Origin of the sequence: Vibrio sp. B1REV9, from assembly GCF_905175395.2 — a bacterium.
Lineage (GTDB): Bacteria > Pseudomonadota > Gammaproteobacteria > Enterobacterales > Vibrionaceae > Vibrio > Vibrio alfacsensis.
Genome location: NZ_CAJIMW020000221.1, coordinates 806,958 through 900,887, shown reverse-complemented (window position 1 = coordinate 900,887; position 93,930 = coordinate 806,958). Strand labels below are relative to the sequence as shown.

80 protein-coding genes, 3 tRNA genes, 1 other RNA gene and 4 pseudogenes (1 of these 88 cut by a window edge) are annotated in these 93,930 nt (G+C 44.3%); 60 read left to right on the top strand and 28 right to left on the bottom strand.

All coding sequences use genetic code 11. The annotated features are described in order from the left end of the window. Positions 1-132 precede the first annotated feature (132 nt). The 5 genes from KHN78_RS04570 (at position 133) to KHN78_RS04550 (ending at position 2,298) form a co-directional block, all read left to right on the top strand. Positions 133-209, top strand: a tRNA-Asp gene (locus KHN78_RS04570). 35 nt (positions 210-244) lie between these two features. Then, a tRNA-Trp gene (locus KHN78_RS04565) sits at positions 245-321 on the top strand. Between the two features lie 168 nt (positions 322-489). Next, a complete protein-coding gene (locus KHN78_RS04560; protein ID WP_128811582.1) occupies positions 490-822 on the top strand; it encodes a DUF1904 domain-containing protein in 333 nt (110 codons plus the stop codon). A gap of 12 nt (positions 823-834) precedes the next feature. Further along, entirely contained in the window at positions 835-1,674 is an 840-nt protein-coding gene (gene mepA, locus KHN78_RS04555; RefSeq protein ID WP_128811581.1) for a penicillin-insensitive murein endopeptidase, read from the top strand. 315 nt (positions 1,675-1,989) lie between these two features. Then, a complete protein-coding gene (locus tag KHN78_RS04550) occupies positions 1,990-2,298 on the top strand; it encodes a hypothetical protein (RefSeq protein ID WP_128811580.1) in 309 nt (102 codons plus the stop codon). Between the two features lie 40 nt (positions 2,299-2,338). Here KHN78_RS04550 and KHN78_RS04545 read toward each other — a convergent pair whose 3' ends face one another. From KHN78_RS04545 to rdgC, 3 genes are all read right to left on the bottom strand, one after another. Then, positions 2,339-2,593, bottom strand: coding sequence for a YfhL family 4Fe-4S dicluster ferredoxin (locus KHN78_RS04545; protein WP_211919946.1), 255 nt, complete (start codon positions 2,591-2,593; stop codon positions 2,339-2,341). A gap of 2 nt (positions 2,594-2,595) precedes the next feature. Further along, complete coding sequence (yegQ, locus tag KHN78_RS04540) at positions 2,596-4,011, bottom strand: tRNA 5-hydroxyuridine modification protein YegQ (RefSeq protein WP_211919945.1); 1,416 nt, start codon at positions 4,009-4,011, stop codon at positions 2,596-2,598. A 164-nt stretch (positions 4,012-4,175) separates the two neighbouring features. Beyond that, entirely contained in the window at positions 4,176-5,090 is a 915-nt protein-coding gene (gene rdgC, locus KHN78_RS04535; protein ID WP_211919944.1) for a recombination-associated protein RdgC, read from the bottom strand. Positions 5,091-5,313: 223 nt separating this feature from the next. Between rdgC and phoB the strand changes: the two genes are divergently transcribed. Genes phoB through KHN78_RS04520 form a run of 3 tightly spaced genes read left to right on the top strand, consistent with a single transcriptional unit; the run spans position 5,314 to position 8,310 of the window. Next, positions 5,314-6,003 (top strand): phosphate regulon transcriptional regulator PhoB, encoded by a 690-nt coding sequence (gene phoB, locus KHN78_RS04530; protein ID WP_128811575.1) that lies wholly within the window; start codon positions 5,314-5,316, stop codon positions 6,001-6,003. Between the two features lie 40 nt (positions 6,004-6,043). Next, positions 6,044-7,345 carry a phosphate regulon sensor histidine kinase PhoR gene (gene phoR / locus KHN78_RS04525; RefSeq protein WP_211919943.1) on the top strand — a complete coding sequence of 434 codons (1,302 nt, stop codon included), beginning with the start codon at positions 6,044-6,046 and terminating at the stop codon, positions 7,343-7,345. Next, positions 7,342-8,310 (top strand): PstS family phosphate ABC transporter substrate-binding protein, encoded by a 969-nt coding sequence (locus KHN78_RS04520; RefSeq protein ID WP_211919942.1) that lies wholly within the window; start codon positions 7,342-7,344, stop codon positions 8,308-8,310. The genes phoR and KHN78_RS04520 overlap by 4 nt, the downstream gene beginning before the upstream one ends. A 14-nt stretch (positions 8,311-8,324) precedes the next feature. On the opposite strand, the gene ppx is transcribed toward KHN78_RS04520, so the two are convergent. Both ppx and ppk1 read right to left on the bottom strand, forming a co-directional pair. Continuing rightward, on the bottom strand, positions 8,325-9,830 hold the full coding sequence (ppx, locus tag KHN78_RS04515; RefSeq protein WP_211919941.1) for an exopolyphosphatase: 1,506 nt from the start codon (positions 9,828-9,830) through the stop codon (positions 8,325-8,327). Then, complete coding sequence (gene ppk1 / locus KHN78_RS04510; protein ID WP_211919940.1) at positions 9,814-11,904, bottom strand: polyphosphate kinase 1; 2,091 nt, start codon at positions 11,902-11,904, stop codon at positions 9,814-9,816. The genes ppx and ppk1 overlap by 17 nt, the downstream gene beginning before the upstream one ends. A gap of 207 nt (positions 11,905-12,111) precedes the next feature. On the opposite strand from ppk1, the gene KHN78_RS04505 reads away from it, so the two are divergent. From KHN78_RS04505 to phoU, 5 genes and pseudogenes are all read left to right on the top strand, one after another. Further along, positions 12,112-14,316: an ABC transporter permease subunit gene (locus KHN78_RS04505; RefSeq protein ID WP_211919939.1), complete on the top strand. Its 2,205-nt coding sequence runs from the start codon at positions 12,112-12,114 to the stop codon at positions 14,314-14,316. Positions 14,317-14,343: 27 nt separating this feature from the next. Continuing rightward, positions 14,344-14,794, top strand: a pseudogene (locus tag KHN78_RS22060) (phosphate ABC transporter, permease protein PstA); the annotation flags it as partial. A gap of 287 nt (positions 14,795-15,081) precedes the next feature. After that, a pseudogene (gene pstA / locus KHN78_RS22055) lies at positions 15,082-16,017 on the top strand (phosphate ABC transporter permease PstA); the annotation flags it as partial. A gap of 2 nt (positions 16,018-16,019) precedes the next feature. Continuing rightward, positions 16,020-16,838 carry a phosphate ABC transporter ATP-binding protein PstB gene (pstB, locus tag KHN78_RS04495; protein WP_211919937.1) on the top strand — a complete coding sequence of 273 codons (819 nt, stop codon included), beginning with the start codon at positions 16,020-16,022 and terminating at the stop codon, positions 16,836-16,838. A gap of 25 nt (positions 16,839-16,863) precedes the next feature. Continuing rightward, positions 16,864-17,562: a phosphate signaling complex protein PhoU gene (gene phoU / locus KHN78_RS04490; RefSeq protein WP_211919936.1), complete on the top strand. Its 699-nt coding sequence runs from the start codon at positions 16,864-16,866 to the stop codon at positions 17,560-17,562. 29 nt (positions 17,563-17,591) lie between these two features. Here phoU and KHN78_RS04485 read toward each other — a convergent pair whose 3' ends face one another. The 6 genes from KHN78_RS04485 to KHN78_RS04460 form a co-directional block, all read right to left on the bottom strand. Beyond that, on the bottom strand, positions 17,592-18,071 hold the full coding sequence (locus KHN78_RS04485) for a hypothetical protein (protein WP_211919935.1): 480 nt from the start codon (positions 18,069-18,071) through the stop codon (positions 17,592-17,594). 53 nt (positions 18,072-18,124) lie between these two features. Then, a complete protein-coding gene (locus KHN78_RS04480) occupies positions 18,125-18,763 on the bottom strand; it encodes a YadA C-terminal domain-containing protein (protein WP_211919934.1) in 639 nt (212 codons plus the stop codon). Positions 18,764-18,902: 139 nt separating this feature from the next. Then, complete coding sequence (locus KHN78_RS04475; RefSeq protein WP_211919933.1) at positions 18,903-19,832, bottom strand: LysR family transcriptional regulator; 930 nt, start codon at positions 19,830-19,832, stop codon at positions 18,903-18,905. A 9-nt stretch (positions 19,833-19,841) separates the two neighbouring features. Beyond that, positions 19,842-20,618 carry a polyphosphate kinase 2 gene (gene ppk2 / locus KHN78_RS04470; protein WP_211919932.1) on the bottom strand — a complete coding sequence of 259 codons (777 nt, stop codon included), beginning with the start codon at positions 20,616-20,618 and terminating at the stop codon, positions 19,842-19,844. 68 nt (positions 20,619-20,686) lie between these two features. Continuing rightward, complete coding sequence (locus tag KHN78_RS04465; RefSeq protein WP_211919931.1) at positions 20,687-21,430, bottom strand: copper homeostasis protein CutC; 744 nt, start codon at positions 21,428-21,430, stop codon at positions 20,687-20,689. Between the two features lie 274 nt (positions 21,431-21,704). Beyond that, positions 21,705-22,313 carry a peroxiredoxin C gene (locus KHN78_RS04460; RefSeq protein WP_128811563.1) on the bottom strand — a complete coding sequence of 203 codons (609 nt, stop codon included), beginning with the start codon at positions 22,311-22,313 and terminating at the stop codon, positions 21,705-21,707. Between the two features lie 199 nt (positions 22,314-22,512). Between KHN78_RS04460 and KHN78_RS04455 the strand changes: the two genes are divergently transcribed. From KHN78_RS04455 to aceA, 3 genes are all read left to right on the top strand, one after another. Further along, positions 22,513-23,418 carry a hydrogen peroxide-inducible genes activator gene (locus KHN78_RS04455; protein WP_211919930.1) on the top strand — a complete coding sequence of 302 codons (906 nt, stop codon included), beginning with the start codon at positions 22,513-22,515 and terminating at the stop codon, positions 23,416-23,418. 606 nt (positions 23,419-24,024) lie between these two features. Next, positions 24,025-25,653 carry a malate synthase A gene (gene aceB / locus KHN78_RS04450; RefSeq protein ID WP_005424786.1) on the top strand — a complete coding sequence of 543 codons (1,629 nt, stop codon included), beginning with the start codon at positions 24,025-24,027 and terminating at the stop codon, positions 25,651-25,653. A gap of 148 nt (positions 25,654-25,801) precedes the next feature. Then, complete coding sequence (gene aceA / locus KHN78_RS04445; RefSeq protein WP_211919929.1) at positions 25,802-27,115, top strand: isocitrate lyase; 1,314 nt, start codon at positions 25,802-25,804, stop codon at positions 27,113-27,115. Positions 27,116-27,305: 190 nt separating this feature from the next. On the opposite strand, the gene KHN78_RS04440 is transcribed toward aceA, so the two are convergent. Then, entirely contained in the window at positions 27,306-27,755 is a 450-nt protein-coding gene (locus tag KHN78_RS04440; RefSeq protein WP_211919928.1) for a CBS domain-containing protein, read from the bottom strand. A 255-nt stretch (positions 27,756-28,010) separates the two neighbouring features. After that, positions 28,011-28,232: a hypothetical protein gene (locus KHN78_RS04435; RefSeq protein ID WP_211919927.1), complete on the bottom strand. Its 222-nt coding sequence runs from the start codon at positions 28,230-28,232 to the stop codon at positions 28,011-28,013. Between the two features lie 290 nt (positions 28,233-28,522). On the opposite strand from KHN78_RS04435, the gene queA reads away from it, so the two are divergent. The 5 genes from queA (at position 28,523) to secF (ending at position 34,286) form a co-directional block, all read left to right on the top strand. Next, a complete protein-coding gene (gene queA / locus KHN78_RS04430; protein ID WP_211919926.1) occupies positions 28,523-29,575 on the top strand; it encodes a tRNA preQ1(34) S-adenosylmethionine ribosyltransferase-isomerase QueA in 1,053 nt (350 codons plus the stop codon). Positions 29,576-29,817: 242 nt separating this feature from the next. Beyond that, entirely contained in the window at positions 29,818-30,951 is a 1,134-nt protein-coding gene (gene tgt / locus KHN78_RS04425; RefSeq protein WP_128811556.1) for a tRNA guanosine(34) transglycosylase Tgt, read from the top strand. Between the two features lie 165 nt (positions 30,952-31,116). Beyond that, complete coding sequence (yajC, locus tag KHN78_RS04420; RefSeq protein WP_128811555.1) at positions 31,117-31,446, top strand: preprotein translocase subunit YajC; 330 nt, start codon at positions 31,117-31,119, stop codon at positions 31,444-31,446. A gap of 21 nt (positions 31,447-31,467) precedes the next feature. Continuing rightward, positions 31,468-33,324, top strand: coding sequence for a protein translocase subunit SecD (gene secD / locus KHN78_RS04415; RefSeq protein ID WP_211919925.1), 1,857 nt, complete (start codon positions 31,468-31,470; stop codon positions 33,322-33,324). Between the two features lie 14 nt (positions 33,325-33,338). Further along, positions 33,339-34,286: a protein translocase subunit SecF gene (secF, locus tag KHN78_RS04410; RefSeq protein WP_211919924.1), complete on the top strand. Its 948-nt coding sequence runs from the start codon at positions 33,339-33,341 to the stop codon at positions 34,284-34,286. 224 nt (positions 34,287-34,510) lie between these two features. Here the strand turns inward: secF and suhB are convergent, their stop codons facing one another. Further along, positions 34,511-35,314: an inositol-1-monophosphatase gene (suhB, locus tag KHN78_RS04405; RefSeq protein WP_211919923.1), complete on the bottom strand. Its 804-nt coding sequence runs from the start codon at positions 35,312-35,314 to the stop codon at positions 34,511-34,513. Between the two features lie 231 nt (positions 35,315-35,545). On the opposite strand from suhB, the gene trmJ reads away from it, so the two are divergent. From trmJ to KHN78_RS04305, 20 genes are all read left to right on the top strand, one after another. Continuing rightward, positions 35,546-36,265: a tRNA (cytosine(32)/uridine(32)-2'-O)-methyltransferase TrmJ gene (gene trmJ, locus KHN78_RS04400; protein ID WP_211919922.1), complete on the top strand. Its 720-nt coding sequence runs from the start codon at positions 35,546-35,548 to the stop codon at positions 36,263-36,265. Between the two features lie 125 nt (positions 36,266-36,390). After that, on the top strand, positions 36,391-36,897 hold the full coding sequence (gene iscR, locus KHN78_RS04395) for a Fe-S cluster assembly transcriptional regulator IscR (protein ID WP_010446153.1): 507 nt from the start codon (positions 36,391-36,393) through the stop codon (positions 36,895-36,897). 28 nt (positions 36,898-36,925) lie between these two features. Further along, on the top strand, positions 36,926-38,140 hold the full coding sequence (locus KHN78_RS04390; protein ID WP_211919921.1) for an IscS subfamily cysteine desulfurase: 1,215 nt from the start codon (positions 36,926-36,928) through the stop codon (positions 38,138-38,140). Between the two features lie 38 nt (positions 38,141-38,178). Continuing rightward, positions 38,179-38,562, top strand: coding sequence for a Fe-S cluster assembly scaffold IscU (gene iscU / locus KHN78_RS04385; RefSeq protein ID WP_005424883.1), 384 nt, complete (start codon positions 38,179-38,181; stop codon positions 38,560-38,562). A 74-nt stretch (positions 38,563-38,636) separates the two neighbouring features. After that, positions 38,637-38,960, top strand: a complete 324-nt coding sequence (iscA, locus tag KHN78_RS04380; RefSeq protein WP_211919920.1) for an iron-sulfur cluster assembly protein IscA — start codon at positions 38,637-38,639, stop codon at positions 38,958-38,960. 55 nt (positions 38,961-39,015) lie between these two features. Continuing rightward, a complete protein-coding gene (hscB, locus tag KHN78_RS04375; RefSeq protein ID WP_211919919.1) occupies positions 39,016-39,531 on the top strand; it encodes a co-chaperone HscB in 516 nt (171 codons plus the stop codon). Between the two features lie 21 nt (positions 39,532-39,552). Further along, positions 39,553-41,406, top strand: a complete 1,854-nt coding sequence (gene hscA, locus KHN78_RS04370) for a Fe-S protein assembly chaperone HscA (protein WP_211919918.1) — start codon at positions 39,553-39,555, stop codon at positions 41,404-41,406. A 13-nt stretch (positions 41,407-41,419) separates the two neighbouring features. Further along, on the top strand, positions 41,420-41,758 hold the full coding sequence (gene fdx / locus KHN78_RS04365) for an ISC system 2Fe-2S type ferredoxin (RefSeq protein ID WP_029844243.1): 339 nt from the start codon (positions 41,420-41,422) through the stop codon (positions 41,756-41,758). 40 nt (positions 41,759-41,798) lie between these two features. Further along, the gene (iscX, locus tag KHN78_RS04360; protein WP_128811545.1) at positions 41,799-41,993 is read left to right on the top strand and encodes a Fe-S cluster assembly protein IscX; all 195 of its coding nucleotides are present in this window, start codon (positions 41,799-41,801) and stop codon (positions 41,991-41,993) included. 170 nt (positions 41,994-42,163) lie between these two features. After that, complete coding sequence (pepB, locus tag KHN78_RS04355; RefSeq protein ID WP_211919917.1) at positions 42,164-43,462, top strand: aminopeptidase PepB; 1,299 nt, start codon at positions 42,164-42,166, stop codon at positions 43,460-43,462. A gap of 102 nt (positions 43,463-43,564) precedes the next feature. Then, complete coding sequence (gene ndk, locus KHN78_RS04350; RefSeq protein ID WP_128811543.1) at positions 43,565-43,990, top strand: nucleoside-diphosphate kinase; 426 nt, start codon at positions 43,565-43,567, stop codon at positions 43,988-43,990. A gap of 215 nt (positions 43,991-44,205) precedes the next feature. Next, the gene (locus tag KHN78_RS04345; protein ID WP_128811542.1) at positions 44,206-45,333 is read left to right on the top strand and encodes a bifunctional tRNA (adenosine(37)-C2)-methyltransferase TrmG/ribosomal RNA large subunit methyltransferase RlmN; all 1,128 of its coding nucleotides are present in this window, start codon (positions 44,206-44,208) and stop codon (positions 45,331-45,333) included. Between the two features lie 405 nt (positions 45,334-45,738). Further along, on the top strand, positions 45,739-46,698 hold the full coding sequence (rodZ, locus tag KHN78_RS04340; RefSeq protein WP_211919916.1) for a cytoskeleton protein RodZ: 960 nt from the start codon (positions 45,739-45,741) through the stop codon (positions 46,696-46,698). A 6-nt stretch (positions 46,699-46,704) separates the two neighbouring features. Further along, entirely contained in the window at positions 46,705-47,823 is a 1,119-nt protein-coding gene (gene ispG / locus KHN78_RS04335) for a flavodoxin-dependent (E)-4-hydroxy-3-methylbut-2-enyl-diphosphate synthase (protein ID WP_128811540.1), read from the top strand. A 26-nt stretch (positions 47,824-47,849) separates the two neighbouring features. Then, positions 47,850-49,118, top strand: coding sequence for a histidine--tRNA ligase (hisS, locus tag KHN78_RS04330; RefSeq protein WP_128811539.1), 1,269 nt, complete (start codon positions 47,850-47,852; stop codon positions 49,116-49,118). A 126-nt stretch (positions 49,119-49,244) separates the two neighbouring features. Then, positions 49,245-49,859 carry a YfgM family protein gene (locus tag KHN78_RS04325; protein WP_128811538.1) on the top strand — a complete coding sequence of 205 codons (615 nt, stop codon included), beginning with the start codon at positions 49,245-49,247 and terminating at the stop codon, positions 49,857-49,859. Positions 49,860-49,871: 12 nt separating this feature from the next. Continuing rightward, positions 49,872-51,032, top strand: coding sequence for an outer membrane protein assembly factor BamB (bamB, locus tag KHN78_RS04320; protein WP_211919915.1), 1,161 nt, complete (start codon positions 49,872-49,874; stop codon positions 51,030-51,032). A gap of 169 nt (positions 51,033-51,201) precedes the next feature. After that, entirely contained in the window at positions 51,202-52,698 is a 1,497-nt protein-coding gene (gene der / locus KHN78_RS04315) for a ribosome biogenesis GTPase Der (RefSeq protein WP_128811536.1), read from the top strand. Positions 52,699-52,761: 63 nt separating this feature from the next. Continuing rightward, positions 52,762-53,691: an alanyl-tRNA editing protein gene (locus tag KHN78_RS04310; RefSeq protein WP_223917761.1), complete on the top strand. Its 930-nt coding sequence runs from the start codon at positions 52,762-52,764 to the stop codon at positions 53,689-53,691. A 328-nt stretch (positions 53,692-54,019) separates the two neighbouring features. Next, positions 54,020-54,253 carry a zinc ribbon domain-containing protein gene (locus tag KHN78_RS04305; RefSeq protein ID WP_211919914.1) on the top strand — a complete coding sequence of 78 codons (234 nt, stop codon included), beginning with the start codon at positions 54,020-54,022 and terminating at the stop codon, positions 54,251-54,253. A gap of 63 nt (positions 54,254-54,316) precedes the next feature. Here the strand turns inward: KHN78_RS04305 and xseA are convergent, their stop codons facing one another. Continuing rightward, positions 54,317-55,648, bottom strand: coding sequence for an exodeoxyribonuclease VII large subunit (xseA, locus tag KHN78_RS04300; RefSeq protein WP_211919913.1), 1,332 nt, complete (start codon positions 55,646-55,648; stop codon positions 54,317-54,319). 232 nt (positions 55,649-55,880) lie between these two features. On the opposite strand from xseA, the gene guaB reads away from it, so the two are divergent. The 3 genes from guaB to KHN78_RS04285 all read left to right on the top strand — a co-directional run bounded on the left by guaB (position 55,881) and on the right by KHN78_RS04285 (position 60,155). Next, positions 55,881-57,344: an IMP dehydrogenase gene (gene guaB, locus KHN78_RS04295; protein WP_128811532.1), complete on the top strand. Its 1,464-nt coding sequence runs from the start codon at positions 55,881-55,883 to the stop codon at positions 57,342-57,344. A gap of 150 nt (positions 57,345-57,494) precedes the next feature. After that, entirely contained in the window at positions 57,495-59,048 is a 1,554-nt protein-coding gene (guaA, locus tag KHN78_RS04290; RefSeq protein ID WP_211919912.1) for a glutamine-hydrolyzing GMP synthase, read from the top strand. A 513-nt stretch (positions 59,049-59,561) separates the two neighbouring features. Then, positions 59,562-60,155 carry an acetate uptake transporter gene (locus KHN78_RS04285; RefSeq protein WP_211919911.1) on the top strand — a complete coding sequence of 198 codons (594 nt, stop codon included), beginning with the start codon at positions 59,562-59,564 and terminating at the stop codon, positions 60,153-60,155. Positions 60,156-60,284: 129 nt separating this feature from the next. Here KHN78_RS04285 and KHN78_RS04280 read toward each other — a convergent pair whose 3' ends face one another. Both KHN78_RS04280 and KHN78_RS04275 read right to left on the bottom strand, forming a co-directional pair. Continuing rightward, positions 60,285-61,832 carry an alanine/glycine:cation symporter family protein gene (locus tag KHN78_RS04280; protein ID WP_128811529.1) on the bottom strand — a complete coding sequence of 516 codons (1,548 nt, stop codon included), beginning with the start codon at positions 61,830-61,832 and terminating at the stop codon, positions 60,285-60,287. Between the two features lie 429 nt (positions 61,833-62,261). Further along, positions 62,262-63,517, bottom strand: a pseudogene (locus KHN78_RS04275) (D-amino acid dehydrogenase). Between the two features lie 106 nt (positions 63,518-63,623). Between KHN78_RS04275 and KHN78_RS04270 the strand changes: the two are divergent. The 4 genes and pseudogenes from KHN78_RS04270 to KHN78_RS04255 all read left to right on the top strand — a co-directional run bounded on the left by KHN78_RS04270 (position 63,624) and on the right by KHN78_RS04255 (position 68,349). Further along, the gene (locus KHN78_RS04270) at positions 63,624-64,520 is read left to right on the top strand and encodes a LysR substrate-binding domain-containing protein (RefSeq protein ID WP_211919910.1); all 897 of its coding nucleotides are present in this window, start codon (positions 63,624-63,626) and stop codon (positions 64,518-64,520) included. 107 nt (positions 64,521-64,627) lie between these two features. Beyond that, on the top strand, positions 64,628-65,896 hold the full coding sequence (locus KHN78_RS04265) for an O-acetylhomoserine aminocarboxypropyltransferase/cysteine synthase family protein (protein WP_211919909.1): 1,269 nt from the start codon (positions 64,628-64,630) through the stop codon (positions 65,894-65,896). A gap of 229 nt (positions 65,897-66,125) precedes the next feature. Beyond that, positions 66,126-67,454, top strand: a complete 1,329-nt coding sequence (locus tag KHN78_RS04260) for an aspartate aminotransferase family protein (protein WP_211919908.1) — start codon at positions 66,126-66,128, stop codon at positions 67,452-67,454. Beyond that, positions 67,448-68,349 (top strand): annotated as a pseudogene (locus tag KHN78_RS04255) (3-keto-5-aminohexanoate cleavage protein). Before KHN78_RS04260 ends, KHN78_RS04255 begins: the two are co-directional and overlap by 7 nt. A 39-nt stretch (positions 68,350-68,388) precedes the next feature. On the opposite strand, the gene KHN78_RS04250 reads toward KHN78_RS04255, so the two are convergent. Both KHN78_RS04250 and KHN78_RS04245 read right to left on the bottom strand, forming a co-directional pair. Then, positions 68,389-69,756 carry a Na+/H+ antiporter NhaC family protein gene (locus tag KHN78_RS04250; protein ID WP_211919907.1) on the bottom strand — a complete coding sequence of 456 codons (1,368 nt, stop codon included), beginning with the start codon at positions 69,754-69,756 and terminating at the stop codon, positions 68,389-68,391. Between the two features lie 180 nt (positions 69,757-69,936). After that, positions 69,937-70,512, bottom strand: a complete 576-nt coding sequence (locus KHN78_RS04245; protein ID WP_211919980.1) for a DedA family protein — start codon at positions 70,510-70,512, stop codon at positions 69,937-69,939. A gap of 252 nt (positions 70,513-70,764) precedes the next feature. On the opposite strand from KHN78_RS04245, the gene KHN78_RS04240 reads away from it, so the two are divergent. Further along, a tRNA-Tyr gene (locus KHN78_RS04240) sits at positions 70,765-70,849 on the top strand. Between the two features lie 168 nt (positions 70,850-71,017). Beyond that, entirely contained in the window at positions 71,018-73,486 is a 2,469-nt protein-coding gene (locus tag KHN78_RS04235) for a DNA cytosine methyltransferase (RefSeq protein ID WP_211919906.1), read from the top strand. Positions 73,487-73,568: 82 nt separating this feature from the next. On the opposite strand, the gene KHN78_RS04230 is transcribed toward KHN78_RS04235, so the two are convergent. Both KHN78_RS04230 and KHN78_RS04225 read right to left on the bottom strand, forming a co-directional pair. After that, positions 73,569-74,153: a hypothetical protein gene (locus KHN78_RS04230; protein ID WP_211919905.1), complete on the bottom strand. Its 585-nt coding sequence runs from the start codon at positions 74,151-74,153 to the stop codon at positions 73,569-73,571. A gap of 133 nt (positions 74,154-74,286) precedes the next feature. Further along, entirely contained in the window at positions 74,287-75,474 is a 1,188-nt protein-coding gene (locus KHN78_RS04225) for a hypothetical protein (protein ID WP_223917760.1), read from the bottom strand. A gap of 429 nt (positions 75,475-75,903) precedes the next feature. Here KHN78_RS04225 and KHN78_RS04220 point away from each other — a divergent pair, with 429 nt between their 5' ends. From KHN78_RS04220 to KHN78_RS04210, 3 genes are all read left to right on the top strand, one after another. Next, positions 75,904-76,383 carry a DUF1456 family protein gene (locus KHN78_RS04220; protein ID WP_004727605.1) on the top strand — a complete coding sequence of 160 codons (480 nt, stop codon included), beginning with the start codon at positions 75,904-75,906 and terminating at the stop codon, positions 76,381-76,383. Positions 76,384-76,994: 611 nt separating this feature from the next. Beyond that, positions 76,995-79,184, top strand: a complete 2,190-nt coding sequence (locus KHN78_RS04215) for a helicase HerA domain-containing protein (RefSeq protein ID WP_211919904.1) — start codon at positions 76,995-76,997, stop codon at positions 79,182-79,184. Continuing rightward, complete coding sequence (locus tag KHN78_RS04210; RefSeq protein WP_211919903.1) at positions 79,184-80,584, top strand: hypothetical protein; 1,401 nt, start codon at positions 79,184-79,186, stop codon at positions 80,582-80,584. The genes KHN78_RS04215 and KHN78_RS04210 overlap by 1 nt, the downstream gene beginning before the upstream one ends. Positions 80,585-80,605: 21 nt before the next feature. Here the strand turns inward: KHN78_RS04210 and KHN78_RS04205 are convergent, their stop codons facing one another. The 3 genes from KHN78_RS04205 to smpB form a co-directional block, all read right to left on the bottom strand. Beyond that, complete coding sequence (locus tag KHN78_RS04205; RefSeq protein ID WP_211919902.1) at positions 80,606-81,466, bottom strand: DNA adenine methylase; 861 nt, start codon at positions 81,464-81,466, stop codon at positions 80,606-80,608. Between the two features lie 310 nt (positions 81,467-81,776). Then, positions 81,777-82,144, bottom strand: a transfer-messenger RNA (tmRNA) gene (ssrA, locus tag KHN78_RS04200). Positions 82,145-82,212: 68 nt separating this feature from the next. Continuing rightward, positions 82,213-82,698, bottom strand: coding sequence for an SsrA-binding protein SmpB (gene smpB / locus KHN78_RS04195; protein WP_005440253.1), 486 nt, complete (start codon positions 82,696-82,698; stop codon positions 82,213-82,215). Positions 82,699-82,816: 118 nt separating this feature from the next. Here smpB and KHN78_RS04190 point away from each other — a divergent pair, with 118 nt between their 5' ends. Together KHN78_RS04190 and KHN78_RS04185 are read left to right on the top strand one after the other, a co-directional pair. Beyond that, positions 82,817-83,260 carry an SRPBCC family protein gene (locus KHN78_RS04190; RefSeq protein WP_211919901.1) on the top strand — a complete coding sequence of 148 codons (444 nt, stop codon included), beginning with the start codon at positions 82,817-82,819 and terminating at the stop codon, positions 83,258-83,260. Beyond that, complete coding sequence (locus tag KHN78_RS04185; RefSeq protein ID WP_128811503.1) at positions 83,250-83,603, top strand: RnfH family protein; 354 nt, start codon at positions 83,250-83,252, stop codon at positions 83,601-83,603. The genes KHN78_RS04190 and KHN78_RS04185 overlap by 11 nt, the downstream gene beginning before the upstream one ends. 63 nt (positions 83,604-83,666) lie before the next feature. Here the strand turns inward: KHN78_RS04185 and bamE are convergent, their stop codons facing one another. The 3 genes from bamE to nadK all read right to left on the bottom strand — a co-directional run bounded on the left by bamE (position 83,667) and on the right by nadK (position 87,185). Continuing rightward, entirely contained in the window at positions 83,667-84,026 is a 360-nt protein-coding gene (gene bamE, locus KHN78_RS04180) for an outer membrane protein assembly factor BamE (protein WP_128811502.1), read from the bottom strand. A 277-nt stretch (positions 84,027-84,303) separates the two neighbouring features. Continuing rightward, positions 84,304-85,968 (bottom strand): DNA repair protein RecN, encoded by a 1,665-nt coding sequence (recN, locus tag KHN78_RS04175; RefSeq protein WP_211919900.1) that lies wholly within the window; start codon positions 85,966-85,968, stop codon positions 84,304-84,306. A 332-nt stretch (positions 85,969-86,300) separates the two neighbouring features. After that, the gene (nadK, locus tag KHN78_RS04170) at positions 86,301-87,185 is read right to left on the bottom strand and encodes an NAD(+) kinase (protein WP_128811500.1); all 885 of its coding nucleotides are present in this window, start codon (positions 87,183-87,185) and stop codon (positions 86,301-86,303) included. A 145-nt stretch (positions 87,186-87,330) separates the two neighbouring features. Here nadK and grpE point away from each other — a divergent pair, with 145 nt between their 5' ends. The 4 genes from grpE to dnaJ all read left to right on the top strand — a co-directional run bounded on the left by grpE (position 87,331) and on the right by dnaJ (position 93,130). Then, positions 87,331-87,927 (top strand): nucleotide exchange factor GrpE, encoded by a 597-nt coding sequence (gene grpE / locus KHN78_RS04165; protein WP_128811499.1) that lies wholly within the window; start codon positions 87,331-87,333, stop codon positions 87,925-87,927. A gap of 432 nt (positions 87,928-88,359) precedes the next feature. Continuing rightward, complete coding sequence (locus KHN78_RS04160) at positions 88,360-89,634, top strand: dicarboxylate/amino acid:cation symporter (protein ID WP_211919899.1); 1,275 nt, start codon at positions 88,360-88,362, stop codon at positions 89,632-89,634. 235 nt (positions 89,635-89,869) lie between these two features. Further along, positions 89,870-91,783 (top strand): molecular chaperone DnaK, encoded by a 1,914-nt coding sequence (dnaK, locus tag KHN78_RS04155; protein WP_211919898.1) that lies wholly within the window; start codon positions 89,870-89,872, stop codon positions 91,781-91,783. A 201-nt stretch (positions 91,784-91,984) separates the two neighbouring features. Then, on the top strand, positions 91,985-93,130 hold the full coding sequence (gene dnaJ, locus KHN78_RS04150; protein ID WP_128811496.1) for a molecular chaperone DnaJ: 1,146 nt from the start codon (positions 91,985-91,987) through the stop codon (positions 93,128-93,130). 117 nt (positions 93,131-93,247) lie between these two features. On the opposite strand, the gene KHN78_RS04145 is transcribed toward dnaJ, so the two are convergent. Further along, a complete protein-coding gene (locus KHN78_RS04145) occupies positions 93,248-93,685 on the bottom strand; it encodes a type IV pilin protein (RefSeq protein ID WP_128811495.1) in 438 nt (145 codons plus the stop codon). A 104-nt stretch (positions 93,686-93,789) separates the two neighbouring features. On the opposite strand from KHN78_RS04145, the gene KHN78_RS04140 reads away from it, so the two are divergent. Beyond that, positions 93,790-93,930: the 5' end (the start) of a GspH/FimT family pseudopilin gene (locus tag KHN78_RS04140; RefSeq protein ID WP_211919897.1), read on the top strand. Its footprint extends 375 nt past the window's final position; the window shows 141 of its 516 coding nt (coding positions 1-141); its start codon is at positions 93,790-93,792; the stop codon falls past the right edge of the window.

Here is a 93,930-nt window from a genome sequence, read left to right as displayed (position 1 = left end):
TTCCCCATGTGAGAGTAGGACATCGCCAGGCTTTAATTTTATTTTCACTTTTTATGAAAAAGTGAAGACAAAAAGAAAGGTAAACGCGTTGAACGGCGATTACCGGATAGAGAGAAATCTCTGTCACCGTGTGGAGCGGTAGTTCAGTTGGTTAGAATACCGGCCTGTCACGCCGGGGGTCGCGGGTTCGAGTCCCGTCCGCTCCGCCATTTATTTGAGAGTCGTCTCATTAAAAACGAACAACAGGGGTGTAGCTCCAATTGGCAGAGCAGCGGATTCCAAATCCGCGTGTTGGGAGTTCGAATCTCTCCACCCCTGCCATCTTCAAAGCCTCAGCAGAAATGCTGAGGCTTTTTTGCATTTCAATATTTGTATTTTTTAGGATATATCTAAAAATTCTTCAGATGGGCTCAATCATTACTTAAGATGATTAGAACTCCGCTTCCTGTTATGATCCGTAGCGAAAACCAATAATTAGGAAGTGATTTTATGCCACATTTACGATTTCGTGCGGTAGAGCCTCAAATGGTTCAAGCGCTATCAAAGCCTCTTACTGACGAATTAGAACCTCTAATGAAGTCTCCACGTGAAGACTTTACGTTTGAATACATTTACAGTACGTTTTTTAGCGAGGGTGAAGTGAGTGGTGCTTATCCGTTTGTTGAGGTGTTATGGTTTGACCGTGGCCAAGAAACTCAAGATAAAGTAGCAAAAATCATTACAAACCAAGTTCGATCTGTGGTTGGCGAAGATATTAATGTCGCGGTAATTTTCACTGCACTTTCTCCTAATGGCTACTATGATAATGGTGAGCATTACTAAGGAATAGGTGATATGAAGCTGGGACTCTTTTTTTGTTTAAGTACAATATTCTCAGTTTCGATAAATGCAACTTCGTGGGAGCAGGTTCCTGGTCCCACAAATAATATCTCCTCATCAATAGGTAGCTATGCAAATGGCTGCTTAGATGGGGCTCAGCCTCTCCCTCTAGATGGCGTTGGTTATCAAGTATTACGTAGTAAAACGAAACGATACTATGGGCATCCACATACCATCCTGTTTATCGAAAAATTGTCCCAAAAAGTGCAACAAGAGCTCGACACAACACTGCTTATTGGTGACTTGTCTCTTGCGCGTGGTGGGCGATTTTCCTCTGGGCACTCTAGCCATCAAACGGGATTAGATATTGATATTTGGTTACGTTTGGCCGACAAGCCTCTTTCTTATAATGAGCTTCAGCTTCCGACACCAATGAGCGTTGTTGACCTAAAAAATTATCAAATTTTGGAACATCGCTGGGAGGATAGGCACTTTGATATTATTCGTTATGCGGCACAAAGTACTGATGTCGCACGTATCTTTGTTCATCCTGTGATCAAAGAACAATTGTGTAAAGAAGCTCCAAATAATGATCGTTCTTGGCTACGTAAGGTCCGTCCGTGGTGGGGGCACCATTATCACTTCCATGTACGATTAGTGTGTCCTAAATCTAGTTTAAACTGTGTGAATCAAGCTCTGCCACCTCAAGGTGATGGCTGCGGGGCTGAGTTAGCGAGTTGGAAGCCCAAAGCAGTTTTAGAGCCTAGTATAAATAAGAGGAAGACAAATAAAGTAAAACAGAAAAAGAGAAAGGTCATTCCTGCACAATGTCAGCCTTTGATATCAATGCGATGATTTTGTTTAATGAAAGATGAAAGATAGCTCGTATATGTGTTTCTTTTATGAAACTGGAGAAACATCATACTTTTGGCTACATTGAATAGTACTAGCTTAAAAAGTCTACTTAGATTGGTGAGTTATTTTAGAAATCTCCTAATAACAATAATTTGTATTTGGCTGAAATTGCGATAACTCTGCTTTAGGAACTTTCATTACAATTTCCTTTTTTCAACTATATGTCTGATGATAAGGGATACGTGACAACATGGATAGATGTACGCAGACGGGCTTGTGAATTCGCCCATTGAAGACTTAATCAAGGACAAAACCATGACTATGATTTGTGCAAAAGAGTTTGCGGAGTGGTTAAGACACAGATTTAGCAGTGATACGAAAGGGGTTCTACTGACTCGAGAAGATGTCAATCATCTTACTGGCCGTCAGCGCCTTGATCCCGGCTTTGTTAATGATGTGCATTACGAACTAATGCAATACGGGATGGCTTTCGTTACAGATACAAGCCGTGAAAATTTTTATCTTGTTCCTGTTTCTCAGGCAGAGAATTGGCGGGAAAGGTTAGAGTATCACTTTGAAAAAGAGCTATTTTGCAATATCTATCCTATTGAAAAATCGGGTTAAAAAAAGGTTCAACTTTGATTCAAAGTTGAACCTTTTTAAACTATGCTAACCCTTGAATAATCACAAACTTCTCAAGCAATTGCTCTTCTGTTTCTACATGATTTGGATCAGTGATAATGCATTTTGTTATTGGACAGACTGACTGACAAGTTGGTTTTTCGTAGTGTCCTTTACATTCTGTACACAATGCAGGATCAATTTCGAAAATACTATTGCCCATGCTGATTGCACCATTTGGGCATTCAGGGTCGCACATGTCGCAGTTAATGCATTTATCTGTAATAAGTAACGCCATGATTACTTACCCGTTGGGTTACGTGTGTCCTGACCAGCGTTTAGGTTACGCATTAGTAGGCCGTACTCTAGATCCATATCATGAGGAACTGGAATAAATACAAAGTGGCCGTTACCTTTTGCGTCTTCAATTGATTCTGACTTTCGGTTTTCCATCGCTTCTAGTGTGAAGATCACGTTGCCTTTTGGTGTCATTAACTCAAGGCTGTCGCCCACAACAAATTTGTTTTTAACTTCAACTTCTGCTAAATCACCGCGACGTTTACCAGTGAACTCACCAACAAATTGCTGAGCATCAGATACTGAGTAACCGTAATCATAGTTTTGGTAGCTGTCATGTGTGTGACGACGTAGGAAGCCTTCTGTGTAGCCACGGTGAGCTAGGCTTTCTAGTGTACCCATTAGACTTTCATCGAAAGGCTTGCCAGCAACGGCATCGTCAATCGCTTTACGGTAAACCTGAGCAGTACGTGCACAGTAGTAGAATGATTTAGTTCGACCTTCGATTTTTAGTGAGTGGACACCCATCTTCGTCAAGCGCTCAACGTGTTGAATTGCACGTAGGTCTTTCGAGTTCATGATGTAAGTGCCGTGCTCATCTTCAAATGCCGCCATTTTTTCTTCAGGACGGTGCGCTTCAGAAAGCAGAACCACTTCATCGGTAGGTTTGCCACGACCGATAGTTGTTTCAGGGCGTTCATCAGCAACCGCTGCGGCTTGAACTTCAATCGCTTGTGCTTCTGCTGGGTTAAATTTCTCTACGATATCGCCAGTATCGTTTTCTTTGCCTTCTTCGACTTTGTATTCCCAACGGCATGCGTTAGTACAAGTACCTTGATTAGGGTCGCGTTTGTTGATGTAACCAGATAGAAGGCAGCGGCCAGAGTAAGCCATGCATAGAGCACCGTGAACGAAAACTTCTAGTTCAGTTTCAGGACAGTGCTCGCGAATTTCTTCGATTTCTTCTAGAGAAAGTTCACGAGAAACGATAACACGCTCAACACCATTTGCAGCCCAGAACTTCACTGTTGCCCAGTTAACGGCGTTTGCCTGTACAGATAGGTGGATTGGCATCTCTGGGAATGCTTCTCGAACCATCATGATTAGGCCAGGATCAGACATGATAAGTGCGTCTGGACCCATTTCTACCACGGGCTTTAGATCGCGGATGAATGTTTTAAGCTTAGAGTTGTGCGGTTGAATGTTGCATACCACGTAAAGCTTTTTGCCTAAAGCATGCGCTTCATTGATACCGATTTGTAGGTTCTCGTGGTTGAACTCGTTATTACGTACTCGTAGGCTGTAACGTGGTTGACCCGCGTAAACTGCATCAGCGCCATAGGCGAATGCGTAACGCATGTTTTTAAGGCTACCAGCAGGGGACAGTAGCTCTGGTACGAATGCTTTCTCTGTTGTCATTGCTCAATTCTCTTAGTATCTGATCACAAGTCAGGCCAATTCCACCTTATGGAAATGGGGCGCAAATTTTACGTCAAAATGTGATGAGTGACTAGGAGAATTATGAGTTGTATAAAAAACGCCCCCAATTTAGAGAGGGCGTTGTGTACAATGTTTGCTCTAAATTAAGCGTTAGGGTTCGGCAATCCGCCCAACGCATCGTATAGATTTGGCAGGAATGCACTGAATTCACCGCACATCAGCGAGAAGTCTGCGTCAAAACGAGCAGCCTGATCTTCACGCGGAATATCATCGTTTTGATCTTTGAGTTCGTCTGAGAATTTAAGACGTTTGATGCCAGAATCTTCAGCCATAATGAACTCGATACGGTCTTGCCAATTCAGAGCAAGTTTCGTTACCACTTTATCTGCTGCGATATGATTGCGAATTTCATCCGTTGTGAGCTCTTGCTTCTTACAACGAATCACGCCACCTTCTTCTAGAACAGATTTAAGTTCAGCTTCGTCCATCATTGTGATTCCTGCTGGCGTATCTCCGGTTTTCACCCACTCTGTCAGTGTGGTTTCAATCGCAACTTCAGGGATAGCAGGAACAACTGGTAGGCTGCCCATTGTCTTACGTAGCAGAGCTAATACGTCTTCTGCTTTTTTGTAGCTGCTTGCATCTACTAGGATGAAGCCTTCTTTTGGCATGATCAAAACGTAAGTGTGGCTGCTGCGGCTAAATGCGCGTGGAAGAAGATCCATTACGATGTCATCTTTTAGGTTATCCTTTTCTTTCTTCTTAAGAGGACGACCTTCTTGTGCTTCCATTGCGTCAACTTTGGCATTCAGCGACTCTTTAATCACAGATGCTGGCAGCATTTTCTCTTCTTTTTTAGCACAAATCAGAATGCGGTTTTCGGAAACGTGGGTCATCATGTCGCCATGTCTTCCCATTGCGCTAACCCAACCAAATTTTTGTTTATCTTGGCTGCCACAAGGGGTGAATCGAAACTCTGCTAGTTGAGTCTCCAGTTGCTCAGCGTTGAAATTAACCTCACGGTTAACACGGTATACCAACAAGTTTTTAAACCACATAAATCTTCTCTAGGCTTGATGAGGAGGTGCTAATAATAGGGAATTTTGGTGTCGATGTCCTAATAGAAATGCAAAATATCAGAATGAACCCCAAAAGAAAGTTATATGAAAATTTGTTTTCAAAGGTCACAAAAGTGTCATAATTGGTGGTAATAATGTTTATGCATAGAGGGGCGCTTTGTCCTTAAATTCATTAGCTAAACTAACATAAGGTTATTCAATTATGTCTAGAAGGATTCTAGTTGTTGAAGACGAAGCTCCGATTCGCGAAATGCTGTGCTTTGTGCTTGAACAGAAAGGTTATCAAGCAGTCGAAGCAGAAGATTATGATACTGCGGTAACCAAACTGGCTGAACCCTTCCCTGATTTAGTCTTGCTGGATTGGATGCTACCAGGTGGTAGTGGTATCAATTTTATCAAACACATGAAACGTGAAGAGTTAACTCGCAATATTCCAGTTGTGATGTTAACTGCTCGTGGTGAAGAAGAAGATAAAGTGCGTGGCTTAGAAGTGGGCGCAGATGATTACATCACGAAACCTTTTTCGCCAAAAGAATTGGTCGCACGCCTTAAAGCGGTCATTCGCCGTGTGACTCCGACAGCACTCGAAGATGTGATTGATGTACAAGGCTTGAAATTGGACCCGGTTTCTCACCGTGTTACAGCGAATGATGAGCCAGTGGATATGGGCCCAACAGAATTCAAAATGCTGCATTTCTTTATGACGCATCAAGAACGCGTTTACAGCCGTGAGCAGCTATTAAATAACGTATGGGGTACTAACGTTTACGTTGAAGATAGAACGGTCGATGTCCATATTCGTCGCTTACGCAAAGCGCTTGAAGCCGCTGACCACGATAAATTGATTCAAACAGTGCGCGGTGCGGGTTACCGTTTTTCAACGAAAGCATAAGGTCATAAGCAGCTTATCAATACCATTTCCGGAGTAATGAGTGGTTGAAAGATTAACGTGGAAAAAGCTGGCTTGGGAGCTGGCTTTTTTTTACACCCCTTGGGTGATTATAGGTTGGATATTTGGTTATATGCCGTGGTTGCTTTTAGCTGCCACGGCTTTACAGCTTGTGTGGCACTTGCATAATCAAGTTCGTTTATCTGCTTGGTTATGGGATGAGAAGCGTCTGACGCCACCATCGGGTAGCGGCAATTGGGAATCTCTGTTTAACGGTTTATATCGTTTGCAGCAGCGTCAGCGTCGCAAACGCAAAGAGCTAACAAACTTAATCCGTCGTTTCCGCAATGGTGCAGAATCACTACCCGATGCAGTGGTGGTATTTCGTGCTGAAGGCAACATCGTATGGTGTAACAAACTGGCGCAACACCTTTTGGGTTTTCATTGGCCGGAAGACTCTGGACAACCTATTTCCAATCTTATTCGTACTCCAGACTTCATTAAGTACATCAGTAAACAAGATTTCTCTGAACCACTAGAGATGCGCTCGCCGCTCAACGTAGAGCGAATGTTAGAACTGCGTATCGTACCTTACACAGAGGGTGAGCACTTGATGGTCGTACGTGATGTCAGTCAGCTTAAGCAATTGGAAGGGATGCGCAGAAACTTCTTTGCTAACGTTTCTCATGAGCTACGTACACCAATGACGGTTTTGCAAGGCTATCTCGAGATGACGGAAGATCCTGATATGCTCGTTGGCCCTATGTGGACGAAAGCACATGGTGTTATGACTGAACAGCTTAATCGCATGAACAGTTTGGTTAATCAACTTTTGACGTTATCGAAGATCGAAGCGGCACCAATGCATGAATTGGAAGATGAAGTTAACGTACCAAGTATGTTGGAAATACTCGAGAAAGAAGCGAACAGCTTAAGCGGTGATGATCGGCATCGATTGACATTTGATGTTGATTCTACCTTACATGTTCTAGGTGATGACGATCAATTACGCAGTGCGATCTCTAACTTGGTATACAACGCAGTGAAGTACACGCCGCCAGGTGCTCATATTAATGTGCGTTGGTACCAAAGGGCTCAAGGCGCTTGCCTTGAAGTTGAAGACAGCGGAGATGGGATTGAACCGCAGCACTTACATCGATTGACGGAACGTTTTTATCGCGTTGATAAAGCGCGCTCTCGTGATACCGGAGGCAGTGGCCTCGGTCTTGCTATTGTAAAACATGCGCTTAGCCACCATGACTCTCATTTAGATATCCATAGTGAAGTTGGTGTTGGTAGTAAGTTTTCGTTCGTTCTACCAAGCCGTTTGGTGGTAAAAAAATGACTGCTGTCAGTATGCGATTTAAATCTGTAATGTTGGCTACTTTGCTATGCTCGAGTGCAGCGTTAGCACAGGATACGAAGCCATTACCGAACTACCAAAAAACAACGGGAATCGCGGGTAATTTGCTGTCTGTTGGATCAGATACATTAGCTGGAATGACGACGCTTTGGGTAGAAGAGTTCAAATCCATCTACCCAAATATTAATGCTCAGGTTCAAGCATCTGGCTCATCGACGGCTCCTCCTGCATTGACAGAGCAAACTGCTCAATTTGGTCCTATGAGTCGTTCCATGCGTTTGCGTGAAATTGAAGCATTTGAACGAGTTCACGGCTACAAACCAACGGCTTTGAGAGTCGCCATTGATGCAATCGGTATTTTTGTGCATCAAGATAACCCGATACGGGGGCTGAATTTTAATCAGCTTGATGCGATGTTCTCAGCAACGCTGCGCTGTGGCGAAAGTGAGTTCATCACAAATTGGCGTCAATTGGGTATTAAAACAGAGTGGGCAAAACGCAACTTGCAGCTCTTTGGGCGCAATTCTGTTTCTGGTACTTATGGTTATTTTAAAAGTAATGCACTGTGTGGTGGTGATTTTAAAACACGAGTAAATGAACAACCCGGTTCTGCCTCAGTTGTTCAATCTGTGGCATCGACGATCAGTGGAGTTGGTTACTCAGGTGTGGGTTATCGCGTTGCTGGGGTTCGTTTAGTGCCAATCGCAAAATCAGGCGAGCATTATATTAGCCCTACGCGAAAAAATATCGTGACAGGTAAGTACCCACTATCACGCTATCTTTATGTATATATTAATAAACACCCAGATTACCCATTGAGTCCTATTGAATCTGAGTTTATCCGTTTTATATTCTCAGCACAGGGGCAAGCTTTGGTTGCAAAGGATGGTTACGTGCCTATTACTGCCGATTTAGCGGCATACGAGTTGAAGAAAGTCGGCCTATAAGCCGACTTTTTTGATTAAAATGTTAATTGCCACCCGACGTTATTCCAACGAACCTGCTCCTCTTCTAGATCTGCCTCTAGTAATTTATTTTGCTCCAGCCAATTATCATCAGAGCAGGTAAGATGCCACTCATCGTCTTTTATACACAGAGTTAACTCTGGTAGCGGGTCTTCACTCCGTTGCCCATTGACGACAATGGCAAGGCGTAAAACTTTAATCAAATTGATGATGTCAGTTTGTTTGTATAGGTTGAATTCTGGCAATTCATTGAGCTTTAGAGATTTTCGTTGAAAACGAGCCAGTGTGGCCAGGACCAGTTGCTGCTCTCTATTGAAGCCAGGTAAATTGGAATGCAAAAGAATATAGAACGAGTGTCGATGGAAGCCGCGCAAACTAATACTTAAACCAACTTCATGCAAAAGTGCGGCCCATTCTAGCAAATCGAACAGTTCACTTTTTTTCTTAATGCCAAGCTCTGAACGGATGTTACATAGCATTTCGCGTGCATGGCCTTTCACTCGTGCTGCGTGTTCAATATCAACAAGGTGTTTTTTAGCGAGATTTTCCGTTGTGCGCATGCGGATATCAGAACGAGCAAAACGTTCTTCCATCTCATAGAGCAGACCCTCTCTCAATGCGCCATCAGAAAAGAACATTTGATTGATTTTTAATGATTGGAATATGGCAGACAAAATCGCAACACCGGCAGCAAACACAGGTTTACGATCATCGGTAAGACCTGCTAAATCAATGTCATCTATCGAGTCAAATTCGCAAAGATGTTCGATTAGCTTCGTTAATCGCTTATTCGTAATTAAGCCATCTTCATAGCCAAGGCCAATTAGGACTTCTCGAATGGCTTTGATTGTGCCGGATGAACCTAAGGCAATATCCCAGCCTTTTTTCTTGTATTTATTGGCAATGGACTCGAGCTTTTGTCCTGCCGCTAGCATTGCTTTGTTGAAATTCTTACGCGATAGTTTGCCATTGCTGAAAAACTGTTCGTTGAAACTGACGCATCCCATTTGCTTACTGTTGAGCACTTCAGGTTCAAACTCGTGGCCAATGATCATCTCAGTACTACCACCGCCAATATCCACCACTAACTTCGAGTTGGACTCTACTTGAGTATGGGCAACACCAAGATAGATAAGGCGAGCTTCTTCTTCTCCAGCAATGACTTCGATGGGAAAAGGCAGAGCATCTTTTGCTCGCTGGATGAATACGTGCGCATTGTTAGCTCGGCGCAGTGTATGAGTTGCAGCCACTCTAACATTCTCGGCTTCGAACCCTTGTAAACGCTCTGCAAACATCGCTAGGCATTCTAACCCTCGTTCCATAGCCGCATGGCTAAGATTCAACTCATCATCAAGGCCGGCAGCCAAACGGACGCGCTGTTTGTGGCGGCTGACGAGTTGTAAATCACTCCCGACCACTTTAGCGACGACCATATGAAAGCTGTTTGAGCCTAAATCAATGGCTGCAATATGACGTACATCTTGTTCAAGTCTCTGAGGCATCGTGTTTTTGTTTTCTTACTTGTTTTTCTATATTTTTAAGATAGTCGTAGATAGCGATTTGTGAGCGAACTTTTTTACGGTTACCGCGAGGAACGTAAGTGTTACTCATCTCTTTATCTATCAACCGAGCTTTTACCGTATCAGTAAAATGGATGTTGATGATATCGATAATTCTTTGTTTCAAGCGAGGATCTCGAACTGGAGCGGTGACTTCAATACGATGGTCGATATTGCGAGTCATCCAATCTGCCGATGAGATATAAACTTGAGGATCGCCATCATTATGAGTGATTACGACGCGAGGGTGCTCTAAAAAGCGATCAACAATACTGATGATACGAATGTTCTCACTCACCCCCTCAATACCAGGCACTAAAGAGCACATGCCTCGTATAATCATGTTGATTTTTACGCCGGCATTACTTGCACCATAAAGTTTATTGACGATGCCTTTGTCGACTAAGTTATTCACTTTAATTGTGAGTGAGGCCTTTTTTCCTGCTCTCGCGTTGGCTATCTCAGCATCAATCAATCGGTAGAGTTGCTTCCTAGAATTTCTTGGAGAGACAATGAGGTGTTCGAACCGAACTGGTCTGTAAGGGTTTTCAATGTAGCCAAATACATTACGAACTTCGTTGGTTATGTCTTGATCGGCGGTAAGAAGCGCGAAGTCGGTATAGATACGAGCGGTTTTCTCGTGGAAGTTACCTGTTCCAATGTGCGCATATCGAATGATGTCACTCTCTTCACGACGACTAATAAGCAACAGTTTAGAGTGTATTTTAAGACCAGGAGTCCCAAATACGACGTGTACACCTGCATCGGTGAGAACTTTGGACCATTCGATATTGGCCTCTTCATCGAAGCGGGCTTGGAGCTCGACTACGACGGTAACGTTTTTTCCGTTGTGAACAGCATCGATCAACGAGTGCATCAAACGTGAATCTTTTGCTACCCGATAGATGTTGATCTTTATACTCAGCACTTTGGGATCAAAAGAGGCTTGGCGTACGAGTTCTGATATATGATCAAACGTGTGATACGGGTAATACAGTAGAATATCCTTGGCTCGAATTGCATCAAAGCTATTGGGGTAACCCTCAAAGTCAGCGCATTTCATCGGAGGGAGTGGCTTGTTTTCTAAGTAATCCCGGCCAACATTAGGAAAGCCAATAAAATCTTTAAAGTTATGATAGCGACTACCAGGAATTAAGCTGTCGTAATGAGATATTTTGAGCTTGTTGCACAAAAAGTCGAGCATCTCTTGTGGCATATCACGTTCATAGACAAACCGAACTGGCATTGCAGTGAGACGTTGACTTACGCCTTCTGACATTTGTTCAAGTAAGCTGTGTTCTATTTCTTGACGGAGATCGTAATCGGCGTCTCGAGTCATTTTCATCGCATAGCCGTTGAGTTCATCGTAATCGAAAAAACCTTTGAACAACTCATCTAAGCAATATCGAATAATATTATCGAGCAAGATGATCGTTTTTCGGCGCTTGCCTTTCTGCTCTGGCACCATGACAAAGCGAGGTAAGTGATCAGTAGGGATTTCTATTAGAGCGTATTGGGATTGTTCGCCTTTTTTAAGATCTACGACGATATAAGCATATTCATCTTTGAGAAATTGCAATACATCTATGTCATCTTTCATTAGTAAAGGCGTAATGTGAGGCATGACATCATTACGGAAATATTTTGTTATCCAACGCTTTTGAGCATCATCGAGTTGGGTTTCATTAACTAGAAAGATCCGACGTCGTGCCATTTCACGAATTAAATCGCCGTAGAGTTCATCGAACTGATCATTAAGTTTCAGTGCTTTAGTCTGCATCTTACTTAATAGGTGTTTGGAGTTATCAGTGACCCCGCGCTCTTGGTTGATCAAAATTCGACGCTTTACGTCGGCAAATCTTACTTTGTAGAACTCATCTAGATTATTAGAAAAGATGCCTAGAAATCGAATGCGCTCAATTAAGGGAACCGTTTTGTCTGCGGCCTCTTGCAGAACTCGTTCATTAAAAGATAGCCAACTAAGTTCTTTTTCTATATAGAGTTTCTCAGAGCTCATAATTCTACCTAATCTAAAAGTGAAGCATTCCATGCTCACGATGGAAATAAGATAAATGTGAACACTATGAGATTTTCGTTACAGATTTATTTCATTCTACACATTGCATAAGAGTTGTATTCTTTTCAGTTGTTTAATGTGATCTGTAATATAATTGTCATCTTAACGACATATTCTAGTACTAAGTCAAAAAGGGTAGAGAGATCAATGGCACAGGCCGAGTTTTCATTGCAGGAAAAAGATAAGAAACGATTGTTCAAAGATCGTTTAGTCCGATTTGCAGTGACCTCAGGAGGTGTCGGTGTTCTCGCTGCTCTCGTGCTGATCTTTGTTTACCTTGCCATGGTGATCATTCCTCTGTTTTCTGATGCAGAGATCGAAACTAACTATGCCTCTCGCGTGACTCATTCTGGTAAGCCCCTCGCAATTTCTGTTGATGATTACTCTCAAATTGCTTTTGAATTGACATCTGATGGTCAGCTACGCTTTTTATCTTTGGACGACCCTAATAAGCCAGTGCTGTATGAACAGCAAGTGGCAAAAAATCCTGTTGCTTTTTCTCAGTCAGCCCCAGGACTTGGTTGGTATGGCTTGGTGGGTGCTAATGGACAAGCCCACATCTTCAAGCCGGAATTTAACGCAACCTTACGAGAAAATACTCGCCCTCCAGAGATTATAGATCTGCAATCAAGTATGAACATGCAGCTGAGCGACACGCACGATCCTGTTACCTTATTTGCCTTTAGTGCGAATACGGACGCTTTAACGTTAGTATGGCAAACTCAGAGTGGTTTGCTTAAAGCGCGTTGGCAAGAGACGCCGGGATTGGGGATGTCTCCAACTGTTGTTGAGTTTGCTTTTTCATCGGCGTTTGATAAACCTGAACAGATGTTGCTTACGCCTGATGGGCAAACTCTGTATTTACGTACGGGCTCAGAGCTCATTGTTTTGGTTAAGCAGTTGGATAAGTTTGCTGTTCGAGAAGTGGTTGATTTAACAGAGGGGGACCAAAAGCACTCTGTGAGAACTATGGATCTTTTAGCTGGTGCGTATTCGCTTTTGGTGACTCATAATGACGGAAAAGTGTCTCAGTGGTTTGATACGTTGCAAGGTGATCAGCGAAAGTTAACCCATATTCGCGATTTCAAATTAGCGTCGGAGGTGAAGTATTTGCTTCCTGACTCTCATCGCAAAGGTTTTTATAGTTTTTACACCAATGGCACATTACAAAGTCATTACACGACAAGTGAAAAGTTAGTCCTGTTTGAACGCGCGTTTCATCAGGCTCCCGCTATTGCGGCAATGTCGAATAACGAACGCTATTTGATTACGTGGCAAAATAACGAGTTAAGTGTTACCGCGGTTGATAATCCTTATCCAGAAATCTCATTGTCTTCCTTGTGGCAAAAAGTGTGGTACGAGGGCTATCCTGAACCGGAGTTCGTGTGGCAATCGACGTCGGCAAGTGATAACTTCGAAGCAAAATTTAGTCTTGTTCCCATCGCATTTGGCACCATTAAAGCGGCGATGTTTGCGATGCTGTTTTCAGTGCCACTTGCCGTATTGGGGGCAATATACACCGCGTATTTTATGTCGCCGCGGATGCGCAGAGTCGTTAAACCATCCATTGAGCTGATGGAAGCGCTGCCTACCGTTATCATAGGTTTTCTTGCTGGGCTCTGGTTTGCCCCGATTGTTGAAGATCACCTAATTACGGTGGTGGTGTTATTGTTCGTATTGCCTTTAAGTACAATGGTTATTGGTGCGTTGTGGGCCCTACTTCCTCAGAGGCTGCGCAATCAGTTTCCTAATGGTTGGCATGCGTTGGTATTAATGCCTGTTCTATTGCTACTTATCGTTCTGGGAATATGGGTTTCTCCGACGCTTGAACAGCACTTTTTTGGCGGTGATATCCGACTCTTTCTTACCGATCATGGTATTGGTTTTGATCAGCGTAACGCGCTTGTGGTTGGCCTTGCGATGGGGTTTGCCGTCATACCGACGATTTTTACTATTGCAGAAGATGCGATTTTCTCCGTGCCTAAGCATTTGTCAGATGGCTCCCTTGCGCTGGGAGCGACACCTTGGCAGACCTTGATTTATGTGGTTTTGTTAACGGCGAGCCCTGGTATTTTCTCCGCCATAATGATGGGATTGGGGCGCGCGGTGGGAGAGACCATGATTGTACTAATGGCGACGGGCAACACACCATTAATGGATTGGAATATATTAGAGGGTTTGCGAAGTTTGTCGGCAACGATAGCGGTAGAGCTACCAGAATCTGAAGTGGGAAGCTCACATTATCGATTATTGTTCCTCTCTGCATTGATTTTGTTTGTCTTCACTTTCGCGGTGAATGCGTTGGCTGAGTGGGTACGTCAACGACTTAGGGATAAATATCGTGCGTTGTAATGATTTAAAGAGAGAGCGGGTGGGCAAGTGTTAAATTGGATTCGTTCTGGCGCACCTTGGATTTGGCTGACGGGTGGGGCGGTAAGTATCAGCTTACTCTCAGTTTTAGGTTTGCTGTTGCTAATTGGTTGGAAAGGTCTGACTTATTTTTGGCCTGCACCTTTGTATCAATGGAATGTTGCAGCGCTCACCCCAGTGCAAGGCGAAGTGCTGGATAAAAACTCAATACTCGTTGGTCAAATCTATGAGCGTAGTTTTGTACCTAGGAGTTATTTACCAGAAGATGCTCGAAATAAACTGGCCGATGATGAAGAGTTTGCCACGCGGCTCAACATTAAAATTGCAAATCGAGAGCTGTATCCTGCCGATTTTATTTCCGTACTAAAAATGCAATTGGATGAACCTACTACGCCAAGCGAGTGGGCGGTGATTGAGCGCAGTAGTGGCGGCTACTTCTTTGGCAAAATTGTCGCCTTTCAAGATGGACAAACACGCTACGAAAATAACATCCAGGATTTGTTGAACAACAAATTGAAAGATGCGGAAAGATTGCGCCGTGAAATTGATATGCTGGTGGATGATCAAGTGAAAGATCTGGGCTGGCAGTTGGAACAACTGCGTCTCGCTAAACGTAAGCATGAGTTAAACAACACGATCACGGACGAATTTCTAGCTGATAATAGCAAACAGAAAAATGCACTCGAACAAGAGTTGGCTATGCTCGATGTCCAACTTGATGGCCTGAGGCTAGGGATGTCTGATTATTCCCTAATCGTTGAAGATATGATGGGAGAACAAGTTACCATCCCCTTGAAAGACATTTTGGACTATTGGTATCCAAATAGCATGTCATTGCCAGAGAAAGTGGCACATTGGGGGAAGCAAGTGTGGAAGTTTCTATCAGAAGATCCTCGCGAATCTAACTCTGAAGGAGGGGTATTTCCCGCGATATTTGGCACTGTTTTTTTGGTGATCATCATGTCGATAATCGTCATGCCCCTTGGTGTTGTGGCAGCCATTTATTTGCATGAATACGCTAAAAATAACGCGTTAACCCGAATTATTCGAATTGCGGTTATAAACCTTGCAGGTGTTCCATCGATTGTTTATGGCGTGTTTGGTCTAGGCTTCTTTGTTTATACGATCGGAGCCTCAATCGATAACGTATTTTACGTAGAACGATTACCTGCCCCAACTTTTGGTACGCCAGGTTTGCTTTGGTCTGCCTTAACACTCGCTGTATTAACTTTGCCTGTTGTTATCGTCACGACAGAAGAGGGACTGACCCGTATTCCTAACTCAGTACGGCATGGTTCACTTGCGTTAGGCGCTACACAGTTTGAAACCTTATGGCGTGTTGTTTTACCTATGGCGACCCCTGCCATTATTACCGGTTTAATCTTGGCGATTGCGCGCGCGGCAGGCGAGGTGGCACCATTGATGCTGGTGGGAGTAGTGAAGCTGGCCTCTAGTTTACCCGTCGATGGGCAATTCCCTTATGTGCATCTAGAAAGAAAATTCATGCATTTAGGTTTTCATATTTATGATGTCGGCTTTCAGACCTCGAACATCGAAGCGGCGAGACCGTTGGTTTACGCAACTTCGTTCCTACTCGTGACCGTGATTGTCGGGCTAAACTTAACGGCAATTAGCATTCGAAATAATCTACGCGAGAAGTACAGAACGTTGGGACAAGATTAAGCATGTTTAACTTTGACAATACATTAGGTTATGAACCGCCATTAGATGTGCATAACCTAACGGATGAACAAACCGCTATTTCAATTGAAAATCTGAATTTGTTTTATGGCCAGGCTCAAGCTTTGCATGATATTTCGATGCGTATCCCTCGTGGTCGAGTGACCGCGTTTATCGGCCCGTCAGGTTGCGGAAAATCAACGCTTTTACGCTGTATCAATCGTATGAACGATTTGGTTGAGGGCTGTAAAGTGACCGGAAAAGTTCGACTGCATGGTAAAAATGTGTATGACCCAAGTGTTGACGTGGCAACCTTGAGACGTCGAGTCGGTATGGTGTTCCAACGACCGAATCCATTCCCCAAATCAATTTATGAAAATGTTGTCTATGGGCTACGCTTACAAGGTGTCAAAAATCGACGCAGCTTAGATGATGCGGTAGAACGCTCGTTGCGCTCTGCAGCACTGTGGGATGAGGTCAAAGATCGCCTACATGAGAATGCCTTTGGTTTATCTGGCGGGCAGCAACAACGTTTGGTTATTGCCCGAGCTGTTGCTATTGAACCTGAAGTGCTGCTGCTTGATGAGCCGACTTCAGCTTTGGATCCAATATCAACTTTAACCATTGAAGAGCTTATCAACGAGCTCAAGACTCAATATACTGTAGTTATCGTTACTCATAACATGCAACAGGCAGCGCGAGTAAGTGACCATACCGCCTTTATTCATATGGGAAAATTGATCGAATACTCGGATGCAGATTCAATTTTTACCTCACCAATGAAAAAGAAAACCGAAGATTACATCACGGGGCGTTACGGCTAGCCCTAATTTTATTTAAAGGAACATCATGCATTTTGGACGCCATATCTCTGGGCAATTTAACGTCGAGCTAGAATCCATTCGTACCCATGTTTTGACAATGGGAGGATTAGTTGAGCAGCAGTTGTCTTATGCCATTCAGGCTTTGAATAAAGAGGACGTTGAACTGGCACGAAAAGTGGTGCGTGATGATCACAAAGTGAATGCGATGGAAGTCTCTATTGACGATGCTTGCACTCGTATCATTGCCAAACGCCAGCCTACGGCAAAAGATTTACGCTTGATTATGGCAATCATTAAGACCATTACTGACCTTGAGCGCATTGGTGATGTGGCGACTCGTATTGCCAGAGTGGCGATTGAGAGTCCATCCTCGAAAGAACGTCAATTTCAAGTTTCCCTAGAGCCATTATGCCGTCAAGCTATCCAGATGCTGCACCAAGTGCTTGATGCGTTTGCACGCATGGATGTGGAAGCGGCTGCGGAAGTGTATAAATTGGATGATAAGCTGGATGCTGAGTATGAAGCGGTAGTTCGTCAATTGATGACTTACATGATGGAAGACCCTAAAAATATCCCTCATATATTGCAAGTTATGTGGTCGGCACGTGCAATCGAACGTGTTGGCGATCGATGTCAGAATATTTGTGAGTACATTATTTATTTTGTGAAAGGAAAAGATGTGCGCCATCTTGGTGATCAAAGCATTGATGACGCATTAAAGTAGTACTAAATACGGCGTTCGACATTTTATTGTTACAGACGAAGACCAAAACCCACAGAGAACTGTACGGCAGTATCGGTAAAAGTGTGGGTTTTATCATCTTTAAATATATCTAAATCCGCCCCAGCTCTCACCGAAAACATCGGATTCACTTGATAGACATAGGCCCCTCCGACACTTAAGCCTTTTGTGTCTCTTTTCTCTTCTCTGTAAGAACCTCGATAGTCAGCCATACCTAAACTAGCTTGAAACCCCATTTGAGGTTGGTGTGCAAACATATGCTGAAAGCCAAGGCGATAAGCATCTATTGTTTCATCGAAGTTGCCACTGGTATAGGTGACTTGAGAGTAATCAAAATAGAGTACGTCAAAGCCAGCAATATCATTGGTACCGATTTGAATGCCAGCACCACGAAATGAACCAACTTTCACTTCTGGAGAGATAAATAGTCCTGTTGCTTGTACAGATAGCGGGGCAAGAACAAGTAAGAAAAGAGTAAATCTGAGTTGCATATAATAACCTAAGTTGGCGCCATCCTTGGCTATGGACTTATAAGATAGATTTTTTACTTAAACGTAAATTGCACGCCCACACCGCCTGCGACTTCAGACGACGAATATTTACCTGACGATTCGTAGTGGAATGTACCCGATAAACTTACTTGATCGGTTAATCCATAAGCGCCACCTACAGCGACAGCCTCTTTACTACCAGCAAAGCCGACACCTGCGCCAATAGCCAGTTCCCCATTTGTCGCATATGGGCGAGCGTTGGTCACCGCATGCAAACTGGCACGAATCCCATCCATTTGCTCAGCTTGTTCATTCAAACGGTAATCATATTCTCTCGCAAGGTTTTCTAGATGATTTAAGCGAGCATCAGTAGGGTTGTTTTCAATTGGATTTGATGGCAACTGAGGCGTCGGACGATCTGGAATACTTGGAATACCGTTGTCTTTTTCCGGCAAGGTTGGTTGCTCCGGTGCGGCCTCAATTGGCGGTGTAGGTGACTGATCTGGGTGTGGACGATCAGGTACTCCAGGAACGCCATTGTCGATCTCAGGTAGAACTGGTTGTTCTGGAACTCCTTGAATTGGGTTTGCTGGGGTACCTGGATCTGGACGGTCAGGTATAACCGCTGCAAATGAGCTAAATGAAGCAAGTAGGGTACAGGCAGCGGTTAACTTCGCAATGTTGTGTGTCATGTATGAATTCTCAATCAATAAACGAGGGACAGCATCCATACTGCAGCAATCGCTTTTCTAATATCCCGTAAAAGCAGGGCTATCTTATTGAGAAATATGATATATGACTAAATGGCAGTCATTATCTCAATGATAATCATCACTTATCACTTTGCTGCTTCAATCCTTGCTTAGCTAGATTTACTAACCAGCTAACCAAAGGGTTATTTCGATTTCGAACATGCATATGAGCATGAACAGATTTCATCTGGGGTTGACCATCAATGGTTATATCTAGCGCTCTTAAGCCAGGGTATTGTTCTACAGGAAATAGGTTTGAGTGAGGTAAATACATATCAGTATGTCTAACCACATCAAGTATTGCAGTGACCATTTCTGAGCGAAAACCAATAGTATGTTCGATGCTCATCTCGGTGAGTAACTCTGACGCATAGCTAAATTTATCGTTCCATCCTGGAGAAATCAGAGAAGCAATGGGGTAACCAGCAAGATCTTTGGGTTCAACATGGGGCTTGGTTATAGGATGGCCGTTACGAACAATAATTCTACCTTTTAAATCAAGTAATTTGGGTGTGTAGATTTCTTTATTGGAGAGAAGTAACTCATAGTTCACGCCTAGTAATGTTTCACCTTTCAAAATTTCATCTATGGTACTGTTTGACCAACTGACTAACTCCAGTTGAGCGTTGGGCGCCTGTGTTTGTATCTTCTTGAAGAGAAAGCCTGGCAGGCAAGTCATGGTGATAGGGGCTAGAGCAATACGAATTTTATGATCAATTTCTGCTGGGTCAAACTTGTTGGTGAGATTGACTGCTGCTGCCAGCCCACCAAGGTGAGGCGTAATTCCACTATTCAGTGATTCAGCAAAAGGAGTCGGCTCAAGACCTGTTTTGACCTTAACAAACAATTCATCGTTAAAATGGTTACGCAGTTTTTGCAATGATTGGCTTATTGCAGGTTGAGAAACAAACAAGCGTTGCGATGCTTTACGCATATTTTTTTCTTGCATTAGAACTACAAAGGTTCTCAATAAGTTTAAATCTAAGGTGCTGTACAGGTCTTTTGCCATGAATAATCTCTAATACTTATCGGGAACAAATGTTTGGTCTTCGATAGGCGCTCGAATGTAACCGTCTTTGTTCAGCTCTGGTAACGCGATTGGCGGATACTCAATTTCTTGATATTCAATGTGACTGAGTAGGTGGCTAATGCAATTGAGTCGAGCTTTCTTTTTATCATCAGAGGGCACAACCCACCAAGGACAGTTTTTCGTATCTGTGTACGCGAACATCTTATCTTTGGCTTCGGAGTATTCTGCCCAGCGATTGCGTGATTCTAGATCCATTGGACTGAACTTCCAGCGTTTGATTGGTGTATGAATGCGTTCGAGAAAACGCTTCTCTTGCTCTTCATCAGAGACTGAAAACCAGTACTTAATGAGAATGATGCCAGAGCGCTGCAGCATGCGTTCGAATTCAGGACAAGAGCGGAGAAACTCTTCATATTGGTCCGGAGTGCAAAAGCCCATGACGTTCTCTACGCCTGCTCGGTTATACCAACTGCGGTCAAATAGAACAATTTCTCCAGCGGCGGGTAGATGGGCCACATAGCGCTGAAAGTACCATTGGGTTTTTTCTTTTTCAGTGGGGGCTGGGAGTGCGGCGATGCGGCATACGCGAGGATTGAGTTTTTCAGTAATGCGTTTGATAACACCACCTTTTCCAGCAGCGTCTCTACCCTCGAATAGAATCACTACTTTTAAGCCTTTGTGTTTCACCCACTCTTGTAGTTTAACCAACTCAATTTGCAGCTGTTCTAGCGCGTCTTCATATTCCTTTTTTCTTAGTTTTGCCATTAGTGAACCTCCTTCCTTAGTTATCAATATGTTAGCACTTGATAGTCAAAGAGGGAGGCTCGTGATGTTTATTTGAGAGCTATTACCATGTTTGCAATGGCTTCTTGGCTAGTGATTGGGATAACAAAGTCATCGATATCCGCCGCGCCCATTTTGCTTTGACCAGAGGTGAATGTCATGTGACTAGGACGAGTGGTTTTTCCAGACAAGTGCACTTCCGTCACCTGAGTTTGTTCAATCAACTGGCTTACGTTATCGGCGTTTATTCCCGCTCCGGCCATGATCGCAATACGACCTTTCGCTTTCGCTACTAATACTGTAAGCACATCGATACCTTGTGGAGCTGATGCAGCTAACCCCGATGTTAAAATGCGCTCGCAGCCGAGGCTGATGATTTCTTCAAGCGATTTTTCTGCGTCACGGCATTGGTCAAATGCTCGGTGGAATGTCACTCCTAATCCAAGCGCTTGGGCAAATTCACACAGCGCTGTTGCATAAGGCATATGAATGTCGCCGTCTTGAGTCAATACCCCAAAAACGACACCGTTCAAACCTGCTTGGTGTGCAGCTTCAATATCCCAACGCATCATTTCTATTTCTTCTTCGCTGTAGAAAAAGTCGCCTTGGCGTGGACGAATCATCGCGTAGACCGGAACGGAAGAAAGCTTAGCGGCTTGCTGCATAAATCCATAGCTTGGTGTCAAACCGCCTAAAGCCAGGGAGGAGCATAATTCGATACGCGTTGCGCCACCGGCAGTGGCATTGTGCAGGGATTCAATGTTATCGATACAGACTTCGAGTTGAGTGTTCACGTGTTTGTCCTGAATTATTGTAATTAGAACAAATACTAGCAGGACGAAAGAGCAGAATCTCCATCAGAGGTAGGAGAAATAGAGGTAAATTTTTTGAATCTTGCTTGCCTCTTTTCCTTGTCAAAATGGAGACAAAAAGAAAGCCCAGAGGAATACTCTGGGCTTTTTTATGACTTTACTTAGACTGATTGGCGTTTGCGGTTTTTCCGCGATAGCTTTTGCTTTATATATACATCCAACCAACTCGCCCGTTGAGCTTGGGCGGCAGTGTCTATTACTTGCTTAGGTCGTCTGCGTGCTCAGATAGGAACGCTGCAACACCTTTTGGCGATGCGTCCATACCAGCTTTACCTTCTTCCCATTGTGCAGGACATACTTCGCCGTGCTTTTGGTGGAAGTTTAGTGCATCAACCATGCGTAGCATTTCATCGATGTTACGGCCTAGTGGCAGGTCGTTAACTACTTGGTGACGTACAAGACCATCTTCGTCGATTAGGAAAGAACCACGGAAAGCAACGCCAGCTTCTGGGTGCTCTACGTCGTAAGCTTTACAAATTTCGTGCTTAACGTCAGCGATTAGAGGGTATTTAACTTGACCAATACCGCCATTCTCAACTGGCGTGTTGCGCCATGCGTTGTGAGAGAATTGAGAATCGATTGAAACACCGATTACTTCAACGCCTTTCGCTTGGAAATCTTCGAAACGGTTGTCGAATGCAATTAGTTCAGATGGGCAAACGAACGTGAAATCTAGTGGGTAGAAGAAAACAACCGCTTTCTTACCTTTAGTGAACTCAGCAAAGTTGAAGTTTTCAATGATTTCACCGTTACCTAGAACAGCTGCAGCAGTAAAATCAGGGGCTTGACGACCTACTAGTACCATTTTTTTGCTCCTAAAAATTATGGTTTGCTCCAAACCGAATTCAGTTATTTCAGTTTGGTCCGTGTTTGTGCGAGACAAACTATAGTACAGATTGTAGTATTGAAAAAAGCGAAATAAATAGATTGAGTTAATCGAAAAAAGCGATAAATCCCAAACTATTATCTCCATCACTAGAACAGCAATAGATACCAATAGAATTATGAATAAATGGCCTAGCTTGAAGCAGTTACACTATTTGGTCACTTTGCACGAAACGCGACATTTTAGCGATGCGGCTGAGCGTTGTTTTGTCAGTCAATCTACGTTGAGCAAAGGGATCCAAAATCTTGAAGAGTTGATTGGTTGCCCGCTTTACGAAAAGAAAGATAAAAAGAGCCCACTGGTTTTTACCCAAGCTGGTGAATTGGTGGTGCAGCAAGGTCGCGAATTACTTGCGAAAGGACAAGATTTGGTTGAGCTTGGCCGCTTGTGCCAAGGTGATGACATGGAAGGTCAGCTAAAGGTGGGGTGTATTCCTACTATTGCGCCTTTTTTACTTTGCGATCTAGTTCAAGAGGTGAATTACCGCTTTCCTCAACTGAATTTATTGTTGCGCGAAGATACCACGACGAATTTGTTGCAGGCGTTGCGTCATGGTGAGTTAGATGTGCTGATTTTGGCACTGCCCGTAGAAATCGATGGGATGGAAAGTCGTGTGGTGGGGCAAGACCCATTCCGCATGGTAATCAGTGCAAATCAAGCGGATTCTGTTTCTGTGCCTATCCGCTATGCTGATCTTCCTAATGAATCGGTTTTTTTATTAGAGAAAGAACATTGCCTAACTGAGCATGCTGTATCGGCATGTAAGTTAACCGATAAAGAGAAGATCAACCCATTCACCGCAACTAGTCTGCATACCTTGGTACAAATGGTGGCGAATGGTCTAGGCACCACGTTTATTCCGCAAATGGCCATTGATCACGGTTTGCTGCACAATCAGAACTTGGTAGTGATCGACCCTCCAGGTCAGCAGGCGTATCGCAATATTGGTTTAGTGTGGCGCCCTAGTTCGTCACGATCTAACACTTTTAATCAATTGGCAGATCTCGTCTCCGAACTGCTATAGCGATTAGTATTAGCCTGTACAACCTCAATTTAACTTCAAAAGCACACTGTAAAAAGTGTGCTTTTTAGCATTTTATTCTAACCGTGAACTTTGACTTGTAAAATTTCACAGACAAACTTTCATGAAGATTTCATAAAATAGTGAAATTTCACAATGTTAATTTTACACATTTTAGCCTTTAAAGCGTTTGAGTTGCGTTTAACTTCCTTATGCTAGCCCTTGTGAATACAAGGATTTTCTCCTCACCTTACTATTCATACGCCTGTTTGAATTCAAAAAAAGCCTGAAAAATAACTGTAATTAAATTACGTAATTAATTACAAATAACCATCAAAAATCAAACACTTGTTTGATTCCGAACAAAACTTCAAATTTAACGTTTTGTTTACTTTGGGGGTTTCGCTTAAACCGCTGTTGGTATAGCTTAATTAAAGGCTTGTAAGACTTATGTCTAGATTGAAAAAGTAACTTAGGTTGCGCAAGGTATAGACATAACGAAGCGAACTGAACACCAAATCAAAGGATGTAATTTGTTGTTCATAACTTACAAATGTAGCTTTAGGCTGACTGCCCAAGATGGATAAAGCACGTTAAGGATGAATGATTATGCTTGCTCAGACAGAACAAAAAACACAACAACTAAAGCAAACCCAAGGCATGCTTGAGGTGAATGGAGTCGTTGCTCCTGAACATCAAGCAATTTTCCCTGTTGAAGCCCAAACTTTTTTATCTCTACTGTGTGAAAAATTTGCCGGACGTGTTGAACAGTTGCTGGAAGCACGAGAAGAGAAGCAAGCACGCATCGATGCAGGTGAGTTGCCAGACTTTCTACCAGAGACACAAGACATTCGTGAAGGAAGCTGGAAGATCCTTGGAATCCCGCAAGATCTGCAAGATCGCCGAGTGGAAATTACCGGACCAACCGATCGCAAGATGGTGATTAACGCACTGAATGCGAATGTAAAAGTATTCATGGCAGACTTCGAAGACTCAATGTCTCCGGCGTGGAGTAAAGTTCTGGATGGTCAAATTAACCTGCGTGACGCTGTTAATGGCACCATCAGCTACACCAATCCTGGCAATGGCAAGCACTATCAGCTGGCAGAAGACCCAGCGGTGTTGATCTGCCGTGTTCGGGGGCTGCATCTAAAAGAAAAACATGTCACGTGGCACGGTCAGATCATTCCAGGTGCGCTATTCGATTTTGCTCTGTACTTTTACAACAACTATAAGGCGCTACTGAAAAAGGGAAGCGGTCCTTACTTCTACATTCCAAAGCTGCAATCGCATCATGAAGCGAAGTGGTGGAGCGAAGTGTTCCATTTCACCGAAGAGTATTTCGGTTTGGATACAGGCACCATCAAAGCGACTGTACTGATTGAAACTTTACCAGCCGTATTCGAAATGGATGAGATTCTCTTCTCACTGAAAGAGCACATCGTTGGTTTGAACTGTGGTCGTTGGGATTACATCTTTAGCTACATCAAAACACTAAAAAACCACCCAGATCGCGTACTTCCGGATCGCCAAGTGGTGACCATGGATAAGCCATTCCTCAACGCTTACTCAAGATTGTTGGTGCGTACTTGTCATAAACGTGGCGCATTTGCGATGGGCGGCATGGCAGCCTTTATTCCGGCTAAAGACCCACAAGAGAACCAAAAAGTGCTGGATAAGATCCACAACGATAAATCGCTAGAAGCTAACAACGGTCATGACGGCACTTGGGTTGCTCACCCGGGGTTGGCAGACACCGCAATGGAGGTGTTCAGTGCCACACTGGGGCAGCGCACCAACCAATTGGACGTGAGCCGCTCAGAAGACGCACCAATCACCGCCGCAGAGCTGCTTGAACCGTGTGAGGGTGAGCGCTCAGAAGAAGGTATGCGCCACAACATCCGCGTTGCGCTGCAATACATCGAAGCTTGGATCTCTGGCAACGGTTGTGTGCCGATTTACGGACTGATGGAAGATGCAGCAACGGCAGAAATCTCCCGTGCTTCTATCTGGCAATGGATTCAACACGGCAAGTCGCTCGATAACGGATTGAAGGTCACTAAGGAGCTGTTCGAACTCTACCTGAAAGAAGAGATTGAAGTCGTGAAGCAAGAAATTGGCGAGCAGCGTTACCAAGCAGGTCGATTTGAAGAAGCGGCAGACTTGATGGCAAGGCTCACCACCAGTGATGAACTGACCAACTTTTTAACCATTCCAGGTTACGACTACTTGGATTAACCCAAAGATTTAGAACACTCCATTTATTTAACTAATACATGTTTATTTAACCAATACGTGAAGGATTCGAGGCAGATAAGGATGTACTGCCTGAGAACGGAAAACTCAACGCACATGCACAAGTGCACATTATAAGAGGGATAGACCAATGACTAACTTAACTCGCCGCCAACAAATTGAAGCTCTGGAAAAAGATTGGGCAACCAACCCACGCTGGAAAAATGTAAAGCGTACTTACACAGCAGAAGAAGTAGTAGAACTGCGTGGCTCTATGGTGCCTGCGAACACAATCGCACAACGTGGTGCTGACAAACTTTGGTCACTGGTCAATGGTAGCTCAAAGAAAGGCTACGTAAACTGCCTTGGTGCACTAACGGGTGGTCAAGCCGTACAGCAAGCAAAAGCGGGTATTGAAGCGATTTACCTGTCAGGTTGGCAGGTAGCAGCTGACAACAACACCGCTTCGACGATGTACCCTGACCAATCTCTGTACCCAGTAGATTCTGTGCCATCGGTAGTAAAGCGCATCAATAACTCATTCCGTCGCGCAGACCAAATCCAGTGGTCAGCGGGTAAGTCGCCAGAAGACGAAGGCGGTATTGATTACTTCCTACCAATCGTAGCGGATGCAGAAGCAGGCTTTGGTGGTGTACTTAACGCTTACGAGCTAATGAAGTCGATGATCGATGCAGGTGCGGCAGGTGTTCACTTTGAAGACCAACTGGCGTCAGTGAAGAAGTGTGGTCACATGGGCGGTAAAGTACTGGTTCCAACTCAAGAAGCGGTGCAAAAACTGGTCGCGGCTCGCTTGGCTGCGGATGTTGCTGGTACGACAACGCTGGTAATTGCGCGTACCGATGCTAACGCAGCAGACTTGCTAACGTCTGATTGTGACCCATACGATAAAGACTTTATTCAAGGAGAGCGCACGCCAGAGGGGTTCTACCGTGTTCGTGCAGGTATCGACCAAGCTATTTCTCGTGGTCTAGCTTACGCGCCATATGCGGATCTCATTTGGTGTGAGACAGCAACGCCTTGTCTAGAAGAGGCGCGTAAGTTTGCAGAAGCGATTCATGCAGAGTACCCAGACCAACTGTTGGCATACAACTGTTCGCCATCATTTAACTGGGAGAAGAACCTAGATGCTGAGACCATTGCTAAGTTCCAACAAGAGCTAGCGGATATGGGCTACAAGTACCAGTTCATCACGCTAGCAGGCATCCACAACATGTGGTTCAACATGTTCGAACTGGCACATGCTTACGCACAAGGTGAGGGCATGCGTCATTATGTTGAGAAAGTTCAGCGTCCTGAGTTTGAAGCGGCAGAGAAAGGCTACACATTCGTAGCGCACCAGCAAGAGGTAGGTACGGGTTACTTTGACAGAATGACCAATACCATCCAAGGCGGTAACTCTTCAGTAACGGCATTGACGGGATCGACTGAAGAAGATCAGTTCTAAACGGGTTAATGGCAAATAAGCGGCCTGATTTAGAACGATAAATTATCTCACCTAGAGCTGTCGTTCGTATATGCAGAGCCGTTAGCTAGTATATAGAGAGCTATTAGCGATTATATTTAGAGCGGTTAACTATCATGTAGTTAGCCGCTTTTTTTGTTTGACCCAGTCAGAATCGATAATGGCTGTTGAATTACTCGTTGGGCTCTATTTCTTCTGGCTCAACTTCTTCTTGCAATTCTAGCAAGTTAATCGCGATGGTGACGAAGTCAGTGTCTGTAATGATGCCGACTAAGTTGCCTTTGCTGACGACTGGCAAGCAACCCACCTTGTGTTTTTGCATATAAATGGCGCTTTCTTTCAGTCCCGCTCTTGGTTCAGCGGTCATGATGTTGGTGTGCATGACATCGTTGAGTGGGGCGTCGAGTGTAAATGAGAATTCGTCTTTTTCGGTATGTAAACTCGATTCTTTGGCCGCGAGAATATCACGATGTGTTACCAAGCCTTTTAAATGCTTGTTTGTATCAACGACAGGAATATGTCGAATATCGAGTGCTTCCATCATGCTTTGAGCATCACGCAACGTATTGGTACTCAATAGTGTATGAGGGTTGCGTGTCATCATATCTTCAACCTTGATCATAGAGACCTCCAGAGGCGTTGTCCTTTACCTAAATATAGAGAAAATTTTGACCTATAACTGGGACCTAACTCGTTTTTCGTCAATAAATAAAAGTTAATAGACGGAGATCAATTTGAGTGATCAATGAGCGGTTTGTTTACATAAAACAGGTGAGTACAAGTGGACAAAAACGAAAGGAGAGTAGAGATAAACTTGATGTAAGCGCTATCATAAATAACCAAAGCTAAGGCGCTGAAACCTTAGCTTTGGTTACTCTTAACTCTGTCTAAAATAAACACAGATAAGACCATAGGCTTTAGCATCGACACATTGACCAATAAAGTTCTTGTTAGGAAGGTTTACAGCACACAAGCGCGGAACTTGCTTCAGCTTACATGCATCTTGCAATGCTTTTAACGTCTCTCGCTCAGAGCTTGCTAACGTATTGGCAGAAAAAGAAATAATAGCGGCGCTGAATAGCGTAATTAACATCTTCATACTTACCTCAAAAATTCAGACATAGAGCAAATTGCTCTTAGTCAATATAGTCTAAAAGTAAAGTTAATGAGTAATTTAATAATAATAAGGTCTGTCGATTTATATCGACATGTCGTGGAACAATGCGCTCTTCATGTTTTATTACACTCTTAGTCAGCGCTTTTACCGTTAATCAAAGGGGATTTGCTTGCTATTGCAGCATGTAAACATATACTAGTCTGCTGCGAAAAACTCGTCGCAATTTTATCGTCGTCTTTGACGTGATTTGACCAATAGATAAGACAAGTAACATGCAAGTATCAGATTTCCATTTCGACCTTCCAGATGAACTCATCGCTCGTTACCCTCAACCAGAGCGTACCGCTAGCCGATTGCTGCAAATGGACGGCAATACTGGCGAGCTAGTGGATGGCACATTTACGGATGTGTTGGACCATATTCAAGCCGGTGACCTCGTGGTTTTCAATAATACCCGCGTTATCCCAGCTCGTATGTTTGGTCGCAAAGAATCAGGCGGTAAACTTGAAGTGCTGGTTGAGCGAATGCTCGATGAAAAAAGCATTTTAGCGCATGTACGCTGCTCTAAATCACCAAAACCTGGCTCGACAGTGATTGTCGGTGAAAACGATGAATACTCGGCTGAAATGGTGGCTCGTCATGATGCACTGTTTGAGCTGAAGTTTAACTCTGATAAGACGGTTCTTGAAATATTGGAAGAAATTGGCCATATGCCACTCCCACCATATATTGACCGCCCAGATGAAGACGCAGATAAAGAGCGTTACCAAACGGTTTATAACCAAAAACCAGGTGCGGTAGCGGCACCAACAGCAGGCCTACATTTTGATGATGTACTGCTAGACAAAATTAAAGCGAAAGGTGCGGAGTTTGCTTATGTTACTTTGCACGTTGGCGCAGGCACATTCCAGCCGGTAAAAGTGGATAATATTAATGATCACCATATGCATGCGGAGTACGTTGAAGTGCCGCAAGAAGTGGTAGACGCAGTCACTGCAACCAAAGCTCGCGGTGGTCGAGTGATCGCTGTTGGCACGACATCGGTGCGTTCTTTAGAAAGTGCAGCACAAGATGCACTAAAGAAAGGCACTGAGCTTGTCCCATTCTTTGGTGATACTGAGATCTTTATCTTCCCTGGTTACGAGTACCAGCTGGTGGACTGCTTGATCACTAACTTCCATTTACCAGAATCAACCTTGATTATGTTGGTGAGTGCATTTGCAGGTTACGAGAACACCATGAACGCTTATAAGCATGCGGTAGAAAATCATTACCGTTTCTTCTCATATGGTGATTCAATGTTTATCAAGAAAAAAACGAACTAACGGTATTTTATGCGTTAATAGCGAGTTAAATGTGCCTACTTACGTTGGTAAGCGCAGCTCTTGCTCTTCAGCGGTAATATTGTGTTAGTTAGTTTTTTAAATGTTTACGAGTGCTAGCAGTAAGCTAGGAAATAAAACAGAGTGTCTGTTTTGTCTCTCGCATGGAAAAGCGACCGCTCCTTAAAGTGGGGATTTATCCCCGGATACACAGTCAGACTGTTTCTCTGACACCCGGAGGCATCGTGAAATTAAAATTCGATCTTAAGAAGAAAAACGGCAATGCGCGTCGTGGTCAACTGACTTTCGAACGCGGCACTGTTCAAACACCTGCTTTTATGCCAGTTGGTACTTACGGTACGGTTAAAGGCATGACACCAGAAGAAGTGAAAGGTACTGGCGCAGAGATTCTGCTTGGTAACACTTTCCACCTATGGTTGCGTCCTGGCCAAGAAGTAATGAAAATGCATGGCGATCTGCATGATTTCATGAACTGGCATGGTCCAATTCTTACCGATTCAGGCGGTTTCCAAGTATTCAGCCTAGGTAAAATGCGTACTATTACCGAGCAAGGTGTTCATTTCCGCAACCCTGTAAACGGTGACAAAATTTTCATGGACGCAGAAAAGTCGATGGAAATCCAAAAAGACCTAGGTTCTGACATTGTAATGATCTTCGATGAGTGTACGCCATACCCTGCGACGCACGACGAAGCGAAAAAATCGATGGAAATGTCTCTACGTTGGGCTCAACGTTCACGTGACCACTTCGATAAACTAGAAAACCCGAACAACCTGTTTGGTATCGTTCAAGGTGGTGTTTACGAAGACCTACGTGACGTATCGGTTAAAGGTCTGACTGAAATCGGTTTTGATGGTTATGCCGTCGGTGGCCTAGCAGTAGGTGAGCCTAAAGAAGACATGCACCGTATTCTAGAGCACACTTGTCCTCAACTACCTGAAGACAAGCCTCGCTACCTAATGGGCGTGGGTAAACCAGAAGACTTGGTTGAGGGTGTTCGCCGTGGTATCGACATGTTTGACTGTGTAATGCCAACGCGTAATGCACGTAATGGTCACCTATTTGTGACTGGTGGTGTGATCAAGATCCGTAATGCGAAACATAAAACGGATACAACACCATTAGATCCGCACTGTGACTGTTACACTTGTCAAAACTACAGTAAGTCATACCTTCACCACCTAGAGCGTTGTAACGAAATCCTAGGTGCTCGTCTGAATACTATCCATAACTTACGCTACTACCAGCGTTTAATGGAGAGCATTCGTAAGGCGATTGATGAAGATCGTTTCGATGAGTTCGTACAAGAGTTTTACGCTCGTCGTGACCGCGAAGTTCCGCCACTAGGCGAAGCATAAAAAAATTAAAGCCTTTGGCATGTCGCCAGAGGCTTTTGCTAATAAAGTAGGCAAACGCACAGTTTTTTTGAGAGAGCGATCTCTATTAGCTGTTCTCAGACTTGAATCTCAATCGCGAATGCCCAACTTGTTGGATTATCAATAAAATATAATGAGGATGTTTTAATGTTTATTTCTCAAGCTCACGCAGCAGCTGAAGGCGCACCAGCAGGTGGCGGTTTTGAAATGCTAATCATGCTAGGCATGTTCGCGGTGATCTTCTACTTCATGATCTACCGTCCACAAGCTAAGCGTGTAAAAGAGCACAAGAGCCTAATGGCTTCTATGGGCAAAGGTGATGAAGTTCTTACCAGTGGTGGTCTAGTGGGTAAAATCACTAAGATTACAGAAGATAACGACTACATCTCAATTGAGCTAAATGCAAACAATGAAGTTGTGATCAAAAAAGATTTCATTACTGCAGTGCTACCAAAAGGTACGCTTAAGTCTCTATAAAACAGCCAAAGGATCCTCGCTGTGCTAAACCGTTACCCTCTATGGAAGTATTTGATGGTATTTTTTGCCATCATCACCGCCGCGTTATACGCGCTTCCAAATATCTACGGTGAAGATCCGGCTGTTCAAGTTACAGGGGCGCGTGGCGCCTCTGTAGATATGTCAACGCTGGATGCTGTCACTAAAGCTCTTGATAAAGAGCACCTTTCTCATAAATCCATTGCTCTCGAAAATGGATCAATCCTTGTTCGCTTCAATGACACTGATACACAGATCAGTGCACGCGATATTATCAGCGAAGCGCTTGGCAAAGATAAAATCGTTGCCCTCAACCTAGCACCATCGACACCACATTGGTTAGAAGCGATCGGTGCATCGCCACTTAAGTTAGGTCTTGACCTACGTGGTGGTGTTCACTTCTTGATGGAAGTGGACATGGATGCCGCAATGGAGAAGTTGGTCGGCCAACAAGAAGAAGCATTCCGTAGTGAACTTCGTGAAGCGAAAGTTCGTTACCGTGCGATTCGCCCATCGGGTCAAGATGGCGTGGAAATCTTGTTGCGCAATGAAGAGCAACTTGCCGAAGCAAAAGCAACGTTAGAAAAGAATCACCCAGACATGAACTTTGTCGAGTCTGATTCTGACGGTCGTTACGCTCTTGTCGCCACTTTTACTGAGCAACGTTTACAAGAGATCCGTAACTACGCGGTTGAACAAAACATCACGATTCTGCGTAACCGTGTGAATGAACTGGGGGTTGCTGAGCCATTGGTTCAACGTCAAGGTGCAAGCCGAATTGTCGTTGAACTTCCTGGTGTTCAGGATACCGCTCGTGCAAAAGAAATTCTTGGCGCGACAGCGACACTTGAGTTTCGTGAAGTCGATGATAAAGCTGACTTAGCGGCGGCGGCAAGTGGCCGAGCTCCTGCGGGCAGTGAAATCAAAATGGACCGTGATGGTCGTCCAGTTGTACTTAAGAAACGCATTATTCTTGGTGGTCAAAGCATCACAGATGCAAGCTCAAGTGTTGATGAATACGGTCGTCCACAAGTTAACATCTCGCTAGACAGCGAAGGTGGTAATAAGATGTCTGCGTTCTCTCGCCAGAACATCGGTAAGCTAATGGCAACCGTGTTCGCAGAGTACAAAGACAGTGGCCGTCGCACCCCAGAAGGTAAAGTCATTCTGGATAAGTACGAAGAAGTCATCAACCAAGCAACGATTCAATCGGCTCTTGGCCGTAACTTCCGTATTACCGGTATTGACTCTGCAGCAGAAGCTCACAACCTAGCACTTCTATTGCGTGCAGGTGCGCTTATTGCACCTATCTCTATCGTTGAAGAACGCACCATTGGTCCATCAATGGGTCAGCAAAACATCGATATGGGTATTCAAGCATGTATCTGGGGTATGGTTGCGGTAATGATCTTTACCCTGCTTTACTACCGTGGTTTTGGCTTGATCGCGAACGTGGCACTGATGGCAAACTTAGTACTTATCATCGGTATTATGTCGATGATTCCAGGTGCAACGATGACCTTGCCAGGTATTGCCGGTATCGTATTAACGGTTGGTATGGCAGTTGATGCGAACGTACTGATATTTGAACGTATTCGAGAAGAACTTCGCGAGGGTCGTAGCCCTCAACAGGCGATTCATCAAGGCTACGCGAACGCGTTCAGTACTATCGCCGACGCGAACATCACCACACTGATCACGGCAATCATTCTATTTGCTGTGGGTACAGGTGCGGTGAAAGGTTTCGCGGTAACACTATCTATCGGTATCTTGACCTCTATGTTCACCGCAATCATTGGTACACGTTGTATCGTGAACTTGGTGTACGGTGGCAAGCGCGTTAAGAAATTGTCGATCTAAGGCTGGGAATTATTATGTTTCAAATTCTAAAAGCAGAGAACACGATCGACTTTATGCGTTGGTCGAAAGTTGCATTCGCATTTTCGATGGTCATGATCGCTGCGTCTATCTTTACGCTTTCAACCAAGTGGTTGAACTGGGGCTTAGACTTCACGGGCGGCACGCTTATCGAAGTTGGTTTTGAGCAACCAGCGAATCTTGAAGAGATCCGTGGTGCGCTAGATGCGAAAGGTTTTGGCGATGCAACTGTACAAAACTTCGGTAGTGCTCGTGACGTGATGGTGCGCCTTCGTCCTCGTGATGATATCTCAGGTGAAATTCTGGGTAACCAGATCATTGGTGCAATCAAAGAGGGAACAGGTGAAAGCGTAGAAATGCGTCGTATCGAGTTCGTTGGTCCAAACGTTGGTGATGAACTAACAGAAGCCGGTGGCTTGGCAATTCTTGTGTCACTGATCTGTATCTTGATCTACGTATCGATGCGATTCGAATGGCGTCTTGCAGCTGGTGCAGTAATGGCATTGGCTCACGATATCATCATCACACTCGGTATCTTCTCGTTCTTTCAAATTGAAGTTGACCTAACCATCGTTGCTGCACTATTGACGGTTGTCGGTTACTCACTCAACGATACCATCGTCGTATTCGACCGTATCCGTGAGAACTTCCGTAAGATGCGTAAAGGCGATTCTATTGAAGTGATTAACAGTGCGATCACGCAAACGCTGAGTCGTACATTGATTACCTCAGGTACGACCCTGTTCGTAGTTATCGCTCTGTTTACGCAAGGCGGTGCGATGATCCACGGTTTTGCGACGGCGCTATTGCTTGGTATCACCGTTGGTACTTACTCTTCTATTTACGTTGCGTCAGCACTGTCTCTAAAACTGGGTATCCAGAAAGAGCACTTGATGCCACCACAAGTAGAAAAGGAAGGTGCAGAGTTCGACGAGATGCCATAAGGCAACTTGAGACGTTTATAATAAAAACCGCTGACTATTCAGCGGTTTTTTATATTTCAGTTTTCTAACTACAGAGCTCTTTTGCCACAGCGCCTTCTTTCCCACGTATTCTTTCAAAGACATGGGTTAAAAATCCCGAAAAACAGACATAAAAAAGCCCCACTCAATGAGTGGGGCCTTGTTAAAAATTCATCAGCATGATGAGTTAAGCATGATTTAATATCTTACTTAAGGATTGCGCTATTACCGTTTTCACGGATGTGCTTAAGCATTGATTTAACGCCACGAGCACTTGAAGCAACAACGTTACCAGAACTCATGTAATCAGTACCGCCAGCGAAGTCAGTTACGATAGCGCCAGCTTCACGAGCGATAAGTTCACCTGCAGCCATGTCCCAAGGTTTTAGACCTAGCTCGAAGTAACCATCAACGCGACCTGCAGCAACGTAACATAGGTCAAGAGCAGCAGAACCACTACGACGGAAGTCTGAACATTCAGTAAATAGAGAACCAACGATCTTGATGTAAGATTCAGCGTGTTGTTTCTGTTTGAATGGGAAACCAGTCGCTAGAACAGTACCTTGTAGGTCTTTAAGTTGAGCTACACGGATACGAGCGTTGTTTAGCTGTGCGCCTGCACCACGTTGAGCCGTGAACAGATCATTTTGCATTGGATCGTATACACAAGCCACTTCAGTTTTACCTTTGAAGCGAACTGCGATAGATACTGCGAAGTGTGGGTAACCTTTTACAAAGTTATTAGTGCCATCCAGCGGGTCGATGATCCATTGTACGTCTTTATCTTTACCTTCGATAAGACCAGCTTCTTCAGCTACGATGCAGTGCTCTGGGTAAGAGTGCTTGATAGTATCGATGATGATAGCTTCTGCTTCTTTGTCAACGTTAGTAACAAAGTCATTAGTGCCTTTTAGTGAAGATTCAATCTTATCTGTGTTTTCTAATGATTTAGCAATGTGATTGCCTGCCTTTCGCGCAGCGCGAATAGCAATGTTTAGCATAGGATGCATACGAATTTCCCAACGGATGTTAAAGAACAAAATGAAAGCGGCGGCGAGTATACCAGAGATAAATCAAAAAGGAAGTGGTTATTTTTTGTTCGCCAACGCAAATGTGTTCGAGAACCTATCGTGATACAGAGCACCAAACGACGAGAATACGGCTAGAAAACCGCTTCACTATAGGGTGTGTAAAAAAATTATGATAACATCCATCGGTTTTAATTTAGGTGGCAGACACAGATGTTGGATCAAGTAAAAATCGTACTCGTCGGAACTTCACATTCAGGCAATATTGGCTCGGCTGCACGAGCAATGAAAGTCATGGGGTTAAGCCAATTAGTATTAGTTGATCCACAGTGTGAAGTCGATGAACAAACCCTTGCCCTTGCAGCAGGTGCAGGTGATATTGCTCAAAACGCAACAATCGTAAGTACGCTCGAAGAAGCGATTGAAGATTGTGGTCTTGTTGTTGGTTCTAGCGCTCGCTCGCGCACATTAGAATGGCCAATGCTTGAGCCGCGTGAGTGTGGTGAAAAGTTTGCAGTAGAGGGGCAAAAGCACCCTGTCGCATTGGTATTTGGCCGTGAAAGAACTGGCCTAACCAATGAAGAACTGCAAAAGTGCCATTATCATGTCTGTATCCCTGCAAACCCAGAATACAGCTCACTCAACTTAGCCATGGCAGTACAAACACTAAGTTATGAAGTTCGAGTTGCCCATCTAAATTTAGAGCAAAGTAAGTACACGCCAACTGAGCCAGAAGAATACCCTCGACATAAAGAACTAGAAATGTTCTTTGAGCACCTTGAAAAGGTCATTGTGGAGACCCAATTTATTAATCAGGAGCAACCAGGTCAGGTAATGAACAAACTACGACGTTTGTTTTCACGAGCTCGACCAGAAGCGCAAGAACTCAATATATTGCGCGGTATTTTGACTTCGATTGAAAAGAAAATCTGAGCAAATAATAACCACTTTAGGTGTAAGGATGAATACCTGACTAAATTAGTCAAATAAATACTTGACCGTTTTAGTCGGGTATGGAAAAATCCTAATCATTACAAACCATGTGGATACGGTGTGGAATGAAACTTACATCTAAAGGAAGATATGCGGTGACAGCCATGCTGGATGTAGCACTGCACTCGCAACAAAACCCGGTACCTCTTGCAGACATCTCAGAGCGTCAAGGGATCTCGCTCTCTTACTTAGAGCAGCTTTTTTCAAAACTACGTAAAGCAGGGCTTGTTGCAAGCGTTCGTGGTCCTGGTGGTGGTTATCGACTTGGCGCCGACGCGCATAGTATTGCTATTGGTACTGTAATTGCAGCCGTTGATGAGTCAGTCGATGCGACTAAATGCCAAGGCAAAGGCGATTGCCAAGGTGGCACTCGCTGCTTAACTCACACACTATGGCGTGACCTGAGCTCTCGTATTAGCGACTTCTTGAATAACATTACGCTCGGTGAGCTAATGACAGACAATGAAGTTTTAGAAATTTCTGATCGTCAGGACATTGATCTGGTGGTCACTCATGGGTTATCAAACAAAAATACAACCACCGCGCCCATCGGTGTAAACGTCCGCTCTTAGCGGTCAGCATTTTACATTGGAGTAGAGAATGAAACTGCCGATTTATCTTGATTATTCCGCTACATGTCCAGTAGATCCACGTGTTGCTGAAAAAATGGTTCAGTACATGACAATGGATGGCACATTTGGCAATCCAGCTTCGCGTTCGCACCGTTACGGCTGGCAGGCAGAAGAAGCTGTAGATACTGCTCGTGAGCAAATTGCTGACCTTCTAAATGCAGATCCTCGCGAAATCGTATTCACATCAGGTGCAACAGAGTCTGACAACCTTGCTATCAAAGGTGCAGCACATTTTTACTCTAAGAAGGGTAAACACGTAATCACTTGTAAAACAGAGCACAAAGCGGTTCTTGACCCATGTCGTCAGCTAGAGCGCGAAGGCTTTGAAGTCACTTATTTACAGCCAGAATCAAATGGTCTGATTGATCTAAACAAACTTCAAGCGGCAATGCGTGAAGATACGGTTCTAGTTTCAATCATGCACGTTAACAACGAGATTGGTGTCATCCAAGACATCGCAGCAATCGGTGAGCTATGTCGTGAGCGTAAGATTGTGTTCCATGTGGATGCTGCACAGTCTGCGGGCAAACTGCCAATCGACGTTCAAGAATTGAAAGTTGATCTAATTTCACTGTCTGCGCATAAAGTATACGGTCCTAAAGGTATCGGTGCACTTTACGTACGTCGCAAGCCTCGTATCCGTCTTGAAGCGCAAATGCACGGTGGCGGCCATGAACGTGGTTTCCGTTCGGGCACGCTTCCAACTCACCAAATCGTGGGTATGGGTGAAGCGTTCCGTGTAGCAAAAGAAGACATGCAAAAAGATTACGATCACGCACTAGCACTTCGTAATCGTCTTCTAGATGGGGTTAAAGATCTAGAAGCAGTAACAGTGAACGGTGACCTAGAACAGCGTGTTCCACACAACCTAAACGTGAGCTTTGCATTCGTAGAAGGCGAATCGCTACTGATGTCACTAAAAGATCTAGCAGTGTCTTCTGGTAGTGCTTGTACATCAGCGAGCCTAGAGCCATCTTACGTTCTTCGTGCACTTGGTCTAGACGACGAATTGGCGCACAGCTCAGTACGTTTCTCATTTGGTCGTTTCACGACTGAAGCAGAAATTGATTACGCAATTGAACAAATCCGCGTTGCAGTGACTAAGCTACGCGACATGTCTCCTCTATGGGATATGTATAAAGAAGGGATTGATTTGAGCACGGTTGAATGGGCTCACCATTAATCTCAGGGATTGAAATAGAGGATTCGAGGTAATTTATCATGGCATACAGCGAAAAAGTAATTGATCACTACGAGAACCCACGTAACGTTGGTTCATTTGATAAAGAAGATCCATCAGTAGGTAGCGGCATGGTTGGCGCTCCAGCTTGTGGTGATGTTATGAAACTTCAAATCAAAGTGACGCCTGAGGGCATCATTGAAGATGCGAAATTTAAAACTTACGGTTGTGGTAGTGCAATCGCTTCAAGCTCACTGGTAACTGAGTGGGTGAAAGGCAAGTCTATCGATGAAGCGGCATCTATCAAAAACTCTGAGATTGCAGAAGAGCTAGAACTTCCTCCTGTGAAAGTGCACTGCTCAATCCTAGCGGAAGACGCAATCAAAGCAGCAGTTGCTGACTACAAGAAAAAACACCAGGAATAAGTATTCCGTATATAATGGGGACTTGAATTAAAGCTCCCATTCAAATCGTAATTTAGACAGACGTAAGGTGCAGTATGGCCATCACAATGACAGAAACAGCGGCGAGTCGCGTAAAAGCATTCCTAGATAACCGAGGCAAAGGTATCGGTTTGCGTCTTGGAGTGAAGACGACAGGCTGTTCCGGTATGGCTTACGTGCTTGAGTTTGTAGACGATCTTAATGAAGAAGATGAAGTGTTCGATCATTCGGGCGTGAAGATCATCATTGATAAGAAAAGTTTAGTGTACCTAGATGGTACAGAACTGGATTACGTAAAAGAGGGATTGAACGAAGGTTTTGAGTTCAACAACCCGAACGCGAAAAGTGAATGTGGTTGTGGTGAAAGCTTCAACGTCTAATTGATTGTCCTTCTGGGCAAACGAGTCCAGAAGGCTTTACTAGGACCCGATCTTAATGAATCACTTTGAATTATTTGGGCTACCAAGTCAGTTTACACTGGATGGTAGCCTTCTTTCTTCCCAGTTCCGAGAGCTACAAAAACGCTTCCACCCAGATAACTTTGCTACTGCCTCAGAGCGTGATCGTCTCATGGCGGTGCAAAAAGCAGCGCAAATTAACGATGCGTATCAAGTGCTTAAGCACCCAATCTCTCGCGCTGAATACATCTTGGCTGAAAATGGCACAGAGATTCGCGGTGAGCAACAAACCATGCAAGATCCGATGTTTCTTATGGAACAAATGGAACTGCGTGAAGAACTGGAAGACATTGCTGGCAGCTCTGATCCGGAATCAGCGCTTTTTGATTTCGACGCGAAAGTCAGCAAAATGTACAAGCAGCATTTGGCGAGTGTAGAACAAGAACTTCAAGATGGTCGTTGGGCGGAAGCCGCGGACCGAGTTCGCAAACTTAAATTCATTGCCAAGCTAAAGAACGAAATTGAACTGGTTGAAGATAAACTTCTCGGCTAGTTAGCGTGACAAGGACCCATCATGGCACTACTTCAAATCGCAGAACCGGGCCAAAGCTCGGCACCTCATGAGCATAAGTTAGCAGCAGGTATCGATCTCGGTACAACAAACTCGTTAGTTGCATCTGTGCGCAGTGGTAACGCAACCACCCTTACGGATGATCAAGGACGCAGTATTCTGCCATCTGTTGTTAATTACACACAAGAAACCGCCCTCGTTGGTTATGATGCGAGAGAAAAAGCGGAGCAAGAGCCAGAAAACACCATTATATCAGTTAAACGTTTGATGGGACGTTCTCTGAAAGACATCCAAGCTCGTTACCCATCTTTGCCTTATCAATTTAAAGAGAGCGACAACGGCTTACCAATTTTGCAAACAGTTCAGGGTGATAAAAACCCGATTGAAGTGTCTGCAGACATTCTTAAAGCACTAGGCAAACGTGCTGAAGAGACACTAGGTGGCGAGTTGGCTGGCGTCGTTATTACCGTGCCTGCTTACTTTGATGATGCTCAACGTGCAGGCACAAAAGATGCGGCGAAATTGGCGGGTCTTCACGTACTACGTCTGCTTAACGAACCAACAGCGGCTGCGATTGCTTACGGTCTAGACTCTGGTCAAGAAGGCGTGATTGCCGTTTATGACTTAGGTGGCGGTACGTTTGATATCTCTATCTTACGTTTGTCGAAAGGCGTCTTTGAAGTATTAGCAACAGGCGGTGACTCTGCGCTAGGTGGTGATGATTTTGACCATCTATTAGCGGATTACCTAATGGAGCAAGCAGGTCTAGAAGCGCCACTTTCTGCTGAGAAAAACCGTGCACTACTGAACATAGCAACGGCGACGAAGATTGCTTTCTCTGAAAAAGACAGCGTTGATGTTGACGTGTTTGGCTGGAAAGGCTCAGTGACTCGCGAGCAGTTCGAAGATCTGATTCGTCCGTTAGTGAAGAAAACCCTGATGTCTTGCCGCCGTGCACTGAAAGATGCTGATGTGGATGCGGAAGATGTACTTGAAGCCGTCATGGTGGGTGGTTCAACACGCACATTGCTCGTTCGTGAAATGGTAGGCGAGTTTTTTGGTCGTACACCACTGACAAGCATTAACCCTGATGAAGTCGTTGCAATCGGTGCGGGTATTCAAGCAGACATCCTAGCGGGTAATAAGCCTGACTCTGAAATGCTGCTTCTGGACGTTATTCCTCTATCTCTTGGTATTGAAACCATGGGTGGCTTGGTTGAGAAAATTATCCCACGTAACACCACCATTCCTGTGGCTCGCGCACAAGAATTTACCACGTTTAAAGATGGTCAAACGGCAATGACGGTGCATACCGTACAAGGTGAACGTGAGATGGTTGATGACTGCCGTTCATTGGCTCGTTTTTCGCTGAAAGGCATCCCACCAATGGCGGCTGGTGCAGCGCACATTCGCGTGACTTACCAAGTAGATGCAGACGGTCTATTGTCAGTTACTGCGATGGAGAAGAGTACGGGCGTTCAATCAGAGATTCAAGTTAAGCCATCTTACGGTTTAAGTGACAATGAAGTCGCGAATATGCTTCGTGACTCGATGACTTATGCGAAAGAAGACATGCAGGCTCGCGCCTTGGCCGAGCAGCGTGTCGAAGCTGACCGAGTGATTGAGGGGTTGATTGCTGCGATGCAAGCTGATGGTGATGAACTACTATCAGAGCAAGAGAAACAAGCGCTATTGAAAGTGATTGAAGCACTGATTGAACTGCGTAACGGTGAAGATGCGGATGCGATTGAGCAAGGCATTAAAGATACCGATAAAGCGAGTCAAGACTTTGCGTCACGCCGTATGGATAAATCAATTCGAGCTGCACTGTCAGGTCAGTCAGTTAATGATATATAAGAGATAAGTAGTTATGCCTAAGATTATTGTATTGCCACACGAAGATTTGTGCCCAGAAGGTGCGGTGTTGGAAGCAAAAGCGGGTGAAACCGTTCTAGATGTAGCACTAAAAAATGGCATTGGTATTGAGCATGCTTGTGAGAAATCATGTGCATGTACCACTTGCCATGTGATCATTCGTGAAGGTTTTGATTCACTAGAAGAAAGCGAAGAGCTAGAAGACGACATGCTTGATAAAGCATGGGGTCTGGAACCAGAATCTCGCCTTGGTTGCCAAGCAAAAGTGGCCGATGAGGACTTGGTTGTTGAGATTCCAAAGTACACGCTAAACCACGCGTCAGAAGATCATTAATTCTGCCCCTTAATAGGGGGAAGTAAAAGGAAAGTGAGCAATGAAATGGATAGATTCTCGCGACATCGCGATTGAGCTTTGTGACAAGTTTCCAGATGTGGATCCTAAAACGGTACGTTTTACCGATCTTCATCAATGGATCATGGAGTTGGATGAGTTTGACGATGAGCCAAACCATTGTAACGAAAAGATTCTAGAAGCCGTTATCTTGTGCTGGATGGATGAAGCGGATTAGCGCTCAGTTCGGTGAGAAACACAGCCGAGTTAACAATTCTCACTAAAAAAAGCGGACCCTATGGTCCGTTTTTTTATCAAATTGACATTTTTACCCTACATAATGCTAACATCCGTGAGTTATTAAAAAGAAGCGGCGTAGGTAACGCCGTTATAAGACAAGGAGAAACCATGTCTACACAGATGTCTGTATTTTTAAGTCATGAACCTGCCGCTCCACACTGGGGTGAAAATGCGTTGCTTTCGTTTGTAGAAAATGGCGTAACTATCCACGTAACAGCAGGGGATGAACTCGATTCTATTCAGCGTGCATCACGTCAACTTGATGGCCAAGGTATCCATTCTATTTTACTGTCTGGTGAACACTGGGACCTAGAGAGCATTTGGGCTTTTCATCAAGGATACCGCAACCCGAAAAAACACGGTACGCTAGAGTGGGTTGCGCTTTCTGAGCAAGACCAAGCAGAGCTGCACGCTCGTATCACTTCTACGGACTTTACTCGCGATATCATCAACAAAACAGCTGAAGAAGTGGCGCCACGTCAATTGGCAACCATGGCGGCTGAATTCATCAAATCAATCGCACCACAAGGCACAGTAACGGCTCGTATCGTTAAAGATAAAGACCTGTTGTCAGAGGGTTGGGAAGGCATTTATGCAGTGGGTCGCGGCTCTGAGCGCACATCAGCAATGCTGCAACTTGATTACAACCCAACAGGCGATGAAAACGCACCAGTGTTTGCGTGTCTAGTGGGTAAAGGCATCACCTTTGATTCAGGTGGTTACAGTCTTAAGCCATCAAACTTCATGACAGCAATGAAAGCGGACATGGGAGGGGCAGGTACCATCACCGGTGGTCTTGCACTTGCAATTCTTCGTGGCCTGAACAAGCGCGTGAAATTGATCCTTTGTTGTGCAGAGAACATGGTATCTGGTCGAGCACTTAAGCTGGGCGACATCATCACTTACAAAAACGGTAAGACGGTTGAGATCATGAATACGGACGCTGAGGGTCGTTTGGTTCTTGCTGATGGTCTTATCTACGCCAGTGAGCAAAAACCAGAGCTAATCATTGACTGTGCAACACTCACAGGCGCTGCTAAGAATGCGCTAGGTAATGATTACCACGCATTGATGAGCTTTGACGATGAGCTCTCCCACCAAGCGCTAACGGCGGCAAACCAAGAGAAAGAAGGCCTATGGCCACTGCCTCTTGCGGAGTTCCACCGAGGTATGCTTCCATCAAACTTTGCTGATCTTTCTAACATCAGTTCTGGTGATTACTCACCTGGCGCCAGCACCGCAGCAGCATTCTTGTCTTACTTCGTTGAAGATTACAAAAAAGGTTGGTTGCATTTTGATTGCGCAGGTACGTACCGTAAATCAGCATCAGATAAATGGGCGGCGGGCGCAACGGGTATGGGTGTTCGCACTCTTGCTTGTTTCTTGAACGAACAAGCGGCTAAATAAAACTTTTGCCAGTGCAGATTGATGTCTGTACTGGTATAACCAAAAGGGACGAAAAGTCACTTAGGTCTACAACTATTATTACAAGTACAAAAAGGAAACTTTATGGCTCTAGAAAGAACGTTTTCAATTGTTAAGCCTGACGCTGTAGAACGCAATTTGATTGGTGAGATTTATCACCGTATCGAAAAAGCAGGTTTACGAATCGTAGCAGCAAAGATGGTTCATCTGACAGAAGAACAGGCGAGCGGTTTTTATGCAGAACATGAAGGTAAAGAGTTTTTCCCTGCTCTGAAAGAGTTCATGACATCTGGCCCTATTATGGTTCAGGTTCTTGAGGGGGAAGACGCGATTGCTCGTTACCGTGAGTTAATGGGGAAAACAAACCCAGAAGAAGCGGCATGTGGCACCATTCGTGCGGATTACGCTTTGAGTATGCGCCATAACTCCGTTCATGGTTCTGATAGCCCAGAGTCTGCAGCACGAGAAATTGAGTTCTTCTTCCCTGCGTCTGAGATTTGCCCACGCTAATCTTGCCTTGTACTCGTTTTATTGTTGAGCCTCGGTTTTATCCGGGGCTTTTTATTATCTGCCAATCAACGAGAAAGATGAATAATTATTGGTGAAAATTTAACCGTCATGATTTTAATGCCTTAGCGAACTCAGGGTCTTACAACCCTTGTTGTGACTGCATAAAGGCTGTACAATTCGCGCCCTTATTCTTGTTTCAGTCATTGAGAGGCAACATGACTACTGAAAAAATCAATCTACTCGACTTTGATCGCAAAGGCATGCGTCAATTTTTCGCGGAAGAGCTAGGCGAAAAAGCGTTCCGTGCGGATCAGGTTATGAAGTGGATATACCATTTCGGTGTTGATGACTTCGACAACATGACGAACATCAACAAGAAGCTGCGTGAAAAACTACATCAAAAATGTGAAGTGAAAGCACCTATCGTCTCTGAGGCTCAACATTCATCTGATGGCACCATTAAATGGGCGATGAAAGTAGGCGATCAAGACGTAGAAACGGTTTACATTCCAGAGGATGACCGTGCGACACTGTGTGTATCTTCTCAAGTGGGTTGTGCATTGGAGTGTAAATTCTGTTCAACTGCGCAGCAAGGTTTTAACCGCAACCTGAAAGTATCAGAAATCATTGGTCAAGTATGGCGTGCTGCTCGCGAAGTAGGTTTAGAGAAAGAAACAGGTCGTCGCCCAATTACTAACGTAGTAATGATGGGCATGGGCGAACCACTTCTGAATATGAAAAACCTGATCCCAGCATTAGAAATCATGCTTGATGATCTTGGTTTTGGCCTATCAAAACGTCGTGTTACCGTTTCGACTTCAGGTGTGGTATCTGGTCTTGATCAGATGACAGGCAAAATCGACGTAGCATTAGCGATTTCTCTTCACGCACCAAATGATAAGCTACGTAGTGAAATCATGCCAATTAACGATCGCTGGGATATCCAAGAATTTTTGGCGTCAGTTCGTCGTTACATTGCTTCATCAAATGCAAACCGAGGCAAAGTGACGGTTGAGTATGTGTTACTTGATCATATCAATGATGATATGGACCATGCGCGTGAATTAGCGGAGTTGATGAAAGGCACCCCTTGTAAGATCAACTTGATTCCGTTTAACCCATATCCAGGTTCTCCGTACAAGAAACCGAGTAATTCGCGAATTGACCGTTTCCAAAAGACACTAATGCAATATGAACATACGGTTACGATTCGCAAGACTCGTGGTGATGACATTGATGCAGCATGTGGTCAGTTGGTAGGTGATGTTATCGACCGTACGAAACGTACAGCGGCACTAAAAGCAGCTCGTGGTGCAGACACCATCGATGTAAAAGCAGTATAAATTGAAATGAATCATGAAATAGCCAGAGCATCACGCTCTGGCTATTTTGTATGTTGCATATGGAATGTAACCTGCCGCTTACAGTGTGGCTGGTGTGAAATGTTGTTCACAGTGTCAATTTTTGGACAAAAGCTTGAGCTATCTGTTAATTTGGACGGAAAGAGTTTTTGTGTTTGTTATACATTCGCTTATTATGGTGATCTATAGCACTGACAATACACAGTATTTTCTCCAATACGCTTTGCTGAATCTTTGCAAGTCGTGCATTCATACAATAAGTACTGTGAATTTCTAACAGATTATTTTGGTTAACGCGTTTAGGCTAGCTATCTTTAAATGAGGCTTAAGAACAAAAACGAAAATAAATAACCGTGTTAGCCACCCAACAGATTAAATATCACCATTATGACTGAACAAGAAAAGACGAATGAAGTGCCGCTTTCTATGGAAGCTGGGACACTATTAAAAAATAAACGCGAATCTCTAGGTATGACTCAGAAGCATGTTGCTGATCGCCTAAGACTTCGCGTTTCTGTTATCGAAGACATTGAAAACAATCGATTTGAATCGCAACAGGTTGCGACGTTTACTCGCGGATATCTTCGCTCGTATGCAAAATTGGTTGGCCTTGATGAAAAGAGTGTTTTGGCAGCGTTAGAACAACATTCTGAGGTACATGTTCAAGAACAAGAAACAGAAATGCAGAGCTTTTCCCGTAAAACAAAGCATGAGAAACATAATAGCCGTATCATGCTGCTCACTTGGGTCATTGCCATTGTTATTGTTGGCATTTCTGCGGCTTGGTGGTGGCAAAACCAGCAAGAGGACAGTCTTACTCAAGTGGTCTCTGAATCAAGGTTAGATGCAGAACAAATGGCGGCGGACATTGAAAAAATCGATAGCATCAGCGCGGATGAGTTAATTGCTAGTACGCCTGCAGAAATTGCACCAACGATGGTTGAATCTGTTGTTGAAAGTGAGCCAGCACCAGTGTCTGCTGCTGATTCAGCACAAGCAGTGACAGCAGAAGTGGTTGACGCTGTCGCCACTGACTCTGAAAATGAGCCTGCGATGGTGGAAGTAGCAGAAGAGTCTACAGAACCGTCGGTGGTTGTCCCTGAGGGGATGACGTTGCTTACTATGAAGTTTGCGGCTGACTGCTGGATTCAAGTGAAAGATGTTAACGGCAGAACACTCGTAAGTGGTACTCGTAAGCCGGGTCAAGACGTAGAACTTGCCGGAAAAGCCCCTTTTAAAGTGATATTAGGCGCACCAGAGGGAGTAACAATGACATTTGCAAGTGAACCTGTCGACCTTTCTGGGTATACTTCAGGCAAAGTAGCTCGATTCACATTACCGTTATAAAGAATTATGCAACACGAATCTCCTATTATTCGTCGTAAATCAACGCGTATTTACGTGGGTGATGTGCCAATTGGTGATGGTGCACCAATTGCTGTACAGTCAATGACGAACACCCGAACGACTGATGTAGAAGCAACAGTCGCACAAATCCGAGCTTTGGAAAAGGTAGGCGCAGACATCGTACGTGTTTCAGTACCAACGATGGATGCAGCGGAAGCTTTCAAGCTTATTAAACAGCAAGTATCTGTACCGCTGGTGGCGGACATTCACTTTGACTACCGTATTGCGTTGAAAGTCGCAGAATACGGGGTAGACTGTTTACGTATTAACCCAGGCAATATCGGCAACGAAGAGCGTATTCGTTCGGTTGTCGATTGTGCCCGTGACAAAAACATCCCAATCCGTATTGGTGTCAATGGCGGTTCTTTAGAAAAAGATCTGCAAATGAAATACGGTGAACCAACGCCAGAAGCATTGGTGGAATCGGCGATGCGTCACGTGGATCATCTTGATCGTCTTAACTTTGATCAGTTCAAAGTGAGTGTAAAGGCGTCAGATGTGTTTCTAGCGGTGGATTCATACCGCCTATTGGCAAAGCAGATCGATCAACCTTTACACCTAGGTATCACTGAAGCGGGTGGTGCGCGTGCTGGTGCGGTTAAGTCATCGGTAGGCTTAGGCATGCTGTTGGCCGAGGGTATCGGTGATACGCTCCGCATTTCTCTGGCAGCAGATCCTGTTGAAGAAATCAAAGTCGGTTTTGATATTCTTAAGTCTTTGCGTATTCGTTCACGTGGTATCAACTTTATTGCTTGCCCAAGTTGCTCTCGTCAAGAGTTCGACGTGATTGGCACGGTAAACGCGCTAGAACAACGCCTAGAAGATATCATCACCCCTATGGATGTATCGATTATCGGTTGTGTTGTGAACGGTCCAGGTGAAGCTGAGGTTTCACATTTAGGTCTAGCAGGCAGTAACAAGAAGAGCGCATTCTACGAAGACGGTAAGCGTCAGAAAGAGCGTTTCGATAATGATAACCTTGTGGATCAGCTGGAAGCTAAGATCCGTGCGAAAGCGTCTGTATTGGACGAAGAAAATCGCATCCAAGTTAACGTACAAGATTAATCTCAACGAGAATTACGGTAAGTATTGTGGCAAAACCAATCCAAGCAATCCGAGGCATGAATGACTGCCTCCCAACTCAATCTCCACTGTGGCAAAAACTTGAAAACACAGTGAAAAATGTAGTTAGCGCATACGGTTATAACGAAGTGCGCATGCCAATCGTTGAGGTAACGCATCTATTTAGCCGCGCGATCGGTGAAGTGACCGACGTGGTTGAGAAAGAAATGTACACGTTCGAAGACCGTAATGGCGATAGCCTAACGCTTCGTCCTGAAGGTACAGCAGGCTGTGTGCGTGCGGGTATTGAAAATGGCCTGCTATACAACCAAGAACAACGTCTATGGTACATGGGCCCAATGTTCCGTCATGAGCGCCCTCAAAAAGGTCGCTACCGTCAATTCCACCAATGTGGTGTGGAAGTATTTGGTCTAAACGGTCCAGATGTAGACGCAGAACTTATCATGATGACGGCTCGCCTGTGGCGTGAGCTAGGCATCGACAAGCACGTACGTCTAGAGCTTAACTCTATCGGTTCTCTAGAAGCGCGCGCAAACTACCGCACAGCGCTGATCGAATTCCTAGAGCAACACATGGATGTTCTGGATGAAGATTGTAAGCGTCGTATGCACACTAACCCTCTGCGCGTTCTTGATACTAAGAACCCAGATGTGCAAGCGATTTTAGGTGACGCACCTCGCCTTTCTAACTACTTAGATGATGATTCTAAGCAACATTTCGCGGGTCTGTGTGAACTTCTTGATGCTGCTGGTATCGAATACACCGTTAATGAGCGTCTTGTTCGTGGTCTTGATTACTACAATCGCACGGTATTTGAGTGGATCACTGAAAGCCTAGGTTCACAAGGTACAGTATGTGGTGGTGGTCGTTACGATGGGCTAGTTGAGCAACTAGGTGGTAAAGCAACACCTGCAGTAGGCTTTGCGATGGGCCTAGAGCGTCTAGTTCTCATGCTAGAAACGCTGGAGCTAAATGATGTTCGTCGTAGTGTTGATGTTTACGTCGTAACCGCTGGTGAAGGCACGATGATGGCGGGTATGAAGCTAGCAGAGCAGCTTCGTGAAGCCATCCCAGGCGTTCGCGTGATGAATCACTTCGGTGGTGGTAACTTCAAGAAACAGTTTAAACGCGCAGATAAAGTGGGTGCTGTAGTAGCATTAGTTCTGGGCGAAAACGAAGTCGCAGATAACACCGTAGTACTGAAAGATTTAGCTGGTGGTGAGCAAGAAACTTACAACCAAGCAGAAGTTGCAGAGAAGATCGCAGCACTGATCTAAGTCTTTTAATAAGCTAAAGATTATATCTTAATTCGTAATAGTAAGGCTCCCAAGATAGGAGCCTTTCGACGAAATAGGAACAATGGCAGCCTTTGCTGCCATTTACATGTTTTAAGAGGACAGGAAGTGGAACTTTACGATACTGAAGAACAACAAGTTGAAGCCATTAAAGACTGGTGGAAAGAAAACGGCAAAGCCGTCATTATCGGTGCTGTTGTTGGTTTAGGTGGTCTATTTGGTTGGCGTTACTACCAGGATTCTGTAGTTCAGGCGAGTGAAGCAGCTTCTCAAAGCTACACAACAGTAATGAATGCTTTACAAGTAAAAGGCGCAGATGCTCAGGCTGATATTCAGGCGTTCATTGACTCAAATGAAGTGAAAGAATACTCAGTACTTGCTGCCCTTCAGCTAGCAAAAGTGCAAGTGGATGCGAAAGACCTTGCTGCTGCGCTTGAGCAGTTAAAGTGGGCGCAAAGCAACACGAAAGATGCCGCGCTATCTCCACTTATCAGCTACCGTATTGCGCGCATTGAAGCAGAAATGGGTAACCTTGATGCGGCAAATTCTGAACTTAGCAAAGTAACAGATTCAGCTTGGACTGGTCGTATTGCTGAGCTTCGTGGTGACATTGCACTTCGTCAAGGCAACAAAGAAGCTGCATACACAGCGTACACCGAAGCTCAACAAGCAGCAGATGCTAGCCCAACGCTACAAATGAAATTGGATGACTTGGCCAAATAAGGACCGCATTGGATGAAAAGAGTCTTTAAGAAAGCCTTACTAGGGGCGTTAACAGTGGGTATTCTAGCTGGTTGTGCTAGCGAGGAAGATACCATTGTAATGGCTCCATTGCCTCAAGTAGACAGCCAGTTCACGCCAAGCAGTGAATGGAGCGCATCGATTGGCGGTGGTGTTGGTCAATACTTTTCTAAGCTTTCTCCTGTTGTCGCAAATGATATGCTGTTTGTGGCAAGCCGCGATGGTCTAGTAAAAGCGCTAGACCCTGAAAATGGCAAAGCAATTTGGCAAGTTGACTTAGAACAGGATGTTATTGCACGTCTCTCTGGTGGTATTACGGCTGCTTATGAGAACTTATACATTGGTTCTGAAAATGGTGAAGTGATTGCGCTTGACCAAGAAACGGGTGAAGTTCTTTGGCGCGTTGCTGTTGGTGGTGAAGTACTTGCTAAACCAGTAGCAGATTCTGGATTGATCATCGTGAACACAAGCCGAGGCACCTTGATTGCCCTGGATGAAAGCACGGGTGAACAACGCTGGGCGCTGAGCACTGAAGTACCAAACCTAACCTTACGTGGTGATAGTACACCAACAGCGATTGGTGGCGGTGTATTCTGGGGCACGGCGAATGGACGTCTTGCGGCAGCCATCGTTGATCGTGGTCAATTGATTTGGCAACAGCCAATAGGAACGCCAAAAGGCGCGACAGAGATTGATCGCTTGGTTGACGTTGATGCTTCTCCAATCGTTTTAGGCGGTACTCTTTTCACTGTGGGCTATAATGGCCAGTTAATTGCGATTGACTTACGTTCGGCAAACCCAATTTGGAAACGTAATTATTCATCAGCGAATGATCTCGCCACAGATGGTAGCCGCGTTTTTGTCATTACAGAGAAAGATCACATCGTAGCTGTTGATGCTCGTAGTGGTACTGAACTTTGGGAAAACAGCAAGTTAGAACATCGTCAGCTTACCGCACCAGTAATCATTGATAACTACCTTGTTGTTGGTGATACGCTAGGTTACTTGCATTGGCTCGATCGCTCTACGGGCGAGTTCGTTTCACAACAATATGTGAATGACAGCGGTTTTGCTGTCGGTCCAACGTTGTTGTCTGATGGTTATGTCATTACAACGCGCAATGGCGATGTAAAGAAACTGACCATCAACGAATAATATCGTGATATAATTCACATTCGGCTCCTGGCTGGTAACAGTTAGGAGCCGTTTTGTTGTTTGAAATTATTAAAAACCGGATGTGGTTATAGGTAAAAAGCTGGTTTGATTTGGCATTGGGCAAGTCGTTACCTATAACTACAGAAGATAGATTATTGTAGAGGTTGTTATGGTACCTGTTGTTGCTCTTGTAGGGCGTCCGAACGTAGGTAAGTCGACACTATTTAACCGATTGACTCGCACCCGTGATGCATTGGTTGCGGACTTTCCAGGCCTAACTCGAGACCGTAAATATGGTCAAGCAAGACTTGGCGAAGAACACGAATTCATTGTTGTTGATACCGGCGGTATCGATGGTACAGAAGAAGGCGTGGAAACGAAGATGGCACAGCAATCGTTAGCAGCAATTGATGAAGCTGACGTAGTGCTATTCCTAGTGGATGGTCGTGCAGGTCTGACGTCTGCGGATGAAGCAATTGCAGCTCATCTGCGTAAAATTGAAAAACCAGCAATGCTGGTTGTAAACAAAATTGATGGTATTGATGCTGACGCCGCTTGTGCCGATTTTTGGCAGCTTGGTGTTGACGACATGTACCAAATCGCTGCGGCGCATGGCCGTGGTGTAACGGCATTGCTAGAACGTGCATTAGCGCCATTCTTCGATGATTTACTTGCCAGTGAATCTGAGCAAGGTGAGATTGAAGATCTGACTGAGTTCGAAGACGAAGAGCTAGCGATCGAAGATTACACCGAAGAAGATGCAGAAGCAGAGTTCAAACGTTTACAAGACCAGCCAATCAAATTGGCAATCATTGGTCGCCCTAACGTTGGTAAATCAACACTGACAAACCGAATTCTTGGTGAAGAGCGCGTTGTCGTATACGACATGCCAGGAACCACTCGTGATTCTATCTACATTCCAATGGAACGTGATGGTCGTGAGTATGTGTTGATCGATACAGCAGGCGTACGTCGTCGTGGTCGTATTAACGAAACGGTAGAGAAATTCTCCGTGGTTAAAACGCTTAAAGCTGTGGAAGATGCAAACGTGGTGCTATTGGTGATCGATGCGCGTGAAAACATCTCTGATCAAGATCTGAGCCTACTTGGTTTTGCCTTGAACGCGGGCCGTTCTATCGTATTAGCGGTAAACAAGTGGGATGGTCTAGACAATGACGTGAAAGAAAGAGTGAAGAAAGAGCTCGACCGCCGTTTAGGTTTCGTTGACTTTGCTCGTATTCACTTTATTTCTGCACTGCACGGCACAGGTGTTGGTCACTTATTTGAATCGATTCAAGAAGCTTACAAATCAGCAACGACTCGCGTAGGTACTTCTGTATTGACTCGTATCATGAAGATGGCAACAGATGATCACCAACCACCAATGGTGCGTGGTCGTCGTATCAAACTGAAGTACGCACACGCTGGTGGTTACAACCCGCCAATTATTGTTGTACACGGTAACATGGTTCGTGATCTGCCTGATTCATACAAACGCTACTTGATGAACTATTTCCGTAAGTCTCTGGAAATTATGGGTACACCTATCCGTATTAACTTCCAGAATAGCGATAACCCATACGAGAACCGTACGAACAAGCTGACGATTTCACAAGAACGTCAACGTAAACGTATGATGTCTATGGTTAAAAACCGCAACAAGTAATCGACACTGTTTTCAATACCCAAGTTTAGGCTTGGGTATTTTTTTATGTATAGAAAATTGAATATGACTATCACCGCAACAAAGATTCGTTTCTGTCACCAAACTTGGCAATTGGAAGCACAAATTCAACTCGTTCAATCAACGGAAAGCGTCACTTACGTTATTACGGATATCACCCCATTTCATCCCGTCAGCCATATTTGGCCAGATCATCCGGCAGATAAAGGCTCGGTAGTGTTTAATGGTCAGGCATTTGAAGTGATAGATTGCCAAGTAGGCGCCGTGGAACTTGTCAGTGGAGAACTGTATGTCGGCCATACCATTCCTGTAAAACGCGATACTCAGGGCTGGGTGTTTGTCGTTGTGCATGTTTTATCTTATACCGATGCGATTAATGTTGGTGATATCATCTCGCTCGATGTTGATAAAGAATATCAACTCGCCCTTAGCCGAGGTCATAGCGCTGGGCATTTAGCCTACTTAGCGCTTAATAAGGTATTGGCAGAGAACTATTGGCGCAAAGATGCAGATCGTAAAGACCCACATGGTAACTACGACTTCAACAGCTATGCACAAGAAACCAGCTTTGTTACCCCAGATAAATGTCTTGATACCTATCGTCTAGGTAAAACTCTACGTAAAAGAGGATTAAACAGCGCAGATATGCTGTCTGATCTAAAATTAATAGAGCAAAACGTGAATAACCAGCTCATTGATTGGATCCAGCGAGGCGTAGAGATCAAGATCAACTGTGATGGTGAACATCTGACAGATTCACGGTATTGGCAATGTGATCTAGGTGAAAGCCAAATGGCTGTGATCCCTTGTGGTGGAACGCATGCAAGCCAACTTAGTGACTTCAATTCTATTACCGTCACGTTAATAGAAATTGACTCCCAAACTATCGAAATGCACAGCAATGTAAACAATGGAGACTTGGTTGCTATTCTTTTATTAAACTCTAATTTCAGCCACCATAAAAACAATAATTAGATTTTTATTCTATCTAAAATCGAGATGCAGAATATGTAACTTATGCTTTCGGCGTGTGGGTATATAAATATTCTTTTAAGGGGTGATCGCTGATCAAAGGGTAAATATCAGAAGATCAGATGAAGATCTTTTTCTGCATCAGCGATCAGTGGCTTACTTTGTGTGATCTGGATCAAACTTGTAAAGATTAAAACCATCAATACTGACATCGATCAAACCATACGAAATCGTATAACTCGGTGTTGAGCGTTGTAACAAGCTAAAATGATCAGGTATTTACGGTGATTGGTATCATTTAGTGGTACTGGTATAAATTATGGAGAGAAGCATGCAACAAAACATCTGCCCAAGCTGTGATGTAGAACTAGAGTGGACAGGTCAATACCACTGTAATCAATGCCATTCTGATTTTCAAAAGGTAGGGTTTTGCCCCGATTGTGACGCAGAGTTAGAAAAGCTACAGGCGTGTGGGGCAGCCAATTACTTTTGTAATAGCTGTAATGAACTTAAATCAAAATCTCGAGTTCGATTTGAGTTTCAAAAAGTGGTGACAGGCGAATAGAATGTTAAGTACTAAATAGAATGATAAGTACTAGATTATTAAGTACTAAAAGGTTGGTACAAACTAGTTTACGGTAGAGCGAAGCTCACCATCGGCCAAGCGGGTGACTAAAACGTCGCCCGTTTTTGCATCTGATGCTTGAGTAATGACTTTGCCTTGCTCGGTTTGTGTAATCGAGTAGCCACGTTTTAGCGTTGCTAATGGGCTGACGGTATCGAGTTTTTCCGCTGCGAGCGCAAGTTGGTGACGCATGGTCAGTAATTTACGATCCATCGCATCCATCAATTTCTGTTCGATCCGATCAAGCTTCGATTTTTGCTCAGCAAGTCGTTTGTTAGGGGAGTTGAGTTGCAAACGATGGTGTTTTCGTTCTACGGCTTGCTGATGAGTCGAGATGAATCGTTGCATAGCGCGTTGCAAGCGCATATCTAATTCATCTAATTGTTGCGACTGGCGTTGCAGTTGGTAGCTCGGGTGTTGGCGTTCTAAACGATGCGTCAGTTGAGCGACTTGCTGTTTTTGCTGCGTAAAGTAGTAACGCATCGCACTCGCGAGTTTATGCTGACGAGTGGCCAGAGCTTGATCTTTATGGCTGTTATCACGGCTGACCAATTCAGCTGCGGCAGATGGTGTCGGTGCGCGCATGTCAGCGACAAAATCAGCAATTGTCACATCAACTTCATGACCAACCGCACTGATGATCGGAATTTGGCTTGCGGCAATCGTACGAGCAAGTATTTCATTGTTGAAGCACCACAAGTCTTCTAACGAACCACCGCCACGACCAACAATCAATACGTCACATTCATCACGGCTATTTGCACGACCGATTGCTTGAGCAATTTGAATCGCTGCATCTTCACCTTGCACCATGGTTGGGTAAATCACCACGGGTAGCGATGGATCACGGCGTTTCAATACGTCTAAGATGTCGTACAGCGCTGCACCAGTTTTTGAGGTGATCACACCAACACGTTTGGGATGCACTGGTAAAGGTTGCTTATTAGTTTGAGCAAACAAACCCTCCGCAGCCAGCTTCATCTTAAGGGCTTCAAACTCTTGTTGCAGACGGCCATCACCTTCGGGTTGCATACTTTCGATGATCAGCTGATAGTCACCACGCGGCTCATACAAAGAGAGACGAGCTTTAACGAGAACTTGATTGCCGTTAGCCGGTTTGAAAGTGACGCGACGATTGTTACCACGGAACATGGCACATTTAACTTGAGCGCGGGAGTCTTTAAGCGTGAGATACCAATGGCCAGAGACAGGCGCAGAGAAGTTGGAGATCTCTCCGACGAGCCAAACAATCCCCATTTCGTTTTCGAGTAACAGACGCACTTCAGCATTGAGACGAGAAACCGTGAAGATATTTTGATTGGTCTGGGAGAGCACAGCTAATTCCGTAGACGTGAGTATGGAAGTTAGCGGCAATATAATACATATCAAGGGGGTAAATGCAAGAAAAAAATTAAAAAATTTGTGGTCAAGCGATTACGTTAACCGTATAATCCCTCCGCAATATCTAATCCAAATGTAGCCCACTACCTAAAACGGGTTACCCTCATTATGCGAAACGATGAGACTGGATTGTTCTTTTTACTCCTCTAATTGTGAGATATTGCAAATGCTAAGAATTGCCAAAGAAGCGCTGACATTCGATGACGTACTACTCGTGCCAGCTCACTCCACCGTTCTCCCTAACACAGCTGATCTTCGCACTCAGTTAACGAAAAATATTAGTCTGAACATCCCTATGATTTCTGCGTCGATGGACACAGTGACGGAAGCTCGTCTTGCGATCGCACTTGCGCAGGAAGGTGGCATTGGCTTTATCCACAAAAACATGTCTATTGAGCAGCAAGCTGCTGAAGTTCGTAAAGTTAAGAAGTTTGAAGCTGGTGTGGTTACCGATCCTGTAACCGTTAATCCAGATGCGACAATCGCTGATGTGGTTGCACTAACAGACAAACACGGCTTTGCAGGTTTCCCTGTTGTTACTGAAAACAATGAGCTTGTAGGCATTATCACTGGTCGTGATGTTCGCTTTGTTACTGATCTTTCTAAGAAAGTATCATCAGTAATGACAGCAAAAGAAAACCTTGCAGCAGTTAAAGAAGGTGCAACTCGTGAAGAAGTGCAAGAGAAGATGCACGAAGCACGCGTTGAAAAAGTACTGGTTGTGAATGATGAGTTCCAACTAACCGGTATGATCACTGCGAAAGACTTCCATAAAGCAGAACGTAAACCAAACGCATGTAAAGATGAGCGTGGCCGTCTACGTGTTGGCGCAGCAGTTGGTGCTGGCGCTGGTAACGAAGAACGCGTTGCCGCTCTTGTTGAAGCGGGTGTTGACGTTCTACTTATCGACTCTTCACATGGTCATTCTGAAGGCGTACTTAACCGCATTCGTGAAACTCGCGCGGCTTACCCAGATCTAGACATCATTGGTGGTAACGTTGCGACTGGTTCTGGTGCTCGTGCACTCATCGAAGCGGGCGTTAGCGCGGTTAAAGTTGGTATCGGCCCTGGTTCAATCTGTACAACTCGCATCGTAACGGGTGTTGGTGTTCCTCAAGTAACGGCAATCGCTGATGCAGCAGAAGTTGCAAACGAGTATGGCATCCCAGTGATTGCTGACGGTGGTATCCGTTTCTCTGGTGACATCTGTAAAGCAATCGTAGCTGGCGCATCATGTGTGATGGTTGGTTCTATGTTCGCAGGTACAGAAGAAGCACCGGGTGAAGTGATTCTGTTTAACGGTCGTTCATACAAAGCTTACCGTGGCATGGGCTCTCTAGGTGCTATGTCTCAAGGTTCTTCAGACCGTTACTTCCAATCAGACAATGCGGCAGACAAGCTGGTACCAGAGGGTATTGAAGGTCGTATCGCATACAAAGGTCGTCTAAAAGAAATCGTACACCAACAAATGGGTGGTCTACGTTCAAGCATGGGTCTTACTGGTAGCGCAACGATCGAAGACATGCGTACGAAAGCTGAATTTGTACGTATCTCTGGCGCAGGCATGAAAGAGTCTCATGTTCATGACGTTCAGATCACGAAAGAAGCACCAAACTACCGCCTAGGTTAATGCCTATCGGTGTTCAGATTTAGTAAGAATAAATCTGACGTAAACGTTTGCTTTTTTCCTTGAAGCATTAATAAGAGGCGGGTAAACTCGCCTCCGTTTTAATAACCTATAACTTCGAATTTTTTCGGGGTTTACGATAAGACTGCCAAAATGACTAAAAACATTCATGACCAACGTATTCTGATCTTGGACTTCGGTTCTCAGTACACTCAGCTAGTAGCACGCCGTGTACGTGAAATCGGTGTTTACTGTGAGCTATGGAGCTGGGACGTTGAAGAATCGGACATTCGTGAGTTCAACCCAGACGGCATCATCCTATCCGGTGGTCCAGAAAGCGTAACAGAAGAAAACTCTCCGCGCGCACCGCAATATGTATTCGATTCAGGTGTACCAGTTTTGGGTGTATGTTACGGCATGCAGACGATGGCAGAGCAACTAGGTGGCCGAGTAGCGGGTTCTACTGAACGTGAATTCGGCTACGCACAAGTGAAAGTTTCTGGTGAATCTGCACTATTTAAAGATCTTGAGCTGACTCAAGACGTGTGGATGAGCCACGGCGACAAGGTAGTGGAAATTCCTGCTGACTTCGTAAAAGTCGGTGAGACAGAGACTTGTCCTTACGCTGCTATGGCGAACGAAGAGAAGAAATACTACGGCGTGCAATTCCACCCAGAAGTAACGCACACTAAAGGTGGCTTACAGATGCTAGAGAACTTTGTTCTTGGCGTATGTGGTTGTGAGCGTCTATGGACGTCAGAATCTATTATCGAAGACGCGGTTGCTCGCATTAAAGAGCAAGTAGGTGACGATGAAGTTATCCTAGGTCTATCTGGTGGTGTTGATTCATCTGTGGTTGCAATGCTGGTTCACCGTGCAATTGGCGACAAGCTAACATGTGTGTTTGTTGATAACGGTCTGCTTCGTCTGAACGAAGGTCAGCAAGTGATGGATATGTTTGGCGATAAGTTCGGCCTAAACATCATTAAAGTTGATGCTGAAGATCGTTTCCTAAAAGCACTTGAAGGCAAGTCTGATCCAGAAGAAAAACGTAAGACTATTGGTCACGTATTCGTAGACGTATTTGATGAAGAGTCTAAGAAACTTAAGAATGCGAAATGGCTAGCACAGGGTACGATTTACCCAGACGTAATCGAATCTGCAGCGTCTAAAACGGGTAAAGCGCACGTGATTAAATCACACCACAACGTGGGCGGTCTACCTGAAGAAATGGCAATGGGCCTTGTTGAGCCACTACGTGAGCTATTTAAAGATGAAGTACGTAAGATCGGCCTAGAGCTTGGTCTTCCATACAACATGCTTTACCGCCACCCATTCCCAGGTCCTGGTCTAGGTGTTCGCGTTCTTGGTGAAATCAAGAAAGAGTACTGTGACTTGCTACGCCGTGCTGACGCTATCTTCATTGAAGAGCTACATGCAGCAGACCTATACAACAAAGTATCGCAAGCGTTCACGGTATTCCTACCTGTACGTTCAGTAGGTGTTATGGGTGATGGTCGTAAGTACGATTGGGTTGTATCACTACGTGCGGTAGAAACCATCGACTTTATGACTGCGCATTGGGCACACCTACCATACGACTTCCTAGGTAAGGTTTCTAACCGTATCATCAACGAAGTAGATGGCATTTCTCGCGTGGTTTACGATATCTCTGGTAAGCCACCAGCGACTATCGAGTGGGAATAATTCCTTACTAGATAACTGAAATCATGAACCAGCCTTCGGGCTGGTTTTTTTGTATCTAATGTGTGTTGCTCATGCCAAGTCAATCATTATTTGAGCTGAGGATTCATGGCTTGGGCGCTCATTGCTTAGGTTTTCATGATTTGGGCTCTCATGATTTGGGCACATTCGCAGGTTAAAGGGGATAAATACCGCGTGATAAGTGTCGTCGTTAGTCCCACGAGTTAACCGCTATTCATGTCTTGCTTTCTGCAATTTTCACAATAATTCGGCACAATAAGTCGAAAAGTGGAGGTTGGCATAATGTGTAGTGAATTGGGATATTTGGGATGTGGTTGGCTAAAATTTGGTCTAAAAAACCATAAAGGATTTCTTTTTTAGGTGGGTCTTTTTTTATTCACTTAATTGCCTATTTGCGTAATCTAAGTTTCCAATAACGTCTTTTCTCTTTTGTTTGGTCGTCAATTAAAATTCGCGCGCAATTTTTATCAACATTTTTGAAATAGGTACGCTTACATGTCGACTAAACTGGCTAACCCAGCACCTTTAGGTCTAATGGGTTTCGGTATGACCACGATTCTGCTTAACATTCACAATGCAGGATTTTTCCCAATTGACTCTATGATCCTAGCGATGGGTATCTTCTACGGTGGTCTTAGCCAAGTTCTTGTTGGCATGATGTGCTTCAAGCGTGGTGATACTTTCGGTACAACGGCATTTACCTCTTACGGTCTATTCTGGCTAACACTTGTTGGCCTAATCGTTATGCCTTACATGGGTCTACCAGCAAGCCCAGCAAGCTTCATGGGTTGGTACTTGCTACTATGGGGTATCTTCACTGGCTTCATGTTCATCGGTTCTCTATGCTACCCAGTAGCGAAGCAAGTGGTATTTGGTTCTCTAACGATCTTATTCTTCCTACTAGCAGCGCGTGATTTCACTGGTAGCGAACTGATCGGTACGATTGCTGGTTTTGAAGGTATCTTCTGTGGCGCAAGTGCAATTTACTTTGCAATGGCTCAAGTACTAAATAACGAGTACGGCCGTGTGATTCTTCCAATCGGCGAAAAGCAAAAGCCTCAAGTCGCTACACAAGAAATCGCCGCTTAATCACTCATTGATTAAATGCAAAAAGAAAGGGTTAGCCAATGGCTAACCCTTTTTTAATACCCGTTATTTGGGTCACTGCTTTTTCTTATAGACCTGCCAACCCGTAAGGAGAGGGGGCCAAATCAAACGTTAGGTAGAGGGCTGTTCAACCGTTTCTGTTGAATCACTATCTGCCGTTGGGACTTTACCCGTTTTACGCTTGTATTTTTCTTCCCAGTAATGTGCACCTTTAATACCAAGTGCAACTGGGTTGAACGTGTATTCTGTTACGCCTCGCTTTTGCTGATCTTCGTAATCAGCCAGTGCTTTTAATGCTGGTTTCGACATGAAGAAGATGATCAAAATGCCGACAATGTTTAACCAAGCCATTAAGCCAACACCCACATCACCCATTGCCCACGCAAGGTTTGCCGTTTTCACTGTGCCGTAGAATACCGCCGTAATCAGAACGACCTTAAGAATGAACATCAAGCCGTTGACTTTGAAAGTGCGACGGATGTACGCGATGTTCGTTTCTGCGATGTAGTAGTACGCCAGAATCGTGGTGAACGCGAAGAAGAACAGCGCAACCGCAATGAATGGTTTACCAACCCCAGGTAGGGCACTTTCAATTGCCATTTGAGTAAATACCGGGCCGTTTGCACCGATGCCTGCAGGGAGGTTCTGCACTAAGAATGCACCTTCGACAGCATCGTGTACGTTGTAAGCACCGGTAATAAGAATCATAAATGCCGTCGCTGAACACACGAGCAAAGTATCAATATAGATTGAGAACGATTGAACCAGACCTTGTTGAGCAGGGTGATCGACACTTGCTGCTGCTGCTGCATGAGGTCCAGTACCTTGACCGGCTTCGTTAGAGTAAACGCCACGTTTCACGCCCCAACCAATCGCAGCACCAATACCTGCCATTGGCGTAAAGGCATCACCCAAGATCATGGCAAAGATTCGTGGTACTTCACTGATATTCAGCAAGATAATAACGAACGCAGAGATGATGTAAGCAAGCGCCATGAAAGGCACCACAATCTGCGTAAAGTTGGCAATACGTTTTACGCCACCAAAAATGATGAAAGCAAGAATGACACAGACAACCGTACCGGTGAGAATTTTAGCGAAACTGAAAGTACCGATAGCGGTTTCAATCATGTCACCAGAGCCAAATGCGGCCTCTACGGCATTACCAATGCTGTTTGATTGAACGCCAGGAAGCAGAACACCACAAGCAAAAATGGTGGCAATAGCGAAGATCCATGCGTACCACTTTTGGCCCATAGCCTTCTCTATATAGTAAGCAGGACCGCCGCGGAATTCACCCTCGTCTTCTTCCTTATAAATCTGTGCTAGCGTTGATTCTGCGTATGCAGTCGCGGCACCAAAGAAAGCAACCACCCACATCCAGAAGACCGCACCAGGACCACCAAAACCGATAGCCGCGGCGACACCTGCAATATTACCTGTACCAACACGGCCAGATAACGAAACAGCAAGTGCTTGAAAAGACGAAATCCCTTTGGCAGAACTTTTTCCAGAGAGTAGCAAGCGCCACATTTCAAAGAAGTGTCTAATCTGCACAAAGCGCGTCATGATGGAATAGAACAAACCCGCACCTAGGCACAAATAAATAAGTACCGGACTCCAGATAATTCCATTCAGAAAATCAACTAATGACTGCATGAGTATTTTCCCTGTTTATTATGGTTGTGGTTGTTTTTCGTACAACACATTACCCTTTTTTGTAATGCAATTGTTAATCTTTTTCTCTGTTGCTCGTTTGTAACGTGATGGTGGACACGAAATGGTTAAAAATTGTTAATAATAGATGGTTGTTTTGTTGGGTGGATGAACATTGCTTTAAATGGCATTAAATTGATTGAATATGCAGTGTTTTGTAATGCTGAATATCAATGCATTTTTTAGTGTTATCTTCGGTTTGATATAAGTCTGATGGATTAATAAGCTATCTGTTGCTCTGTTGCTCTGTTGCTCTGTTGCTCTGTTGCTCTGGGGCTGATATTGATATTGATATTGATATTGATATTGATATTGATGCAGCGGCACGGGTGAGCAGAACCTGACTCGTAAAGGTCCATGAAATGCCAATCATCAGGCATAACGACTTAGGCCCAACTCTGATTCATCGCTTATGCGACATTCCAAGCCTTGCATGATTGTGGCTAGAATGTGTGCTGAGCCGCATGCCATGGTCCAACCTAAGGTGCCGTGGCCCGTATTTGTAAACAGATTCTCATATGGGGTTGCTCCAATAATCGGGGTTCCATCGGGTGTCATTGGCCGAAAGCCTGTCCAAAACTCCGCTTGGTTAAAGTCACCACTTTTAGGGAAAAGATCACGGATGACCATCTCGATGGTGTTTTTACGCTTTTGTGGTAGGGACGAGTCAAAGCCAGCCAGTTCTGCCGTTCCAGCAACACGGATTCGGTCATCAAAGCGAGTCATGGCGACTTTATAGGTTTCATCCATCACTGTTGAACGTGGGGCAAATTGCTCACATTCAATCGGAACCGTCAGTGAATACCCTTGACAGGATAGACTGGAATGTGGATTTTAAGTGACTTAAGTAGTGCGGTTGAATAACTGCCAGAAGCAAGTACAAACTGGTCTGCTTTAAATAGCCCGCGATCGGTTTGGACACCTATGATCTTTTTGCCTACAGTGATCCAATTACTTACTTCGGTGTTGAACTCAAACCTGACACCTTGGGCTTTCGCAAGCTCTGTTAACTGTTGGCAGAACTGAAAACAATCCCCGGTTTCGTCGTCTGGTAGGTATAAGCCACCGACCAGTTTTTCTTGTACTAACGCCAGTCCAGGCTCTTGCTCAATGCACTCTTTTACGTCCATCAACTGAAATCGGGTACCGCTCTGTTCAAGTAATTTGAGATCTTTTTCGATGGCATCGAGTTGTTGCTGAGTACGAAACACTTGCAGTGTGCCCAATTGTCGCCCTTGATAATTGATCGCGTGTTCATTCCTGAGTTGTTCTAAACAAGCTCGGCTATGATTCGCGATCGACAGCATACGTGCTTTGTTTTTCTGATACCGAGGCAGCGTACAATTAGCGAGCATTTGCGTGGCCCAACGAATCAGGTCTGGATTGAGTGAGGGTTGGATTTTGAGTGGGGCGTGTTCTTCGGTTAACCATTTTATGGCTTTACTAGGGATGCCTGGTGCGGCCCAAGGGGAAGAGTAACCGTAAGATATTTGTCCAGCGTTGGCAAAGCTGGTTTCCATCGCGCTGCTTGGCTGGCGGTCAATCACCGTAACCTGATAGCCAGCTTGTGACAAATACCAAGCTGAGGTTAAACCAATAACACCGCTGCCTATTACGATAACGTCCATTGATGCGTCCCACACATTTACGATGTTGCGCAGTTTGTCTTCTTTACCTTTTGTTAACAATCGATATAAATTACATTCAGCGTTTAGAAAAACTATAGGCTCAAGGATGAAAAGTAGCATCGTTAGTGGATTATGGTTGTTTACTCAAGTGGCGGAGTTTCCGAGTTTTACTCGAGCCGCAAAGGCTCTGCATCTGACGACGGGAGCGATCAGTCAGCAAATTATTCAATTAGAAGAACAGCTCGGTTTTACTTTGTTTGAACGCCACTCGCGCGGGATTACACTTACGGTTACTGGGCATCAACTATTGAAGTCAACTTCCTTTCATTTTTCAGAACTCAGTAAAACGCTTGATGATCTGCAAACAGAAAAACCGAGTAACGAAATTCGCCTTAAGTTAACGCCATCTTTTGCATTTAAGTGGTTGGTTCCTCGATTAGAAAGTTTTCATATTGAAAACCCTGACTTGCAAGTTCAAATCTACGCTGAGGGGGCGATCGTTAATAGTGAACTCAGAGATTATGATGTTGCGATTGATTATGGGCTTCACCCTTATCGAGATGCGAGTGCAGAGCTCATTCTTGAAGAGCGGCTTTTGCCTGTAATGAGCCCAAAATACTTAGAAGAACATGAGTGGCTAAAAGCTCTGAACGCCTCTAAATCTGAATGGTGTCAGGCAACATTATTGCACGATGCAATGCCGTGGGAGAGTGCTGCACGCGATCATGAATGGTTATTTTGGGCATCAAGTATGGGCTTATCGTTCAAAACGGATGTGGGGCACTTCTTTAATCGTACTGATATGGCTATCTCTGCGGCAGAAGCAGGGGTTGGTATCGCCATGGCACGAATGGCGCTGGTGGCGGATGAACTAAAATCGGGTCGCTTAGTGTCGCCCTTTGAGCCTATTGCGGCAAATGCGGGCTACTATTTGATCACCAATACGAAAAGTGTGCCAACCAACAAATTTCGGCGTTGGTTGAAACGACAAATCGCAGCTTAAGGCTAAACCGCTAGAAACAAGATTGTGACGGTTAGCAAGTATCTTTGCTGAAAAAATAGGCAGTATATTGAGTGATCGCCATTCACATAAATATTCAAGGAAGATACATGAAAGACGAAACACTCTCGATCCATTTTGGATACGAAACTGATCCCACGACAAAATCCGTTGCGACGCCAATTTATCAAACCGTGGCTTATGAGTTTGACAACGCTCAACATGGGGCCGATTTATTTAACCTTGAAGTACCGGGCAATATTTACACCCGCATCATGAACCCAACCAATGATGTACTAGAAAAGCGCATGGCCGCTTTAGAAGGGGGGATTGCAGGATTGGTAGTAAGCGCTGGTAGTGCTGCGATTAACTATGCCATCTTAACCTTAGCGCAAGCGGGCGATAATATTGTCTCGACCCCTCAGTTATATGGGGGGACCTATACCTTGTTTGCCCATATGTTGCCGAATCAAGGTATAGAAGTACGCTTTGCAAAAGATGATAAGCCAGAAAGTTTGGCTGAGCTTATCGATGACAACACCAAAGCCGTTTACTGTGAAAGTATTGGTAACCCGGCGGGCAACATCATCGATCTAGAACGTGTTGCAGAACTTGCTCATGAAAAAGGCGTGCCTGTCATTGTCGATAATACCGTCGCTACTCCAGTATTGTGTAAACCCATCGAATTTGGCGCAGACATTGTGGTTCACTCCTTAACGAAATACGTTGGTGGGCATGGCACAACATTGGGCGGCATTATCATTGATTCAGGTAAATTCCCATGGGCAGAGCATAAAGCGCGTTTTCCTGTCTTTAATCAACCTGAGCCGTCTTATCATGGCGTGGTTTATACCGAAGCATTTGGTGAAGCGGCGTTTATTGGGCGTGCTCGAACCGTTCCGTTAAGAAATACCGGGGCGGCGCTATCACCGATGAACGCCTTTATGCTCATGCAGGGGCTAGAAACCTTATCACTGCGTATGGAGCGTCATACAGAGAATGCGCTTAAAGTCGCTGAATACTTAAGCCAGCATGAGCAGGTAAGTTGGGTGAGTTATGCCGGTTTACCAAGCTCACCACATTATCCTTTGGCAGAAAAATACATGCAGGGCAAACCATCGGCCATTTTATCATTTGGCTTAAAGGGAGGTTATGAGGCGGGGGTTCGTTTCTACGATGCACTAAAAATATTCAAACGTTTGGTCAATATTGGCGATGCCAAATCGCTCGCGTGTCACCCTGCATCCACCACTCATCGTCAGCTTAGTGAGGAAGAACAAAAACAAGCGGGTGTTGCACCAGAGATGATCCGTTTGTCTGTTGGCATTGAGCACATTGAAGATATTTTGGCAGATCTGGAGCAAGCGCTACAAGCGTAATTGTCGGTACTTATATTGGCTAGATGGTCAATTCATAAAGCTTTTAGTCACCCATAGGCCAGCCTTAATAAAAGCTGGCCTTGTTTTTATTAAAGTATTGATTGTTAATCTTTTTATAGTTTTTGGGTTGCCATGATCCAAATGCTTCTCAATATTTCGTTTTGCGATATTCCCAAAAAGCCCCTCATCCTGACTATGCTTACAAAACAACCGCATTGGAGGCGCTCACATGTCCTATATGTTCCACCGTCACTGTCACGCTAAGTTACCCAAAATTGAACGGGGAGAGGGGGTCTACTTATTTGATCATCAAGGTAAAGCGTACTTAGATGCCTGCGGCGGGGCTGCCGTGTCCAACTTGGGCCATAGTCATCAAGCAGTCAAACAAGCCATGTTGGCGCAAATAGAACGAGTGCCGTTTGCCCATACGGGCTTTTTCACCAACCAAAATAGTGAACGCCTCGCGGAGTTGATTTGCCAAAGAATGCCGTCACAGTTTAACCACGTTTACTTGGTCAGTGGCGGATCTGAAGCGGTGGAATCCGCGTTAAAAATGGCGCGGCAATATTTTGTTGAGAGGTCGCAACCGCAGAAACGGTATTTTATTGCTCGCCAACAAAGCTATCACGGCAATACGTTAGGGGCGTTAGCCGTTGGCGGAAATGAATGGCGGCGCGAACCGTTTAAACCCATTTTGTCCTCCAGCCATCATATCCCCCCTTGTTATGCTTATCGCCATCAACGTCAAAATGAATCAGAAGAAGAATATTCTTTGCGTGCCGCGAATGAACTGGAAAGCAAAATCATGGAATTGGGCGCAGAGAATGTCATGGCTTTTGTCGCTGAACCCATTGTTGGAGCAACGGCAGGGGCGGTTCCTGCCACGCGAGGCTACTTTAAGCGGATCCGAGAAATATGCGATCGCTATGATGTGTTACTTATCATGGATGAAGTCATGTGCGGCGTTGGTAGAAGTGGAACTTTTTTTGCTTTTGAGCAAGAAGAAGCGGAGCCTGATCTGGTTTGTATGGCGAAAGGGTTAGGCGCTGGTTATCAGCCGATCGGTGCGGTCGTTGCGAATGACAAGGTTTATCAAACCATAGCAATGGGCAGTGGTTTTTTCCAACATGGGCATACCTTTATGGCGCATCCCGTTGCCAGTGCCGCCGCTGTTGCCACGCTTGAGGCAATTGATGATCAAAACCTATTGGCAGCGGTGAGCCATCAAGGTGAGAGACTTCGTCAATCGCTAGAGGCTTGTTTGGCGGATTGCCCTTATGTGGGGGACATTCGTGGTAAAGGCTTATTCTTAGGCATTGAACTGGTGGCCGATAAACAAAGTAAAACGCCTCTCGCGGTCTCAAGCAATGCGGCAAAACACGTAAAGCAACAAGCCATGGCCAATGGGCTCATGTGTTATCCAATGGCGGGAACAATCGATGGTATTAATGGCCACCATATTTTACTTGCGCCGCCATTTATCATTGAGAATCATCATATTGAAGAGCTGGTGGAGAAACTTGCTCTCACCCTCAATGAGGTCTCTCAAACATGGTAATGGATAGCTCGTTAGAACGTTCAAGAGTGGCGATAATCGTTGCACCAAATGGCGCACGTAAAACCAAGCAAGATCACCTCAATTTACCGATGAGTATGGATGAAATGGTTGCCGAAGCGAAAGCATGCCAAAGGGCAGGGGCTGCCATGATCCATTTGCATACCAGAGATACGGCAGGCAATCACTCGCTCGAAATCAAAGACAACCTAGAGATGTATCATGCCGTAAAAGATGCACTTGGTGATGCCATGCTGGTTCAGTTAACCACGGAAGCGGTCGGCATGTATTCTCCTCAGCAACAAATCGCATTGATTGACGCCGTTAAACCGGAGGCGGCGTCTTTTGCATTGCGAGAGCTTTTCCTGATGAACAAAGCCAAAATCAAAGCTCGGCGTTTTTTCATCGAATTGCTGAGCAAGAGATATTAAGCCAAATCATTCTGTACGATCAAAACGATATAGACCGGTATTTTTTGCTGCGAGAGAAAGGCTTATTGCCTGATCACCATCAACACGCATTAGTCGTACTTGGTCGTTACCAAAAAGAGCAACAATCTTCACCTTGGGATTTACGTGCTCTGAATCTCGCGCGTTTTTTTGACTCAGACTTTGTAACGCCAGAAGTGCGCTGTGCAGTGTGTGCCTTTGGAGCACGAGAGCAAGATTGCTTAACCAGTGCCATGTTGCTAGGGCTCGATATTAGAGTCGGCTTTGAGAACAATCACTTCAGTGCAAGTGGCGTTGCGGCCAACAGTAATGCCGAGCAAGTGGAGAAACTCAAGGTCATCAGTCAGCATTTGCACATACCTTTGCATGATGCGGTGAGTTTACGAGAAGCGATCAAAGATACAGAAACAGAAAGAGGGAAAAAGAAAGAAAAAGAGCAAGAAAAATAAAAAGATAAAGGCCCCATCAGGAGCCTTTAATCGAAATTATTAACGTTCAGTTTGCGCAGCTGGTTGGCGAGCAGGATGCTTAATAAACACCGCCACGATCGCGGCAATAGCAAGTGCAAAACAGTAGTATGAGTTCGCCACTACTTCTAATGGTGACAATTTGAACACTGAGCCAAGCAGCAACACCTGCGCTCCGTAAGGCAGTACGCCTTGTACAACACAAGAGAAGATATCCAATAAACTGGCAGAGCGGCGAGGTGTCACGTTGTTCTCTTCTGCCAGTTCACGTGCGACGCTGCCAGAAACAATGATCGCGACGGTGTTATTAGCAGTACAGGTGTTGACCATAGAAACCAAGCCCGCAATACCGAGTTCACTTGCGCGACCGTTGGATTCTTGAGAATGGCTAGAACCAAATGAACGGATAATGCGAGTCACAAAGCCTGTCAGGAACGCTAAGCCACCTTGGCGGCGCATGAGTTCACTGATGCCACCAATCAGCATCGACAACAAGAAGATCTCCTGCATACTGCCAAAGCCAGAATAAATGTCTTGAGCGTAATTGGTTAGGCCGTAATTCTCTATAGAAGATAAGCTCACGCCGCCCGCGAGTACAATACCAATACTCAGAACCACAAAGACGTTCATGCCAGACACCGCAAGGATCAGGATAGTGACGTACGGCAGCACTTTTAGCCATTCAATCGGGCCAGTTTCTGGTACTTGAGTCGCGGTACTGTTGAACGCAAAGATCAGCAATGCAACCAATGCCGCAGGCAACGCAATACGAATGTTCTCTTTAAATTTATCTTTCATTTCACAACCTTGAGAACGCGTTGCTGCGATAGTTGTGTCTGAAATGATGGATAGGTTGTCGCCAAACATTGCGCCGCTGAGTACCACACCCGCCGTCAATGGAAGGCTCATGCCTGCCGATTCAGCAATGCCGAGCGCGACTGGAGCCACGGCTGCAATTGTCCCCATTGAGGTGCCCATTGCCGTTGCAATGAAAGCTGAGATCAAGAAGATACCCGGTAAAATCATGCTGGTAGGAATGGCTGATAGGCCTAGGTTCACGGTAGCATCAACACCACCGGAGGCTTTTGCAACCGCGGCAAATGCCCCCGCTAATAGGTAGATCATACACATCGCAATGATGTCTGGATGACCAACACCACGCATAAAGTGTTCGATAGAGCGGTTTAACTTATCTTTACTCAGCACCAACGCTAAGATCACCGCTGGTAACGCCGCGATTGGAGCTGGCAATTGGTAAAACGCGAAATCGACACCTTGTAAAGATAGGTAAGTGCCCACACCAATAAACAGTGCGAGAAAGATGGCCAAAGGCAAAAGTGCAATCGCTGATGGTGCAATTGCTTTATTAGAATTTTTTGAACCAGACATGTGAACGACAACATAAACAAAAATAAAGGTGAGCAGACTAATCGGACACCAGTTTGTTGTCAACGTCTAGACGTCTAAATGGCTGCTAAATTTTGAGTAGGGAAATAACAAAAAAAAGCTCAAAGTATCTATTCACTTGATACTCTGAGCTTTTATGAGTCTTCACCTTAAAGCAATGTTCTAAGATTTTTTTCGTTTAAGTAAGGCGATGATCATCATCGAGAAGAGAATAGCAGCGATGATCCAAACTGCGTATTGGTGCTCAGAATAAAGATGTGTGATTAAGCCTAAATGTTCAAAAGCGATGTTGGTGAGGAAGCTGAACAAGGCAACCCAAATCGTGGTTGCGAGCGCATTACCCAATAAGAACTCTTTACGTGGCATTTTAGCTATCCCACAAGCGAGTGGCATAAATTGTTTCATACCTTCAATGAAGCGACTGACAACTAAACAGGCTGGGCCATATTTTTGAATGGTACTTTGTAATTTCTGCATTTTTGGCCCGGAAATGTAGCCTTTCTTATCTAGCCATCCCTCAAAATAGTAACCCACTAAGTAGCCACAAGTATTCCCTAGAAAGCAACTTAACCAAGACACTACCATGACAGCGGTCAGGTTCATCACATGCTCGGATGAAATGATGGAAGCAGCAATCATTAAAGATTGGCCAGGCATGGGAATGCCGAGCCCCTCAAGAAAGATACTGACGATCAGCGCGAGGTAACCATATTGTTCAAGAAGCGGCTTCATGGCCATCAGCAAATCGTTAATGTGTTCCAAGGGTTTTCCTCTCACATAAGTGGAACGAAGTCGTTGTGATACGCCTGTTCGTTCATTTGGTCAATCTAAGCGCTATTGTCACCATAAAAACTGACACAGTCTTGATAATAGTGGCGTGCTTTTAATCGCTCATCAACAATGTAATTGAACATGTTTTAATCACTTAAATCGTAAGTGTAATTTAATGGTGTACATTCTTTTCGTCTTTCTCTATTATACTCGCCATATGGAGGGGTTCCCGAGTGGCCAAAGGGAGCAGACTGTAAATCTGCCGGCACTGCCTTCGATGGTTCGAATCCGTCCCCCTCCACCATATTCTAAAAGCCAGCTTATCGCTGGCTTTTTTCATTTCTAATGATTTAAAAACCCACAAAAAAATAAATACACTTTATTTTCAGGTGCTTATATTTTTGCTGTTACCTTTCCCTTCTAATTGAATGTGTATGTGATAAAATCTCGCCTCAGTTTATGGGGAAATAACATGTTCACTTACGTTAGTTTATTTAGTTCTGCCGGAGTTGGTTGCTTTGGCTTAAAAGAGCTTGGCTTTAAATGCATTGCGACCGCAGAGCTTCTAGAAAAACGCATAAATATCCAGAAATACAACAACAAGTGTGAGTTTGAATCTGGCTATATTTGTGGCGATCTAACGCAACCTAAAACGCATGATGCCCTCTATGCGGAAATCAACGCATACAAACACCTTAAAAATATTAAAGATGTGGATCTTGTGGTTGCGACGCCGCCTTGTCAGGGGATGAGTGTTGCTAACCATAAAAAGAATGAAGAGCTTGGCCGCAACTCTCTTGTTGTTGAGTCATTGCGTATTGTGAAAGAGCAAAAGCCGCGATTCTTCATCTTTGAGAACGTGCGCGCATTCTTAAAGTCAACCTGTACCGATTTGGATGGGGTAGATAAGCCAATTAATGAAGCGATTCACACGAACCTCGCTCCAGATTATTTAATAGAGAGCAAGGTACTCAACCTGAAAAACTATGGCGCGAACTCAAGCCGAACTCGTACCCTTGTTATTGGTGTTCGACGCGATCAAAAAGGCGTGACTCCGTTGGATTTGTATCCAGATTACCGCCCTGAAAAAACATTGCGTGAAGTGATTGGGCATCTCCCAGCACTAAATACGATGGGCGAGTTCTCTAGTGATGATTTCTTCCATTCGTTTCGTCCATACAAAGAGAACATGTACCCGTGGATTGCCGCCACGGCATATGGAAAAAGTGCATTCGACAACCCAGAAGACCACTTAAAACCTCACAAAATTGAGGATGGCAAGATTGTTTTAAACCAAAGTAAGAACGGCGATAAATATCAGCGCCAACTTTGGGACAGAGTCGCGCCATGTATCCACACTCGAAATGACTGCTTACCGAGCCAAAATACCGTTCATCCGGTGGATCATCGTGTGTTTAGCATTCGTGAACTGATGTTGATGATGTCTATTCCAGAATCATTTCAGTGGTTGCCTGCAGGCTCGATTCCAGCTAACTCTGCGGATTTTGAAACCAAAAATCAGTTTAGAAAAAAAACGGAAGTGAACATTCGTCAGTGTTTAGGTGAGGCGGTTCCGAGTGCAGTATTTGGTGAGATTGGTAAAAAGATCCAAAAGTTAGAGCTACCAAAACTGTCAAAAAAAGACATCGCACAAACGATCAAGCAACATCAACTTGAAAACGCGGAAAACTTGTATCGCTTTGTTGAGCAAAACTGGACGCAGTACGCACGCCAAGACATGTTCAAGATCTGTGAACTGGCGAATGCGGAAAGGCTGCATACCGCGGCTTATTACACCGATCAAGAGATTTGCTTTTCTGCGATAGCACCGTTGCCAGAGATCAGTGCCGAGAACATTCGAGTGTTAGAGCCCTCTGTTGGTGTGGGTAATTTCTTGCATCAAATCGTGAAGAAGTACCAAGGAAAGCGTCTCATCATTGACTGCGTTGACATCAACCAAGAGTCCATCAAATTGTGCCAGTTGCTTGTCAGTAAGTACCTTGCCAACGAGAATGTGACGTTTAACTTCTATAATGAAGACTTTCTGCTTTGGGATGTGAAGAACAGCTATGATGTGGTGGTGGGTAACCCGCCATACATGAAAATCAAAGAGGCGGCGTTGCTAAAGCAATATCGTCGTGGCTTGTCGAATCAAAACACCAATAATATCTTTTCGTTTTTTATCGAGAAATGCAGCCAAGTGGCAAAACACGTCTCGTTGATTGTGCCTAAAGCATTGCTTAACGCGCCTGAGTACACTAAAACGCGAGAGTTGCTGGAAAACTACACATTACTTCATATCAATGACTACAACGAAAAGGCATTTGACGTAAAAATTGAGACGGTTTCCATCACGTTTACGACGGTAAAACCAAAAGCAAGCAGCAAAGTCACGGTGTACTCTTACTTGAACAAAGACTTTCTTTGCTTGGAGCAAGATTACCTAACACACACCTACTTCAATAGTTGGCTGTTATACCGAAATGATTGGTTTGACAGTATCTTTGATACATTGGAGTTTGGGAAATTTAAGGTGTTCCGAGACCGTCAGATCACAAAGCAACACACCAAAGAAGCCGGAAAATATCGCGTGATCAAATCTCGCAACATCGGCAATGGCGAGATCAAAAACATCGACAATTACGATTGTTATGTTGATGAACTGAGTGATTTTGCTGTAAGAAAGTATCTTGATTCTGATGTCATTCTTGTTCCGAACCTCACCTACAATCCGCGTGCGGCTCGTCTGCCAAAAAAACGCATCGCAGATGGTTCAGCGGCAATTTTGTATTCGGAAGAGTGCCCGAAAGATGAAGACATCGCCTACTTTTCTAGTGACGAGTTCAATAAGTTTTACCGCATCGCGAGAAACTACGGAACGCGTTCAATGAACATTGATAGCGTATCGGTGAATTATTTTGGTATGAAACGCCGAAGCTGATTTTATTGAGTCTGTACCCAAAGGCCAGCCATCCACGTGCTGGCCTTTTTTGTATCATGCGCGGGTCTTTTTGTATCACGTGCTACTGAAACTCTGCGCTTGTTAACTGTTTAAGCGCTTCAATCGGTCGCAGCTCGGATGTACGTATTGGTGCGCCTGGTGAGGGGGATTGCCCTCCATCTGGGCGAAACCTTGTTGGTGTGTAACGAGTTTGAATATCGCGAGCAGAGATAAACCCAATCGGATACCAAGCGTTGTTCTCTTCTCGGATGGTTAAACCAAACACCACCACATCGTACTTTTTGAGGAGGTTAAATTGCCCCTCGCTGTACAAACGTCGGCCATAGATAGCATCATCATCAATGGTTCGTTGAATGATTTTATGCGCATGACGCTTGGGTACGGTTTCTGTTTTGACATCAATCACCAAGTTGTTGAGTCTAAAATCACAATCATCAATGGTTAAGTAATTGTCACGGATGTTTTGTCGCCAATCTTCCCCCATTAACTGACAAAAACAAAACTCGCCAAGAAAACCAATCTGGTTTCGTTCATCAGAGCTAAAGTGCGCTACCTCAAAGTGGTGTTTAATGTGGTGCTCTCTTTTTTCTGATTCCGCTTGAGCAGCGTCGATCATTTCTTTGGTAAAGCCAACTGACGTCATCATTCCCTCTCTTTTTCGTCTTTGGTGTTCCAAGTTTCTAGCCGTGAGCTTGGGTGTTTTAAATGGCGATAGGATGGCGTCTATCTCACGTAGCGTTATCATCCATCGCCATGAAGCTATTGCGTTGCTGAGCGTTTTATTGCACGTATTCTTCTGCTAATCGATGGCGGATCTCAGCAACGCCCATACCATCTAACAGCAACTCTTTATCTAAACCAATGTTCACCACACGCATGAACTCTGCAAGGCTATAAAACTCATCTTTCTCTCGGTATACAGATTTCTCAATGCTATCGAGCTTAGCCAGCAGTGCGACCAGTTGATAAGACTTAGAGATTTGCTGTGTATTTGCATTTGGGTGTGCAAAGTCCAAGTGTTGCCCAGAGGTAATCAGAATTAGGTTCTCGAACGTATCGGAAAGCTCTGGAAATTGGTGTTTAGGAAAGATGTGATGAACATTATTCGCTTCCAATTCTCGGTAGCGGTTGATCTCGCTTTTTCCATCGTGGTAGCGCTTGATGTGTTTCTTCGCTCGTTCGACTTGGTAGATCTCAGTGGCGGTGTCTTCCGGAAAGCTCGCGAGGAACGTACTTCTTGGCGTACCTTTTGGCTTATCATGATCCCTAAAGTTCACTCGGTTATAAAACAGCTCATGGTATGAGATCGGAGAGCCAGAAAGGCGGCCTGCTTTTGTGCCGTAGTTCGATTGATCAAACGCCAGTGGGTTGAGCACCTTAGAGAAGATTCGGCGACTTTCCGTCAAGCCGTTGATCGGCGTGTGCTCAATAATAAAGTTGCAGTAGTGCTCTTTTAGATGAGTAAAGCTGTTTGCGTTTGGAGACGTAAAAAAGCGGTCAAACTCGTCCTTTAAGCCGCTATCACTGAGCACTTTGTTTAGGTAGATGACCAAAAATTCCAGCGCCTTTTTCTCGCCCGTGGCAATAAACTGCAAGATGCTTTCATTTAATACGACATAGCGTTTTGCACGCCCTGTAGACTCAATGGTTTTGATCAATTGGGCATACTCAAACAGTTTTACTGGTTGAGACGCGACCTTATCATACTCACTCGCTGCACCAGGGTGGCTGATCGATGGCTTTTGAAATTGGTTAACCATCACGGTATCGAGCTCTTCCGATTCCATCAGATCTCGGATGGTAAACGACGCATTTCCACGATCGATGTACTCTAAAATCACTTCAGCCAGTGAACTAACCACATCTGGGGTACATTTTTGGTCAATATAGCGGCCATTTCCTGAGATTCTTAGGTCTAGGTTTAGCTGATCAAAATGCTGACAGATGGTTTCCTTAATTCTTTTCATTACGTTATGACTCCAAACTATAACTATAGTTTTATAATTGCAATTATAGTGGATACTGTCAATTTAATTTTTAATACATGCTCAAAGAGGGCGCTTTTGTTTGTTTTTAATACTTTTTTGGCGGATCTGTAATACAAAAAACATGGTATCAACTATAGTTAACTTGGTTTTAACTATAACTGGATGTTCGGACTTACGTTGGGTTCATTAAGTGATGCTAATTAGGGAAGAGAGATGTTGATTCGTGGGGTATTACCAACTTCGCCAACTAGTTCGAGTAGGCCGTCTTATTTCCATTTTTTAACCTACCGAAGAAACGTGTTCTCTGTTAGAGTCACCGTCAACTACGCTATTGAATAAAGACACCCACAGATCGCATGTAATTGATGGATTTTTATTCTCCCTTAGAACTCATTTTAGGAACCCCTAGTGACTAACAACGAAATTTTACGTCGTATCCAACACGCGTTAAACCTTAAAAACGCACAGATAATGAAAGCTTTCGGGCAGGCCGAAGTGACTGTGGCTCACGATAAAGTGGCAAACTGGTTAAAAGATGAAAGCGACAAATCTAGCGTTAAGATGAAGGATCAAGAGTTAGCGGTATTCTTAAATGGCTTTATTAACCTCAAGCGAGGCAAAAAAGACGGCGAGCAACCTAAACCAGAAGTCACGTTGACCAACAACATGATTCTCATGAAGCTGCGCATTGCGCTAGACATGAAAGCAGAAGATGTGTTGGACGTATTAGAAGTGGTTGGTATTAGTTTAAGTAAATACGAAATTGGTGCGTATTTCCGCAAGCCAAACAACAAAAACTACAAACAGTGTGAAGACCAACTGCTGTGCGACTTCTTAAATGGTGTGCAGTTTACCAATCGTCCCGATTCTGAAGAGTTTACGGGGTAATTTTTATCTCGAATCGAACGTGGTAATTGATTAAAAAAGCGAGAACCATTTCATTTGGTTACTCGCTTTTATCATGTTAAAAACCGATATTAGAGATTCACAATCACGTCTACTCTTTATCTTTCTTCAGTAGATATCTATCAGACCACGCTGAAATCTGGTTGGCTTTTAGAATCAAGACACCCTTCTCGATGACCCCACCAAGATAAACCTAAGCTAAAACCTTAAGACAGTTAGGGGCCTCTATTCTGGTTAAGCTATTCCAGACACCTTGTAGTGGTTCACTAAAACTGGCCACGTATGTAGAGTTTTTCCATACTTTTGGTCATGCGAGCAGGGTCACGACTGACGCCATTAGTAACACGAATTTGCCCCAAAATCATTTTCGATGAATCGGCGATTTTGTCACCTTAACAGTTTTTAACATATTTTTTGTTAGGCTCAGAAGTGACTACAATTGTCAGGTCTGAGTGCTAGTGCAGAAACGTATGTATTGTCTCAGGAAAATATAAATATATTAATGATTTGCATTAAATTATATGATTAATCTTCATTACAACTTAAGAAAAAAGTACTAAAGTTAGTGTTTTTATAATTAGATGAATGGCGATATGAACAAATTTATTGGCAACGTTTTAGGCTCAGAAGATAAGCTACTTAAACTATTAGGTAATAACCCTATTGATCATTTGGTGGGGTATGTATATTCAATGGATTTCCGAGAAGCTAGTATTCTCACCAACGATTATCATAAAGAGCAAGTAGCGGGTATACCCCACAATAGCTTTTTAGTCGCCACTTCCTTAAATCCGGATAAGGTTTCAGCTGGTACTGAATTGGATCGAGAAGTCATTCTACTTAGAGTGTTAGGTCCTGCAAAGCTTCCAACTGATGATGACTACGTCAGAACAAGAATTGAACACAACCAGCGTAGAACCTCTGATGAAGTATTTGTTAATGATCGACTTGATGGCTTAGACGTTCTAACACACTCTGAGCTTCAAGCTGGTGGTTTGAGATGTCGCATATTGGGGACTTTTTTCATAGATAAAGGTGAATTAAGACTTGGGAGTGATGTTGAAAACTATATGTCTGTTAATCGACTGCGTGTTTTCAAACCGAGGGGCGAAGCTCTGGAAACTATAGTCAATCATGTAAATGAAGAAGTAAAAGTAAAAGCTCTTGAAGAAGCTCTAAAATCAGGTTTTACGGCAATGCCAACGGCTATCGATATTGGTACTGTGCGTTATACCTCAACAGCTAGATTACACAGAGCTGTTACCGAAGCTCTTGTTTCGGTTCAGATCCAGCCCACCGACTTTTTAGCCCGCCGTACAGCGATTCTTGGTATGACTCGTACTGGTAAATCTAACACATTAAAGACGACCGTTGCTTCTGTCGCTATGTCTGCTGCCAAAGATAATACGAAAGTAGGTCAAATAATATTTGATATTAATGGTGAGTACGCAAATGTGAACCAACAGGATGACGGAAGTTCAATTGCAGATGTCTTTAAGGGAGATGTTGTTTGTTACAGAGGAATGGCAAGTGAAGATCCAGCAGTAAGAGATTTGAGAAATAACTTTTATGAACGGCCAGATATAGGTTTGACGATCATTCAAGATATTCTGAAAGATGAAAATATCTCTGCTGGTGATATGAGAATTTTGGTTTCTTCACTTTCATTTGATGAGCTGCCTGAAGATGCGACAGAAAGCGAAAAAGTTCGCTTTGAAAGGTTGGTAGCGGCGTTTAAAGCACTTCTGTACACCCGAGGTTTTGAGGCGCCTAAAAACTACAAGGTCAAGTTAAGCGTGTCAAAAGACGTGAAGCGTCAGATACTTGAGCAAAATTATACTGATGTTGTTAGTGACTTAGAAGAACGTTTGGGTAAAAAACCTTCTCAGGAGGAGTTGAAGGTTGAAGCTGATGGTTATTTCCCTAATTATTCTTCAGGAGTAACTCTTTCGGAACTTGTGAAGTTCTTTATCGATGCACGCAGTGCGGATAAGAAAATACGCAAAGAATATGAAGCGGCGGAAAGTGAGTTTAAAAAGAAAGGAACGAAAATTCCAGCGGGATTATGGCCATCTTTAAGAAGTAAGAAAGCTGGAGATGATTGGATTGATGATAACTTAAAAGCGCTGGTCAACTTGATTGCGGGCAAGAATGAAACTGATATGCCTATCCGAGTAAAAAGCTATCTAGGACCAATTGCTGAATACCACAGTATTCATCGAGATGGAGAAGTTGAATCAGAGATATACGAATTACTGTTAGACGGGAAAATTGTGATTCTAGATCTTTCTGTTGGTTCTGAAATGGTGCGAAAGGCCATGGCTCTTCGAATTGCTAGACATGTTCTTACTCGTTCGATGGGACGGTTCCATAAAAACGAGTATTTACCGAATATAGTTATATATGTTGAGGAAGCTCACAACTTGATTGGCCGTAAGGATGACTTAACAGGAGTATGGCCAAGAATCGCTAAGGAAGGAGCAAAAGCGAAAATTGCATTTGTATACGCAACACAAGAGCCGTCGTCGATTCATCCTAATATTCTGGCGAACACAGAAAACTGGTTTGTTACCCATCTTAACAATGAGGATGAGTTGCGTTCACTCGGTAAGTTCTATGATTTCGCTGATTTCCATGCTTCGTTGAAAACTGCTCAGGATGTTGGTTTTGCACGGATTAAAACTTTGTCCTCTCCGTTCGTTGTTCCGACTCAAATTAATCGTTTTACGCCAGACGAACTTGCTAAAGAGTATGCTGAAATTAAACGTACGAGAGGTGAATAATGCCTTACAACAGAGAACCAGCGGGTAAAGGCGGTCATGTAGACGTAGTAAAGAATCCTGATGTACAAGACTTCCTTAAGAATTGTAGTTGTCTAACTCCACCGTCAGAAGAAGAAGCAAAAAAAATCACACAAGATTATATCCTTTGGGAAGAGGGAGATGGTTGGTTGCCTGATTATGTAGTTGCTTCTGATGCCAGCCCTTATAAGGAGCCAATTCCGGGTCTATTTCCAAGTACTCAGGTTGGCTATGTCAAAAATAGCATGGTCATCATTAAGGTTTCGGAATATAAGGAACTAAAGCCAGAAAAATCAAACTTTGTGGACCCATTCAAAGTTGCAGAACTACACAGAAGTGGTGATCCAATATCGTTTACTTTGCCGGGCTGTAATGTTCGTTATAAGGATTCAGCAACTGTAAAAGACGGCTTTCGCTTAGCTATTTATGAACAGCTTTCGGATATGCGAACCAGTTTTACGAACGATAAAAGCTATAATGTTGTTGGTACACTTCTCGCTATTGATGGTGGCGAAGTTAAGCTTAAAACATGCCCTTCGTGTGGTCAGCAAGGTGACTTTATATTCAAGGTTAAAGAGGAAGTACAGTGTTGTCAGTCATGTGGGCAGGACGTTTATGTCACGGATGTAATGCGAATACATGAACAAATTTCCGATTTAGGTGATAACGGTTCGGCGATCACAAGATTTATGAATGTAGTAGAGCATTTGATTATTGCTTCATTTATTCGAATGGTTGGTTATCGTGACCCGCATTTGCTAAGCCGAATGGCTTTTGTGCTTGATGGCCCTTTAGCAATATTTGGGCAACCTGCAAAAGTACATGCCAGATTGCTAAAATTGTATTCCAAAGTGTCTGCTCATTTGAAGGAGAAAGGATTAGAGCCGCCTTTAATCATGGGTATACAAAAGACCGGGACAGCAGTTGAACATGCCAAAGGTTTATCTCGATACATTGAGCCTGGCGCTTTCCGTGTTATTGATGATGAATATAGACATCGGTACATTGCGGCTCGTTCAGAAGCATCAGATAATTTTGGTCATGAAACTTACTATGGTCAGGATTTTATCTATAAAACGAAAAATGGAAAAGTTTTTGTATTTGGTTTGGTTTATCCGTTTGAATACAAAACGCCTTTTGGGGATTCGGACGAAGATACCAAAGCAAAAGATGCAAAGAAAAAATTTGCTCAGGAAAAAGTCGAAGTCCACAGATACATCCCAATGCTTGGCCGAGCTATGAATCTAGTGACTCATTTCGAATTAGAGCTCTATGAGAATGCGATTGTCCCTATTGCACTGGCTCATAGACATGCTTCGATAAGCTTGGTTCCAGGAGGAAAAGTTCTAGATATTCTTTCTAGAAAAGGTCTCGATCTTTAAGCGTAAAAGTAGAGAGCAACCTTATTTGGTTGCTCTTTGCAGACCTAATGAGTTTGGCACTCGTAGCCCCGGGCTTACGACCAAAAGTTCTGTGCCCTTTTTCTTATCTGCTGCGCTGTAATTGAGTGAGAAAGTAAACTGACGATAGCTGCTATACAGTTGTTTTATTTGCTCTGCATTATCGTAAGTTAGCATCCAGCGCCCTTCTATTTGTCCTATTACATCGGCTAATTCATGATGATCACAAGGTTCATAGAAATTTGTATATAAACTTTGGCCTTTTACAAAATAAGGTGGATCAATACAGTAAAAGCTTCTGTCTACATTGGCTTCAATATGGTTAATAAAATCAACAGCATCCATGTTGTAGGTGTGAATTTTGTCAGATAAAGTAGCTATTTTTCGGATTTTACTTATTAGACTTTTCTTATTAAATCGGCAGTCTAAAGGGTACTTACTTTGTTGCTTTAAGCCACCAATAACTCCAGCCTTTTGAATAATTCCTGAACGGTTAGTTCTGTTTAAAAAAAAGCTAGAAAACCCTAAAGTTAAAGTATCAACTTGTTCTTTTCTTTCTTGTATCCCTTTCTGAATATGCCATTCATCTATAGTGATATCAGTGTCATTTACTAATTGAATAAACTCTTCTGTATTATTCAATATCGAATGCCAGAACGCCCAGATGGAAAGATCAATATCATTCAAATGGATATGAGGGACTACCTTGTTAAACAACAAAGATAAAGCTAACCCTGCTCCACCTGCATAGGGTTCTACATAATGTGCAGTACGTAGTTTGTTTGCACCAATTATCTCTGAAACCATTGGGGTTATCGCTGTTTTACCACCTGGGTATCTGAGTGGTGAAGGTGTTACTGGCATTAATTACTCTCCAAAATTCAGGCCGCATTCTAACATTGAATCTTGTTCTATGTGTAGTTAAGTTCTAATGAATTGTCATAAATGGATGCTGTTTATGTAGTGTAGTAGCCAAGTAAAATTGGCTTTCATTTTAGACATTTCCCATACATTTTTTCATCTGAAATAAGTTCAGTTAAGTCTTATTCCTAGCTCATTCTTGTCCAAGAATGTGTTGGGTCAAAGGTAAGTTATTACTGGTTTTGGTGAGAGTGGGTATGGTGCAGATACAAAAAGGCCGCTAACCCGAGAGTTAGCGGCCTTTCCAAACGTTTGGTGGAGCTGGCGGGAGTTGAACCCGCGTCCGAAAACCTTTCATCATTGGTACTACATGCTTAGTCGATCTTTAAATTCACCACCAACCTGCGAACCGACACGCTAGTTGATGACTATCCTGAATTATAATTCGTCGTTCATCTCTCAGGCGGGAGAATCCGGACTAGCGCGTTTGGGTTTGATCCCTCGTTGGTCCCCGTCTTACGTGCGGAAGCTAGGGCGAGAGAGCTCTGAGCAGGTTATTAAGCTGCTAGTGCGTAGTTTTCGTCGTTTGCGACTATTTTTTTGCGGTTTGTTAACGAGGCCTACCGCACCTCGGCATGCACCTCAGACTTCTGAATTCCCGTCGAATCCTAAATCAGCCCCAGAGGTAATATCCGCATAGTAACAGAAAAGTGTAAGCTGTCCAGCACTATGCGTCTAAGTGGTCAAGTTTAACGCAGTGAGCTCTTCATCACACGCGCTTTTTCACGAGCCCAATCTTTTTCTTTAAGATCGGTACGCTTATCGTGCAGTTTTTTACCTTTAGCCACACCGATTTTGATCTTCACCCAAGAGCGAGACCAGTAAAGTGATAACGCTGCTAGCGTCATACCTTCACGGTTGATGCGACCAAGCAGGTTGTCGAGTTCTCGACGGCTCATAAGTAGCTTACGCACGCGCGTCGGGTTCGCAACAACGTGAGTCGATGCTTGATTAAGAGGAGTAATAGTCATTCCACTGACAAAAGCCTCTCCGTCACGCATAAAGACGTAGCTTTCTGCGATATTGGCTTTTCCTTGGCGAAGGGCTTTTACTTCCCAACCTTGTAGCTCCAAGCCAGCTTCAATTTCATCGTCAATGAAGTATTCGTGGCGAGCTTTTTTATTAAGCGCGATAGTGTTGCTACCCGCTTTTTGCTTTGATTTTTTCTTTACCATAATGGCCTCATTATACGGATTGGAAATTGGTTAGGAAATCCTTTTATTTGCGCTATCGTCGAATAAAAGTAAAATTGGCGCAAGCCTTAAACACGTATGCGTATCGAGAGGAGAGTGTATGAAGCAAATTAGCCGTTCTGCTTTGGTGTCTTTTAGTGCAGAGCAGATGTTCGATCTGGTCAATGATGTTTCTAAGTATCCTGAGTTTCTTCCTGGTTGTTCAGGTTCACGAATCCTTGAGTCTTCGAACTGTGCTATGGTGGCTTCTGTTGATGTTGCAAAAGCAGGTATCAGCAAAACGTTCACAACCTCTAATGAGCTTATTCCGGGTCAGGCAATCATGATGAACTTGGTTGACGGGCCTTTTAAAACCTTACGAGGTGGTTGGCTGTTTACGGCGCTTGATGAGCAAGCATGTAAAGTGGAACTGAAACTGGAGTTTGAGTTCTCAAGCAAAATGATCGAAATGGCATTTGGTAAGATTTTTAATGAGCTAACCGGTAACATGGTGAATGCGTTTACCAAGCGCGCAAAACAGGTGTACGAATGCTATGAGTATTGAATCGGATATGATTCATGTGGAGGTGGTGTATGCGCTTCCTCATGAGCAACGAGTGTTCAACTTGGTGGTGAACAACCAAGCGACGGCAGAAGAGATCATCCGTCAATCAGGCGTGCTAGAGTTGTACCCTGAAATTGATTTAAACAAAAACAAAATTGGTGTGTATAGCCGTAATGTTCGTTTGGATGCGACGGTTCGAGATAAAGACCGCATTGAGATTTATCGTCCGTTGCTGGCGGATCCAAAAGAGATTCGTCGTAAGCGTGCTGAACAAGCAAAAGCGGCGGGCAGTGCCGATCCTGTGACAGGCGGAAAGCCAAATACGTTACGTAAAAGTGACTGATTCTAAATGGGATCTTGAGATACAAAAAAACCTCGCTTGTGCGAGGTTTTTTTATGAAATGAGTTACTGAATTTGCTCGTAAAACGCGTCGCTTTTCGGGTAATCACCAGTAATATCCGCTAAGGTTCCTTGATCGTTGAACTGAACGATAAGATCTCTTTGGATTGGGTCACCATGGCCCGGAGTATGATGGTAAATGTAGTACCAAGTATTTGGGTAGCCATTTTCGATCAGCATAGGAGAGCCAAGAACGAAGCGAACCTGTGCTTTAGTCATCCCAAACTTTAATTTATCTACCGCACTTTGCTCTACGTAGTTGCCTTGGTTGATATCAATGCGATAAACCAGTTTTTCTAATACCGAACATCCTGTCAGCAATGTCATTGCTAATGGTACGGCAACTAACCACTTCTTTAATTGCATAATAATTTCTTAGTAACCTTTAAAATACTGCGCTGATAATAAACAAGCTCGACGCAGATGTAAAAAGCTATGCGTCGTATAGTAGGATATCTGACAACGAATTTTGAGTTGAGTTGCATTTATTGGTTGATATTGCGCGATAATTGGCAGGATTTGACGAGGTAGTGAGGGGGGTGAAATGCACTTTTTGATTGATGGTTGTCTCGCTATAAGCCGATTTGTGATACTTGGTGAGCCATTGCTTCTTGCTGTGGCTCACCAATGAATCATAAAGTCTCTAAGCGGCGACGAGTAACTCTTTGGCGTTGGCTAGCGTAGAGTCTGTGATTTGGCTTCCCCCCAGTAGGCGAGCCAGTTCTGCCACACGTTGCTCTTCATCTAGCGTGCGCATTTGAGTTTCGGTTTGACCACTTTTGGTGTGCTTGGCCACAAACATTTGTTGATGACCACACCCTGCGACTTGCGGTAAGTGTGTGACACACATGACTTGCGTTGATTCACCCAGTTTACGCAGCATTTTGCCAACGACAGCGGCTGTCGGGCCACTGATACCTACGTCTACTTCATCGAAGATTAGGCTAGGTGTATCGACTTTCTGTGCGGTGATCACTTGGATCGCTAGCGAGATGCGCGATAGCTCACCACCCGATGCCACTTTCGCAATTGGCTGAAGGGGTTGGCCCGGGTTAGTGGATACTAAGAAACATACGCTGTCCATACCCAGTGGTGATGGGTGGGTGTTCTCATTAGTCACTTCAATGCTGAACACGGCTTTTTCCATGCTTAGCTCATGCATGCTTTGTGTGATTAGCTTGTTCAGCTCTTTGGCATAGCGGCTACGTGATTTATGTAATTTTTCTGCTTGGTTGAGGAAGCTGTGATATTTTTGGTCAACTTCTTGAGCCAACTCATCCAGTTTTTCGTCTGAACAATCAAGCGCTTCAATTTGTCCGAGCAGATCTTGATGGTGCTGGTAGAGTTCATCTGGCATGACATGGTGTTTGCGTGCCATCGACATCACTTTAGAAAAACGCTCTTCGACATAAGCCATGCGGCCAGGATCAACATCAATACCATCTAGGTAGCTACGCAGTTCGTTTTTTGTTTCTTCGAGTTGGATCATGGCTTCTTCGAGCATGTTTGGTAGCTCTGCCAGTTTTTCATCTAACTCAGCAAGTTGATTTAGGGAGTGATTGGCCGATTGCAAAATACCAAGCGCATTGACTTCTTCACCTTCGTAAATAAGTTCGATGGCTTGTTGGCAGGTAGCGGCAAGTTCACCACTGTTGGACAGTCGTTTGTGCTCTTGTTCGAGCTCTGCAAATTCTTCTTCACCTAGCGATAACTCATTCAGTTCTTTGATTTGATATTCAAGCAACTGTTTTTGTGCCTGGTTCTGCTGGCTGTTCTCTTTTAGTTGCTTAAGATGGTTGTCCGCTTGACGCCAATTCTGGTAAGCACTACGAGTGCTTTTAAGGAGATTTAGGTGCCCTGCGTATTGATCGAGCATCGCCATTTGGTAGTCGCTTTTCATTAACTGATGATGCGCGTGCTGACCATGAATGTTGATCAAAAGCTGCCCAAGAGATTTGAGTTGAGAAAGAGGAACTGGGCTGCCATTAATAAAGGCTCTTGAACGGCCTTCTTTGGTGATGATACGTCGCAAAATACATTCGCTGCCATCAAGTAGATCGTTGTCTTCTAGCCAGCGAGAGGCGTGCACGTTGTTGTCCAGCAAAAAGGCGGCACTGACTTCGGTTTTCTCTTCACCTTGGCGTACCATGCCCGCGTCGGCACGTCCCCCTAAACAAAGACCTAAGGCATCAATCGCAATGGATTTACCTGCACCGGTTTCACCTGTAATGGTGGTCATGCCCTTTGAAAGCTCGAGCTGTAAAGACTTAACAATCGCAAAATTATTAACACTTAGATGCGCCAGCATTTTTATTTACCTGTATAACTGAACAATACTGTATAAGAAAACAGTATATACTGTTTCTTTATACAGTAAAGTAATCAGGTGAAATTTGTGATTAATTTCTCTATATAACCAGTAGCTTGAGTGGTTTTAGGTTTCAAAATTGGGCGGAAAGAAGGGATAACAGGGAGAGAAATCAAGCCGATGTGAGGGCATCGGCGTTAATCTGGCTAAGCGGTGCACAGATCTAAGCAGTGCACAGATCTAAGCAGTACACGGATCTAAGCACGATAGGGTCTAAGAACTGCAATGTCTACGCATGTGAGAAAGCGTTGCGATATGAAAGCATTAGATCTCTAGAACAGTTTGCTCGACCAACCTAGCTTGTTTCTGAGTACGTGGTAGTAGCTGTAGTCTTTCGGATGGATCAGTTTGAGCACATTCGGGCTCTGGTAGATGTGGATTTCATCACCAGGGGAGACCGGCAAAGAGACTTGTCCATCACAGCTGACTTCTTGTGTGCCGCGATTTTCGGGAGAAACCACAAGTTTAATACGGCGCTTTCCATCCACAACGAGCGGCCGGCTCGATAGCGTATGCGGAAACATTGGCACAAGAGAAATGGCGTTTAAGCTCGGCGAGAGGATTGGACCGCCGCCAGATAATGAATAAGCCGTTGAACCCGTAGGTGTTGAAACGATCAAGCCATCTGCGCGCAGTGAAAATGCGAAGCTGTTGTCGATATAGACCTCAAACTCAATCATGTGAGCGACTTGACCTGGGTGCAAAACTGCTTCATTTAATGCTGCATTGTGGCTTTTGATTTGCCCGTGGCGATGAATTTCAGCCTCTAATAAGAAACGTTCTTCTTCAATGTATTCGCCGTCTAATACTGCTTTTAGGGCCGCTTTAAAATCGTCGGGGTTGAGGTCGGTTAAGAACCCAAGGTTGCCTCGGTTTACACCAATAACAGCGACATCAAAACGTGATAAGATACGAGCAGCACCTAGCATGTTGCCGTCGCCCCCAACAACAATGGCGAGATCGGCAATTTTGCCTAGTTCAACCATGCTAGCAAATTGGCCTTGCGGGATATCGTCTAAAATAGCGGCAAGGCGATCATCGATAAATACTTGGTAACCTTCAGAGGTCAGCCATTCATAAAGCTCTCTATGAGTTTGAATAGCCTGCTGATCACGGGGTTTTCCGATAATTGCGATCACGTTACATGGGTTTTTCATAGCATTTCCGCATTAAAGAGGCTTGAATCAGGAATCTTCATCCCCATAATAATGGCAAGTTACCTAAATATGCGAATTTTTATGTGGTTAAAGCTCGTAAAACGTGCGCAGCTTTAAGGACATTAAGTTGAATTCTGGAGATATCATGAGCAACGAACAAAACAAAGTTACTGAAGAAGAGCTTGATCAAATCATCGAAGAAGCAGAGAAAGTAGAAGCAGCAGCTCAAGATGCACAAGCGGAACTTGAAGACATTGGCGATGAGAAAGACGCAATGATTGCTCAACTTGAAGCTGCGATTCTATCGAGCGAAGCAAAAGTAAAAGATCAGCAAGATGCGGTTCTCCGTGCGAAAGCGGAAGTAGAAAACATGCGTCGTCGTACCGAGCAAGAAATCGATAAGGCACGTAAGTTCGCTCTAAATAAATTCGCTGAAGAACTTCTTCCTGTGATTGATAACCTAGAGCGTGCTATCCAAGCAGCAGACACAGAGAGCGAAGCGGTTAAACCTCTTCTTGAAGGTGTTGAGCTAACGCATAAGACGTTTGTTGATGTTGTAGCTAAGTTTGGTTTGAAAGAGATCAACCCTGAAGGTGAAGCGTTCAACCCTGAATACCACCAAGCGATGTCTATTCAAGAAAGCCCAGACCACGAGTCAAACACGGTTATGTTTGTCATGCAAAAAGGTTACGAACTAAACGGCCGTGTGATTCGCCCTGCAATGGTTATGGTTGCTAAATAATTTAGTAAATCACTGATATAATTAACTTTAAACGCCCGCTGTTTATCCGCGGGCGTTTTTTATTTCAAACATGATCTGAAAACGTACAGCGATATTCACCTCTCTGAATATGGCAAAATATCGAAATTTGATCCTCTTCAAAAAATTTCTTATTGGTGATTATTTTTCCAAACCGGGGAAATATTTCCTCTCATCTGCTTATCTATTGAGTGTTCTCTCTATAAGTTACTGTTATGGCTCGGGTTCAAAATTAAATTCTGAATATGATTGTATTCTAGGTGATTTACTTTTGATGATATTCATTAACAATTAAGTAAATACTACCTTTTCTTTGTAACGTTAGTGTGTATTATTTGCGACCTCTGCTGTGAAAAGCAGTCGATGTAACTACAAAAACGTAAATAGTAAACACAACATTTTGGGAGATTTACGATGGATAAATCGCTTTCTGGAAAAATATTTATCGGCTTATTTGCTGGTTTGCTGATCGGTACTGCGATTCAGTACTTGCTTGGTGGCATTGCCATTTTTGACACTTACTTATTGGGCGCAGCAGAAGGGGCTGGAGGCATGTTTGTCTCTCTTATTAAACTGCTCGTTGTGCCTTTGGTTTATGTGTCTATCGTGTGCGGTATTGTTGATTTGAAAGACATTACAGCGTTTGGTCGCCTTGGTGGTAAAACTTTTGCTCTCTACATTTTTAATACCATTATCGCAATCACAGCAGCACTGACGGTGGGTCTTATATTTCAACCTGGCGCAGATGCGCATTTAGCCGGAACGATTTCAGAAACGGTGAAGCTGACGACAACAGAAACACCAGATATCTTTTCATTGGTGGTGAACATTGTTCCGAGCAATCCAATTCAGGCATTTGCAAATGGTGACATGCTGCAAATCATCTTTATGGCGATTTTGACCGGCCTTGCTATTCAAGCTTTGGATTCTCGCGGTGGTCCAGCTATTCGTACTTTTAAGATGGCGAATGAAATCATGATGAAGCTGGTAGGCCTTGTGATGAGCTTAGCGCCTTACGGTGTATTTGCGCTGATGATCCAACTTGGTGCAACGTTAGATGCGAATACGCTGTTGTCCGTCGCAGGTTATGTTGGTCTTGTCGTCGCGATGCTGGTGTTTTGGATCTTCTTCTTCTATCCAATGGCGGTTAGTGTAGCAACGGGCATGTCACCAAAGACGTTCTTGCGTGCAACTCGTGAGCAAGTGCTGTTTTCACTCTCGACGGCCAGCTCAAATGCGACGATTCCGGTCACGATGCGTACATTGACGGACAAGCTGAACGTCTCAAAGTCGGTTGCGGGTTTTGGTGTTCCTCTTGGCGCGACCATGAATATGTCAGGTGTCTCTATTTACATTGCATTGGCAACCATCTTTGTCGCTAACGCGTTTGGCCAGCCAATTAATACCGCCGATGTGCTTACTCTTGGTGTGACGATTCTGCTTCTATCGATTGGTGCTGGTGGTGTTCCTGGTGGTGGTATTGTGATGGTGGGTGTTTTGCTTCACCAATTGGGGTTACCACCAGAGGGCTTAGCGATCATCGCCGCGGTTGATCGAATCAACGATATGTTCTGTACATCGTCTAACGTAGTAGGGGATACCGCAGTAAATACCATCGTTGCAAAATCGGAAGGTGAGATTGGTAAAGAGGAAGATATTCGCACGGAACCTGCGCCAGCAAGTGCATAATTTGTAATTCATTCTCATTCAAAGCGAGGTCAAGTGCCTCGCTTTTTCATTTCAGTGAAAAAATCGCATTTTTTTTTATTTTCTCCCTTGAAAAGCCATTTGCAGCCCTTATCTATTGGGCATAAGAGAAGCAAACAACATTATTTTTGTTTGTGAGTAAGGGTTGAATCCCAATTCTACGTCCCCACATAGGGATATAGCAAAACGAAAATAGAATTTATTCGGAGATAGCCAGATGGGTAAAATCATTGGTATTGATTTAGGTACTACTAACTCATGTGTTGCTGTACTAGACGGCGACAAACCACGTGTAATTGAAAACGCAGAGGGTGAGCGCACCACTGCATCGGTTGTTGCATACACCGACGGTGAAACGCTAGTAGGTCAACCTGCAAAACGCCAAGCAGTAACTAACCCAACGAACACGCTATTTGCAATTAAGCGTCTTATTGGTCGTCGTTTTGAAGACGAAGAAGTTCAGCGTGATATCGAAATCATGCCTTACAAAATCGTTAAGGCTGACAACGGTGACGCTTGGGTAGAAGCGCAAGGCCAAAAAATGGCGGCTCCTCAAGTATCAGCTGAAATCCTGAAAAAAATGAAGAAAACGGCTGAAGACTTCCTAGGTGAGGAAGTAACTGGCGCTGTTATCACTGTTCCTGCTTACTTTAACGATGCTCAACGTCAAGCTACTAAAGACGCTGGCCGTATCGCAGGTCTAGAAGTTAAACGTATCATCAACGAACCAACAGCAGCTGCTCTAGCATACGGTCTAGATAAGAAAGGCGGCGACCGCACTATCGCGGTATACGACCTTGGTGGTGGTACATTCGATATCTCTATCATCGAAATCGATGAAGTTGAAGGCGAGAAAACATTCGAAGTTCTAGCAACTAACGGTGACACTCACCTTGGTGGTGAAGACTTTGATACACGTCTAATCAACTACCTAGTAGACGAGTTCCAAAAAGAGCAAGGCATCAACCTTAAGAACGATCCACTAGCAATGCAACGTGTTAAAGAAGCAGCAGAAAAAGCGAAAATCGAGCTTTCTTCTACTTCTCAAACTGACGTAAACCTACCTTACGTGACTGCAGACGCGACGGGTCCTAAGCACATGAACGTGAAAGTGACGCGTGCGAAACTAGAATCTCTAGTTGAAGACCTAGTACAACGTTCTCTTGAGCCACTAAAAGTTGCTCTAGCTGACGCTGACCTATCTGTAAACGACATCACTGACGTCATCCTAGTGGGTGGTCAGACTCGTATGCCTATGGTTCAAGCGAAAGTTGCTGAGTTCTTTGGTAAAGAAGCTCGCCGCGACGTAAACCCTGATGAAGCAGTAGCAATGGGTGCTGCAGTTCAAGGTGGTGTACTTGCGGGTGACGTTAAAGACGTACTTCTACTAGACGTGACTCCACTGTCTCTAGGTATCGAGACAATGGGTGGCGTAATGACTAAGCTCGTTGAGAAAAACACCACTATCCCAACGAAAGCGAACCAAGTTTTCTCTACAGCAGAAGACAACCAGAGCGCGGTAACTATCCACGTTCTTCAAGGTGAGCGTAAGCAAGCGTCTTTCAACAAATCTCTAGGTCAATTCAACCTAGAAGGTATTCAAGCTGCACCACGTGGTATGCCACAAATCGAAGTGACTTTCGACCTAGATGCGGATGGTATCCTACACGTTTCAGCGAAAGACAAGCAGACTGGTAAAGAGCAGAAGATCACAATCCAAGCTTCTGGCGGTCTAAGCGATGAAGACATCGAGAAAATGGTTCAAGAAGCAGAAGCGAACAAAGAAGCGGACAAAAAGTTCGAAGAGCTAGCGGCTGCACGTAACCAAGCTGACCAAATGATTCACGGTACTCGTAAGCAAGTAGAAGAAGCGGGTGAAGCGCTACCTGCAGACGAGAAAGAGAAGATTGAAACAGCTATCTCTGAGCTAGAAACTGCACGTAAAGGCGATGACAAAGAAGCGATCGACGCGAAAGTTCAAGCGCTAATGACAGCAGCTCAAAAGCTAATGGAAATCGCTCAACAACAAGCTCAAGCGCAACAAGCACAAGGTGCTGACGCTGGTGCACAGTCGAAAGACGATGACGTAGTTGATGCGGAATTCGAAGAAGTTAAAGACGACAAGAAATAATATTTCTAACTAGGCGATTTATGGTCGCCTAGTGTCTAAAAACTTTTGTGCGCGGGCGTTTGGGGTGACTCTTACGCCCGTCTGTTTGTCAAAGCTGTCTTTCTAGTTAAGTATTTTGCAATGAGTGCACTTACCTAGAATGATACAAACACCAAGCGGTGAATCAATGCCGTTTGCAGTAATTAATTGGTGACGAAGAACATGTCAAAACGTGATTTTTACGAAGTATTAGGCGTAAGTCGTGATGCCTCTGAGCGCGATATCAAGAAGGCGTACAAGCGTCTAGCGATGAAATTCCACCCAGACCGTAACCAAGGTGATGAGTCTGCTGCGGACAAGTTTAAAGAAGTAAAAGAAGCGTACGAAATTCTCACTGACTCTCAAAAGAAAGCGGCGTACGACCAGTACGGTCACGCAGCATTTGAACAAGGCGGTGGCGGTTTCGGCGGCGGTTTTGGTGGTGGCAGTGCTGATTTTGGCGACATCTTTGGTGACGTTTTCGGTGATATCTTTGGTGGCGGTCGTCGCGGCGGTGGTCAGCAACGTGCACAACGTGGTTCAGACTTGCGTTACAACATGGAACTGTCGTTAGAAGAAGCGGTTCGTGGCGTATCGAAAGAAATCGAAGTACCAACGCTGGTTCATTGTGATACCTGTGATGGCAGCGGTGCGAAGAAAGGCTCATCAGCTGAGACTTGTGGCACTTGTCATGGTCACGGCCAAGTTCAGATGCGTCAAGGTTTCTTCGCAGTACAACAGACCTGTCCTACCTGTCACGGTAAGGGCAAGATCATCAAAGATCCATGTAACGAATGTCATGGTCAAGGTCGCAAGCAAAAAACGAAGACACTTAACGTTAAGATCCCAGCAGGTGTTGATACTGGCGATCGCATTCGTCTATCTGGCGAAGGTGAAGCTGGAGAAATGGGCGCACCAGCAGGTGACCTGTATGTACAAGTTCACGTGAAAGAGCACCATATCTTCGAACGTGACGGTAACAACCTGTACTGTGAAGTGCCAGTAAGTTTTGCAATGGCAGCGCTGGGTGGTGAAGTTGAAGTCCCAACACTGGATGGCCGTGTTAGCCTAAAAGTACCGACAGAAACGCAAACTGGCCGTATGTTCCGTATGCGTGGTAAAGGTGTGAAAGGCGTTCGTGGTGGCGGTGTGGGTGACCTAATCGTTAAGCTCGTTGTTGAAACTCCAGTCAACCTAAGCTCTCGTCAAAAAGAACTGCTACGTGAGTTTGAAGAGTCTTGCGGTGGTGATGCAGCAACAAAACACAAGCCAAAATCGGAAGGGTTCTTCAACGGTGTGAAGAAGTTCTTCGATGACCTAACCAGCTAATTGCTCAGTTAGTCGAACGTATTAAAAAAACCTGCCTTGTGCAGGTTTTTTGTTTTTCTTCACTGGTCATTTCCTCTTCCTTTCCTATTCGTCTCCCCTTTCTATCTCAACTTGAGGTTACCTATTCCAACATGCGCTTGGTGATTCTACATTGGTTGACGTTAGGGTGATTTTCTTTACCCCTGATGGGAAGCATGGGTCTCTATCTTGTCCTAAGTCGGTTTTTGCTGTTGCTTCTATGGTGTAGGCCAGTGTTGCTGAACTTACGATAGAAAAGGTAAAACGATCAGAGTCTGAATCGCAAATCAAACAATGCCCACCTGAAACAATCCCACGCCAGTGATAACTGCCGGTGTAAGCTCGTTCGAGTGCCAATTGAATCCGACTGATGTCGCTTAATGCGACGGTTCGGTGTGAACTTATGGCATGTCGGGTGTAGGACGGGTAGGCGATCGTGGCGAGTAACCCAATGATCACAACGACAATAAGTAATTCGAGCAATGTCATTCCTAATAATGGTCTGTTGTAGCGATTACAACGAGAACTTCGAATCATGACGAGTAACTTCCTTTTCACTTTTCGACCTATTTTTGGCAGGTGGTAGCATCGAATCAAGATGAAATCGTGGTTGAAAAGCCAATTGCATAGGAATTTGGGAAATGCCTCGCGGGTTTACGTTATTAGAGCTTATGAGCACCGTTGCTGTCCTGAGTATTTTGTTGGTTTATGCGGTGCCTTCTTTTCATCGGATATTTGAAGCCAACAAAATGCAGCGCCTTGCGGATGGGCTTCATGGCTTT

Coding starts and splice junctions, on each gene's coding strand:
- ppk2 (WP_211919932.1), bottom strand. CDS start 20,618: ATGGCAAAACTAAGAAAAAAGGAATATGAAGACGCGCTAGAACAGCTG.
- nadK (WP_128811500.1), bottom strand. CDS start 87,185: ATGAAAAACCCATGTAACGTGATCGCAATTATCGGAAAACCCCGTGAT.
- KHN78_RS04310 (WP_223917761.1), top strand. CDS start 52,762: ATGACTATCACCGCAACAAAGATTCGTTTCTGTCACCAAACTTGGCAA.
- yegQ (WP_211919945.1), bottom strand. CDS start 4,011: ATGACAACAGAGAAAGCATTCGTACCAGAGCTACTGTCCCCTGCTGGT.
- KHN78_RS04250 (WP_211919907.1), bottom strand. CDS start 69,756: ATGTCTGGTTCAAAAAATTCTAATAAAGCAATTGCACCATCAGCGATT.
- KHN78_RS04245 (WP_211919980.1), bottom strand. CDS start 70,512: ATGGCCATGAAGCCGCTTCTTGAACAATATGGTTACCTCGCGCTGATC.
- rodZ (WP_211919916.1), top strand. CDS start 45,739: ATGACTGAACAAGAAAAGACGAATGAAGTGCCGCTTTCTATGGAAGCT.
- guaB (WP_128811532.1), top strand. CDS start 55,881: ATGCTAAGAATTGCCAAAGAAGCGCTGACATTCGATGACGTACTACTC.
- KHN78_RS04270 (WP_211919910.1), top strand. CDS start 63,624: ATGAAAAGTAGCATCGTTAGTGGATTATGGTTGTTTACTCAAGTGGCG.
- KHN78_RS04345 (WP_128811542.1), top strand. CDS start 44,206: ATGACTACTGAAAAAATCAATCTACTCGACTTTGATCGCAAAGGCATG.
- KHN78_RS04145 (WP_128811495.1), bottom strand. CDS start 93,685: ATGATTCGAAGTTCTCGTTGTAATCGCTACAACAGACCATTATTAGGA.
- KHN78_RS04455 (WP_211919930.1), top strand. CDS start 22,513: ATGAATAAATGGCCTAGCTTGAAGCAGTTACACTATTTGGTCACTTTG.
- KHN78_RS04475 (WP_211919933.1), bottom strand. CDS start 19,832: ATGGCAAAAGACCTGTACAGCACCTTAGATTTAAACTTATTGAGAACC.
- der (WP_128811536.1), top strand. CDS start 51,202: ATGGTACCTGTTGTTGCTCTTGTAGGGCGTCCGAACGTAGGTAAGTCG.
- KHN78_RS04265 (WP_211919909.1), top strand. CDS start 64,628: ATGAAAGACGAAACACTCTCGATCCATTTTGGATACGAAACTGATCCC.
- KHN78_RS04235 (WP_211919906.1), top strand. CDS start 71,018: ATGTTCACTTACGTTAGTTTATTTAGTTCTGCCGGAGTTGGTTGCTTT.
- pepB (WP_211919917.1), top strand. CDS start 42,164: ATGTCTACACAGATGTCTGTATTTTTAAGTCATGAACCTGCCGCTCCA.
- KHN78_RS04560 (WP_128811582.1), top strand. CDS start 490: ATGCCACATTTACGATTTCGTGCGGTAGAGCCTCAAATGGTTCAAGCG.
- dnaK (WP_211919898.1), top strand. CDS start 89,870: ATGGGTAAAATCATTGGTATTGATTTAGGTACTACTAACTCATGTGTT.
- suhB (WP_211919923.1), bottom strand. CDS start 35,314: ATGCATCCTATGCTAAACATTGCTATTCGCGCTGCGCGAAAGGCAGGC.
- fdx (WP_029844243.1), top strand. CDS start 41,420: ATGCCTAAGATTATTGTATTGCCACACGAAGATTTGTGCCCAGAAGGT.
- KHN78_RS04160 (WP_211919899.1), top strand. CDS start 88,360: ATGGATAAATCGCTTTCTGGAAAAATATTTATCGGCTTATTTGCTGGT.
- KHN78_RS04285 (WP_211919911.1), top strand. CDS start 59,562: ATGTCGACTAAACTGGCTAACCCAGCACCTTTAGGTCTAATGGGTTTC.
- ndk (WP_128811543.1), top strand. CDS start 43,565: ATGGCTCTAGAAAGAACGTTTTCAATTGTTAAGCCTGACGCTGTAGAA.
- iscR (WP_010446153.1), top strand. CDS start 36,391: ATGAAACTTACATCTAAAGGAAGATATGCGGTGACAGCCATGCTGGAT.
- recN (WP_211919900.1), bottom strand. CDS start 85,968: ATGCTGGCGCATCTAAGTGTTAATAATTTTGCGATTGTTAAGTCTTTA.
- pstB (WP_211919937.1), top strand. CDS start 16,020: ATGTTTAACTTTGACAATACATTAGGTTATGAACCGCCATTAGATGTG.
- KHN78_RS04190 (WP_211919901.1), top strand. CDS start 82,817: ATGAAGCAAATTAGCCGTTCTGCTTTGGTGTCTTTTAGTGCAGAGCAG.
- KHN78_RS04215 (WP_211919904.1), top strand. CDS start 76,995: ATGAACAAATTTATTGGCAACGTTTTAGGCTCAGAAGATAAGCTACTT.
- secF (WP_211919924.1), top strand. CDS start 33,339: ATGTTTCAAATTCTAAAAGCAGAGAACACGATCGACTTTATGCGTTGG.
- phoB (WP_128811575.1), top strand. CDS start 5,314: ATGTCTAGAAGGATTCTAGTTGTTGAAGACGAAGCTCCGATTCGCGAA.
- KHN78_RS04485 (WP_211919935.1), bottom strand. CDS start 18,071: ATGCAACTCAGATTTACTCTTTTCTTACTTGTTCTTGCCCCGCTATCT.
- KHN78_RS04260 (WP_211919908.1), top strand. CDS start 66,126: ATGTCCTATATGTTCCACCGTCACTGTCACGCTAAGTTACCCAAAATT.
- KHN78_RS04480 (WP_211919934.1), bottom strand. CDS start 18,763: ATGACACACAACATTGCGAAGTTAACCGCTGCCTGTACCCTACTTGCT.
- dnaJ (WP_128811496.1), top strand. CDS start 91,985: ATGTCAAAACGTGATTTTTACGAAGTATTAGGCGTAAGTCGTGATGCC.
- KHN78_RS04505 (WP_211919939.1), top strand. CDS start 12,112: ATGGCACAGGCCGAGTTTTCATTGCAGGAAAAAGATAAGAAACGATTG.
- KHN78_RS04185 (WP_128811503.1), top strand. CDS start 83,250: ATGAGTATTGAATCGGATATGATTCATGTGGAGGTGGTGTATGCGCTT.
- KHN78_RS04225 (WP_223917760.1), bottom strand. CDS start 75,474: ATGAAAAGAATTAAGGAAACCATCTGTCAGCATTTTGATCAGCTAAAC.
- KHN78_RS04550 (WP_128811580.1), top strand. CDS start 1,990: ATGACTATGATTTGTGCAAAAGAGTTTGCGGAGTGGTTAAGACACAGA.
- guaA (WP_211919912.1), top strand. CDS start 57,495: ATGACTAAAAACATTCATGACCAACGTATTCTGATCTTGGACTTCGGT.
- ppx (WP_211919941.1), bottom strand. CDS start 9,830: ATGCCTCAGAGACTTGAACAAGATGTACGTCATATTGCAGCCATTGAT.
- iscU (WP_005424883.1), top strand. CDS start 38,179: ATGGCATACAGCGAAAAAGTAATTGATCACTACGAGAACCCACGTAAC.
- bamE (WP_128811502.1), bottom strand. CDS start 84,026: ATGCAATTAAAGAAGTGGTTAGTTGCCGTACCATTAGCAATGACATTG.
- KHN78_RS04435 (WP_211919927.1), bottom strand. CDS start 28,232: ATGAAGATGTTAATTACGCTATTCAGCGCCGCTATTATTTCTTTTTCT.
- KHN78_RS04205 (WP_211919902.1), bottom strand. CDS start 81,466: ATGCCAGTAACACCTTCACCACTCAGATACCCAGGTGGTAAAACAGCG.
- KHN78_RS04460 (WP_128811563.1), bottom strand. CDS start 22,313: ATGGTACTAGTAGGTCGTCAAGCCCCTGATTTTACTGCTGCAGCTGTT.
- phoU (WP_211919936.1), top strand. CDS start 16,864: ATGCATTTTGGACGCCATATCTCTGGGCAATTTAACGTCGAGCTAGAA.
- iscX (WP_128811545.1), top strand. CDS start 41,799: ATGAAATGGATAGATTCTCGCGACATCGCGATTGAGCTTTGTGACAAG.
- rdgC (WP_211919944.1), bottom strand. CDS start 5,090: ATGTGGTTTAAAAACTTGTTGGTATACCGTGTTAACCGTGAGGTTAAT.
- queA (WP_211919926.1), top strand. CDS start 28,523: ATGCAAGTATCAGATTTCCATTTCGACCTTCCAGATGAACTCATCGCT.
- yajC (WP_128811555.1), top strand. CDS start 31,117: ATGTTTATTTCTCAAGCTCACGCAGCAGCTGAAGGCGCACCAGCAGGT.
- KHN78_RS04210 (WP_211919903.1), top strand. CDS start 79,184: ATGCCTTACAACAGAGAACCAGCGGGTAAAGGCGGTCATGTAGACGTA.
- mepA (WP_128811581.1), top strand. CDS start 835: ATGAAGCTGGGACTCTTTTTTTGTTTAAGTACAATATTCTCAGTTTCG.
- iscA (WP_211919920.1), top strand. CDS start 38,637: ATGGCCATCACAATGACAGAAACAGCGGCGAGTCGCGTAAAAGCATTC.
- KHN78_RS04390 (WP_211919921.1), top strand. CDS start 36,926: ATGAAACTGCCGATTTATCTTGATTATTCCGCTACATGTCCAGTAGAT.
- grpE (WP_128811499.1), top strand. CDS start 87,331: ATGAGCAACGAACAAAACAAAGTTACTGAAGAAGAGCTTGATCAAATC.
- KHN78_RS04305 (WP_211919914.1), top strand. CDS start 54,020: ATGCAACAAAACATCTGCCCAAGCTGTGATGTAGAACTAGAGTGGACA.
- aceB (WP_005424786.1), top strand. CDS start 24,025: ATGCTTGCTCAGACAGAACAAAAAACACAACAACTAAAGCAAACCCAA.
- ppk1 (WP_211919940.1), bottom strand. CDS start 11,904: ATGAGCTCTGAGAAACTCTATATAGAAAAAGAACTTAGTTGGCTATCT.
- KHN78_RS04280 (WP_128811529.1), bottom strand. CDS start 61,832: ATGCAGTCATTAGTTGATTTTCTGAATGGAATTATCTGGAGTCCGGTA.
- aceA (WP_211919929.1), top strand. CDS start 25,802: ATGACTAACTTAACTCGCCGCCAACAAATTGAAGCTCTGGAAAAAGAT.
- smpB (WP_005440253.1), bottom strand. CDS start 82,698: ATGGTAAAGAAAAAATCAAAGCAAAAAGCGGGTAGCAACACTATCGCG.
- KHN78_RS04545 (WP_211919946.1), bottom strand. CDS start 2,593: ATGGCGTTACTTATTACAGATAAATGCATTAACTGCGACATGTGCGAC.
- bamB (WP_211919915.1), top strand. CDS start 49,872: ATGAAAAGAGTCTTTAAGAAAGCCTTACTAGGGGCGTTAACAGTGGGT.
- trmJ (WP_211919922.1), top strand. CDS start 35,546: ATGTTGGATCAAGTAAAAATCGTACTCGTCGGAACTTCACATTCAGGC.
- hscA (WP_211919918.1), top strand. CDS start 39,553: ATGGCACTACTTCAAATCGCAGAACCGGGCCAAAGCTCGGCACCTCAT.
- hscB (WP_211919919.1), top strand. CDS start 39,016: ATGAATCACTTTGAATTATTTGGGCTACCAAGTCAGTTTACACTGGAT.
- KHN78_RS04520 (WP_211919942.1), top strand. CDS start 7,342: ATGACTGCTGTCAGTATGCGATTTAAATCTGTAATGTTGGCTACTTTG.
- KHN78_RS04230 (WP_211919905.1), bottom strand. CDS start 74,153: ATGATGACGTCAGTTGGCTTTACCAAAGAAATGATCGACGCTGCTCAA.
- KHN78_RS04440 (WP_211919928.1), bottom strand. CDS start 27,755: ATGATCAAGGTTGAAGATATGATGACACGCAACCCTCATACACTATTG.
- ispG (WP_128811540.1), top strand. CDS start 46,705: ATGCAACACGAATCTCCTATTATTCGTCGTAAATCAACGCGTATTTAC.